At 69.2% G+C, this 112,461-nt stretch carries 100 protein-coding genes, 1 tRNA gene and 1 riboswitch (2 of these 102 only partly in view); of the genes, 58 read left to right on the top strand and 43 right to left on the bottom strand.

The window, feature by feature from the left end; genetic code table 11:
- Positions 1-389: the 5' end (the start) of an exodeoxyribonuclease III gene (gene xth, locus JJL56_RS08700; protein WP_145623206.1), read on the bottom strand. It extends 406 nt beyond the left edge of the window; only the first 389 of its 795 coding nucleotides appear in the window; the start codon lies at positions 387-389; its stop codon lies beyond the left edge, outside the window.
- A 28-nt stretch (positions 390-417) separates the two neighbouring features.
- The gene (locus JJL56_RS08705; RefSeq protein WP_145623207.1) at positions 418-1,101 is read right to left on the bottom strand and encodes a fumarylacetoacetate hydrolase family protein; all 684 of its coding nucleotides are present in this window, start codon (positions 1,099-1,101) and stop codon (positions 418-420) included.
- Positions 1,102-1,499: 398 nt separating this feature from the next.
- On the opposite strand from JJL56_RS08705, the gene JJL56_RS08710 reads away from it, so the two are divergent.
- Positions 1,500-1,994: a MarR family winged helix-turn-helix transcriptional regulator gene (locus JJL56_RS08710; protein ID WP_014238979.1), complete on the top strand. Its 495-nt coding sequence runs from the start codon at positions 1,500-1,502 to the stop codon at positions 1,992-1,994.
- Between the two features lie 88 nt (positions 1,995-2,082).
- Here JJL56_RS08710 and JJL56_RS08715 read toward each other — a convergent pair whose 3' ends face one another.
- Positions 2,083-2,844, bottom strand: a complete 762-nt coding sequence (locus JJL56_RS08715; protein WP_200484917.1) for a gamma-glutamyl-gamma-aminobutyrate hydrolase family protein — start codon at positions 2,842-2,844, stop codon at positions 2,083-2,085.
- Between the two features lie 210 nt (positions 2,845-3,054).
- On the opposite strand from JJL56_RS08715, the gene speD reads away from it, so the two are divergent.
- Positions 3,055-3,564 (top strand): adenosylmethionine decarboxylase, encoded by a 510-nt coding sequence (speD, locus tag JJL56_RS08720; RefSeq protein ID WP_145623209.1) that lies wholly within the window; start codon positions 3,055-3,057, stop codon positions 3,562-3,564.
- Positions 3,561-4,421: a polyamine aminopropyltransferase gene (gene speE, locus JJL56_RS08725; RefSeq protein WP_200484918.1), complete on the top strand. Its 861-nt coding sequence runs from the start codon at positions 3,561-3,563 to the stop codon at positions 4,419-4,421. The genes speD and speE overlap by 4 nt, the downstream gene beginning before the upstream one ends.
- Before the next feature lie 15 nt (positions 4,422-4,436).
- Here the strand turns inward: speE and JJL56_RS08730 are convergent, their stop codons facing one another.
- From JJL56_RS08730 to JJL56_RS08740, 3 genes are all read right to left on the bottom strand, one after another.
- Positions 4,437-5,942 (bottom strand): alpha/beta hydrolase, encoded by a 1,506-nt coding sequence (locus JJL56_RS08730; RefSeq protein ID WP_345772554.1) that lies wholly within the window; start codon positions 5,940-5,942, stop codon positions 4,437-4,439.
- 157 nt (positions 5,943-6,099) lie between these two features.
- Positions 6,100-7,305, bottom strand: coding sequence for an OpgC family protein (locus JJL56_RS08735; protein ID WP_200484919.1), 1,206 nt, complete (start codon positions 7,303-7,305; stop codon positions 6,100-6,102).
- Positions 7,306-7,534: 229 nt separating this feature from the next.
- Positions 7,535-8,287, bottom strand: a complete 753-nt coding sequence (locus JJL56_RS08740) for an SDR family oxidoreductase (protein ID WP_200484920.1) — start codon at positions 8,285-8,287, stop codon at positions 7,535-7,537.
- Positions 8,288-8,447: 160 nt separating this feature from the next.
- Between JJL56_RS08740 and JJL56_RS08745 the strand changes: the two genes are divergently transcribed.
- From JJL56_RS08745 to JJL56_RS08800, 12 genes are all read left to right on the top strand, one after another.
- Positions 8,448-9,122 (top strand): TetR/AcrR family transcriptional regulator, encoded by a 675-nt coding sequence (locus tag JJL56_RS08745; protein WP_200484921.1) that lies wholly within the window; start codon positions 8,448-8,450, stop codon positions 9,120-9,122.
- A gap of 292 nt (positions 9,123-9,414) precedes the next feature.
- Entirely contained in the window at positions 9,415-10,107 is a 693-nt protein-coding gene (locus JJL56_RS08750) for a FadR/GntR family transcriptional regulator (RefSeq protein ID WP_145623213.1), read from the top strand.
- Positions 10,108-10,142: 35 nt separating this feature from the next.
- Positions 10,143-11,159, top strand: a complete 1,017-nt coding sequence (locus JJL56_RS08755; protein ID WP_247889252.1) for a zinc-binding alcohol dehydrogenase family protein — start codon at positions 10,143-10,145, stop codon at positions 11,157-11,159.
- A gap of 151 nt (positions 11,160-11,310) precedes the next feature.
- Entirely contained in the window at positions 11,311-12,285 is a 975-nt protein-coding gene (locus JJL56_RS08760) for a C4-dicarboxylate TRAP transporter substrate-binding protein (RefSeq protein ID WP_200484922.1), read from the top strand.
- Positions 12,286-12,344: 59 nt separating this feature from the next.
- Complete coding sequence (locus tag JJL56_RS08765) at positions 12,345-12,815, top strand: TRAP transporter small permease (protein ID WP_200484923.1); 471 nt, start codon at positions 12,345-12,347, stop codon at positions 12,813-12,815.
- Positions 12,812-14,086, top strand: coding sequence for a TRAP transporter large permease (locus tag JJL56_RS08770; RefSeq protein WP_145623216.1), 1,275 nt, complete (start codon positions 12,812-12,814; stop codon positions 14,084-14,086). The genes JJL56_RS08765 and JJL56_RS08770 overlap by 4 nt, the downstream gene beginning before the upstream one ends.
- Positions 14,087-14,140: 54 nt before the next feature.
- Positions 14,141-15,628, top strand: a complete 1,488-nt coding sequence (locus JJL56_RS08775) for a UxaA family hydrolase (RefSeq protein ID WP_200484924.1) — start codon at positions 14,141-14,143, stop codon at positions 15,626-15,628.
- A gap of 34 nt (positions 15,629-15,662) precedes the next feature.
- The gene (locus tag JJL56_RS08780; protein ID WP_200484925.1) at positions 15,663-17,132 is read left to right on the top strand and encodes a tagaturonate reductase; all 1,470 of its coding nucleotides are present in this window, start codon (positions 15,663-15,665) and stop codon (positions 17,130-17,132) included.
- Between the two features lie 105 nt (positions 17,133-17,237).
- Complete coding sequence (locus tag JJL56_RS08785; RefSeq protein ID WP_145623219.1) at positions 17,238-17,438, top strand: hypothetical protein; 201 nt, start codon at positions 17,238-17,240, stop codon at positions 17,436-17,438.
- A gap of 377 nt (positions 17,439-17,815) precedes the next feature.
- A complete protein-coding gene (locus JJL56_RS08790) occupies positions 17,816-18,202 on the top strand; it encodes a MarR family winged helix-turn-helix transcriptional regulator (protein ID WP_109069903.1) in 387 nt (128 codons plus the stop codon).
- 97 nt (positions 18,203-18,299) lie between these two features.
- Positions 18,300-18,779: a YchJ family protein gene (locus tag JJL56_RS08795; RefSeq protein WP_200484926.1), complete on the top strand. Its 480-nt coding sequence runs from the start codon at positions 18,300-18,302 to the stop codon at positions 18,777-18,779.
- Positions 18,780-18,801: 22 nt separating this feature from the next.
- Entirely contained in the window at positions 18,802-19,563 is a 762-nt protein-coding gene (locus JJL56_RS08800; RefSeq protein ID WP_200484927.1) for a YkgJ family cysteine cluster protein, read from the top strand.
- A gap of 129 nt (positions 19,564-19,692) precedes the next feature.
- On the opposite strand, the gene JJL56_RS08805 is transcribed toward JJL56_RS08800, so the two are convergent.
- The 3 genes from JJL56_RS08805 to murJ all read right to left on the bottom strand — a co-directional run bounded on the left by JJL56_RS08805 (position 19,693) and on the right by murJ (position 22,983).
- Entirely contained in the window at positions 19,693-20,310 is a 618-nt protein-coding gene (locus JJL56_RS08805) for a pyroglutamyl-peptidase I (protein WP_145623222.1), read from the bottom strand.
- A gap of 38 nt (positions 20,311-20,348) precedes the next feature.
- On the bottom strand, positions 20,349-21,347 hold the full coding sequence (gene trpS, locus JJL56_RS08810; protein ID WP_200484928.1) for a tryptophan--tRNA ligase: 999 nt from the start codon (positions 21,345-21,347) through the stop codon (positions 20,349-20,351).
- A 61-nt stretch (positions 21,348-21,408) separates the two neighbouring features.
- Complete coding sequence (gene murJ / locus JJL56_RS08815; RefSeq protein WP_200484929.1) at positions 21,409-22,983, bottom strand: murein biosynthesis integral membrane protein MurJ; 1,575 nt, start codon at positions 22,981-22,983, stop codon at positions 21,409-21,411.
- 194 nt (positions 22,984-23,177) lie between these two features.
- On the opposite strand from murJ, the gene JJL56_RS08820 reads away from it, so the two are divergent.
- The 3 genes from JJL56_RS08820 to JJL56_RS08830 all read left to right on the top strand — a co-directional run bounded on the left by JJL56_RS08820 (position 23,178) and on the right by JJL56_RS08830 (position 27,572).
- A complete protein-coding gene (locus JJL56_RS08820) occupies positions 23,178-25,688 on the top strand; it encodes an ATP-binding protein (protein WP_145623225.1) in 2,511 nt (836 codons plus the stop codon).
- A 182-nt stretch (positions 25,689-25,870) separates the two neighbouring features.
- Positions 25,871-26,983, top strand: coding sequence for an ABC transporter substrate-binding protein (locus JJL56_RS08825; protein ID WP_145623226.1), 1,113 nt, complete (start codon positions 25,871-25,873; stop codon positions 26,981-26,983).
- Between the two features lie 187 nt (positions 26,984-27,170).
- The gene (locus tag JJL56_RS08830; RefSeq protein ID WP_200484930.1) at positions 27,171-27,572 is read left to right on the top strand and encodes a hypothetical protein; all 402 of its coding nucleotides are present in this window, start codon (positions 27,171-27,173) and stop codon (positions 27,570-27,572) included.
- Between the two features lie 112 nt (positions 27,573-27,684).
- Here the strand turns inward: JJL56_RS08830 and JJL56_RS08835 are convergent, their stop codons facing one another.
- Positions 27,685-28,617, bottom strand: coding sequence for a replication protein RepA (locus tag JJL56_RS08835; protein WP_014238998.1), 933 nt, complete (start codon positions 28,615-28,617; stop codon positions 27,685-27,687).
- A gap of 550 nt (positions 28,618-29,167) precedes the next feature.
- Here JJL56_RS08835 and JJL56_RS08840 point away from each other — a divergent pair.
- Complete coding sequence (locus tag JJL56_RS08840) at positions 29,168-29,746, top strand: phosphatase PAP2 family protein (protein WP_186452786.1); 579 nt, start codon at positions 29,168-29,170, stop codon at positions 29,744-29,746.
- Positions 29,747-29,768: 22 nt separating this feature from the next.
- Here JJL56_RS08840 and JJL56_RS08845 read toward each other — a convergent pair whose 3' ends face one another.
- Positions 29,769-32,570 carry a [protein-PII] uridylyltransferase gene (locus JJL56_RS08845; RefSeq protein WP_200484987.1) on the bottom strand — a complete coding sequence of 934 codons (2,802 nt, stop codon included), beginning with the start codon at positions 32,568-32,570 and terminating at the stop codon, positions 29,769-29,771.
- Between the two features lie 224 nt (positions 32,571-32,794).
- Between JJL56_RS08845 and JJL56_RS08850 the strand changes: the two genes are divergently transcribed.
- The gene (locus JJL56_RS08850; RefSeq protein WP_145623231.1) at positions 32,795-33,115 is read left to right on the top strand and encodes a hypothetical protein; all 321 of its coding nucleotides are present in this window, start codon (positions 32,795-32,797) and stop codon (positions 33,113-33,115) included.
- Positions 33,116-33,136: 21 nt separating this feature from the next.
- Here the strand turns inward: JJL56_RS08850 and JJL56_RS08855 are convergent, their stop codons facing one another.
- Positions 33,137-33,673 (bottom strand): vWA domain-containing protein, encoded by a 537-nt coding sequence (locus tag JJL56_RS08855; protein WP_145623232.1) that lies wholly within the window; start codon positions 33,671-33,673, stop codon positions 33,137-33,139.
- 197 nt (positions 33,674-33,870) lie between these two features.
- On the opposite strand from JJL56_RS08855, the gene mutS reads away from it, so the two are divergent.
- On the top strand, positions 33,871-36,513 hold the full coding sequence (gene mutS / locus JJL56_RS08860; RefSeq protein ID WP_200484988.1) for a DNA mismatch repair protein MutS: 2,643 nt from the start codon (positions 33,871-33,873) through the stop codon (positions 36,511-36,513).
- A 198-nt stretch (positions 36,514-36,711) separates the two neighbouring features.
- Here the strand turns inward: mutS and JJL56_RS08865 are convergent, their stop codons facing one another.
- Together JJL56_RS08865 and JJL56_RS08870 are read right to left on the bottom strand one after the other, a co-directional pair.
- Complete coding sequence (locus JJL56_RS08865) at positions 36,712-36,909, bottom strand: hypothetical protein (RefSeq protein WP_145623233.1); 198 nt, start codon at positions 36,907-36,909, stop codon at positions 36,712-36,714.
- 75 nt (positions 36,910-36,984) lie between these two features.
- Positions 36,985-37,497, bottom strand: coding sequence for an STAS domain-containing protein (locus tag JJL56_RS08870; protein WP_186452787.1), 513 nt, complete (start codon positions 37,495-37,497; stop codon positions 36,985-36,987).
- A 128-nt stretch (positions 37,498-37,625) separates the two neighbouring features.
- A riboswitch (SAM riboswitch) is annotated at positions 37,626-37,705 on the top strand.
- A gap of 76 nt (positions 37,706-37,781) precedes the next feature.
- Here JJL56_RS08870 and metZ point away from each other — a divergent pair.
- Positions 37,782-38,990 carry an O-succinylhomoserine sulfhydrylase gene (metZ, locus tag JJL56_RS08875; RefSeq protein ID WP_145623235.1) on the top strand — a complete coding sequence of 403 codons (1,209 nt, stop codon included), beginning with the start codon at positions 37,782-37,784 and terminating at the stop codon, positions 38,988-38,990.
- Positions 38,991-39,101: 111 nt separating this feature from the next.
- Entirely contained in the window at positions 39,102-39,617 is a 516-nt protein-coding gene (locus JJL56_RS08880; RefSeq protein WP_200484931.1) for a phasin family protein, read from the top strand.
- Positions 39,618-39,740: 123 nt separating this feature from the next.
- Here JJL56_RS08880 and JJL56_RS08885 read toward each other — a convergent pair whose 3' ends face one another.
- Positions 39,741-40,931, bottom strand: coding sequence for a penicillin-binding protein activator (locus JJL56_RS08885; protein WP_145623237.1), 1,191 nt, complete (start codon positions 40,929-40,931; stop codon positions 39,741-39,743).
- Here JJL56_RS08885 and rsmI point away from each other — a divergent pair.
- Genes rsmI through gshB form a run of 4 tightly spaced genes read left to right on the top strand, consistent with a single transcriptional unit; the run spans position 40,925 to position 44,089 of the window.
- Positions 40,925-41,866 carry a 16S rRNA (cytidine(1402)-2'-O)-methyltransferase gene (gene rsmI, locus JJL56_RS08890; RefSeq protein WP_425599124.1) on the top strand — a complete coding sequence of 314 codons (942 nt, stop codon included), beginning with the start codon at positions 40,925-40,927 and terminating at the stop codon, positions 41,864-41,866. The genes JJL56_RS08885 and rsmI overlap by 7 nt on opposite strands.
- Positions 41,863-42,231, top strand: a complete 369-nt coding sequence (locus JJL56_RS08895) for a YraN family protein (protein ID WP_145623239.1) — start codon at positions 41,863-41,865, stop codon at positions 42,229-42,231. Before rsmI ends, JJL56_RS08895 begins: the two co-directional genes overlap by 4 nt.
- Before the next feature lie 33 nt (positions 42,232-42,264).
- Positions 42,265-43,098: a SirB1 family protein gene (locus tag JJL56_RS08900; protein ID WP_145623240.1), complete on the top strand. Its 834-nt coding sequence runs from the start codon at positions 42,265-42,267 to the stop codon at positions 43,096-43,098.
- A gap of 34 nt (positions 43,099-43,132) precedes the next feature.
- A complete protein-coding gene (gshB, locus tag JJL56_RS08905) occupies positions 43,133-44,089 on the top strand; it encodes a glutathione synthase (protein ID WP_200484932.1) in 957 nt (318 codons plus the stop codon).
- Positions 44,090-44,123: 34 nt separating this feature from the next.
- Here the strand turns inward: gshB and JJL56_RS08910 are convergent, their stop codons facing one another.
- Complete coding sequence (locus JJL56_RS08910) at positions 44,124-45,017, bottom strand: SDR family oxidoreductase (protein WP_145623241.1); 894 nt, start codon at positions 45,015-45,017, stop codon at positions 44,124-44,126.
- 82 nt (positions 45,018-45,099) lie between these two features.
- Between JJL56_RS08910 and JJL56_RS08915 the strand changes: the two genes are divergently transcribed.
- Positions 45,100-45,966 (top strand): helix-turn-helix transcriptional regulator, encoded by an 867-nt coding sequence (locus JJL56_RS08915; protein ID WP_425599125.1) that lies wholly within the window; start codon positions 45,100-45,102, stop codon positions 45,964-45,966.
- 4 nt (positions 45,967-45,970) lie between these two features.
- Here JJL56_RS08915 and JJL56_RS08920 read toward each other — a convergent pair whose 3' ends face one another.
- The 5 genes from JJL56_RS08920 to rph form a co-directional block, all read right to left on the bottom strand.
- On the bottom strand, positions 45,971-46,477 hold the full coding sequence (locus tag JJL56_RS08920; protein ID WP_145623242.1) for a dihydrofolate reductase: 507 nt from the start codon (positions 46,475-46,477) through the stop codon (positions 45,971-45,973).
- A 34-nt stretch (positions 46,478-46,511) separates the two neighbouring features.
- Positions 46,512-48,203 carry a methyl-accepting chemotaxis protein gene (locus JJL56_RS08925; RefSeq protein WP_145623243.1) on the bottom strand — a complete coding sequence of 564 codons (1,692 nt, stop codon included), beginning with the start codon at positions 48,201-48,203 and terminating at the stop codon, positions 46,512-46,514.
- A gap of 188 nt (positions 48,204-48,391) precedes the next feature.
- A complete protein-coding gene (hemW, locus tag JJL56_RS08930; RefSeq protein WP_200484933.1) occupies positions 48,392-49,558 on the bottom strand; it encodes a radical SAM family heme chaperone HemW in 1,167 nt (388 codons plus the stop codon).
- A complete protein-coding gene (gene rdgB, locus JJL56_RS08935; RefSeq protein WP_145623245.1) occupies positions 49,546-50,148 on the bottom strand; it encodes an RdgB/HAM1 family non-canonical purine NTP pyrophosphatase in 603 nt (200 codons plus the stop codon). The genes hemW and rdgB overlap by 13 nt, the downstream gene beginning before the upstream one ends.
- A gap of 142 nt (positions 50,149-50,290) precedes the next feature.
- Entirely contained in the window at positions 50,291-51,010 is a 720-nt protein-coding gene (gene rph / locus JJL56_RS08940; protein WP_035670630.1) for a ribonuclease PH, read from the bottom strand.
- Positions 51,011-51,173: 163 nt separating this feature from the next.
- Between rph and hrcA the strand changes: the two genes are divergently transcribed.
- The 3 genes from hrcA to JJL56_RS08955 all read left to right on the top strand — a co-directional run bounded on the left by hrcA (position 51,174) and on the right by JJL56_RS08955 (position 53,506).
- Entirely contained in the window at positions 51,174-52,214 is a 1,041-nt protein-coding gene (gene hrcA / locus JJL56_RS08945) for a heat-inducible transcriptional repressor HrcA (RefSeq protein WP_145623246.1), read from the top strand.
- A gap of 80 nt (positions 52,215-52,294) precedes the next feature.
- Positions 52,295-52,903, top strand: a complete 609-nt coding sequence (gene grpE / locus JJL56_RS08950; protein WP_145623247.1) for a nucleotide exchange factor GrpE — start codon at positions 52,295-52,297, stop codon at positions 52,901-52,903.
- A gap of 237 nt (positions 52,904-53,140) precedes the next feature.
- Complete coding sequence (locus JJL56_RS08955) at positions 53,141-53,506, top strand: response regulator (protein ID WP_145623248.1); 366 nt, start codon at positions 53,141-53,143, stop codon at positions 53,504-53,506.
- A gap of 33 nt (positions 53,507-53,539) precedes the next feature.
- On the opposite strand, the gene JJL56_RS08960 is transcribed toward JJL56_RS08955, so the two are convergent.
- Complete coding sequence (locus JJL56_RS08960; RefSeq protein ID WP_200484934.1) at positions 53,540-54,451, bottom strand: DUF1848 domain-containing protein; 912 nt, start codon at positions 54,449-54,451, stop codon at positions 53,540-53,542.
- A gap of 93 nt (positions 54,452-54,544) precedes the next feature.
- Between JJL56_RS08960 and JJL56_RS08965 the strand changes: the two genes are divergently transcribed.
- Complete coding sequence (locus JJL56_RS08965; protein WP_145623250.1) at positions 54,545-55,048, top strand: hypothetical protein; 504 nt, start codon at positions 54,545-54,547, stop codon at positions 55,046-55,048.
- Between the two features lie 130 nt (positions 55,049-55,178).
- Here JJL56_RS08965 and JJL56_RS08970 read toward each other — a convergent pair whose 3' ends face one another.
- Positions 55,179-55,382 carry a hypothetical protein gene (locus tag JJL56_RS08970; protein ID WP_035670647.1) on the bottom strand — a complete coding sequence of 68 codons (204 nt, stop codon included), beginning with the start codon at positions 55,380-55,382 and terminating at the stop codon, positions 55,179-55,181.
- Between the two features lie 400 nt (positions 55,383-55,782).
- Between JJL56_RS08970 and dnaK the strand changes: the two genes are divergently transcribed.
- The 3 genes from dnaK (at position 55,783) to JJL56_RS08985 (ending at position 60,590) form a co-directional block, all read left to right on the top strand.
- Complete coding sequence (gene dnaK, locus JJL56_RS08975) at positions 55,783-57,852, top strand: molecular chaperone DnaK (protein ID WP_282186534.1); 2,070 nt, start codon at positions 55,783-55,785, stop codon at positions 57,850-57,852.
- 162 nt (positions 57,853-58,014) lie between these two features.
- A complete protein-coding gene (gene dnaJ / locus JJL56_RS08980; RefSeq protein ID WP_145623252.1) occupies positions 58,015-59,160 on the top strand; it encodes a molecular chaperone DnaJ in 1,146 nt (381 codons plus the stop codon).
- A 302-nt stretch (positions 59,161-59,462) separates the two neighbouring features.
- Positions 59,463-60,590, top strand: a complete 1,128-nt coding sequence (locus tag JJL56_RS08985; protein ID WP_145623253.1) for a GGDEF domain-containing protein — start codon at positions 59,463-59,465, stop codon at positions 60,588-60,590.
- 12 nt (positions 60,591-60,602) lie between these two features.
- On the opposite strand, the gene JJL56_RS08990 is transcribed toward JJL56_RS08985, so the two are convergent.
- Both JJL56_RS08990 and JJL56_RS08995 read right to left on the bottom strand, forming a co-directional pair.
- Positions 60,603-63,128: an ABC transporter permease gene (locus JJL56_RS08990; RefSeq protein ID WP_200484935.1), complete on the bottom strand. Its 2,526-nt coding sequence runs from the start codon at positions 63,126-63,128 to the stop codon at positions 60,603-60,605.
- 112 nt (positions 63,129-63,240) lie between these two features.
- On the bottom strand, positions 63,241-63,975 hold the full coding sequence (locus tag JJL56_RS08995) for an ABC transporter ATP-binding protein (RefSeq protein ID WP_145623255.1): 735 nt from the start codon (positions 63,973-63,975) through the stop codon (positions 63,241-63,243).
- 145 nt (positions 63,976-64,120) lie between these two features.
- Between JJL56_RS08995 and JJL56_RS09000 the strand changes: the two genes are divergently transcribed.
- Genes JJL56_RS09000 through thpR form a run of 4 tightly spaced genes read left to right on the top strand, consistent with a single transcriptional unit; the run spans position 64,121 to position 67,519 of the window.
- Positions 64,121-64,729: an arylesterase gene (locus tag JJL56_RS09000; RefSeq protein WP_345772555.1), complete on the top strand. Its 609-nt coding sequence runs from the start codon at positions 64,121-64,123 to the stop codon at positions 64,727-64,729.
- 5 nt (positions 64,730-64,734) lie between these two features.
- Entirely contained in the window at positions 64,735-65,910 is a 1,176-nt protein-coding gene (locus JJL56_RS09005; RefSeq protein ID WP_200484936.1) for an FIST signal transduction protein, read from the top strand.
- A 12-nt stretch (positions 65,911-65,922) separates the two neighbouring features.
- Positions 65,923-66,966, top strand: coding sequence for an NADP(H)-dependent aldo-keto reductase (locus JJL56_RS09010; RefSeq protein WP_200484937.1), 1,044 nt, complete (start codon positions 65,923-65,925; stop codon positions 66,964-66,966).
- 16 nt (positions 66,967-66,982) lie between these two features.
- Positions 66,983-67,519 carry an RNA 2',3'-cyclic phosphodiesterase gene (gene thpR, locus JJL56_RS09015; RefSeq protein ID WP_200484938.1) on the top strand — a complete coding sequence of 179 codons (537 nt, stop codon included), beginning with the start codon at positions 66,983-66,985 and terminating at the stop codon, positions 67,517-67,519.
- A 207-nt stretch (positions 67,520-67,726) separates the two neighbouring features.
- On the opposite strand, the gene JJL56_RS09020 is transcribed toward thpR, so the two are convergent.
- Complete coding sequence (locus JJL56_RS09020) at positions 67,727-68,977, bottom strand: UbiH/UbiF/VisC/COQ6 family ubiquinone biosynthesis hydroxylase (protein WP_145623259.1); 1,251 nt, start codon at positions 68,975-68,977, stop codon at positions 67,727-67,729.
- A gap of 319 nt (positions 68,978-69,296) precedes the next feature.
- Between JJL56_RS09020 and glnK the strand changes: the two genes are divergently transcribed.
- The 5 genes from glnK (at position 69,297) to JJL56_RS09045 (ending at position 75,466) form a co-directional block, all read left to right on the top strand.
- Positions 69,297-69,635, top strand: coding sequence for a P-II family nitrogen regulator (gene glnK / locus JJL56_RS09025; protein ID WP_035670687.1), 339 nt, complete (start codon positions 69,297-69,299; stop codon positions 69,633-69,635).
- Between the two features lie 351 nt (positions 69,636-69,986).
- Positions 69,987-71,219: an aminotransferase class I/II-fold pyridoxal phosphate-dependent enzyme gene (locus tag JJL56_RS09030; protein ID WP_200484939.1), complete on the top strand. Its 1,233-nt coding sequence runs from the start codon at positions 69,987-69,989 to the stop codon at positions 71,217-71,219.
- Positions 71,220-71,305: 86 nt separating this feature from the next.
- A complete protein-coding gene (locus tag JJL56_RS09035; protein WP_200484940.1) occupies positions 71,306-73,834 on the top strand; it encodes a DNA translocase FtsK in 2,529 nt (842 codons plus the stop codon).
- 194 nt (positions 73,835-74,028) lie between these two features.
- Positions 74,029-74,691 carry a LolA family protein gene (locus tag JJL56_RS09040; protein WP_145623263.1) on the top strand — a complete coding sequence of 221 codons (663 nt, stop codon included), beginning with the start codon at positions 74,029-74,031 and terminating at the stop codon, positions 74,689-74,691.
- A gap of 154 nt (positions 74,692-74,845) precedes the next feature.
- A complete protein-coding gene (locus JJL56_RS09045; protein WP_145623264.1) occupies positions 74,846-75,466 on the top strand; it encodes an HdeD family acid-resistance protein in 621 nt (206 codons plus the stop codon).
- Positions 75,467-75,470: 4 nt separating this feature from the next.
- Here the strand turns inward: JJL56_RS09045 and JJL56_RS09050 are convergent, their stop codons facing one another.
- The gene (locus JJL56_RS09050; RefSeq protein ID WP_200484941.1) at positions 75,471-77,003 is read right to left on the bottom strand and encodes a YifB family Mg chelatase-like AAA ATPase; all 1,533 of its coding nucleotides are present in this window, start codon (positions 77,001-77,003) and stop codon (positions 75,471-75,473) included.
- Positions 77,004-77,565: 562 nt separating this feature from the next.
- Positions 77,566-78,120 carry a hypothetical protein gene (locus JJL56_RS09055; RefSeq protein ID WP_200484942.1) on the bottom strand — a complete coding sequence of 185 codons (555 nt, stop codon included), beginning with the start codon at positions 78,118-78,120 and terminating at the stop codon, positions 77,566-77,568.
- A gap of 256 nt (positions 78,121-78,376) precedes the next feature.
- Between JJL56_RS09055 and JJL56_RS09060 the strand changes: the two genes are divergently transcribed.
- The 4 genes from JJL56_RS09060 (at position 78,377) to JJL56_RS09075 (ending at position 82,568) form a co-directional block, all read left to right on the top strand.
- Positions 78,377-79,123 carry a creatininase family protein gene (locus tag JJL56_RS09060; RefSeq protein ID WP_145623267.1) on the top strand — a complete coding sequence of 249 codons (747 nt, stop codon included), beginning with the start codon at positions 78,377-78,379 and terminating at the stop codon, positions 79,121-79,123.
- An 88-nt stretch (positions 79,124-79,211) separates the two neighbouring features.
- Positions 79,212-80,723, top strand: coding sequence for an ABC transporter substrate-binding protein (locus JJL56_RS09065; protein WP_200484943.1), 1,512 nt, complete (start codon positions 79,212-79,214; stop codon positions 80,721-80,723).
- A gap of 40 nt (positions 80,724-80,763) precedes the next feature.
- Positions 80,764-81,711, top strand: coding sequence for an ABC transporter permease subunit (locus tag JJL56_RS09070; RefSeq protein WP_200484944.1), 948 nt, complete (start codon positions 80,764-80,766; stop codon positions 81,709-81,711).
- A 23-nt stretch (positions 81,712-81,734) separates the two neighbouring features.
- Positions 81,735-82,568, top strand: coding sequence for an ABC transporter permease (locus JJL56_RS09075; protein WP_247889255.1), 834 nt, complete (start codon positions 81,735-81,737; stop codon positions 82,566-82,568).
- A 79-nt stretch (positions 82,569-82,647) separates the two neighbouring features.
- Here JJL56_RS09075 and gpt read toward each other — a convergent pair whose 3' ends face one another.
- Complete coding sequence (gpt, locus tag JJL56_RS09080; protein WP_145623271.1) at positions 82,648-83,148, bottom strand: xanthine phosphoribosyltransferase; 501 nt, start codon at positions 83,146-83,148, stop codon at positions 82,648-82,650.
- Between the two features lie 170 nt (positions 83,149-83,318).
- On the opposite strand from gpt, the gene JJL56_RS09085 reads away from it, so the two are divergent.
- Positions 83,319-83,395 (top strand) — tRNA-Arg (locus JJL56_RS09085).
- 77 nt (positions 83,396-83,472) lie between these two features.
- On the opposite strand, the gene JJL56_RS09090 is transcribed toward JJL56_RS09085, so the two are convergent.
- The gene (locus JJL56_RS09090) at positions 83,473-83,652 is read right to left on the bottom strand and encodes a hypothetical protein (RefSeq protein ID WP_145623272.1); all 180 of its coding nucleotides are present in this window, start codon (positions 83,650-83,652) and stop codon (positions 83,473-83,475) included.
- Positions 83,653-84,313: 661 nt separating this feature from the next.
- Here JJL56_RS09090 and JJL56_RS09095 point away from each other — a divergent pair.
- Positions 84,314-84,865: a YgjV family protein gene (locus tag JJL56_RS09095; RefSeq protein WP_145623273.1), complete on the top strand. Its 552-nt coding sequence runs from the start codon at positions 84,314-84,316 to the stop codon at positions 84,863-84,865.
- A 57-nt stretch (positions 84,866-84,922) separates the two neighbouring features.
- Here JJL56_RS09095 and JJL56_RS09100 read toward each other — a convergent pair whose 3' ends face one another.
- Positions 84,923-85,438, bottom strand: a complete 516-nt coding sequence (locus JJL56_RS09100; protein ID WP_014239055.1) for a YciE/YciF ferroxidase family protein — start codon at positions 85,436-85,438, stop codon at positions 84,923-84,925.
- Positions 85,439-85,629: 191 nt separating this feature from the next.
- Here JJL56_RS09100 and JJL56_RS09105 point away from each other — a divergent pair, with 191 nt between their 5' ends.
- A complete protein-coding gene (locus JJL56_RS09105) occupies positions 85,630-86,097 on the top strand; it encodes a PA2169 family four-helix-bundle protein (RefSeq protein WP_145623275.1) in 468 nt (155 codons plus the stop codon).
- A 24-nt stretch (positions 86,098-86,121) separates the two neighbouring features.
- On the opposite strand, the gene JJL56_RS09110 is transcribed toward JJL56_RS09105, so the two are convergent.
- Complete coding sequence (locus JJL56_RS09110; protein ID WP_145623276.1) at positions 86,122-86,316, bottom strand: DUF1289 domain-containing protein; 195 nt, start codon at positions 86,314-86,316, stop codon at positions 86,122-86,124.
- Positions 86,317-86,620: 304 nt separating this feature from the next.
- Between JJL56_RS09110 and JJL56_RS09115 the strand changes: the two genes are divergently transcribed.
- Complete coding sequence (locus JJL56_RS09115; RefSeq protein ID WP_200484945.1) at positions 86,621-88,261, top strand: YfbK domain-containing protein; 1,641 nt, start codon at positions 86,621-86,623, stop codon at positions 88,259-88,261.
- Positions 88,262-88,349: 88 nt separating this feature from the next.
- Here the strand turns inward: JJL56_RS09115 and JJL56_RS09120 are convergent, their stop codons facing one another.
- The 4 genes from JJL56_RS09120 to JJL56_RS09135 form a co-directional block, all read right to left on the bottom strand.
- Positions 88,350-88,883 carry a ferritin-like domain-containing protein gene (locus JJL56_RS09120; protein WP_200484946.1) on the bottom strand — a complete coding sequence of 178 codons (534 nt, stop codon included), beginning with the start codon at positions 88,881-88,883 and terminating at the stop codon, positions 88,350-88,352.
- Positions 88,880-89,722, bottom strand: coding sequence for a 2-oxoacid:ferredoxin oxidoreductase subunit beta (locus JJL56_RS09125; protein WP_145623279.1), 843 nt, complete (start codon positions 89,720-89,722; stop codon positions 88,880-88,882). The genes JJL56_RS09120 and JJL56_RS09125 overlap by 4 nt, the downstream gene beginning before the upstream one ends.
- Positions 89,723-89,742: 20 nt before the next feature.
- Positions 89,743-91,464, bottom strand: coding sequence for a 2-oxoacid:acceptor oxidoreductase subunit alpha (locus tag JJL56_RS09130; RefSeq protein WP_145623280.1), 1,722 nt, complete (start codon positions 91,462-91,464; stop codon positions 89,743-89,745).
- Positions 91,465-91,690: 226 nt separating this feature from the next.
- Positions 91,691-92,383, bottom strand: coding sequence for a sulfite oxidase-like oxidoreductase (locus tag JJL56_RS09135; protein WP_200484947.1), 693 nt, complete (start codon positions 92,381-92,383; stop codon positions 91,691-91,693).
- 339 nt (positions 92,384-92,722) lie between these two features.
- Between JJL56_RS09135 and JJL56_RS33020 the strand changes: the two genes are divergently transcribed.
- Positions 92,723-94,630, top strand: coding sequence for a PAS domain-containing sensor histidine kinase (locus JJL56_RS33020; protein WP_247890978.1), 1,908 nt, complete (start codon positions 92,723-92,725; stop codon positions 94,628-94,630).
- Between the two features lie 139 nt (positions 94,631-94,769).
- Here JJL56_RS33020 and JJL56_RS09145 read toward each other — a convergent pair whose 3' ends face one another.
- Together JJL56_RS09145 and aceA are read right to left on the bottom strand one after the other, a co-directional pair.
- Positions 94,770-95,333, bottom strand: a complete 564-nt coding sequence (locus JJL56_RS09145; RefSeq protein WP_145623283.1) for a DJ-1/PfpI family protein — start codon at positions 95,331-95,333, stop codon at positions 94,770-94,772.
- Positions 95,334-96,000: 667 nt separating this feature from the next.
- Positions 96,001-97,278, bottom strand: a complete 1,278-nt coding sequence (aceA, locus tag JJL56_RS09150; protein WP_145623284.1) for an isocitrate lyase — start codon at positions 97,276-97,278, stop codon at positions 96,001-96,003.
- Between the two features lie 189 nt (positions 97,279-97,467).
- Here aceA and JJL56_RS09155 point away from each other — a divergent pair, with 189 nt between their 5' ends.
- From JJL56_RS09155 to JJL56_RS09165, 3 genes are all read left to right on the top strand, one after another.
- On the top strand, positions 97,468-98,910 hold the full coding sequence (locus tag JJL56_RS09155; RefSeq protein WP_200484948.1) for a helix-turn-helix domain-containing protein: 1,443 nt from the start codon (positions 97,468-97,470) through the stop codon (positions 98,908-98,910).
- 182 nt (positions 98,911-99,092) lie between these two features.
- A complete protein-coding gene (locus JJL56_RS09160) occupies positions 99,093-99,866 on the top strand; it encodes a ferredoxin--NADP reductase (RefSeq protein ID WP_145623286.1) in 774 nt (257 codons plus the stop codon).
- A gap of 189 nt (positions 99,867-100,055) precedes the next feature.
- Complete coding sequence (locus JJL56_RS09165) at positions 100,056-101,867, top strand: glycoside hydrolase family 17 protein (protein WP_200484949.1); 1,812 nt, start codon at positions 100,056-100,058, stop codon at positions 101,865-101,867.
- A gap of 48 nt (positions 101,868-101,915) precedes the next feature.
- On the opposite strand, the gene JJL56_RS09170 is transcribed toward JJL56_RS09165, so the two are convergent.
- Entirely contained in the window at positions 101,916-102,626 is a 711-nt protein-coding gene (locus JJL56_RS09170; protein ID WP_200484950.1) for an orotate phosphoribosyltransferase, read from the bottom strand.
- Between the two features lie 265 nt (positions 102,627-102,891).
- Between JJL56_RS09170 and JJL56_RS09175 the strand changes: the two genes are divergently transcribed.
- Positions 102,892-104,559: a response regulator gene (locus JJL56_RS09175; protein WP_247890979.1), complete on the top strand. Its 1,668-nt coding sequence runs from the start codon at positions 102,892-102,894 to the stop codon at positions 104,557-104,559.
- A 64-nt stretch (positions 104,560-104,623) separates the two neighbouring features.
- On the opposite strand, the gene JJL56_RS09180 is transcribed toward JJL56_RS09175, so the two are convergent.
- The 4 genes from JJL56_RS09180 to JJL56_RS09195 all read right to left on the bottom strand — a co-directional run bounded on the left by JJL56_RS09180 (position 104,624) and on the right by JJL56_RS09195 (position 110,378).
- On the bottom strand, positions 104,624-106,960 hold the full coding sequence (locus JJL56_RS09180; RefSeq protein WP_145623289.1) for a mechanosensitive ion channel domain-containing protein: 2,337 nt from the start codon (positions 106,958-106,960) through the stop codon (positions 104,624-104,626).
- Between the two features lie 150 nt (positions 106,961-107,110).
- Positions 107,111-108,856 carry an oligopeptide/dipeptide ABC transporter ATP-binding protein gene (locus JJL56_RS09185; RefSeq protein ID WP_345772556.1) on the bottom strand — a complete coding sequence of 582 codons (1,746 nt, stop codon included), beginning with the start codon at positions 108,854-108,856 and terminating at the stop codon, positions 107,111-107,113.
- Positions 108,853-109,674, bottom strand: a complete 822-nt coding sequence (locus JJL56_RS09190; protein WP_200484951.1) for an ABC transporter permease subunit — start codon at positions 109,672-109,674, stop codon at positions 108,853-108,855. Before JJL56_RS09190 ends, JJL56_RS09185 begins: the two co-directional genes overlap by 4 nt.
- Complete coding sequence (locus tag JJL56_RS09195; RefSeq protein WP_200484952.1) at positions 109,674-110,378, bottom strand: ABC transporter permease subunit; 705 nt, start codon at positions 110,376-110,378, stop codon at positions 109,674-109,676. The genes JJL56_RS09190 and JJL56_RS09195 overlap by 1 nt, the downstream gene beginning before the upstream one ends.
- 258 nt (positions 110,379-110,636) lie before the next feature.
- On the opposite strand from JJL56_RS09195, the gene JJL56_RS09200 reads away from it, so the two are divergent.
- Positions 110,637-112,461 carry the 5' portion of a VTT domain-containing protein gene (locus JJL56_RS09200; protein ID WP_200484953.1) on the top strand. 572 nt of this gene lie beyond the right edge of the window, so the window shows 1,825 of its 2,397 coding nt (coding positions 1-1,825); its start codon is at positions 110,637-110,639; its stop codon lies beyond the right edge, outside the window.

Genomic DNA, 112,461 nt, shown 5'->3' on the forward strand with positions numbered 1-112,461 from the left:
TCGTCCACGAACTGAAGTTTGTGGGCGAACTTGTCGTTCTGTTCCGGGTCCGGAATGTCCCCGCCCGCCGGGATGTAGACGCTGTGCAGCTCGATCCCGCCGGGCAGTTCGGCGAAGACGTGGCGGCAGTCCTGCTTGCCGCACCAGTGCTGCACGTCGCGCGACGCGAAGGGCAGCTTCGACAGGATGGCGACGCCGTTGTAGCTCTTCATCCCGTGGATGTGGGCGTGGACGTATCCCTTCTCGGCCAGCGGGGCCATGGGGAAGTCCACGTCGACGACCTTGGTCTCCTGAAGGCAGATGACGTCCGGCTGCGTCTCGTCGATGAGGCGCAGCAGCAGGTCCATCCGCATGCGGACGGAGTTGATGTTCCAGGTGGCGATGCGCATCGTCCGGCGGTCCGTTCCTCTCGTGGCGTCAGGCGATGGTGACGGCGATGGAGCCGACGCCCTCGACCGCACCCTCCAGCCGGTCGCCGGCGACCACCGGGCCGACGCCCTCCGGCGTGCCGGTGTAGATCAGGTCGCCCGGCTGAAGCTCGACCAGACCCGACAGGTAGGAAATCGTTTCGGACACGGTCCAGATCAGGTCCGACAGGTCGCCCTTCTGGCGCGGCTCGCCATTGACCGACAGCGTCACCGCCCCCTTGTCGGGATGGCCGATGTCGGCGGCGCGGCGCAGCGTTCCGCAGGGGGCGGACTGGTCGAAGCCCTTGCCCATGTCCCAGGGCTTGCCTTCCTTCTTCGCCGCGTTCTGCAGGTCGCGGCGGGTCATGTCCAGCCCCACGCCATAGCCGTAGACATGGTCCAGCGCGCGCTCCACCGGGATGTCGCGCCCGCCGGTGCCGATGGCCACGACCAGCTCGATCTCATGGTGCAGGTTGGCGGTCCGGGGCGGGTAGGGGATGGCGGTGCCGTCGGCGACGATGGCGTCGGCGGGCTTCATGAAGAAGAACGGCGGCTCGCGGTCCGGATCGGCGCCCATCTCACGGGCATGGGCGGCGTAGTTGCGGCCGACGCAGTAGATGCGGCGGACCGGGAACGGATCGCCGCCGGCGACCGGAACGGTGGGCTGGGGCCACAGGGGAATGGCGTAGGCCATGGCGCGCCTTTCTTTCGGAGGGGGTGCGGTTCGGGCAACCACCCTACCGGAAAGAGCATCAGAAAAAAGCCCCAGCCGTCGGGCCGGGGCTTTGGCGCGAAGACGCCCGGCCTGGGGGGGACCGGGCGTCGGAAGCTCCGTTGTTGGAGCCCGTCCGCGGCAGGGGAATGAACCGTCGACGGGCAACCGCGCCGGCATGCCTGTTTCCGGGGGGGCCGGTGTCAGGAGCGCGATCACTTCATAGGGCTAGAGGTGGAGCCGCTTCCGGGCGGAACCAATGCGTAACGGGAATAGGTGCTATGCATATGAGGCGGATTGTGTGGTTCTTGCTGACAAAATCGGCACCTGCCTGCATTTTACACGACCAATAGACTAGTCAATAAACGACGGCTTTCACGTTGACCGACATCGATCGCCCCACCCCCTCGGACCGGCGCACCCGCCAGCGTCCGAGCAAGACCGGAAAGATGGCCCTCGGCCCTCTGCCGGAGCTCGTCGGCTACAATCTGCGCAAGGCGCAGGTGGCCGTGTTCCAGAGCTTCCAGAACGCCGTGGCGCCCCACGACATGACGCCGGGGCAATTCGGCGTCCTGATCATGATCAAGGAGAACGAGGGCTTGTCGCAGTCCGACCTGGGCTCGGCGGTGGGCATCGACCGTTCGACCATGGTCGCGGTCATCGACCGGCTCGAGTCGCGCGGTCTGGTCATCCGGGCGCCCTCGCCCAACGACCGCCGCTCCTACGCGCTCCGCCTGTCCCCGGAAGGGGAGAAGTTGCTGGACGAGCTGATTCCGCGCATCCAGGCCCATGACAAGGCCATGGTGAAGGATCTCTCGGCCGAGGAGCAGGCGCAGCTCATCGACTTCCTCCGCCGCATCTCGCGGGCCGGCTGAAGCCGTTGGGGTAAGGGCGGCGTGCCCAATTCCTGGGCACGCGGCACTCGCCAATTGTTGACGTAATCTATTGTCCTGAAACCATCTTTCAGGAAAGGCGCCGCCGCGCCCGGTCGGCGGCGGCGCTTCCGAAGGCGCGCAGGATCGCCGCCGACAGCGGGTTCTCCCAGAACCGCCATTCCGGGTGCCACTGCACGGCCAAGGCGAAGGCCGGCGCCCCCGCCACCCGCACCGCCTCGACCAGCCCGTCCTCGGCCATCGCCTCCACGATCAGTCCATCGGCCAGCCGGTCGATCCCCTGCCCGTGCAGGGAGTTCACCGTGACCGCCGCGGCACCGCCGGCCAGCCCTTCCAGCACGCCGCCGGGGGTCAGCCTCACGCTGTGCGACGGCCCGTACTGCACGGCCAGCGGCGCCTCCTTGTCCTCGCGGTGGTTGGCGTAGCCCGGCACCTCGTGCACCCGCTGGTGCAGCGTGCCGCCCAGCGCCACGTTCAACTCCTGAAAGCCGCGGCAGATGCCCAGCAACGGAACGCCCATCTCCAGCGCGGCACGGATCAGCGGCAGGGTGGTGTCGTCGCGCTCGGGGTCGTGCAGAGTGCCCGGCTCGCTGGGCGACCCGCCGTAGCGGTGCGGTTCGACGTTCGACGGGCTTCCGGTGACCAGCAGCCCGTCGAGTTGCCCGGCCATGTCGTCCATGTCCAGCGCGGTCCCCAGCGCCGGGATCAGCAGCGGCATGCCGCCGGCCCCGTCCGACACCGCGCGGACATACTTGTCGCCGACGACGTGGAAGGGATGCTCGCCCATCATGCGGGTGCAGGCGGGAACGCCGATCAGCGGTTTGCGGTTCATGGCAATGAACTCCAGAAGGACCCTCCGAACCGCTCCGGACGGCGGCGGACACGCGATTATGCGCCCGCACCGCGCCAGAGCGCCAGAGCGCCGCGACAAAGCACAAAGGGCAGGGCTGGACAGAATTCTGTTGATTCGCATGCGAATTTGTCCCATATGCCCCCCTTCTCCGCGACAGCTGCGCGGAACATCTGCTGATGGGGGAGAACGATGGCGAAGACCGCTTCTCTCTTCCAATTGGGGATGGACTTGGGAAGCGATCCAAGGAAAGCCCAAACGGAAGGTCAAATCTCCAGCCGGACCAACGTCACTTCTGGTCCCTGGAAGGAATACCAAGACGATCGCAAGGACCATTTCATCGTCCGCGATGGCAAGGTCTGCGCCGGCACGCACCTGATCGTCGATCTGTGGGGCGCCGAACGTCTGGACGAGCTGGACCATGTCCGCTCCACGCTGATCGAATCCGTCGAGGTGGCGGGGGCGACGCTCCTGCACATCCACCTGCACCATTTCACGCCGAACGGCGGCATCTCCGGCGTGGCGGTGCTCGCCGAGTCGCACATCAGCATCCACACCTGGCCGGAGCGCGGCTACGCCGCTCTGGACATCTTCATGTGCGGCGACGCCCAGCCGATGAAGGCCATCCCCGTGTTGGAACGCGCCTTCAAGCCCACGGGCGTGAAGTGCGACGAACTGCTGCGCGGCGAAACCGGGTCATGAGCGACTCCGGCTCCGGCTGGTACGACGAGACGCTGCATACGGACGTGGCCCAGCGCCTGCGCATGGGCCGCGTCCTGCACCGCGACCGCACCGGCCTCCAGGATCTGGTGATCTTCGAGAACCCGGTCCTGGGCCGCGTGATGGCGCTCGACGGTGTCGTCCAGACCACCGAAGGCGACGAGTTCGTCTATCACGAGATGCTGACCCATGTGCCGATCCTGGCGCATGGGCGCGTCCGCCGCGTCCTGATCGTCGGCGGCGGCGACGGCGGTATGCTGCGCCGCTGCCTGGAGCACAGGGCGGTGGAGCGGGTGACGATGGTGGAGATCGACCGTTCCGTGGTCGATCTGTCCATCGCCCATCTGCCGTCGATCAGCGCCGGCGCCTTCGACGATCCGCGCACGGATCTGGTGATCGCCGACGGCTGCGCCTTCGTCAAGGAGACCACGGAGCGGTTCGACGTCATCATCGTCGATTCCACCGACCCCCACGGGCCGGGCGCCGTCCTCTTCACCGAGGAGTTCTACGCCGACTGCAAGGCGCGGCTGACCCCCGGCGGCGTGCTGGTCACCCAGAACGGCGTGCCGTTCCTCCAGCCGGGCGAGCTGAAGGACAGCCACCGGCGGCTGGGCCGGCTGTTCGGGGATGCCGGCTTCTTCGTGGCGCCGGTGCCCAGCTATTACGGGGGCTTCATGGCCTTCGGCTGGGCCACCGACGACGCTGCGCTGCGCCGCCAGACGGCGGAGGCGATCCGTCCGCGCTTCGCGGCGGCGGGGCTGGTCACCCGCTACTACACGCCCGACATCCACGTCGCCAGCTTCGCCCTGCCGGCCTTCATGCTGGACGCGCTGAAGTAAGCCTGTCCCTGGGGCTCACGGCGGCTGGAACCCCGGCGGCTTGGCCGCCGCCGGGCAGGCGTTGGCGGGCAGGGTTTCCGAATCCACGAACTGGGTGGCGGCGGCGACGGCGCAGTCGTCCGACGCGGTGACCAGATGGCCGACGCTGCGGAAGACCAGATGCCGGCTTTTCGGCAGGGTCGTCGCGGCGCGCTCTGCCCATTCCGGCGGGGTCAGCGGGTCATAGGCGCCGGACAGCAGAAGCACCGGCACCGGGCTGGCCACCGGCAGCCGCTCCGACGCCTCCTGCGCGGCGGCGGGCCATTGGGCGCAGACCCGCCGGCCGGGATCGTCGGCGGTGACGGCGCCATAGGGGGCGAAGCGGCGGGCGGCGTCGGCCAGCCGCAGCGGGTCGGCGGGGTTCACCGTCTCCCGGCATTCGATGGAGAAGGCCATGCCTTCCGCCGAGTCGGGGTCGCCCAGCCAGGGGGCGGGCACCCAGTCGGTCAGGCGGTCGTACCGCCCACGCCACGCCCGTTCGATCAGGGCGGGCAGGCGGGGCACGCTCTCGCCCTCGGCCATCGCTTCCAGCAGGGCCGACAGGGCGGCGCCGCTGTCCAGCCGCGCCCAGCGCGGAATCTCCGGATCGCCCACCGGCACGTCCACCGGGGCCTTGCCCAGCCGCTCGACCAGCTCCAGGAGATGGCGCTCCAGGTCCGGATAGGCGGCGCGGCACACGCGGTTGGCCGCGCAATCGTCGAACAGCCGCTTGAACGCCCGGTGCGCCAGCCAGGGCGCCTCCTCCGTCGCGTTGACGTCGGGCGGGTAGATGGAATCGAGCACCGCCGCGCGCACCCGCCCGCCGTGGCGCCGCAGGATCTCCAGCGCCACCCGCGTGCCGTAGGACACGGCGAACAGATTGACCCGCTGCGCGCCCAGCGCCGCGGCGACGTCCATGGCGTCGTCGGCGGCGATGGGGGTGGTGAACATGGCGCCATCCAGCCCGGCGGCGGTGAAGCGGTCGCGGCAGGCGGCGATGGCCGTGCGCTCCAGCGCGGCGCGGCGGTCCCGCGACACCGGGCGGAGGCGGGGCGAGGCGCCCAGCACGTCCAGCTCCGGGCAATCGGTGTCCGGCTCGGCCCGCCCGACGCCGCGCGGGTCGAACAGCACGACGTGGCGCGACCGGCGGAAACCGGCGGTCAGCGACCACCACACCTCCATCCGCTCCTCCACCGCCTCGCCGCTGCCGAAGGGGGAGGCGCCGGGGCCGCCCTCCAGGAACAGGACCGGGTCGGGGGACGGCTGCTTGGCGGTGGACAGCAGGACGACGACCGGCAGGCGGAAGGCCCGCGTCGCCGGCCGGTCGCGCCGGTCGGGCACGCCGACGGTCCCGCACAGCGCCGCCTCGCCCTCCGGCACGGAGAACCAGCAGGGGCCGGGCACGAAGCGGGGGTCGGCCTGCGCCGGCAGGGGAGCCAGCGCCACCGCCAACAGGGCGGCGGCCAGGGTCCCCAACCACCGATGATGGGCGCGTCTCGTCACGCGGATCGATCGTCCTCAGCAGCGAAAGGGCGGGCGGGGATCGGCCGGGCGATGGCCCTTCCAGCGGTCCCACCACTTTTGATGCTTTCTCTTTGACCCAGCGGGGCGGGCTTGTCCAGGACAAGACAGGTCCCGTCCGTCCAAGCCCCCGGCGCGCTCAGCCCCGGGACGAGCCCATCCGGACGGCGCCCCGCTCCGCCGGCTTGGCGCGGCTCCGCTCGCGCCATAGGGCGGGGATGGCGAGGCTGGCCACGCTGGCGAGCAGCAGGACCGCCTTGGTCGGCTGGTTGAAGGGGCCGCCGAACAGGTCGATCAGCAGGATCGCGTAGGCGACCAGGACGTGGAACAGATAGACCTGCAGCGAGTGCCGCCCCAGCAGCCGGAGGAAGGGCAGGTTGAACAGCGCGGTGAGCAGCCGGGCGGTGCCGGCGGCGACCGGGTGGGACGACCGCGGCCCGGCGATGAGCAGCCAGGACACGACGTAGGCCAGCGCCGCGAAGTTCGCGAGGTAGACGAGGCTGAACTCGGTGCGGTCGACGTAGCGCAGGAAACGCTCGCCGACGATCGGGCTGACCAGCTCATGGACGAAGGACAGATGCCAGGCCGCGCAGACCACCACGGTCACCAGCGCCGGAACCAGCCAGGGCGGCCGCTCGACCGGAAACCAGCGGTCGGCGTCGAAGCGGCCCCGCTGCACGGCACTGCCGATCAGCAGACCGGCGACGTAGAGCACCTGCCAGGCGAGCGGGTTGAACGGCCCGCGCACCGCCAGCCCGTCGCCGAGCCGCCCCAGCACGCCGTCGAGCGCGGTCAGCACCGGCACATGCAGGCCCATCTGCACGGCGGCCCACAGCGCGGCGCTGCCCAGCGCGACCTTGCGGGCGTGGCCGTCGAGGATCAGGCGGAGCAGCAGCGGGGTCGCCGCGAGGTAGAGGATGTACTGGATCAGCAGATCCGTGAAGGTCGGCGAATGCAGGAGGAGCGCGCTGGCCAGCAGGGTGCCGGGCTCCAGCCAGGCCAGATGCCCGAGGAAGCCGCCCAGCGGCTCCCGCGCGCCGGGGACCAGCACCACCATGGCGGTGACCAGCGCGATCACCAGCATGGTCGAGACGTACAGCTCGCGGGCACGGGCGAACAGGCGCCGCCGGGCGGCCTCGGGCGAACGCTGGGTCCAGACGCGGGTGTAGTACATTCCGGCGACGATGCCCGACAGCAGGACGAAGCCCTGGGCGTCCTGCACATAGCCGAGTTCGGCGTGGTTGACCTTGGCGAGCAGCACGCCGCCGGCCAGCACCACATGGTTGACCATCATGAAGACGAGGAAATAGCCCCGCAGCCCGTCGAGCGTCGCGGAACGGCTCATCGGGCCACGCTCCGCGGCGGCGGCCGGGTTGCGGGGGAATCGGCCGTTATCATCGGTGCGTGCCGCATCTGTGGCGTCTCCGTTGCTGACGTCGGTGCTGGTGTTGGCGCTCCTCGGGTCGCCCCATATTCGTCGTCAACGGATCGTTAATCCTTGGCCGGTGCCGTCCGGAGAGCCTTTTCGAACAAAGGCTTCCCCGAACCGGTTCCGCTTTCGGGCGTTCAGGCTCTCAGGCGTTCAGGCCGCCGTCCACCGTCAGGGTGGCCCCGGAGATCTGCCGGGCCGCCGGACTGGCCAGGAAGGCCACCGCCGCCGCCACGTCCTCCGGCTTGCCGTAGCGGCCGAGCGGCGTCTGCGAGCGCAGGATTTCGGCATGATCGCCGTTCGCCGGATTCATGTCGGTGTCGGTCGCGCCCGGCTGGACGAGATTCACCGTGATGTCGCGCGGGCCGAGTTCGCGGGCGAGGCCGTGCGTCAGGGCGATCTGCGCCGACTTGGTCATCGAATAGACGGTGACGCCCGGAGCGGTGATGCGGTCGGCGAGGCACGACCCGATGAAGACGATGCGCCCCCCCTCCTTCAGATGCGGGATGGCCGCCTGCGCGACGAGCACCGCGGCGCGCACGTTGACGTTCAGAAGCGCGTCGATGTCGGCGAGGCTCATCTCCGCGACCATGCCCTGGCGGGCGATGCCGGCGTTGTTGACCAGGACGTCGAGGCCGCCGAGCGCCTCCACCGTCCGGCCGACCAGGGCCGCCATGGCCGCCGGGTCGGCGCTGTCGGCCTGAACGGCGACCGCGCGCCGGCCCTTCGCCTCGATCGCCCGGACGACGTCGGCGGCGCGCCCGGCCGACCGCTCGTAGGAGATCGCCACATCCGCGCCCTTGTCGGCGAGCGCCAGCGCGATGGCGGCGCCGATGCCGCGCGAGCCGCCCGTCACCAGGGCGCGTTTTCCAACCAGCTCACCAATTGCCTCACCCATGACCGTTCCTTTTTGTGTCGTTCGATACAAAAATAGCTAGAGGCTCCCAGCGCACCGGTCAATGATTTTTGTATCGATCAACTCAAAAATAAGACGCCAGCCGTCATCCGCCCGCCGAGGCCCATTGCCCCCACGCGGCGGCGGGATTAAATAGTGATTGATGCAGAAATCACCACCGACGCCGCCCGCCGACCACAGGACCGACGCGCCGCCCCCCGCCCGTGGGCGCGGACGGCCCCGCGCGTTCGACCGCGAGGCCGCTCTGACCCAGGCGACCCGCCTGTTCTGGAGCAAGGGTTACGAGGCGACGTCCATCGCCGACCTGACGGAGGCCATGGGGATCGGCTCCCCAAGCCTCTACGCCGCCTTCGGCTCGAAGGAGGCGCTCTACCTCGAAGCGGTGGACCATTACCGCAAAAGCTACGAGGGGCTCGTCTGGGGGCGGTTCCTCACCGCCGGCACGGCCCGCGAGGCGGTCATGGCGCTGCTGATGGACTCGGCCTCGGCGCTCACCGGCTGTCGCGGCGACATCCCGCGCGGCTGCATGGTGACGCTCGCCGCAGTCGGCAGCGAGGGGCACGCCGAACTGGGCGCCGCGTTGCGGTCGGCGCGGACGTCGGCGGTCGGCCTGTTGACGGAGCGCCTGAAGCGGGCCGTGGCCGAGGGCGAAATTCCGGCCTCGGTCGATCTCCACGCGCTCGCCCGTTTCGTGCAGACGGTGCAGGCCGGCATGTCGATCCTCGCCCGCGACGGTGCGGAGCGCGCCGAACTGGAAGCCGTGGCCGAGGTCGCGATCCTGGGCTGGGACGCCCGCGTCGGCCGCCCGTCCCTCTGACTCTCTCCGGAAGCGATTTGCCGCTCCGCTTGGGGGAATTGGTCGGCGCGCTTGAGCGCACAAACTTGTCGCGCGGAAAGCCGCCGCCGTGGCGATGAGTCCTGTTTGCGAGAACTGAACAGATGATTCTCGCTATTCCTCCTCATAATGCAGCGCGGCAATTTCGCATCATGCGTTAGCAGCGCTGTTTTCAACATTTTCTGACTCTCTTTGCCGTTTCGTGTGCCGTCGCACGGTGCTATCGTTTGCCATCAATTGTCCAATTGTTGGACCAAACTCACGCAGTGCGATCATGAACGGCGTCTCAACGGTCAAGGCCATCTTCGAGGAACTCCGCAAGGAGATCCCGGAGCGCTATCAGCCCGGCGATCTGCTGCCGAACGAGCGGCTGCTGGCGGAGCGGTTCGGCGTCAGCCGCAACACGATCCGGGAAGTCATCATTTTCCTCGAAGCCTACGGGCTGGTGGACAAGACCCAGCGCGGACCGCGTGTCTGCAAGCCTGACATCGAGGCGATGTTCCGCATCCTCGATCAATGCTTCGACCGCAGCGTCAAGACTTGCCGGGAAGTGTTGCAGTTCCGCCGGATCATCGAAATCGGCGTCCTGCCGGAAGTCGTCCAGCAGATCAGCGACGCGGAGATCGACGCGCTGGACCGTCTGGCCGAGGACATGGAGCACCAGTTGACGGTGCGCGAAGCGGCGGAGGTGGATTTCCGCTTCCATGCCGCCATCGTCGCCGCGTCCCGCAACTCCATGTTGCAGAAGATGTATCAGGCGATGTCCCAGCCGATGATCTATTACATGGAGATCGGCAAGAGCAACGCGGTGATCGGGCCGACCACGGTCGATTATCATCGCCAGATCATCGCAGCGCTGCGTGAGCGCTCCGTCGAGAAGGCCGTCGAGGCCAGCAACGCACACTTCCATTTCAGCGAGAGCGTGTTCAACCAGGAAGCGCAGCCCTCGGCTGCGCCCGCGTCCTGAACACGTCCGTTTCCTGAAGAAAAAGGACCACACCGGTGAAAGCACTGATGATCGAAGGCGTGGACGTCTGCGCGATCCACGAGGTGGCGGAGCCGACTCCCGGCCCCGGCGAGGTGCTGCTGGCGATCCGCCATGTCGCCCTGTGCGGCAGCGATCTCAGCACCTTCAAGGGACTGAATCCGCTGGTCTCGCTGCCGCGCATCCCCGGCCACGAGATCGGCGGCGAGATCGCCGCGGTGGGTGAGGGCGTTCCGGCCGACTACACCGTGGGGCGGCGCGCCATCGTCATTCCCTACACCGCCTGCGGCACCTGCCCGTCCTGCCGCAAGGGCCGGGTCAACGCCTGCCGCAGCAACCGCACGCTGGGCGTGCAGCAGAACGGCGGCTTGGCGGAGCGCATCGTCCTGCCCTACGGCAAGCTGATCCTGAACGATACGCTGGCGCCGCGCCATCTGGCGCTGGTCGAGCCGCTGTCGGTCGGCTTCCACGCCGCGGCGCGCGGCCGCGTCGAGGCGGCCGACACCGTGCTGGTGCTGGGCTGCGGCATGATCGGCATGGGCGCCATCGCCGGCTCCGTCCATCGCGGCGCCACGGTGATCGCCGTGGACATCGGCGAGGCGAAGACCGGTCTGGCCCGCCGCTACGGCGCCGCCCACGTCATCGACGCCGGCAAGGAGGACGTGGCCGCCCGCGTCATGGAGCTGACCAACGGCGACGGCGCCGACGTGGTGATCGAGGCGGTCGGCCTGCCGGCTACCTTCACCCAGGCCATCGACCTCGTGTCCTTCGCCGGCCGCGTCGTCTATATCGGCTACGCCAAGGAGCCGGTGTCCTACAAGACACAGTTCTTCAACCTGAAGGAGCTGGACATCATGGGGTCGCGCAACGCGACCTCCGAGGATTTCCAGGCCGTCATCCGCTATCTCGAAACGCTCGGCCACGCCCCCGACGACCTGATCTCCAAGGTCTTCCCGTTCGAGGAGGCCGACAAGGCCCTGCCTTACTGGGCCAAGGAGCGCGACACCACGGTCAAGGTGATGATCGAGCGCTGACCCTTCCGGCGGCGCCCGCAAGGCGCCGTCACCCTCAGAACTGCCGCGGCGGGGCGTGCCGGTCCCGCCGCCGGGCCCCGCCCCGTCGGCGGGACCCGTCCATGAGCCACGTCCACAGACGGGCTCCCCGGCATCCACTATGGAGGAAATAATGAAGCGCTTTCTGGCGTCCGCCCTTGCCGCGTGCGTGCTGTCCATCGGTGCCGCGTCCGGCGCCATGGCCAAGACCGAGATCATGGTCGCCTACGAGAACAATCCGGGCGAGCCGCTCGACCGGGTGATGCATCACTGGGCCGACCTTCTGAAGGAGAAGAGCAAGGGCGACGTCACCCTGAAGCTGTTCCCCAGCTCCCAGCTGGGCGCCAAGAAGGACGTGATGGAACAGGCGATGATGGGCATGAACGTCATCACCCTGTCCGACGTCGGCTTTCTGCAGGATTACGACCCGGACCTCGGCGTTCTGTTCGGCCCGTACCTGACCGACGACCCCCAGAAGCTCTTCAAGATCTATGAGAGCGACTGGTTCAAGAAGAAGGACGAGGGGCTGCGCAAGAAGGGCGTGCACATCGTCATGTCCAACTACCTGTACGGCGTGCGCCACATCCTCGCCAAGAAGCCGATCAACACGCCCGCCGACCTCAAGGGCATGAAGATCCGCGTCCCGAACAACGTGATGCAGATCAAGACGATCGAGGCGATGGGCGCCACCGCGACGCCGATGCCGCTGGGCGAGGTCTACCCGGCCCTGACCACCGGCCTGATCGACGGCGTGGAGAACCCGATCTCCGTGCTGTACGGCGCCAAGCTGCATGAGCAGGCCAAGTATCTCAGCCTCGTCGGCTATCTGACCAACACGTCGGTCTGGGTCGGCGGCGAAGCCTTCTTCAGCAAGCTGCCGGCGGACGTCGTGAAGATGGTCCACGAGACCGGCTACGAGGCCGGCCTCTACAGCCAGAAGCTGGCCGCCGAGCAGGACGCCGAGTTCATCGAGAAGATGAAGGCGTCCGGCGTCACCGTGATCCAGCCCGACCCGGCGCCGTTCCGCGACGCCACGAAGGTCGTCTACACCCAGTTCCCGAAGTGGTCGGCCGGCCTGTACGAACAGATCCAGAAGGATCTCAAGTAAAAATAAGATCAATCCGGGCGGGGCTGCCGTCCCGCCCGGATCGTTAGGAGGAGTATGCCATGGAGTTGATCCGGCGTCTGCCATCGGTCGTCGCGGGAGGCGCGCTGGCCGCTCTGGTGGTGATGACCATCGCGGCGGTGTTCGCGCGCTACATCTTCGACGCCCCGCTGCACTGGGGCGAGGAAATGTCCGGGCTTCTGATGATCTGGATCATCATGATCGGCGCCATCGTCGCCGAGCGTGACGGCCAACATCTCGATATCCCGCTGTTCGTGGACCTTCTGCCCACCCGCATCCGGGCGGCGGTCGATCTGGCCGTTTCGGCCCTGTCGATCGTGGTTCTGACCTACGCCGGCTGGCTCGGCTATCTGCTCGCCCAGAGCGCCCAGTACAAGCTGACGGAAATTCTTCAGATTTCGTGGTTCTGGATCGACATCGCCGTTCCGGTGGGTGCCGCCGGCATCGTCGTCTATCTCCTGCGCCGCTGCTTTATCGACATCATGGTGATCGCGAAGGGGAAGGCGCCATGAGCTGGCCCGTCATCATTCTCATCATGCTTTGCCTGTTCGCGTTGAACATGCGGCTTTACATTGCTATTTTTGCATCCGTTCTTGTCTATTTCGTGTTTTTCAGCCCGGTTCCGGACCAGATCGCGGTGCAGCGGCTGATCGGCGCCTCGCAGAATCTGTCCCTCCTGGCGATTCCCTTCTTCATCCTGCTCGGCACGCTGATGGACCACACCGGCGTGGCGAAGCGCCTGCTGCGCGTGGCCGACCTGCTGGTCGGCAAGTTCACCGGCGGCATGGCGCTGACCAACATCATGCTGAGCACGCTGCTGGGCGGCGTCAGCGCCTCCAACCTCGCCGACAGCGCCATGCTGACCCGCATGCTGGTGCCGGAGATGGAGCGCAAGGGCTACAACCGCGCCTTCGCCGCCGCCGTCACCGCGTCGGGCGCGCTGGTGACGCCGATCATCCCGCCGGGCATCGCGCTGATCATTTACGGCCTCGTCGCCGACGTCTCCATCGGCGCCATGTTCATGGCCGGCATCCTGCCCGGCATCGTGATGGCGGCCATGCTGATGGTCGCCGCCTACATCGTGTCCAAGCGCAACGGCTATCCGCCGTCCCGCGACAGCTGGCCGACCACGTCGGAAACCACCAGCGCGCTGGTCGGGGCCTGGCCGGTGCTGGTCCTGCTGGTCGCCATCATCGGCGGCATCCGCGCCAACATCTTCACCCCGACCGAGGCGGGCGCGGTGGCCGTGCTGATCGTCCTGGTGATCGGCTTCGTGATCTACCGCGAGATGCGCGTCGCCCATGTGGTGGACGCCCTGGTCGGCACCTTCAAGGCCACCTCCTCGGTGATGCTGGTCATCATGGCCTGCTCGGCGCTGGCCTGGATTCTGTCGCTGGAGCAGGCGGCGCAGCAGCTGGCGACCTACATCACGGCGCTGACCGACAACAAGTACGTCTTCCTGCTCATCCTCAACCTGCTCCTGCTGTTCCTGGGCATGCTGATCGAGGGCAACGCGATCCTGATCGTCATGGTCCCGCTGCTGATGCCGACGGTGCACCAGCTCGGCATCGACCCAATCCATTTCGGCATCGTGGTGATCGTGAACCTCGCGGTCGGCTGTCTGACGCCGCCGGTGGGCACGGTGATGCTGCTGGTCTGCAACCTCGCCAAGGTCAAGATCTCGGACTTCATGAGGCAGTCCACCCTGCTCTTCGTGGCGCTGTTCGTGGCGCTCATGATCGTCACCTTCGTGCCGGAACTCTCGCTGGTCCTGGCCCGCTGATCCTCCTCGCCGCCACACTCCCGCTTTTCTCGCTTCTCCCCGAAGGGGCCTGACATGTCGAAGTACCTGAAGATCCATTCCAGCGACACCGTCGCCGTCGCCCTGGAGCCGCTGGCCCTGGGCACCGCGATCGACGGTCTGGGCGTCGTCCTGCTCGACGAGGTGCCGCAGGGCCACAAGTTCGCCGTGACGCCGCACCAGCCGGGCGACCGGGTCATCAAGTACGGCAGCGTGATCGGCCTCGCCAAGGAGGCGATCCCGGTGGGGCGGCACATCCACACCCACAACATCGGAACGGCGCTGGGCGGCCTGCAGGACTACGCCTACGCCGGTCCGGCGGCCGACACCGCGCCGGCCCGGCAGCCGGCGCCGACCATCCAGGCCTTCGTCCGCGCCAACGGCGAGATCGGCGTGCGCAACGACCTGTGGATCATCCCGCTGGTCGGCTGCGTCAATGGCCTCGCCAAGAACGCGGCCAAGCGCTTCGAAAAGATGGGACTGCTTCCCGAAGGCTCCCGCGTCATGGTGCTGGAGCATCCCTACGGCTGCTCGCAGCTCGGCGGCGACCTCGACAACACCCGCAACATCCTGCGCGACTTCGCCATCCACCCCAACGCCGGCGGCGTGCTGGTCATGGGGCTGGGCTGCGAAAACAACACCCGCGCCCTGTTCACCCAAGGCTTCGAGCATCCCGACCCGCGCCGCCTGCGCTATCTGACCACCCAGGATGTGTCGGACGAACTCGAGGCGTCGCTGGAGGCGATGACCGAGCTGGCCGCGGTGATGCGCGAGGACAAGCGCGAGCCGGTCGGCGCCGACCGCCTGCGCATCGGCCTGAAGTGCGGCGGTTCGGACGGCTTCTCCGGAATCACCGCCAACCCGCTGCTGGGCGCCCTCTCCGACTGGCTGTGCGGGATCGGCGGCGCCACCGTGCTGACCGAGGTGCCGGAAATGTTCGGCGCCGAGCATCTGCTGATGGAGCGCGCCGAAAGCCGCGAGGTGTTCGAGGGCGTCGTCACCCTGATCAACGACTTCAAGCAATACTTCATCGACCACAACCAGCCGATCTACGAGAACCCCTCGCCCGGCAACAAGGCGGGCGGCATCAGCACGCTGGAGGAGAAGTCGCTGGGCTGCACCCAGAAGGCCGGCCTCTCCCCGGTGCGCGACGTCATCCGCTACGCCGAGCGCATCCGCAAGCCGGGCCTGACCCTGCTGGAGGCGCCGGGCAACGACGGCGTGGCGGTGACCGCCCTGGCCGCCGCCGGCTGCCACATCGTGCTGTTCACCACCGGCCGCGGCACGCCGCTGGGCGGCGTCGTGCCGACCATGAAGATCGCCACCAACACCGCGATGGCCGAGAAGAAGAGGCACTGGATCGACTTCAACGCCGGCCCCATCGCCGAGGCCACCGCCACGGTGGACAGCCTGCTGCCATCCTTCATTGACAGCATCCTCGCCGTTGCCAACGGCAAAGAGGCGCGCAACGAGGAGAACGACGTCCACGACCTCGTGATCTTCAAGTCCGGCGTCACGCTCTGACCCGTCACCACCCCCTCAGACAAGGACGCCGAGCATGCAGCGCCTGAACGCATCCTTTCTCAACGGCCGGCCGCGCCCGACGACGACGCGGATCGTGCAATTCGGCGAAGGCAACTTCCTGCGCGCCTTCTTCGACTGGAAGGTCGACCGCCTGAACGAGGCCACGGGGAGCGACTGGGGCGTGACCGTTGTCCGCCCGATCGCCGGCGGCGTCCCGCAGACGCTGAACGAGCAGGAGGGCGTCTACACCGTCCTGTCGCGCGGCGTCGACGAGTCCGGCGCGAAGGTCTCGCAGGCTCGGCTGATCGGCTGCGTGCGCAACGAGATCGCCGCGCACGGCGCATGGGCGTCGGTGCTGGAGCTGGCGCGCGATCCGAACGTCACGGTCGTCGTCTCCAACACCACCGACGCCGGGATCGCCTATGTCCCGTCGGTGGCCTACGCCGACGAGCCGCCGGTGTCCTTCCCCGGCAAGATGACCCGCTTCCTGCACGAGCGTTGGAAGGCGTTCGACGGCGCGCCGGACGCCGGCCTGCAAATGCTCGCCTGCGAGCTGATCGACCACAACGGCGAGGAGCTGAAGCGCATCGTCCTGCTGCACGCCCGCGACTGGGCGCTGGAGCCGGCCTTCATCGACTGGATCGAGACGGCAAACGCCTTCTACAACACGCTGGTCGACCGCATCGTCCCCGGCTTCCCGCGCGCCGAGGCCGACGACCTGCGCCGCGAGCTGGGCTACGACGACCGCTTCATGGCGGCGGCGGAGCTGTTCCACCTGTTCGTGATCGAGCGCAAGGAGGGGATGCCCGCGCTGCGCCTGCCGCTCGGCGAGCATGACGAGGGCACCGTCGTCACCGCCGACGTCACCCCCTACAAGGCGCGCAAGGTTGCCATCCTCAACGGCGCCCACACCGGCCTGTGCGCGCTGGCCTTGCTGGCGGGGCTGGAGACGGTGGGCGAGGCCGTGACCGATCCCGCTGGGGCGCGCTTCCTCGACCGGCTGCTCAACGAGGAGGTGATTCCTTTCCTCACCCTGCCGAAGCCGGAGCTGGAGGATTTCGCGGCCGCCGTGCTGCGCCGCTTCCGCAACCCCTACATCCGTCACCTGTGGCACGACATCAGCCTCAACGGACTCGTCAAGTACCAGACCCGCAACCTGGACCGTCTGCTGGCCTACCGGGAGCGGTTCGGCACGCCGGCGCCGCTGATGAGCCTGTCGCTGGCCGCCTGGCTGGCCTTCTATCTCGGCCGCTTCCCCGGCGCGGACACGCTGCCGCCGCGCGACTCCGCCGAGATCGTCGAGCGCGTCCGTGCGATCGGTGCCCTGGACGACGGCACCCCGGCGGGGCTCGAGGCGATGGTCGCCGCCTATCTGGGCGAAACCGCCTTCTGGGGCCGCAGCATCGACGACCGCTCGCTGCGCGCCCAGGTGATCGAGGACATCCGCTTCCTGACGGATGAGCCCTTCACCTTCGCCCGCCTCGCGGCGCGCCTGGAGGGCTAACGACGCAAGGCCCCGACCGGCGGTTGCGGAAGGGGCCCCAAATCGGACTTGACGGAAAACATCCGATAACGGATTAATTGCTTCTCTGCAACAAGGAGAGGAGCCATGCAGACCTTATGGAACGCCCTGCTGCGGCAGTGGCTGGACGCCGAAGGCGACGACGCCGGGGTGGAGACGCTGAGCGCCCATCTGCGGCGCGATATCGGGCTGGACGGAACCGAAGCGGGCTACAGTCCGTCCCAACACATCCGGGAGCGGAACCTTTCGGATGCCCGGTCATTTTTGACGTTGCAAGCGTATCGCTGACAGGCGATACCCGATCCTGCGGTTTCCCTTCGGGGCCGCGCCTTCCTTCAACCCACGGAGACCACGATGAAAGCCATCGTACCCACCACCCCGAATCGCCGACAGGGCGATTGGTCCGCCCATACCACCCAGCGAGCTATCGGCTCCCGTCTTCAACCCAGCGCATTGGAACGCGAATTCCGGATATCGAGAGGAAGCCATGTGTGTCTTTTTGGGGTTTTGCGGTCGTTCGGTCTTCGTTGAGCACGCCCACTGGGCCTCTCCGGATCGTTTTTTCGACGCCCGGCGGGATAACGGGGAATTCGTGGTATGGCTTGGACGCCTGAACATCATCTACACACCGGCCCGATGGGGTCCTCGCTCGGGGAGGGTCGCTGATGCCGGCCCACGTTCGCGCTGACGAGGTGACCACCGTCGTCCATGTGCTCGAGGCGTTTCGCAAGCTCGATCCCGACCTGCCGATCCAATACGCGCTGTCCTTCATGACGATCGCGGGGAACGAAGGGATTTCCATCGGCGAGCTTGCGGAACGCCTGGGCATCGCCCAATCCTCCGCGTCGCGCAACGTCGCCGCGCTCAGCCGCTGGCACAGCTTCGGGAAGGCCGGACTCGACCTCGTCCAGGCCCAGGAAGACCCGCGCGAACGCCGCCGCAAGATCGTCACGCTCACCGACACCGGCCGCGCCTTCCTTGAGGAACTGCGCGCCATCGTGAAGCCGACGGTCCACACCCCGTCCGAACCGCGCCGCGCCCGTTCGGCCTGACCTTACCTGTCCGTCCGTTGTGTTCGGTCCGCAGCGCTTGACCGGGGTGGCCCATCCTGCCACACCAGCCCCGGACCCACCGACGGACCCGCGCGCCATGACCTCCTCCGCCTGCCCCTGCTGTTCGGGCCTTTCCTTCGAGACCTGCTGCGGCCCGATCCTGGCCGGCGCGCCCGCCGCGACGGCCGAGGCGCTGATGCGGTCGCGCTACACCGCCTTCGTGCGCCACGACCTTGACCATGTGGAGCGCACCCACGCGCCGGAGATCCGCGAGGACTTCAACCGCGCCGAGGCGGAGCGGGTGGCCGACGAGTGCGACTGGCAGCGGCTCGACGTGCTGCGCGCGACGGAGGAGGGCGACGAGGGCACCGTCGAGTTCCTCATCCACTTCCGCCGCGACGGCCAGGACATGCGCCATCACGAGCGGGCGTCCTTCCGCCGCGTCGATGGCCAGTGGCTCTACAGCGCGGGCGAGGTGAACCCGAAGGGCGAGCCGCGCCGGGTCGTCAAGGTCGGCCGCAACGAGCCCTGCCCCTGCGGATCGGGGAAGAAGTTCAAGGCCTGCTGCGGCCGGTAGAGGCCGGACGGGGACCCGGACCATGGAACCGCGCTTCGCCTGCACCGCCTGCGGAAAATGCTGTCACGGGCTGTTGCCGCTGACGCTCACGGACGCGGTGGCCCACGCCGTCCGCTTCCCGCTGGCGCTGGTCTGGACGGTGGTGCGGTCGAACGCGAAATCCTACGACCTCGCCACCCGGCTGGGCACGACCGTGCGCCTGCCCAACCGCAAGACGGTGGCGGTGCTGATCCAGCCCACCGCCTACCTGCCGAACCATTTTCCCTGTCCGGCGCTCCAGCCGGACAACCTCTGCGGCATCCACGCCGACAAGCCGTCGCGCTGCCGGACCATGCCTTTCTACCCCTACCGCGAGGAAAAGGATCAGGCCGACCTGCTCGTCCCGCGCAAGGGCTGGGAGTGCGACGTCTCGGCGGAGGCGCCGGTCGTCTACCGCAACCACGCCATCCTCGACCGCAAGGACTTCGACCGCGAGCGCGCCGAACTGCTGGAGCAGGCGCCGGTCATGCGCACCTACGCCGACTATGTGCTGAAATACATGCCCTGGATCGTCAACGATCTGGCGAAGATGGCGGCGGCCCCGGCGGGGGGGAAGCTGGTCACCAGCCTGTCCTCCTTCCTGACGGCGACCCGGCGGACCGACGCGCGGGAGCTGGCGGCGGCCCAGGCGCCGCTGATGCAAGCGATGGCCGAGCGCACCCGGACCGATCCGGCGCTGGCGGATTTCCACAGGAACTACGCGGGCTGGGCGAAGGAGATGGAGCGGCTGGCGCAGCGGGGATGACCGCTCCGTCGGCAGACAACAGGGTCTTCACGGATTTCACAGACTTGGACACGGATTTCGCGGAATTTTTCCATCCGGTTCATCCGTGCCCAAATCCGCGAAATCCGTGAAGAATCCGCACTTCTTCAATCAGGCGGCGATCCCCAGCCCCTGGCGCAGCAGCCCGACCAGCGCCCGCACCGCCCGTTCCTGCTGGTCCAGCGTCAGGCCGGAGCGGCCCGGCTGGTCGGCGACCTGCTCCGGCAGCGGCGGCAGGTGGACGAAGCCCATGGGTACGTCGAGGTCCGCCGTCTCGATCACGTGGCGGGCACGGTAGAACAGGTGGTTGCAGACGAAGCCGCCGGCATGGTCGCTGAAGGTCACCGGCAGGCCGGCGATGGCCAGCTCGCGGACCAGCGTGGGGACGGGCAGGGTGGAGCCGTAGGCGGTCGGCCCGTCCGGCTCGATGGCGTCGTCGGTGCGCACCACGCCCGCGTTGTCGGCCTGCTCGCTCTCGTCGCGGTTCCAGGCCAGCCGCTCGATCTTGATGTACTCGGAACCGGCGGCCAGCCCGAAGCACAGGGCGGCGGCGGGCCGGTGCTCCTCCAGCAGGGCGGCGAAGGCCGCGCCGCAGGCGTCGTATTCGACGGGCAGGACCGCGGTGACGACCCCCGGCTCGCCGGCCAGCCGCTCCATGAGGAGCGCCGTCGGGTTGACGGCGTGATCCCCGAAGGGCTGGAACCCGGTGAGCAGGATGGGAGCCGTCACGGCGGACGCCTTTCGGTCAGCGGTTTAGCCTTGGGGGCTCAGGGACGCAGAAGGCCGATGATGTCCTTCACGCCGTTCAGGTTCGTCTCGGCGATGGCCGCCGCGCGCTCGCCGCCCCGGCGCAGCAGGCGGTCGATCTCGGCCTTGTCGTCGAGAAGCTCCTTCATGCGGGTGGTCATCGGGGCCAGCTTGGCGACCGACAGATCGACCAGCGCCGCCTTGAAGCCGGAGAACTGGGCGCCCGCGAACTGCTGCACCGTCTGCTCGCGCGTCTGGCCGGACAGGGCGGCGTAGATGGTCACGAGGTTGTCGGCCTCCGGACGCTTCTCCAGGTCGGCGACATTGTCCGGCAGCGGCTCCGGATCGGTCTTGGCCTTGCGGATCTTCGTCGCGATGGTGTCGGCGTCGTCGGTCATGTTGATGCGCGAATATTCGGATTCGTCCGACTTGCTCATCTTCTTGGTGCCGTCGCGCAAGCTCATCACGCGCGTCGCCTCGCCGAGGATCTGCGGCTCGGGCAGCGGGAAATACTCGGTGTCGTAGCGGCGGTTGAAGGCGCCGGCGATGTCGCGGGCCAGCTCCAGATGCTGCTTCTGGTCCTCGCCCACCGGGACGTGGGTGGCCTTGTAGAGCAGGATGTCCGCAGCCATCAGCACCGGGTAGGAGTAGAGGCCGAGGTTCGCCATGTCCTTCTGCTTGCCGGCCTTCTCCTTGAACTGCGTCATGCGGTTCAGCCAGCCGAGCGGCGTGTGGCAGGAGAGAATCCAGGCCAGCTCCGAATGGGCCGGGACGAAGGACTGGTTGAAAAGGATGTTCTTCTCCGGGTCGATGCCGGCGGCGATGTAGGCCGCGGTGACCTCGCGGATGTTGTTGCGCAGGACCTCCGCGTCCTGGTCGATGGTCAGCGCGTGCAGGTCGACGACGCAGAAGATGCACTCGTAGCTGTTCTGCAGCTCGACCCAGTTGCGCAGCGCCCCCAGATAGTTGCCGAGGTGAAGCTGCCGGGTCGGCTGCATGCCGGAGAAGATGCGGTTCACGGGAGGACTCTCGCTCGAAACTTCTGGAAGGCGGCTGTTATCGCCCCGGAACCGGGCGGGGTCAAGACGCGGGCGGCTCCAATTCCGGGGTGTCCTTGCGCAGGAAGCCCTTCAGGTCGGCGAGATCGGTGGCGCCGGTCAGTTGCGCCAGCGTCCCGAACACCGCCACGCCGCCGCCGACCAGCAGGGCCAGCGCCCCGAAGCGGACCAGGGTGGACGCCGCCTCCAGCCACGGTGCCAGGGCCGCCGCGCCGGCCAGCAGCGCCGCCCCCATGCCCAGCGCCGCCGCGGCGATGCGCGGCGCGCGGCCCAGGAAGCGCCCGTCCAGCTGCAGGAATCCCCGGCGGTGCAGCGCATGGGCCAGCAAGGCGAGGTTCAACCAGGCGGTCAGCCCGGTGGCCAGCGCGATCCCGACATGCCCCAGCACCGGCATCAGCGCGATCCCCAGCGCCAGATTGGCGAGGGTCACCACCACGGCGACGCGCACCGGGGTCGCCGTGTCCTGGCGGGCGAAGAAGGCGGCGTTCAGCGCCTTGACGATGACATGGGCGGGGATGCCGATGGCGTAGGCGGCCAGCGCCCAAGCCGTCGCCTGCGCCTCCGCCGGGCCGAAGGCGCCGCGTTCGAACAGCACCGACACGATGGGCGCCCCGGCGACACCCAGGGCCACCGCCGCCGGCAGGCCGAGCAGCAGGCTGAACTCCAAAGCGCGGCTGAGGTAATGGCGGACCATCCGCTCGTCCCCCGCCGCGGCGTGGCGGGCGAGCACGGGCAGCAGGGCGGTGCCGATGGCGATGCCGATGACGCCCAGCGGCATCTGGTTCAGCCGATCGGCGTAATAGAGGAAGGACACCGCGCCCGATGGCAGCAGCGAGGCCAGCACGACGTTCAGGAACAGGTTGATCTGCATGACCCCGGCGCCGATGGCCCCCGGCCCGACCAGCCGGAACAGGCGGCGCATCCCCTCGGTCATCCGCGGCCGGCTCAGGCGCAGCGTCACCCCCGCCGCCCGGCAGGCCCAGCCCATCCAGACCAGCTGCACGACGCCCGACAGCGTCACCGCCGCGGCCATCGCCCGCCCCGGCTCCAGCCCCAGCCGCGGCGCGGTCAGCAGCGCGGCGATCAGCGTCAGGTTGAAGGCGATGGGGGCGGCGGCGAAGGGGCCGAAGCGGTCCAGCGCGTTCAGCACGCCGCCCAGCAGCGCCACCAGCGAAATCAGCGTCAGATAGGGGAAGGTCAGCCGCGCCATGTCGACGGCCAGCGCGAACTTCGCCGGCTCGTCCACGAAACCCGGCGCCAGGGCGTGCATCAGCGCGGGCATCGCCAGGATGGCCAGGGCGGTGAAGGGCAGCAGCACGCACAGCAGGATGGCCAGCGCCTGCTCGGCGAAGGCCACCGCGGCGGCGCGGCCGTTGCGCTGAAGCTCCGCCGCGAACAGCGGGACGAAGGCGACGCTGAAGGCCCCCTCCGCGAACAGGCGGCGGAAGAAGTTCGGCAGCTTCAGCGCGACGAAGAAGGCGTCGGCCACCGGTCCGGCGCCGAGCACCGCCGCGGTCAGAATGTCGCGGGCGAAGCCGGCCAGCCGGCTCAGCAGGGTCAGGCCGCCGACGGTGGCGATGGCGCGGGCGAAACTCATCCGCCAAAGGCCCGGTTGGCCGCCCAACTCCGCGCCGACCGGTGCAGAAAACCCGCAAAAGTTTGATTATCCTCTACTTTTTGTATCATTGGTCGCTGGCTTGTCCATTGAAGGAGGAGTACGGCTGGCGCATAATGCCCGTTAGGCAGTGTTTGAGGTCGGCAGTGCGACGATGGATCGCTTTTCCGCGGGGGATGGAGGCCCGTCTCGTTCTTCCCGCCGTCGCGGTCGCCGTCGCCATCGCGGCGCTGTGGTGGACGCTGCTGAGCCGCATCGACCGCGAGGAACGCTTCCTCGACCAGACGACCCGCCAGCACACGGCGGCGATGGCGCAGCTGGTCGAGGAACAGGCCATCGCCACCTTCCGCCGGCTGGACGATCTTCTGATCGACGTCGCCTCCCATGTCGAAAAGGACATTCCGCTCCTGATTCCCACCCGGCGGTCGTTCGAGGAAGGCTTGGCCGCCTCCATCCGGATTTACGACGCGAACAGCTGGCTGTCCATGGGCTTGGGACGGACCACCACCCGCAATCCGGTGCTGGAGTGGGAGGAGTTCGCCCGGCACAAGTCCGGCGCCCATCGGAAGGGGAACCAGAAGGGCTTCGTCATCGGCCTGCCCTTCGTCAGTCCGGGCACGTCGGACGTGTTCATCCCGGTGTCGCGCCGGCTGGAGGGTGCGGACGGGACGTTCCGCGGCGTCGCCGTGATCGACGTCCCGGCGGAGATCTTCTCCCGCTTCTACGGCCGGTTGGACCTGCCGCGCGACAGCTCGGTCGCCATCGCCCGCGCGGACGGCCCGCTGCTGGCCCGCCAAGCCCTTCAGGATCAGGTGTTCGGGCGCAGCTTCCGCGGCTCCGGCCTCTGGCCGGAGGCCGGCAGCGGAACCGTCCGGCACCATCGCGTCGTCAGCCCGGTGGACGGGGTGGAGCGCATCTACGCCTTCCGCGCCTCCGCCGACTACCCGCTCATGACGGTGGTCGGCGAGTCGGTGGAGACGGTGTTCGGCGCGTGGCGGCAGAACCGTTTCTATTCCATCATCTGGGCCGCCGCCACCACCGCGGTGATCCTGCTGTTCACCACCGCCTTCCTGGTGGAGCTTCAGCGCCGCCGCCACGGCGACCGGGCGCTGCGCATCCGCAACCGCGCCATGGAATGGAGCGGCGACGGCATCCTGATCGCCGACGCCACCCGGCCCGGCTCGCCGGTGGTCTACACCAACCCGGCCTTCGCCCGGCTGATGGGGATCGGTCCGGGCGCCGCCGACGGGCGCGCCGTGCGGGAGGTGCTGGCCGGACTGATGGGGGATGAGACGGGCCTGTTCCCGCTGTGCGACGGCGCCGAGGACGCCGGGGACATGCGGGCGGAATTCCTGCGTCCAGGCGCGGGTCTGGAAGGCGATGCGCCGGAGGTCTGGCTGGAGCTGCGCGCTTCGCCGGTGCGCGGCGCCGGCGGAAGGCTGGTCAGCGTGATCGCCACCGTCCGCGACATCACCGAGCACAAGACCGCCCAGGCCGCGCTGGCCGAGGCGCGTCGGGAGGCCGACCGCGCCAACATCGGCAAGTCGAAGTTCCTGGCGGCGGCCAGCCACGACCTGCGCCAGCCCGTGCAGTCGCTGATGCTGCTGATGGAGGCGCTGTCCACCCGCGCCACCGACCCCGCCATGCGCAAGATCCTGACCACCATGGACCGCGCGCTGGGTGCCCTGAAGATGCTGCTCGACGGGCTGCTGGACGTGTCGCGGCTGGAGGCCGGGGCGGTGGAGCCGAAGCGCACGGCCTTCCCGGTGACGGAGCTTCTGGACCGCATCGCCGCCAACAGCCGTCCGGTGGCGGTGCGCAAGGGGCTGCTGCTGCACATCATGCCCTGCGGCGCCCATGTGGACAGCGACCCGATGCTGCTCGGCCGCATCCTTCAGAACCTCGTGGAGAACGCGCTGCGCTACACCAACCGCGGGCGCATCCTGGTCGGCTGCCGGCGGCGCGGCGCGGTGCTGCGGATCGAGGTGTGGGACACCGGCATCGGCATCCCGACCGACCGGCAGGAGGACATTTTCCAGGAGTTCGTGCAGGTCGGGAACGCCAGCCGCGACCGCGACCAGGGGTTGGGCCTCGGGCTCGCCGTGGTGCGCCGGCTCGCCGGCATGCTGAACCACCCGGTCAGCCTGCGCTCCGAACCGGGGCGCGGATCGGTCTTCCGGGTGGAGGTGCCGCTCGCCGATCCTCCCGCTCCGGCCGAGACGCTGCCGGAAGACTTCCCCGTGACCGCCCGCATGCGGGCCGGTGCCCGCGTGCTGGTGGTCGAGGACGACCCCATCGTCCGCGAGGGGCTGTGCGCGATGATCCAGCAATGGGGACATGAGGTGCATCCCGCCGGCAGCTTCGGCGAGGCGGTGGAGGTGCTGCGCCGCCACCCCGATCCGGACGTGATCGTCGCCGATTACCGGCTGGGCGAGGGGCACACCGGCACCGAGACCATCCGCGAGGTGCGGCGCCGGTCGAAACGCCCGATCCCCGGCATCCTGGTGACCGGCGACACCACCCCCGAGCGTCTGGCCGAGGCCGAGGCCGGCAAGTTCAGCATCCTGCACAAGCCCGTCCTGGCCGACGATCTGCGCCGGGCCATCGCCCTGGCTCTGGCTCCGACGGCCCTGGCTCCGGACACCCAGGCGCCCCCTGACGTCGCGCAACGCGAACTGGTCGACTGAGCCGGTCCACCGCCATCCCGATGGCCGTGTCATGCGCCGGGCGTGCGGCAGCCTGTGCCTGTTTGCCCATTGCGCCGAACCCGTCCCTTTGCTTGTTTGCCTGTTTCGGAGGCGGCGTCCGCGGTCTCCGACCCGAAAGCGTTCGATAAAAAGAACCCGTTCCCGGAGAGAGGAATCCACCCATGATCCGTGCGAAGCTGGCTGTGACCGCCGCCGCCGTCGCCTTGGGGGCCGGCCTGTGGGCCGGGGCCGCCCAGGCCGACATCACCATCGCGCTGGCCGGTCCGATGACCGGCGCCGCCGCCGCCTATGGCGAGCAGACCCGCGCCGGCGTCGAGGCCGCCGTGGCCGACATCAACGCCAAGGGCGGGCTGCTGGGCCAGAAGCTGGTCCTGACCATCGCCGACGACGCCTGCGACGCCAAGCAGGCGGTGGCCGCCGCCAACAAGCTGGTCGGCCAGAACGTCGCCGCGGTGATCGGCCATGTCTGCTCCGGCGCCTCGATCGCCGCCTCCAACGTTTATGGCGAGGAGGGGATCGTGATGATCTCCCCCACCGCGACCAGCCCGCAGCTCACCGACCGCGGCCTGAAGAACGTCTTCCGCGTCTGCGGCCGCGACGACCAGCAGGGCGAAGTGGCGGCCAAGCTGATCGCCGACCGCTACAAGGGCAAGAAGGTCGCCATCGTCCACGACAAGCAGGCCTACGGCCAGGGCCTCGCCGACGACGTGAAGCGCCGCCTGAACGCCGCCGGCATCACCGAGGCCGCTTTCACCAGCATCACCGCCGGCGAGAAGGACTATTCCGCCCTCGTCACCCGGCTGAAGTCGGACGGGGTGGACGTGCTCTACTACGGCGGCTACGACCAGGAGCTGGGCCTGATCGCCCGCCAGGCGGCGGACCAGCAGTTCCGCCCGCAGATCATCGGCGCCGACGGCATCCAGCCGCAGTCCTACTGGAACATCGCGGGTGACACGGCGGAAGGCACGCTGTTCACCTTCTCCCCCGACCCGCAGCGCAACCCCGCCGCCAAGCCGGTGGTGGAGGCCCTGCAGGCCAAGAACATCCGCACCGACGGCTTCACCCTGTTCGCCTACGCCGCGGTGCAGACCTACGCCGAGGCCGTGCAGAAGGCCAACAGCGCCAAGTCCGACGCCGTGGCGAAGGCGCTGCGCGCCGGCCCGTCCTTCGACACGGTGGTCGGGTCGCTGTCCTTCGACGACAAGGGCGACCTGAAGCAGCCGGGCTACGTGTTCTGGGCCTGGAAAAACGGCGAGAAGGTCCAGGTGGACTGAGTCCATCCGGCCGATTCGGAAAGGACGGAAGGCGGGGCCGCGGTGCCCCGCCTTTTTTCTGTCCGGCGGATTCCCGGATGGTCGGCGATTGCCAAAGGCCGGATGAGAACCTTTTCCCCGTCCCGGTGTTTGCGCTGAGGTAACCACACACCGCCAACCAACACCGCCAATGGGCAGGGAGGCCGCGATGCATCGTCACGCCGGACGCCGTTCGCGCAATCGCAGGACCGCCGGAATCATCCTGTGCGCCGGCTTTCTCGGCCTCGGCGCCTGCGCCTCGCTGGCGCCGCCGCGCAGCGCGGAGCCCGCGCCCGGAGCGGTGGAGGCGCTGAACGACATGGTGAAGGGAGCCTGCAACCGTCCCGTCGCCTCCGTCCTGGCCGGGGAGGGGATTCCGGTCGGGCAGTTCCGGACCGCGATCTACAGCGAGCAGCGCACCGGGCCGAGCGCGCGGGTATCGCAGTACGAGATGTGGCTCTATCCGCGCGACAAGGCCGGCGTCCTCATCATCAAGATGGACGAGACCTGCCGCCCAATGCAGGTCTACACGCGGGAGGGCGGCAATGTGCAGGCCTTCAAGGCGGGATAGGCGAAGCTCCGTTTGCCCGTTTTTGGAACGCTGAAGCTTCGGCCTCTGGCAATCGCCGACTCCGATTCCGGAGCCGGGCGGGTTGGCAATCGCCGACTTGCCCGCCGCCGACTTACCCGCGCGCGGCGGGGAGGATCTTGCGCTCCGGAATCGGCGGGGGCGACGGGTAGAGCAGCACCCCGGTGTCGGAGAACTCCACCCGAGCGGCCTCGTAGACGGCCAGCGCCAGATCCAGCGCCACCCGGAACTCCGGCTTGAAGTGCTTCAGCTCCTTGTAGCCACCGCCGAACTGCGTGAAGAGCGCCTTCCAGGTCACCGGAATCGGGTCGCGCAGCACGTGCAGCCGGTAGGCCAGCCAGACATAGACATCGATCGCCATCGAACAGCCGCCGATGTGGCGGATCGCCGGCTCCCAGATCGGGACGGGGGAGCGCTTCAGCGCGGCGAAGAAGGTTTCCGAAAGCTGCACCGTCTCGCGCCACAGCGTGCCCTGGCCGTCGTCGTCGCGCAGGCGGATGCCGCCGTTGACGATGTTCTCCTTGGCGAAGCCCTCCGCCCCGTCCTTGTCCCAGAAGAAGGTCAGGCGGCACAGGTTGATGCGGGTCGCCTGCTCCTGCACCGCCTTGTAGGTGCTGCCGCCCGCCGACACGCCCATGCGGTCGAGCCAATCGTTCATCGAGCGGCCAAGCTCGATCTCGCGGCTGTTGTCCTGGATGGCGCGGGTCTGGAGATAGAGCAGGATCAGCCGCGCCTTGGCGCCGTAGGGGACGCCGACCGGCATCAGGCTGCCGTCGCGCTTGCGCTCCTTGCCCGGCTCGACCAGCAGGGTGACACGGCCCTGGTCGCGGCGCCATTCGGCGTCCGGCGCCAGCTTCCGGTGGGGCAGGCTGGTCAGGCAGAATCCGGAATAGGTGATGCCCAGCGCGTTGGACTCATCTTCCAGCACCGCCGCCGCGACATCGACGACGCTGGCGCGCTTCGGGTCCACGAGGTTCCGCGCCTCGCGCCGGCCATGCGTCATGATGAGTTGGTGCACGTCGCCCATAGGTCCCCCCGTCCATTCTGCCTGCAGTCGACCATGCACCGCCGGGAGAGTCCATTTGGCGATCGCCGACGAGGCTAATTGAGACCTAATTGCTGGAGTCTATTTGCTAGGTCGGCGATTGCCTGGGGACGACTCGGGGGTGCGTCGGCGATTGCCAGAAGACTCGTCGGCGTTCGCCAAGGGATCTTGTGGGAATCATCGGTGACTCGTGACGACTCGGGCATTGGTCGGCGATTGCCAAGGCGGGGCGGGGCAGGCGAGTCGCGACTCGGGATTTCATAAGGTGGTCTTGTCGATGTCTGGCCGGATGGTCGGCGATTGCCAAAGCGTCGCCGCGGACCGGCTTGGCAATCGCCGACTCCAGGGTCTTTCTAAAGCCCTTTCTCCTCCGGGGAGAGGGGGCATTGCCGCATGGTCGGCGATTGCCAAGGCGGCACCTCTCATGACGGGCACCCCTGCCTTGCGGGACCATGCGGGCACGAAACGGCAGCGCGGCTGTTTTACGCTTGGCCTCCGCGGTGATGGGGGCGTGCTTTGGGAGATCCGCGAGATGAGCGACGAGGGTTTCACGGACCGCGTGATCGACGGCGTGAACGGGCTGGACGGAACCGCCCACCGCAAGGCCGTCGCTCTGGGCGTGGGGGCGCCGGCCCTGCGCGACGGGCTCCAGATGCCCAGCTCCCGTATGGTGCTGATGCCGGCGCTGGCGGCGCTGTGGGCCGCCGGGCTGGGTATGGAGAAGCCGGGCTGGTCGCGCCTCGCCCGGCAGGGGCTGATGGCCATCGCGTTGGGGACGGTGGCCGGCAAGGGGATCAAGCGCGTCGTCTGCCGCGCCCGCCCGAACCAGGGCCGCGACCCCAGCCGCTGGGGCAAGGCCGACGGCAAGCACGCCTCCTTCCCCTCCGGCCACGCCATCAACGTGTCGGCGCTGACCATGGCGGTCGGGCTGAACCGCGGCCTCTCCCCGGCGACCATGGTCAGCCTGGGCTTCGCCGCGGCGGTGGGCTGGTCGAGCCTCGCCACCGAGCGGCACTGGGCGTCCGACTACGCCGCCGGCATGGCGACCGGCGTTCTGGCCGGTCTGGCCGCCAAGGCGCTCGACGGCTGGGCGGAGGACCGGCTGTCCTGAGGTCCGGCTTTCACCACCGTCCTCAGCCCGCCGGATCGGCGAGCGCGTGCAGCAGCCGTTCGCGGATCTGGGCCAGCTTGCTCTCGTGGGTGACCTTCAGGCCGAAGACGTCCTTCACATAGAAGACGTCGATGGCCTTCTCGCCGTAGGTTGAGATCTTCGCCGACGAGATTTGCAGGGTCAGGTTGGTCAGCGCGCGGGTCAGGTCGTAGAGCAGGCCGGGGCGGTCGCGCCCGTTGACCTCGATCACCGTGTGGGTGGTGGAGGCGTTGTTGTCGATCAGCACGCGCGGCGGCACGTGGAAGACGCGGGTGCGGCTGGCGTGCGGGGCCTTGCGCTTGGTCAGGTCGTGCAGCGGCTTCAACTGGCCGGACAGCACCTTCTCGATCATCACCGACAGCTTGGCGAGCTTGTCGCCGCTCTCGAAGGCGCCGCCGCCCGCCGCGTCCTGCACGGTGAAGACGTCCAGCGCCATGCCGTTGGTCATGGTGAAGATGCGGGCGTCCACGATGTCCGCCCCCGCCGCCGCCAGTGCCCCGGCGAGGCGGGAGAACAGGCCGTGGTGGTCGGTGGCGAAGATCGTCACCTCGGTGATCGCCCGGCCGCGGTCGATGCGCGTGTTGACGGTCAGCGGGCGTTCGTCGCGCAGCGCCTCGCGGACCAGCCGCGCCTGCCGGCCCAGCGTCTCCGCGTCGAAGGCCAGCCAGTAGGCGGGGTAGCCGAGCGCGATGTGCCGCTCGAAATCGGCGTCGTCGAAGTCGGACAGCTCGGCCCGCAGCGCCGCCTGGGCGGCCTGGATGCGGCGCCCGCGCCCTTCGACCGACAGGCCGCCGGACATCACCTCCTCCGAGCGGTTGTAGAGTTCGCGCAGCAGCGTGGCCTTCCAGTTGTTCCAACGCTGCGGCCCGACCGCCCGGATGTCCGCCACGGTGAGAACCAGCAGCAGGCGCAGCCGCTCCGGCGACTGGACGAGCGAGACGAAGTCGCGCACCGTCTTGTCGTCCTCCAGGTCACGCTTGAAGGCGGTGTAGGACATGGCGAGGTGCCAGCGCACCAGCCAGGCGACCGTCTCCGTTTCCTCCGCCGTCAGGCCGAGCCGCGGGCACAGCTTCTCCGCCACCCGCGCGCCGAGGATGGAATGGTCGCCGCCGCGGCCCTTGGCGATGTCGTGCAGCAGCACGGCGACGTAGAGCGCGCGCCGCGACACCACCTTGTGGATCACCTCCGACGACAGCGGCAGCTCGTCGGTCAGCTCGCCCATCTCGATCTTGTGCAGGATGCCCAGCGCGAACAGCGTGTGCTCGTCCACCGTGTAGACGTGGTACATGTCGTACTGCATCTGCGCGACCACCCGGCCGAAGTCGGGGATGAAGCGGGCCAGCACCCCGGCCTCGTTCATGCGGCGCAGCGTGATCTCCGGGTCCTTGCGGCCGGTCAGGATCTCCAGGAACAGCCGGTTGGCCTCCAGGTCGGCGCGCAGCTTCGGCCCCACCACCGACAGCGAGCGCGTGATGGCGCGCAGCGCGTTGGGGTGGATGTCGATATCGTTCTGCTGGGCGGTGTGGAACAGCCGGATCATGTCCAGCGGCTCGTCCTTGAACTGGCGGTCGCTGCGGACGTTCAGCCGCTCGCCGTCCACCACGAAGCCGTCCACGTCCTTGCGGCGGGCCAGCGCGGCCAGCCGCAGGATGTTGAACTTGGGCGGGCGCTTCGATTCCGCCTCCAGCGCCGCGCAGAAGATGCGGGTCAGGTCGCCGACATCCTTGGCGACCAGGAAGTAATGCTTCATGAAGCGCTCCACGCCCTTGGTCCCGGCGTGGTCGGTGTAGCCCATGCGGTTGCCGATCGACGTCTGGACGTCGAAGGTCATCCGGTCCTCCATGCGACCGGTCAGGTAGTGCAGGTGGCAGCGCGCGGTCCACAGGAAGTTCTGCGCCTTGGCGAAGCGCTGCGCCTCCTCCGGCAGCAGCACCTTCTTGCCGACCAGATCGTCCACGTCCTCGACCCGGTACAGGTACTTGGCGATCCAGAACAGCGTCTGCAGGTCGCGCAGGCCCCCCTTGCCGTCCTTCAGGTTGGGTTCCAGCACATAGCGGCTGTCGCCCAGCTTCAGGTGGCGGTTGTCGCGCTCGGCCAGCTTGGCCTCTACGAACTCCGGCCCGGTGCCGGCCACCACCTCGCGGTCGAAGCGGCGGCGCAGCTCGGTGAACAGCTTGCGCGGACCCCAGAGGTAGCGCGACTCCAGGATGGCGGTGCGGATGGTCACGTCGGCCTTGGATTGGCGGATGCAGTCGTCGACGCTGCGCACCGCGTGGCCGACCTTCAGCCCGAGATCCCACAGGATGTAGAGCATGTACTCCACCACCTGCTCCACCCGCGGGGTGCGCTTGTAGGGCAGCAGGAACAGCAGGTCGATGTCGGAGAAGGGCGCCAGCTCGCCCCGGCCGTAGCCGCCGGTGGCGACGATGTCGAACACCTCGCCGGCGGTCGGGTTGGGGGTCGGGAAGATGTGGGTGACCGTGAGGTCGGCCAGCGAGCGCACCACCCCGTCGGCGAGGTAGCAGTTCTGCCGCACGCAGTCCTCGCCCGATCCCTTGGCCTCGAAGCGGGCGCGCACCTCCGCCCGTCCGTCGTTCAGCGCGCCGCGCAGCCGGGCGATCAGGGCGGGGCGCAGCTTGTCGCCGCTCCCATGCTCCGCCACCAGCTTTTCCAGGTCCTCCGCCAGCTTGCGCCGGGACAGGATGGCGCGCTTGTTGGGGATGTTGGCGGCGCCGGCGTCCTTGGTGTCGGACGAGTCGGCCGAGGCGGCGCGGGTGGAGAGCATCGACAAAACGTGAGCCTTCCCAGGAATGCGGGGGGTGCGACAAACCGTGCGGCGTCCCGACTATAACGGGAAAGAGGATAATTCGCACGCGGCACACCAAAAGAGGCTGCCGTCTGTTTCCTGCATGATCCCGTTGGGAGCGCTGCTGTGATGGCCGTCACTGACGCGCTCCATTCCAAAGAGATAAGGAGTCACCAGTGAGACACGCGCGAGGGAGGCCATTGATGATCCCGAACCCCGGAACGGCACGGCGGGAGCTGGCGAACCTCGGGAACGCCCTGACCCTGGCGGAGCGCGGCCTGCCGCGTCACACCCCGGCCGAGCTGATGGCGTGGCTGGTGCATGCGTTGGCGCTGTGCCCCGGCTCCATCGGCGATGCGCTTCTGTTCGAGATTTGCGGAACCGCCACCGACGCCAGGGCCTCCGACGCCGTCAAGATCGCCCAGATCCGCAAGGGCTGGGCCTCGGTGGTGCGGGCGCAGTTCCGCCGGCGCGGCCTGACCGTGGTCGGCGGCGGAGGCGAGAGGCGCGCCCGCGCCGCCTGACGAACGGCGTTTCTTTCCCGCCTACTCTTCGCGCACCGACAGGTGGATGTTGGCGCCGCCGTTGCCTTCCAGAATCTCCGCCGCCTCCACCTCGTCCTCGACGTCGGCGGTGCGCACCCACAGGATGACGCCGCCGGCCTCCAGCGCGCGGCCGAACTCGTCCGTGTCGGGGTGGCTGGTCAGTTCGTCCAGGTAATCCTTGATGGCGACGCCGCCCAGGCCGGCGGCGACGATGGCCGCCAGCGGCGCGGCGATCGGGCCACCGACGATGGCGAGAAGCCCGGCGGTGGTCAGGGGGAAAGCGTATTTCAGCTCACCCACCAGACCGGTCAGGGCCTCGTCCGTCGGGGCCTGCGGGCGCTGGTCGGCGGCCTCCAGCGAGGTGTGGCTGGCCAGAACCGACAGGTCGTCGCGGTCGAAGCCGGCGTCCAGAAGGGCGGCCACGGCCTTGTCGAACGACTCGCGGGTCTTGAACAGGGCGACGACCTCGCGCACCTCCCGGACGGTGTCCTGGCCGTTCGTGGTCGGGCCATCTGTGTTCTCGGGCGCTTGCGTCACGGCGGTCTCCTTCGGCTTCGGCTTGCTCGTTCTACGGGCATCGAACAGTCTAGCGAAGCGGTCATCGCGGCACCAGCGCGGGCGTGCTAGGGTGCCGGCCAGACCTTGCCCGCCACAACGCAACCGGTTGAAGACCTGTGTCCGACGCGTCCGCCGCCACTTCGCCCACCGCCGTCATTCCTCCCGACGCCACTCCGATGATGGCGCAGTATCTGGAGATCAAGCAGGCCCATCCCGACTGCCTGCTGTTCTACCGGATGGGCGATTTCTACGAGATGTTCTTCGAGGACGCGGTGAACGCCGCCCGGACGCTGGACATCGCACTGACCAAGCGCGGCCAGCATCTGGGCGAGGACATCCCGATGTGCGGCGTTCCGGTCCACAGCCATGAATCCTACCTGCAGCGCCTGATCCGCCAGGGCTTCCGCGTCGCCATCTGCGAACAGATGGAGGACCCGGCGGAGGCCAAGAAGCGCGGTTCCAAGTCGGTGGTGAAGCGCGGCGTCATCCGCATCGTCACCCCCGGCACGCTGACCGAGGACAGCCTGCTCGACTCCCGCGCCTCCAACTGGCTGGCCGCGGTGGCCGAAGCGGCGGGCGGGCTGGGGCTGGCCTGGCTGGAGCTGTCCACCGGTGAGCTGGTCGTGCAGCCGGTGGAGCGCGCTGGGCTGGGCGCCGCGCTCGGCCGCCTCGACCCGCAGGAGGTTCTGGTTTCCGAGAAGCTGTGCCAGAGCCCCGACCTCTACGAGCTGTGGGGCGAATGGAAGTCCCGCCTGACCGTGCAGCCGACCCCGCGCTTCGACAGCGAGAACGGGCGGCAGCGGCTGCTCGCCCTCTACGGCGTCGGCACGCTGGACGCCTACGGCCAGTTCTCGCGCGCCGAGGTGGCGGCGGCCGGCGCGCTGGTCGCCTATGTGGAGCTGACGCAGAAGGGCCGCGTGCCGCGCCTGTCGCCGCCGCGCCGGCTCGGCCCCGGCGCCGTCATGGAAATCGACGCGGCGACCCGCCGCAACCTGGAGCTGACCCGCACCCTGACGGGGGACCGGCGCGGCAGCCTGCTCGCCACCATCGACCGCACGGTGACCGGGGCGGGGGCGCGTCTGCTCGCCGCCCAGCTCTCGGCGCCGCTGACCAACCCCGCCGCCATCGCCAAGCGGCTGGACATGGTTGCGTTCGCGCTGAACGAGGAGCGGCTGCGTGCCGACCTGCGCGAGGCGCTGCGCCGCTGCCCGGACCTGGAGCGCGCCCTGTCCCGCCTGACGCTGGGGCGCGGCGGCCCGCGCGACCTCGCGGCCGTGCGCGACGGACTGGCCCAGGCCTCGGCCATCCGTCTGCTGCTCAACGGCCATCCCGGCGGACCGCTGCCCGACGGGCTGGGCGCCGTGGCCAAGGGGCTGGGCGAGCACAGCGAGCTGGTCAACCAGCTGACGCAGGCGTTGGCGCCGGAGCTGCCGCTGCTCGCCCGCGACGGCGGCTTCATCGCGCGCGACTATTCCTACGCGCTGGACGAGCTGGTGACGCTGCGCGACGAGAGCCGGCGGCTGATCGCCGGGCTTCAGGTCAAATACGCCGGCATCGCCGGGGTGCCGGCGCTGAAGATCAAGCACAACAACGTGCTTGGCTATCACATCGAGGTGACGGCGACCCACGCGGACAAGCTGATGTCCGAGAAGGGGCGCGAGGTCTTCATGCACCGCCAGACCATGGCGAACGCCGTGCGCTTCGGCACGGTGGAGCTGTCGGACCTGGAGCGCCGCATCTCCGAGGCCGCCGACAAGGCGCTGGCCGTGGAGCTGGAGCTGTTCAACGACCTCGTGGAGGAGGTGACCAGCCGCGCCGAGGCCATCGCCCAGGCCGCCCACGCGCTGGCCGCGCTGGATGTCGCCGCCGCGCTGGCCGAGCTGGCAGCGGAGCGGCGCTACAACCGGCCGGTGGTGGACGGCAGCCTCGCCTTCTCCATCAAGGGCGGGCGCCACCCTGTGGTGGAGGCGGTGCTGGATGCCGGCAACGCCGGCCCCTTCGTCGCCAACGACTGCGACCTCGCTTCGGACAACCGGCTGTGGCTGCTGACCGGCCCGAACATGGCCGGCAAATCGACCTTCCTGCGCCAGAACGCGCTGATCGCCGTGCTCGCCCAGATGGGCAGCTTCGTCCCGGCGGAGAGCGCGCACATCGGGGTGGTGGACCGGCTCTACAGCCGCGTGGGTGCCGCCGACGATCTGGCGCGGGGCCGCTCCACCTTCATGGTGGAGATGGTGGAGACGGCGGCCATCCTGAACCAGTCCGGCGACCGCGCGCTGGTCATCCTGGACGAGATCGGGCGCGGCACCGCGACCTTCGACGGCCTGTCGATCGCCTGGGCCTGCGTGGAGCATCTGCACGACGTCAACCGCTGCCGCGCGCTGTTCGCCACCCACTATCACGAGCTGACCATGCTGGCCGGCAAGCTGCCGGGCCTGTCCTGCCACACCATGCGCATCAAGGAATGGCAGGGCGACGTGGTCTTCCTGCACGAGGTGACGGCGGGGGCGGCCGACCGCAGCTACGGCATCCATGTGGCGAAGCTGGCCGGGCTGCCCGGCGCCGTGGTGGGCCGCGCCGAGGAGGTGCTGACCATCCTGGAGTCTGGCGACCAGAACGCGGCCATCCACCGTCTTGCCGAAGATCTGCCGCTGTTCAGCGCCGCCCTGAAGCGCCCGCCGCCGGCCCCTGCTGCGTCCCCTGCCGCCCCGCCGGAGCCGTCGCGGGTGGAGGAGGCGCTGAAATCCATCGACCCGGACAGCCTGACGCCGCGGCAGGCGCTGGATGAGTTGTACCGTCTGAGGGGGTTGCTTCTATGAACGGAAATGATTCGCCCTCTCCCGCCCCGGGAGAGGGAAGGGGCCCGCGCGAAGCGTGGGAAGGGTGAGAGGGTGCTGCCAAGGATTGGTGCGCTGATCCTCGTGCGACCCTTCCCCGCCCGTTGCGCGGGCACCCTCTCCCGGGGCGGGAGAGGGTTGGGACGCCAAATGCGATGGCGTTGATCCCACCGGTCAGGATCACGCCCGCTCCACCACGTCCTCGTCCATCGGGGCGCCGCGGTCGCGGATGGGGGTGACATGACGTTGGGCGACGGGGCGTTGCGCGTGGCGCAGCTTCTCCTCCACCGCCTCGTTCACGAACTGGTCGAGCGAGCGGCCCTCCCGCTCGGCGGCCTTCGACGCTTCGGATTCCAGCGACTTGTGCAGATGAACCATTCGGTGCCTCCCCAACGCGGAACGGACTCTGTCCGGTGCTTCAGATGGGAAGCCCGCGCCCGCGCTGCGAGCGGCCTACCCGGAAGCGCCGCCCCGACCGAGTGAATCCGGCGGTACGATCGCGGGCGGCAGGACCGGTTTGGCGTGAAGCGCGCGGACGGCGACGGCCATCGGGTCCTCGCCCGGCGCGCAGGGATGGGTGGCGGCCAGCAGGGCCTCCGGCACGCTGGCGGCGAGATAGTCGGCCACCGTCTCGTGCACCGGGATGATCATGGCGATGCGGGTCAGGTCCACCACCTTGCGCACCTGCCCGGAAGCGCAGAGCAGGGACAGGGCCTTGCCCGCCGACAGGGCCTCCCCATTCATCACCAGCAGCAGGCCGACGCCCGTGCTGTCGATGAACTCCAGCCCGGTCAGGTCGAGAAGATGACGACGCTCCGTCCCGTTCTTCACGTCGGCGATGGCTTGCCGCACCGGGGCGGCGTCCTGGCTGGTAAAGCGCCCGGTGAGCACCAGACGGACGAAGTGCCGCTCCTGCTCCTTGCGATACTGCACGGCCCGCACCCCTTGCTGACGTCCGGTGGCCATGATCCGGTGCCGGGCCTTCGCTGGGCAAGCGGGCGGCGGCATCGGGTCCTGCGCGATGTTGACGCAGGGCGGCCTCTTTTTGTCACGGCTCCCTTGTCCCTTGACGGCGCGCCGCGGCGGTCCTAAAAGCGTGGGCACGTGGTGATTTGGTCGACCGGCTTGCGGGCCACGTAAAACAATCCGCTAAAAAGGTCCGAGCCGCGTCCGCGCCTCGACCCGATCGGTCGGGGCGTTTTTTGTTGTGCCGGTCTGCCCCGCCGGCGGACAGAGGAGACAAAGCGGCCATGGCGCGCACCGATCATCGCAATCCGAACGTCGCGGGGCTTCGCCCGCGCTCCCGTCTGGTCCATGGCGGCGTCCGCCGTTCGTCCTTCGACGAGACCTGCGAGGCGCTCTACCAGACCTCCGGCTTCGTCTACGGCTCGGCGGAGGAGGCGGAGAGCGCCTTCGTCAACGACGGCTCCCGCCACGTCTATTCGCGCTTCCGCAACCCGACCACGGCGATGTTCGAGGACCGGCTGTGCGAGTATGAGGGGGCGGCCTGGGCCTACGCCACCACCAGCGGCATGGCCGCGGTGCACGGCGCCCTGTGGTCGAACCTGCGCACCGGCGACCGCATCGTGGCGCCGCGCTCGCTGTTCATCTCCTGCTACTGGGTGATCAAAGAGCTGTCGGCCCGCTTCGGGGTCGAGGCGGTCTTCGTCGACGGCACCGACCTGTCCCAGTGGGAAGAGGCGTTGGCCAAGCCGACCAAGGTCGTCTTCCTGGAGACGCCCAGCAATCCGGGTCTGGAGGTCGTCGACCTGCGCGCGGTCAGCGATCTCGCCCACAAGGCCGGGGCCAAGGTGGTGGTCGACAACGCCTTCGCCACGCCGGTGCTGCAGCGCCCGTTCGAGATGGGGGCCGACGTCGTCGTCTATTCGGCGACCAAGCACATCGACGGCCAGGGCCGCTGTCTGGGCGGCATCATCCTGACCAGCGACAAGCAGTACGGGTCGGACGTGATCCACCCCTATCTGCGCCACACCGGCCCGACCATTTCGCCCTTCAACGCCTGGCTGCTGCTGAAGGGGCTGGAGACGCTGGAACTGCGTGTGTCGGCGCAGAGCGCGTCGGCCCTGACGGTGGCGGAGTTCCTGGAAGGCCACGCGAAGGTGGAGCGGGTGCTCTATCCGGGCCTGCCCAGCCACCCGCAGCACGACCTCTGCCGCAGCCAGATGACCGGTGGCGGCACCATGCTGTCGATCTTCCTGAAGGGCGGCAAGGACGAGGCCTTCCGCGCCCTGAACGATCTGCGGATGGTGATGATCTCCAACAATCTGGGCGATTCGAAAAGCCTGATCACCCACCCCGACACCACCACCCATTCCAAGCTGACGGTGGAGGAGAAGGCGGCGGCGAACATCCGTCCGAACCTGCTCCGTCTGTCCGTCGGGTTGGAGGATGCCCAGGACATCGTCGAAGATCTCGACCGCGCGCTCGCTTCCCTGTAAAGACTGGACGCGGAACCAAATGCTGCAGTGCAGCGTTGGCGTCCGGGTTACGGTTTTTTCGGCCCGGCCGGGGCTTTTGCTCCGGTCGGGTCCTTTGGTGAGGTGGAGCGAATGTCGAGACGCAAGGCCGGCAACGGCGAACCGACGCAACGCTTTCTGACGGTGGCGGGCGATCTGACCCGGACCGGCGTCAAGACCAGCGAGATGGGGGTGGCGGCGGCCCAGACGATCGGCTACCGAACCGCCATGATGGCGGCGGCCATGAACAACCCCATCGACCTCGCCAACCCGGAGTTCGTCCGCATGGGCTCCGAGAAGGTGGAGGCGATGGTGGAGGCCACCCACGCCGTCGCCAAGGGCATCGGCGAGATGCAGCAGGCCTGGATGACCCTCATGCAGGGCCAGCTTCAGGTCGCCATGGTGATGGTGAGCGGCCTCGGCCAGTGCCGCAGCCCCGCCGATCTGGTGGAGTTGCAGCACCGCACCGTCACCGAGTCGGTGGAGGCCGGCATCCACGCCGCGCTTTACATGGTCGAGTCGGTCACGGCCCTGACCCAGGCCGGCATGACCCCCGCCTACCGCACCGTCCGCGCCAACGCCCGCCGTCTGGCGAAGCAGCACGGATAAGTTCGCGGTTCACCACAAAGACACGAAAGATTTCACAAAGGCCGTCACAACGTTCTTTGTGAAATCCTTCGTGTCTTTGTGCCTTCGTGGTTAAAAAATCCTCTTCACATCAGCGCTTTACGATCACTGCCCCAGCACTTCGAAGCTGGACGGGGCAGGGTCGAGCACGCGTGGACCGCCGGGGGTGACCTCCAGAACGGCCAGTCCGCGCTCCACGACGCCGTCCGCGCGCAGGCGGAAGATGCCGTCCATGCCTTCGAAGCCGTTGGGGTTGTTCAGCGCCGCGCGGTCGAAGCGGCCCGACGGGTCGGGCATCTTGGCCAGCACCGCGGCGATGGCCGTGGCGTCGTAGGACAGGGTGGCGATGCGCGGCGGCTTGCGGCCGTAGGTCCTCTCGAAGCGCGACTCGAAGTCGGCGCGGCTCTGCGGCGCCGGGGCGGCGAACCAGGCGCCGGCCAGGGCGGGTTCCTGGCCCAGGCCGGGCTCGTCCCACAGTCCGGTGCCGAGCAGCTTGACCTGCTGGGTGTTCAGCCCGTTGGCGGACAGCGCCGACGCCAGCCCCTGGGCGCGCGGCCCGCCTTCGGCCAGCATGACCGCCTGCGGCTGCACGCCGGCCTGGGTCACCTGCCGCGCCGGCTGGGCGAGGTCGGTCACCGCCGGGTCGTAGCGCTCGACCTGCGCCACCTGCCCGCCGAACTGGCGCGAGGCGGCCTGCACCGCGTTGACCACGGCGTCGCCATAGGCGGTGCGCGGAGCCAGCGCGACGTAGCGCGTGGCGCCCCGCGAGCGGGCGAAGCCGACCACGCGGGTCACCTGATCGGCGGGCACGAAGCCCAGCACATAGGTGCCGTTGCCGGCCTGGGTCCAGTCGTTGGTGAAGGCCAGAACGTCCACGCCCGCGGCCTGGGCGACCGGCTTCACCGCCGCCACATCGGCGGCGAACAGCGGGCCGAGGATCAGGCTCGCCCCCTCGGCTATGGCCTGCCGCGCCGCGTCGGCGGCGCCGGACGGCGTGCCCTTGGTGTCGCGGGGCAGCAGTTCGAACCGGTCGCCGGCCAGATCGAACAGCGCCATCTGCGCCGATTCCAGCATGGCTTGCCCGATGGCGGCGCTCGACCCGGACAGCGGCAGCAGAATCGCCACCTTCAAAGTCTGCGGGGCGGCCGGAACGGCGGCGACCGGCGCTTGCGGCGCTTGAGTCGTCGGCGCCGGGGCCTTTACAGTCGAGCAGGCCGAAAGCGTGCCAACGACCAACAGGGCGGCGGCAGCCTGCTGCCCCCAAGCGCGCGAGAAAGGTGTCGTCAAGCGTGCCACCAACGATCTCCACATCCGGTCCGGCGCCCGAACCCGTTTCCGGGCCCGGCGTCTCTGGTGACGCTGAAGGTAGCGAGCCGAGGGCCGCAAGTAAACTCGGCGCCGGCCTTTATGTGGTCGCCACCCCCATCGGCAACGCCGCCGACATCACGCTGCGCGCGCTCGACACGCTGCGCCGCGCCGACGCCATCGCCTGCGAGGACACGCGGGTGACGGCGAAGCTGATGGGCATCCATGGCATCCACACGCCCTTCGTCTCCTATCATGAACACAACGCGGCGAAGATGCGTCCGGTCCTGATCGGCCGCATGAAAGCGGGGGAATCCATCGCGCTCGTCACCGACGCCGGCACGCCGCTGGTCTCCGACCCCGGCTACAAGCTGGTGCGGGAGTGCGTGGCGGAGGGGGTGGCGGTCACCACGCTGCCCGGCGCCTCCGCCCCGCTGGCGGCGCTGGTGCTGTCCGGCCTGCCGACCGACCGCTTCCTGTTCGCCGGCTTCCTGCCGAACAAGAGCAGCGCCCGGCGCGCCGCCGCCGGGGAGCTGAAGAACGTTCCTGCCACGCTGGTCTTCTTCGAGTCGCCGCAGCGCCTGCCCGAGTCGCTGGCCGACCTCGCCGACATCCTCGGCGCGCGGGAGGCCGCGGTGGCGCGGGAGCTGACCAAGCTCTTCGAGGAGGTGCGGCGCGGCACCCTGCCGGAATTGGCCGCCCATTACGCCGAGGCCGGCCCGCCGAAGGGCGAGGTCGTCCTGGTCATCGGCCCGCCCGGCGAGGAGCCCACCCCGACCGAGGCCGACGTGGACGCCCTGCTGCGCGAGGCGCTGACCCGCCTGTCGGTCCGCGACGCCGCCGCCGACGTGGCCGCCCGCACCGGCCAGAACAAGCGCGCCGTCTACGCCCGCGCGCTGGAGCTGTCGCGGGAAGGGAAACCATGAGCGCGCCGGACGCCCTGCGCCGCCGGGCGGAGACGTACGGCCGCTACGCCGAGCAGCTCTGCCGGCTGGCGTTGCGGCTGAAGGGTTACCGCATCCTGGAAAGCCGCCTGCGCACCCCGATGGGAGAGATCGACATCGTGGCCCGGCGGGGCGACACTCTGGCCATCGTCGAGGTCAAGGCCCGCGGCGACTGGGACACCGCGAACGAGGCGGTCAACGCCCGCCAGCGGGGCCGCCTCGCCCGCGCCGCCCATGCCTATCTGGGGGCCAACCCGCAGTATGCGGGCTATGTCTTGCGCTTCGACGTCATGCTCGTTACCCCTTGGTCCTGGCCGCGCCATGTGCCGGATGCGTGGCGGGCCTGACGCGAAGGCTGCTGTAGAGGAAGGACGCCGCCCGTGACCAGCCGCGCCGAGGCCCGTGAGATCCTGCGCCGCGTGGGGCAGCAGCCGGACGAGCAGATCGATCTGGCCGAAGCCGCCCTGGCGCTGGGCGCGCTGGAGGTGCCGGGCGCCGCGCTGGCCGACTACCGCCGTCACCTCGCCGACATCGCCCATGATCTGGCGGAGCGCGTCTCGCCCACCCTCGACGGGTTGGAGGCCCGCATCTCCTGGCTGCACGAGGTCATCGTGGAGCGGCACGGCTACGCCGGCGACCACGAGACCTACGACGACCTGCAGAACGCCAACCTGCTGCGCGTCATCGACCGCCGCCGCGGCCTGCCGGTGGCGCTGGGCATCCTGTTCCTGCACGCCGCCCGCTCGCAGGGCTGGACGATGCTGGGGCTGAACTTCCCCGGCCATTTCCTGGTGCGGCTGGAGGCCGACGGCGCCCGCGCCATCCTCGACCCCTTCAACGAGGGGCAGGTGCGCACCGCCGTGGACCTGCGCGACCTGCTGAAGGCCACCGCCGGCAGCGCGGCGGAGCTGGAACCCGGCCATTACCAGACGGTGTCCAACCGCGAGATCCTGTTGCGGCTCCAGAACAACATCAAGCTGCGCCACCTTTCCGCCCGCGACGTACCGCGCGCGCTGGAGGTGCTGGAGGCGATGCGGCTTTTCGCGCCGGGCGAGGCGTCGCTGTGGCGGGAGACCGGCCTGCTGGAGGCCCACAACGGCAACCTCGCCGCCGCCATCGCCGCGCTGGAAAAATTCCTGGAGCTGACCGCCAGCGAACGGCACCGCCATCAGGTCGCCGCGCTGATCCAGCAGCTCAAGAACCAACTGAACTGACCCTTACTCAAAGCCCGTTTCGGAGACCCGCAGGATGAGCCTCGCCGTCGCCTTCCAGATGGACCCCATCGAGTCCATCAACATCGACACCGACTCGAGCTTCATGATGGCGCTTGAGGCGCAGAAGCGCGGGCACACGCTCTACCATTACCACCCGCGCGACCTCAGCCTGACCGGCAACGTCCTGACCGCCCGCGTGCGCGAGATGACCGTGGTCCGCCAGAAGGGCGCCCACTACACGCTGGGCGAGCCGCGGATCGTCAACCTGTCGACCATGGACGTGGTGCTGATGCGCCAGGACCCGCCCTTCGACATGGCCTACATCACCGCCACCCACATGCTGGAGCACATCCAGCCCAAGGTGCTGGTGCTGAACGACCCGGCGGAGGTGCGCAACGCGCCGGAGAAGCTGTTCGTCACCCATTTCCCCGACCTGATGCCGCCGACGCTGATCACCAGCGACAAGCAGGCCGTGCTGGACTTCCGGGCGCAGCACAAGGACATCATCGTCAAGCCGCTGTTCGGGAACGGCGGGGCCGGCGTCTTCCACCTGAAGCCGGACGACGAGAATCTCGGCTCGCTGCTGGAGCTGTTCACCCAGCTCTACCGCGAGCCGGTGATCGTGCAGAAGTACCTGCCGGAGATCCGCCAGGGCGACAAGCGCATCATCCTGATCGACGGCGAGCCCGCCGGCGCCGTCAGCCGTATGCCCCAGGAGGGCGAGGCCCGCGCCAACTTCCACGCCGGCGGCAGCGCCAAGAAGACGGAGCTGACCCCGCGCGAGCAGGAGATCTGCAAGGCCATCGGCCCGGTGCTGCGCGAGAAGGGGCTGGTCTTCGTCGGGATCGACGTGATCGGCGACTACATGACCGAGATCAACGTGACCTCGCCCACCGGCATCCAGGAGATCAACCGGCTCGACGGGTCGGCGCTGGAGGCCACCCTGTGGGACGCCATCGAGCGCCGCCACCGGGAGAACAAGGGGGCCTGAGGGCCGGAACCCCCAGAAACCCCCCGCCGGCCGGTCAGTCCGTGAAATAGCCGGGCTGGTCGAGGTCGGCGACGAGGCCGGTCTCACGCGGCTCCCATCCCAGCAGGGCGCGGGTGTGGGCGCTGGAGGTCGGGCAATCGATGCCGGCGAAGAAGGCGAACCACCCGAAATGGGCGGCCGCCTCGTCCGGCCTTTTCGACACCGTGGGCAGGCCCAGCCGCGCGCCGATGGCTTCGGCGACACGGCGCAGCGGCACGCCCTCCTCGGCGATGGCGTGGAACGGGCCGCCCTGGGCGCCGGCCTCCAGGGCCAGCCGGTACAGCCGCGCCGCATCCCGGCGGTGCACCGCCGCCCAACGGTTCCCACCGTCGCCGACATAGGCCGAGACTCCGGTCCGGCGGGCGATGTCGTGCAGGATGCGCGCGAAGCCATGGTCGCCCACGCCGTGGGTCGAGGGCGGCAGGCGCACCACGCCGACCCGGACGCCGCGGGCGGCCAGTTCCCCGGCGGCGAGTTCGGTGCGGCGGGGCAGGGCGTCGGACGGCGGCCGGTGCGGATCGCTCTCGACCGCCACCGGCCCGCGCGCGGCCACGACCGCGCCCGCCGTCACCAGCAGGGGGCGGTCGCTGCCCTCCAGCGCGTCGCCCATGGCGAGGATCGCCCGATGGTCCTCCCGGCAGTTGTCGGCGAAGCGCGAAAAGTCATGGTTGAAGGCGGTGTGGATCACGCCGTCGGCCGCGGACACACCGGCACGCAGGCTCTCCAGGTCGTCGAGGGAGCCGCGTTGGACCTCCGCGCCGACCGCGGCAAGGGACGCCGCCGCTGCATCGGAGCGGGCGAGGCCGACAACCCGGTGTCCGTTGGTGAGCAGGTCCTGGACGATGGCCGAACCGACGAAGCCGGTGGCGCCGGTGACGAAGACACGCATGGGAAAACCTCTCCGGTTGTGGTCGCAGGCCACTGTCCGCCGGGGGCTTATCCTGGTAAAGTTGTGACATTATCGGGGTATAATGACCAACAGGACGGGCCGGCGCGCCATGGCGGAGAACGGAACTGGGCACTATGGTCACGGCGAGAGCCGGCTGGGCGCCTATCTGAAGGACCGCCGGGCAAAGCTCGATCCGGCGGCCTTCGGCTTTTCCGCGGAGCGTCGGCGCACCCGCGGCCTGCGCCGCGAGGAGGTCGCCCAGCGCGCGAACATCAGCACCACCTGGTACACGTGGCTGGAGCAGGGGCGCGGCGGAGCGCCGTCCGCCGATGTGCTGGAGCGCATCGCCCGCGCCCTGATGCTCACCGACGCCGAGCGCGAGCATCTCTTCCTCCTCGGCCTCAACCGCTTGCCGACGCTGCGCTATTCGGTAGGGGAAGCGGTCACGCCGCGCCTGCAGCGGGTGCTGGACGCGCTGAACCCCAGCCCCGCCCTGATCAAGACGGCGACCTGGGACGTCGTCGCCTGGAACCGCGCTGCCGCCGCGGTGCTGACCGACTATGGCACCCTGCCGGCGGCCCAGCGCAACATCCTGCGGCTCATCTTCTGCGACCCGCGCGTGCGGGCCGCCCAGTTCGATTGGGAGGGCGTGGCGCGGTTCGTCGTCTGCGCCTTCCGCGCCGATGCGGCCCGCGCCGGTGCCGACGCACCAGTGCGGGCGCTGGTCGAGGATCTGTCGCGCCAGAGTCCGGAATTCGCCGCCCTATGGACCGCGAACGACGTGAGCCATTTCGGAGAGGGCGTCAAACGCCTCCGCCATCCCACGCTGGGCACCCTGGAGCTGGAATATTCGGCCTTCGCCGTGGACGGGCGGCCGGACCTGACGATGCTCGTCTACAACCCGGCAACCCCGGAAGACGCCGAGCGGGTGCGGGCGCTGCTGGCCTGACCCGTCACGCCCCAGCGCTGACGGGGCGCCGTACGAGGTCCAGGTACCGGTAATCCAGCCCGTTCTCGGTCAGCAGCGGGCCGCGCTCCGTCTCCACCCACTCCGGCCCCAGCGGCGGCATGACGGTGTCGCCCTCCACCTCCCGCTCGACGCGGGTCAGGTGGACGATGTCGGCGAGCGGCAGGGTTTCGCGGAACAGCTCGGCGCCGCCGATCACGCCGACCTCCGGGACGCCGCGATAGCGGCACCAGTCCAGCGCCGCGTCGAGGCCGCCGAACCAGCGCGCGCCGTCGCGCTCGCCCGGCGGAACGCTGCGGCTGACGACGAGGTTGTCGCGGCCGGGCAGGGGCTTGCGGGGGAGCGACTCCCAGGTGCGCCGGCCCATCAGGACCGGCTTGCCCATCGTCAGCTCCCGGAAGCGCTTGAGGTCGCCGGGCAGGGACCAGGGCAGGGTGCCGTTGCGGCCGATCACGCCGTTGCGCGCCGCTGCCACCACCAGACTGATGCGCATCCCAACCCCTTTTCCCCGTCCCGTTCACCCCACCTTACGCCGCGCGAAGCTGCTGAAGGAAGCCTCCGACCTCGCGGTGCAGCGTGTCGAGCTGGTGGCCGAGCTGGCGCGACATCTCCAGCACGTCGCGGGCGGTGGCGCCGCTCCGGGTCGCCGCGCCGGTGACGCCGGTGATGTTGGCCGACACCTCCTGCGTGCCGCCCGCCGCCTCCTGGACGTTGCGGCTGATCTCGCGGGTCGCCGCCCCCTGCTCCTCGACCGCCGAGGCGATGGAGGTGGCGATCTCGTTCACCCGCAGGATCACCTGGGTCACGCCCTGGATCTCGCCAACCGCGTCGCCGGTCACCGTCTGGATGTTGGCGACCTGGGCGGCGATCTCCTCGGTCGCCTTGGCGGTCTGGTTGGCCAGCGCCTTGACCTCGCTCGCCACCACGGCGAAGCCCTTGCCGGCCTCGCCGGCGCGGGCCGCCTCGATGGTGGCGTTCAGCGCCAGCAGGTTGGTCTGGCTGGCGATGTCGTTGATGAGCTGCACCACCGCGCCGATCTTCTGCACGGCATCGGCCAGTCCGCCGACCTTGCCGTTGGCCCGCCCGCTGAGGGTCACCGCCTCGCCGGCGATGCGCGACGACTCGGCGACCTGCCGGCTGATCTCCTGGATCGAGCCGGCCAGCTCCTCCGACGCGGCGGCCACGGTCTGCACGTTGGCGGAGGTCTGCTCCGTCGCCGCGGCGACGGAGGTCGCCAGCTCGTCGGTCTGGGCGGCGGCGCGGTTCATCTCGGCCGCGCGCTCCTCCATCGTCGCCGCCGCGTCGGACACGGTGCGGACGACGGCGCCGATGCTCTGCTCGAAGCTGGCGGCCAGCGCCAGCATGGCGCGGCGCTTCTCTTCCCCGGCGCGCTGGGCCGACGCGGCCTGCTCTGCCTCCAGCCGCTGCTTGTCGCGGGCGTTGTTCTGGAAGACCAGCACGGCCTTGGCCATGGCGCCGATCTCGTCGCCGCGCTCCGCCTCCGGAAAGCGGGTGGACAGGTCGCCGTCGGCCAGCGAGCGCATCTTGGCGCCCAGCCCGCGCAGCACCCGGCTGATGTCGGTGCCGACCCAGGCGATCAGGCCGATGGCCGGCACCGCCAGCGCCAGGATGACGAAGGCCAGCGTCCGGAGCTGGTCCAGGAAGGCGGCCCGGATGTCGTCGATGAAGATGCCGCTGCCGATGAAGATGTTCCACGGCTCGAAGCCGCGGACATAGCCCAGCTTCACCGCCAGATCGCTGCCGCCGACCGTGCGCGGCCAGTCGTATTCCAGCAGGCCGTCGCCGGTGGCGCGGACCATGCGGATGAACTCCACGATCATGTGGACGCCGTTGGCCGACTTCAGCGGCTTGACGTCGGCGCCGATCAGCTTCGCGTTGACGTGGGCGAAGCCGTGGCCGTCCATGGTGTGGGCGAAGAGATACTCCTTGCCGCCGGCGTAGCGGATGCCGGCCACCGCGGCCTTGAAGCGGGCCTGAGCCTCCTCGCGGGTGATCTTGCCGGCGGCGGCGTCCGCCTCCAGTGTGGCGGCCAGGGTGACCCCGGTCTCCACGATGCTGTGCAGCGTTTCCAGCCGGTCGGCGTGCATACGGCTGTAATTGAGATAAAGGCCGGCACCGGCGATGGCGAAGGATGCGACCGAAGCCGCGACGACGAGCGCCCACAGCTTGGCCCGAATGGAAAGCCTCGTGAGGATCATGGGATGTCCGCCTGAAACTGTCTGCCCTGTCCCGCGCCTCGGCAAGCGGCGGTTGTTTGCCCTTGTCTTTGCCGGGACTCCAAGAATGATCGACAGTCACAGGAAAATCATAAACGGACATATAAAAATGCGGCGCTCGCCGGGGACTGGGCGCCTTTGTCACACCACGTTTGCGGGTATTGGCCCGGTCAGGCCAGAAGAGCCCCCAGCACGGCGTTCAACCGCTGCCGCCCCTCGTGGGTGGCCCGCAACGTGTCCTTGCCGACCTCCAGGAAGCCGCCGGCCACCAGACGTTCCAGCGCCGCGGGATCGACCAGCCCGTCGAGGTCGCGGCCGGTCTCCTCGACCAGCCGGGCGCGGGCCACCCCCTCGCGCAGGCGCAGCCCCATCATCAGCAGCTCCGACCCACGGGACTCGCGGGCGACCGGCTCGGGCGCGGCGGCGCCATGGCCGTCGCGCTCCACCCGCTCCAGCCAGATTTCCGGGGCGCGGTGGGCGCGGGTGGCGAATTTGTCGCCGTCCAGGGTCAGCCGGCCGTGGGCGCCGGGACCGACGCCGACGTAATCGCCGTAGCGCCAGTAGGTCAGGTTGTGGCGGCTCTCCTCGCCGGGGCGGGCGTGGTTGGAGATCTCATAGGCGGGCAGTCCGGCGCGGTCGAGCAGGCTCTGCGTCGCCTCGTAGAGGTCGCCGGCCAGATCCTCGTCGGGCAGCACCAGATCGCCCCGCGCGTGCAGGGGGAAGAAGGCCGTGCCCTCCTCGATGGTCAGCTGGTAGACCGACAGATGGCCGACCGCATGGTCCAGCGCTTGGGTCAGCTCCGCCTCCCACGCCGCGACGGACTGGCCGGGGCGGGCGTAGATCAGGTCGAAGCTGAAGCGGGGGAAGGTCCGGGCGGCCAGCGCGATGGCCCCGGTCGCCTCCGCCGCGCTGTGCTGGCGGCCGAGGAACTTCAGCGCGGTGTCGTCCAGCGCCTGGATGCCCATCGACAGGCGGTTGACCCCGGCGGTGCGGAAGGCGCGGAACTTGTCGGCCTCGACGGACGTCGGGTTGGCCTCCAGCGACACCTCCAGGTCGTCGCCCACCGTCCAGCGGGCGGCGATGCGCTCCAGCACGGCGCCGACCGTCGCCGGCTCCATCAGCGACGGCGTGCCGCCCCCGAAGAAGACCGAGGTGACCCGGCGGCCGGGCGTTGCGTCCGCGTAATGATCCAGCTCCCGCACCAGCGCGGCGCGCCAGCGGTCATGCTCGACCCGGTCGCGGACGTGGCTGTTGAAGTCGCAGTACGGGCACTTCGCCTTGCAGAAGGGCCAGTGGATGTAGATCCCGAAGCCAGGATCAGGAGTCACTTGAAGCATCGCTCCACAAGCTGGCGGAAGGCGTCGGCCCGGTGGCTCATCTCATGCTTCCTGGCCGGGTCCATCTCGCCGAAGGTGATGTCGTGGCCGTCCGGCCTGAACATCGGATCGTAACCGAAACCATGCGCGCCGCGCGGCGGCCAGACCAACGTGCCGGGGCAGCGGCCCTCAACCGTCTCGACATGGCCGTCCGGCCAGGCGAGCGACAGGGCGCAGACGAACCAGGCGCGGCGGTCGGTCTGGCCCTTCAGCCCGTCCTCGACCTTGCCCATGGCCATCTGGAAATCCTTTTCCGGCCCGGCCCAGCGGGCGGAGTAGATGCCGGGGTCGCCGTTCAGCGCCGGCACCACCATCCCGCTGTCGTCGGCCAGCGCGACGTGGCCGGCCTTGGCGGCGGCCAGGGCCTTCAGCTCGGCGTTCGCGACGAAGGTGGTCCCCGTCTCCTCCGGCTCCGGCAGGCCAAGCTCGCCCGCGGACACGAAGGAGGCGGCGTAGGGGCCGAGCAGCGCCGCGATCTCGCGGACCTTGCCCTTGTTGTGGCTGGCGATTACCAGCGTGCCGCCCGTGAAGCGGCGGGGAGGCGTGGTCATGGGGGTTCCTTCGATGTGGACTGTTGCCCCCACCCTCCCGCTTCGCGGGTCCCTCCCTCCCCCGCTGTCGCAGGGGAGGGCCGATTTCCCCTCCCCTGCGACAGCGGGGGAGGGGCAGGGTGGGGGCAAGCGCAACCGCGCTTTACTTCACCGCGATCGCCGCCTTCTGCAAGGCCACCAGCTCGTCGATGCCCTTGCGGGCCAGCGCCAGCAGCTCCATGAACTGCGGCTCGCTGAAGGGGCGCTCCTCGGCGGTGCCCTGGACCTCGACGATGCCGCCCTGGCCGGTCAGAACGAAGTTGGCGTCGGCCTGGGCCGTCGAATCCTCGGCGTAGTCGAGGTCGAGGACGCTGGTGTTCTTGTAGATGCCGCAGGAGACGGCGGCCACATGGTCGGTCAGCGGCATGGTCTTCAGGGCGCCGATCTGCATCAGGTGCTGGAAGGCGAGATGCAGGGCGACGAAGCTGCCGGTGATGGCGGCGGTGCGGGTGCCGCCGTCGGCCTGGATGACGTCGCAGTCGATCTTGATCTGCTTCTCGCCCATGGCGGCGCGGTCGGTGACGGCGCGCAGCGCGCGGCCGATCAGGCGCTGGATCTCCTGGGTGCGCCCCGACTGCTTGCCCTTGGCGGCCTCGCGGTCGGTGCGGCTGTGGGTGGAGCGCGGCAGCATGCCGTATTCGGCGGTGACCCAGCCGAGACCGGTGTTCTTCAGGAAGCGCGGAACGCCCTCGTCCACGCTGGCGGTGCACAGGACGTGCGTGTCGCCGAATCGCACCAGGCAGGACCCCTCGGCGTGCTTGCTGAAATGGGGCTCAAGGGAAATGGTGCGCAACTGGTCGTGGGCGCGGCCGGAGGGACGCATCGGGCATGATCCGCAAATCTGTTGAAATCGGCGGCAAGCTAGCGCCCGCCGCCCCCGTCGTCCAGCGCGCAACCGGGGCGCACGTTGATTCGGCGGGGACACCTGCCTAAATTCGGGACGCCGCCTCCGCGCCTCAACAGCATCGTCCGGTTCCCGCCCCGCCATGATCACCGAGCTGAACCAACGGTCCCGCGAGATCTTCCGGCTGATCGTCGACGCCTATGTGGCGACCGGCGAGCCGGTGGGCTCGCGCACGATCTCGCGGAGGCTCGGCATGGCCCTGTCGCCCGCGACCATCCGCAACGTCATGGCCGATCTGGAGGAACAGGGGTTGCTCTACGCCCCCCACACCTCCGCCGGCCGCATTCCGACCGAGGCGGGGCTGCGCCTGTTCGTCAACGGCCTGCTGGAGATCGGCAGCCTGAGCGAGGACGAGCGCGGCTCCATCGAGGCCAAATGCGCCTCCTCCGGGCGGTCGCTGCAGGACGTGCTGGGCGAGGCCTCCACCCTGCTGTCCGGCCTGTCGCACTGCGCCGGGCTGGTGGTGGCGCCGAAGACCGACCGGCCGCTGAAGCACATCGAGTTCGTCTCGCTGGCCCCCGGCCGGGCGCTGGTCGTGCTGGTCAACGAGGACGGGCTGGTCGAGAACCGCGTCATCGAGGTGCCGGTGGGCGTGCCCGCCGCGACGCTCCAGATGGTCTCCAACTTCCTCAGCGCGAAGCTGGTCGGCCGCACGCTGGACGAGGCGCGACAGGCCGTGCTGCGCGAGATCGAGGACCAGAAGACCGAGCTGGACGAATTGTCGCAGCGCGTGGTTTCCGCCGGGCTCGCCACCTGGGCGGGCAGCAGCGGCCAGAACAGCGGCCAGCTGATCGTGCGCGGCCAGGCGAAGCTGCTGGAGGACGTCACCGCCCTGTCGGACCTGGAGCGCGTGCGCGCCCTGTTCGAGGCGCTGGAGACCAAGGAGACCATGTTGCGCCTGCTCGACGCCACCGGGAAGGGCGACGGGGTGCAGATCTTCATCGGGGCGGAAAATGTGCTGTTCGGCCATTCCGGCTGTTCGCTGATCATCTCGCCGTTTCAGAACAGCCGCGAGCAGGTGATCGGCGCCATCGGCGTGATCGGCCCGACCCGCATCAATTATGCCCGGATCATCCCGCTTGTGGATTATACAGCCAAGGTCATCAGCCGCCTTGTCGGGTGACGACGGATTGGCAATGCTTCGACCATCCCCCACCAGACCCCTTCCATCAGACGACGACCCAAGACGATAACGAGAGAGCCATGAGCGAAGAGCAGAACAAGCCCGCCGAAGCCGAGATGGAGCAGACCGAAGCCGTCCAGGACAAGGCCGCCCAAGACAAGGCCGCGGACGCCGGTGCCGGGGATCGCGTTGCCCAGCTTGAGGCCGAGGTCGCCAGCCTGAAGGACCAGCTCCTGCGCCAGATGGCCGAGGTGGAGAACACCCGCCGCCGCGCCCAGCGCGACCGCGAGGACGCCAGCAAGTTCGCCGTATCCAGCTTCGCCAAGGAGCTGGTGACCGTGGCCGACAACCTGCGCCGCGCGCTGGAGGCCGTTCCCGCCGAGGGCCGAGAGAACGACGAGGTGCTGAAGAGCCTCTCCGTCGGCGTGGAGGCGACGGAGCGCCAGCTCATCTCCGCCTTCGAGCGTGCGGGCATCAAGAAGATCGACCCGACCGGCGAGCTGTTCGACCCGAACTTCCATCAGGTGATGTTCGAGATCGAGAACACCGGCAAGCCCGCCGGGACCGTCGTGCAGGTGCTCCAGCCCGGCTACACCATCCACGGCCGCCTGCTGCGCGAGGCCATGGTCGGCGTCGCCAAGGCCGGTCCTCACGAGATGGGCGGCCAGCACGTCGATACGAAAGCCTGACCGTCCTCCGGACGGATGGCCTGACCGTCCGTTCCGCAGGTCAGGCGGCACGTCTTGCGGCGCGGGGGCATCGGCCTGCCGCGCCGCTCCTTTTCGTACGGTTGCCGTCCTTCGGTTGATCCTAAGATACCGAAGAACTTGCGCCGGACGGATCATTCCCCTATTCGCATCGGGGATTATCGCGGCGCACAATGAACCGCCTGTTGCAGGCCGCCGCTCATTCAGGGAACCGGACCCGTGGCCAAGACCATCCTGACCGTCGACGACTCCAAGACCATCCGCGACATGGTCGCCTTCACGCTGCGCAACGCCGGTTATGGCGTCACCGAGGCGGCGGACGGCAGCGCCGGTCTGGAGCAGGTCAGCCGGCAGAAGTTCGACTGCATCATCACCGACCTGAACATGCCGGGCATGGACGGTCTGGCCCTGACCCGCGCCATCCGGAGCAGCGCGCTCAACCGCGCGACCCCGGTCCTGCTGCTGACCACCGAGGCCGATCCCGCCAAGAAGACCGCCGGCCGCGAGGCCGGGGCCACCGGCTGGCTGGTCAAGCCCTTCAACCCGGACAAGCTGGTCGAGACCGTGAAGAAGGTCTGCCCGTAACCGGGAAGGCGCCGAGACGGCGGGCCGGGGGCCTTATCCCGCCCGCTCCCGCGTGAACAGGAACTCCCCCTCCGGATCGTGGGCGGCGAAGCGCCGTTGCGCCGTGGCGCGGTTGGCGACGGCGTAGCAATAGACGCAGCCGTGCGGGCAGGTGTCGTAATCGCCGATGTCGCGGCTTTCCGCGCACAGGCAGCCGGGGCGGTTTCCCTTTTCCTTGGCCGCGATGGGCCGCCCGGCGACGTCTGACAGCCGTTGCGCGTCCACGCAGCGGGCCGGCGTCGTGCCGGGGACGCCGGTCAGCTCCGGCTGGGTGCACAGCGTCAGCGCCATGCCGTGCTCCGCGGCGATTCCGGCCAGATCGGCCAGCAGGGCGCGCTTCTCCTCGGGGTCCGGGTCGCACCAGGGCACGCCGGCGGCATCCAGGTTGCGCGCCGTCTTGCGGTAGGGCTGGAGAAAGGACACCACCGCCTCGTCGGTCAGGCCGCGCATCCGGCCGGCCAGCCGGGCGAAGGTCTCGCGGTGCCAGGACGGCGGCGTGGCGTCCGCCGTCACCATGGGCGCCTCCACGATGGGCGCCGTCACGATGGGGTCGTAGCGCCAGACGGCGGCGCGCGGCCCCCAGCGGTCGCGCAGCCGGGCCATGTGCTCCACCGCGCGCTCCGCGTCGGGGACGGAGCGTTCCAGCGCGGCGGGCAGGCCGGTGACGCTGTACTGGACGACGAAGGGAAAGCCGCGCCCCGACACCTCCTCCAGCGCCGGAAGGAAGGGGCCGAGATTCTTGGTCCAGAAGACGAAGCCGTCGACCTCCGCGCGGGTCAGGCCGATGCGGTAGGTCTGGCCGCCGTAGGGGTTGACCATGCGGCAGTGCCCGGCCTCCAGCCGGTTCAGGAACCAGCGCCCGTAGAAGGCGGGGATGTCCGTCTTGTAGCTGGCGGAAACGATCATCGCCGGACCATGGTGGCTCGACGGGCCGCGATCAAGGCTGGATTCGCCGACGCTTCGGCCTAAAGTGCCGGCACAGGATCAGGGGAGGATGCCGTGACGGGCGGACAGGACGGCCATAGCGTGGGCCACAGCGTGGAATGGGAAGGGCTGGTGCGGTTCCGGCTGCCGGACGGCTGGCGCGCGGAAGTGGAGGAGCATGAGGGCCACGCTGTGGCCGCCTTCCACCCCCCGGCTCCGGCGGGGGGCGTGCTGCGGCTGGTCACCGACCGGGTGGCGCCGAAGGACGGGCCGGATGGCGCCGTGGCGGTGCTGCGCGAGATGGCGTTGCGCTTCGTGCGCCCCGACGACCCGCGGGCCAGCGACCGGATCGTCGAGCCCTGGGGCGACGACGGCGTGCTGGCCCAGGCGGTGATGATGACGGAGGAGGACGGCGGCACCGACGCCCATTACCTGTGGCTGGTCGGGGCGGAGCGGGACGGCAAGGCGGCGGCGGCCATGTTCAGCTACCGCCTGCCCATGGTCATGGATGGGGATGAGTCCTGCGCCGACACGCTGGCCCTGCTCGACGGGGCGATCCGCGCGGCGGACATCCTGTAGGCCGCTTCCGGAAACCCCGGACGCAAGAAAGCCGCCCTGTCGGGGGCGGCTTTTTCTTTTCCGGCCGGATTGTTCGAGCCCGATGTCCCCGACGTTCCCGCGCCGGTTCGGGCGATCAGCGTTCAGGCGATCAGCAGTGGCCGGCGCCGCCGGACATCAGGGCCTTCAACTGCGCCGCTTTCGGATCGAAGGCCATGGCCGCTTCCTCCGCCGCCATGGCGGCCAGGCTGATGAAGCGCGCCAGATCGTCCAGATCGCACTTCGTCGCGTCGTCCATAAGGCTGTCGAGGCAGGACTTGATGGCCAGAGCCATGTCGCGCCGTTCGTCCATCATCTTGATCCCCCATGGAATACTGCACACGGTCCCGCGTCGGAAAGCCATGGCTGCGAACAACAGCGGCCCCCTTTGCCTTGGACGGATATATCATATTTCCTTCGGATCTCCACTATTAGAATCTTGGGACAACAAAGAAACGGAGCAACCGGCAATTGATTGCGTGCGGTAGTGCACACCATTACTTGTTAATGAAAAGTTAACATGGCTGGGATGCAGGGTTTTGCTTGTGTTAAAGCCCTGTAACAGACCGCTTTCCGGCGTCTTGGCGGGATGATGGGGCGCCGTTGCACGCCTTATGCTTCTGAATACCCCGGTATTCACTTGCGACGCGAAGCCGCAGGCGTGCCGATATGCCCCGGCGTGCGCGTCACCTTTTGGCCTTTTGACGGTTGGCGGAATGACCAGGACGTTGCAGCCCGAAACGCACCTGCCTATATCTCCGGCGACAGACGTGAATCCACCCAACCGTTCCACTGACCCCAAGGGGATCGCGGCGGTGCCGGACCAAACGGGCCGCCACGCATCTGCCGAACAACAGAGGCTGAACATGAGCAAAGTCATTGGCATCGACCTCGGCACCACGAACTCCTGCGTGGCCGTCATGGAAGGCTCCAGCGCCAAGGTGATCGAGAACGCCGAAGGCACGCGCACCACGCCCTCCATGGTCGCCTTCGCGCAGAACGCGGAGCGTCTGGTCGGCCAGCCGGCCAAGCGTCAGGCGGTGACGAACCCCGAGAACACCCTCTTCGCGATCAAGCGTCTGATCGGCCGCCGCTACGACGATCCGCTGACCAAGAAGGACCAGGGCCTCGTCCCCTACAAGATCATTCCCGGCGACAACGGCGACGCCTGGGTGGAAGCCGTCGGCAAGAAGTACAGCCCGTCGCAGATCAGCGCCTTCATCCTGCAGAAGATGAAGGAGACGGCGGAGAACTATCTGGGCGAGAAGGTGACCCAGGCGGTCATCACCGTCCCGGCCTACTTCAACGACAGCCAGCGCCAGGCGACCAAGGACGCCGGCAAGATCGCCGGCCTGGAAGTGCTGCGCATCATCAACGAGCCGACGGCGGCCGCTCTGGCCTACGGCATGGAGAAGAAGGGCGCCGGCACCATCGCGGTCTACGACCTGGGCGGCGGCACCTTCGACGTGTCCGTGCTGGAGATCGGCGACGGCGTGTTCGAGGTGAAGTCGACCAACGGCGACACCTTCCTCGGCGGTGAGGACTTCGACGCCCGCATCATCGACTACCTCGCCGACGAGTTCCAGAAGGAGCAGGGCATCGACCTGCGCAAGGACCGTCTGGCTCTGCAGCGCCTGAAGGAAGCCGCGGAGAAGGCGAAGATCGAGCTGTCCTCGGCCATGCAGACCGAGGTCAACCTGCCCTTCATCACCGCCGACCAGTCCGGTCCGAAGCACCTGAACGTCAAGCTGACCCGCGCCAAGCTGGAAGCCCTGGTGGACGAGCTGGTCGCCCGCACGATCGAGCCCTGCAAGGCCGCGCTCAAGGATGCTGGCCTGAAGGCCAACGAGATCGACGAGGTGATCCTGGTCGGCGGCATGACCCGCATGCCCAAGGTCATCGAGGCGGTGAAGCAGTTCTTCGGCCGTGAGCCGCACCGCGGCGTGAACCCGGACGAGGTCGTCGCCATCGGCGCCGCCATCCAGGGCGGCGTGCTGAAGGGCGAGGTCAAGGACGTCCTGCTGCTCGACGTCACCCCGCTGTCGCTCGGCATCGAGACGCTGGGCGGCGTGTTCACCCGCCTGATCGACCGCAACACGACGATCCCGACCAAGAAGTCCCAGACCTTCTCGACCGCCGAGGACAACCAGAACGCGGTGACCATCCGCGTCTTCCAGGGCGAGCGCGAGATGGCCGCGGACAACAAGATGCTCGGCCAGTTCGACCTCGTCGGCATCCCGCCGGCCCCGCGCGGCGTGCCGCAGGTCGAGGTGACCTTCGACATCGACGCCAACGGCATCGTCAGCGTCACGGCGAAGGACAAGGCCACCGGCAAGGAGCAGCAGATCCGCATCCAGGCGTCGGGCGGCCTGTCGGACGCCGACATCAACAAGATGGTGAAGGACGCCGAGGCCCACGCCGCCGACGACAAGAAGCGGCGTGAGCTGGTGGATGCCCGCAACCATGCGGACGCGCTGATCCACACGACCGAGCGGACGATCAAGGAGAACGCCGACAAGATCCCCGCCGCCGACAAGACCGCCGCGGAGGCCGCCGTGGCCGAGTTGAAGTCGGTGATGGACGGCGAGGACCTGGAGGCCGTGAAGGCGAAGACCGAGGCGCTGGCCCAGGTGTCGATGAAGCTGGGCGAGGCCATGTACAAGGCCGGCCAGGGCGAGGCTCCCGGTGCCGGTGCCGCCGGTGCGGCGGGCGCCGCCCCGAACGAGCCGGGTGTGGTCGACGCCGACTTCGAGGAAGTGGACGACGACAAGAAGAAGTCGGCGTAAGCGTTCGGAACCGGAGGCAACCGTCGGGCAGCCGCCCGTTGCCTCCGGTGTCACAGCCGGGAGAACCCGGCGCCATGCAGTATCGTCCGGCCCGTCATCCGTCCTGCGGTGGCGGGCCGGAGATATGATTGGTCTATTAGTATGTGAAGGCGGTCGGGGCCCATGGCGAAACAGGACTATTACGAGCTGCTCGGGGTGGCGAAGGGCGCCAGCGCGGACGAGATCAAAAAAGCGTACCGCAAGATGGCGATGCAGTATCACCCGGACCGCAACCAGGGTGACAAGGACGCCGAGCACAAGTTCAAGGAAATCAGCGAAGCCTACGACGTCCTGAAGGACGAGCAGAAGCGCGCGGCCTACGACCGCTTCGGCCACGGCGCCTTCGAGAACGGGCGCGGCGGGGCCGGCGGCGGCTTCGGTGGCTTCGATTTCGGCGGCGGCGGCGGCGGCTTCGCCGACATCTTCGACGAGATGTTCGGGGAGTTCATGGGCGGGCGCCGCGGCGGCGGCGGCGCGTCGGGCCGCGGCCAGGACCTGCGCTACAATCTGGAGATCGGGCTGGAGGAGGCCTTCAAGGGCACCACGGCCAACGTCCGCGTTCCCTCCACCGTCGCCTGCGATTCCTGCAGCGGCTCCGGTGCGGCGGCGGGGACCCAGCCGGTCACCTGTCCGACCTGCCAGGGCCACGGCAAGGTGCGCGCCCAGCAGGGCTTCTTTACCATCGAGCGCACCTGCCCGGCCTGCCACGGCCAGGGCCGCGTCATCAAGGACCCCTGCAAGAGCTGCGGCGGCGCCGGGCGCCTGCGCAAGGAGAAGACCCTCCAGGTCAACATCCCCGCGGGCGTCGAGGACGGCACGCGCATCCGTCTGGCCGGCGAGGGCGAGGCGGGGTTGCGCGGCGCGCCGCCGGGCGACCTCTACATCTTCCTGGCCATCGCGCCGCACCCGATCTTCCAGCGCGACGGCGCCAACATCCATTGCCGGGTGCCGATCCCCATGACCACCGCGGCGCTGGGCGGCACGGTGGAGGTGCCGACGATCGAGGGCAGCCGCACCAAGGTGACGGTGCCGCCCGGCACCCAGTCCGGCCACCAGTTCCGCATCAAGGGCAAGGGCATGTCGGTGCTGCGCAGCCAGCAGCGCGGCGACATGTACATCCAGGCCGTTGTCGAGACTCCGGTCAACCTGACCAAGAAGCAGCAGGAGCTTCTGCGCGAGTTCGACAACGCCGGCAAGGAAGGCTCCCACCCGCAGTCCGAAGGCTTCTTCGCCAAGGTGAAGGAGCTTTGGGAAGACCTGAAGGACTGACCGCCTCCGTTCCGACCGCAGGAAAAGGCCCGGCCCATCGCCGGGCCTTTTTCGTGCCGGGCCTTTTTCATGCGCGCCGCGTGCTTTTGCCCCAGTGGTATGACCAATCCGGCGTTGACAGTGGCGGGTGGCGGGAAGACTGTCGCCGAAAATCGCGTACACATGCGTTGATGCCACAGGCCGCGCCGCATACGCACGTATCCCTGGAAATCACAGCAATTGCCGTTGCCGATGGGGGGCATCGCGTGTATCAACAAGCGCTTAATCTCCTCAGACGGTTCGCGGAGAGGGCATTCCAGGCGGTGAGCGGCGATCTCTCCTTCGAGCAGTTGCGCGACCTGATGCATCCGGGCGGACACACCCCGATCATCCAGCGTCGCCGGGCCGTGCTGATCCATTCCCGCGTCCGCATGGTCGCGGCCGTGTTCGCGGTGCTGACGCCGCTGTGGATCGTCATCGACGTCTTCATCTTCCCCTGGCCGTTGTGGGGCTATCTGGCCGGCCTGCGGCTGGTCTCCAGCTTCGCCTTCGGCGCGCTGGCGCTCGGCTACCGGGTCTGCGACGACATGGGCAGCGCGTGGCGGGGGCTGGCCCTGCTGCTGGCGGTGCCGACGATCTTCTTCCTCGCCTCGCACCCCATGCTGAACGAGGACATGATCGCGGGAAGCGCGCTGGCGGTGGCCGCCGGCTACGCCTTCCTGCCCTTCGTGATGGTGGCGGGGCTTAGCGTCTTCCCGCTGACCGCGCTGGAGGGGCTGGCCTTCGCCACGCCGATGCTGGCGGCGCATATGCTGGCCGGCGTCTACGGCTCGCTGGTCTTCCCCTTCCCCTCCTATCTGGGCGCCCTGTGGCTGCTGGTGCTCATCATGGTGGTGGCGACGCTGGCGGCGATGAGCCAGCTGCACTTCATGATGGCCCTGGTCGATCAGGCGTCGCACGACGGGCTGACCGGCGCCTTCTCCCGCCGCATCGGGGAGGAGCTTCTGCGGCTGCAATTCGCGCACGCCCAGCGCTCGGACCATCCGCTGTCGGTGATCTTCTTCGACCTGGACAATTTCAAGTCGATCAACGACCGGTTCGGCCACGACCAGGGCGACAAGCAGCTCGGGCGGTCGGCGGAGGCCATCCGCGCCATGCTGCGCCAGTCCGACGTGCTGGTCCGCTGGGGCGGCGAGGAGTTCGTGGTCATCATGCCCAACACCGGCCGTCAGGGCGCCCTGACAGCGGTGGAGCGGCTGCACGAGCGGGGCTTGGGCAAGCGCCCGGACGGAACCCCGCAGACCGCCAGCATCGGCGTCGCCGAATACCTCCACGACCGCCCGATGGACTGGGAACGGCTGGTCGATCTGGCCGACCAGCGGATGTATGCGGCCAAGCAGTCCGGGAAGAACCGGATCGTCGCCGACGACCGGGTCCCCGAACCGGCCTGACCGCTTCCGCCCTCAGTCGTTGCGCAGCAGCGGGGCGGAGGGCTGGCCGAGCGCCCGCCACGTCCCGAGGAAGCCGAAGGCCAGCGTGATCGCGGTGCTGAGCAGCGCCGTGGTCAGTACGGCCGACGGCAGGAAGGTCCAGTCCCAGCGCATCAGGAAGGTCATCACCGCCCAGGCCGTGATGGTGCCAATGATCCCGGCGATGGCCGCGGTCAGGATGCCGAGCAGCCCGTATTCCAGCAGGAACGCCTTCAGCACGTCGGCCCGCGTGGCGCCCAGCACCTTCAGCACCACGGCGTCGTAGACCCGGCGGCGGTGCCCGGCGGCGACCGCGCCGGCCAGCACCAGCGTGCCGGCGGCCAGCGTGATGCCCGCGGTGACCCGCACCGCCGTGCCGATGTGGCCCAGCATGGTGCCCACCGTGTCCAGCGCGTCCTTCACCCGCACCAGCGTGACGTTGGGGAAGCGCTGCAGGACGGAGCGCTGCACCTCCGGCTCCGCCGCCGGGGTGCTGCGGACGGTGGCTATCCAGGTCTGCGGCGCCCGCTCCAGCGTGCCCGGCGCGAAGACCAGGGCGAAGTTGATGGCCAGCGTCGAGAAGTCGGCGGCGCGCACGTTGCCCACCGTCGCCTCGATGGTGCGGCCCAGGACGTTGATCCCCATGGTCGCGCCGGGACCGATGCCGAAGGCGCTCGCCACGTTCTGGTGGATGGAGATCAGCGGCGCCCCCTTGTAGTCCTCCGGCCACCAGGAGCCGGCGACGATCTCCGAATGCTCGGGCAGCTTGGCGGAATAGGTGATGCCGCGGTCGCCGGACAGCACCCAGGACTGCTCGGGGTTGACCAGCGCCTTCTCCGCCGGCTGGCCGTTCACCGTCTCGATCCGCCCGCGCAAGCTGGGCACCGCTTCGAACCCGCTGGTGCCGGGCAGGGCGCCGACCATCTGCTTCAGCGGCTCGAACTGGTCGGGCTGGATGTCCACGAAGAAGAAGCTGGGCGCGTCCTTGGGGATCGTCTCGTTGACCCGGCGGGAGAAGTTGCCCTCGATCAGCGCGATGGTGACCAGCACCGTCAGGCCGAGGCCGAGCGACAGCACCACCGCCCCGGTCGGGTTGCCGGGCCGGTGCAGGTTGGCGAGCGCCAGCCGCATCCCCGGACGGCGTGGGCGCCCCGCCGCCGCGGCCCCACGCACCACCAGCCAGGCGGCCACGCGGAAGGCGATGAAGGTGGCGATGGAGCCGCCGACGAACCAGGCGGCGAACATCTTGTTGTGGGCAGTGGCGACGGCCAGCCCGGCCAGAGCCGCGACGGTCAGCGCCATCGCCGCCAGATAGACCGCGCGCGGGCGGCCCCCGGCGGGGGCGACCACGTCGCGGAACTGCGCCGCCGCCGGCACCTCCCGCGCGCGGCCCAGCGGCCACAGCGAGAAGGTCAGCGCGGTCAGCAGCCCGTAGAGCGCGGCCAGGGCCAGGGCGCTCGGGTAGACGCCGATCCGGGTGGGAACCGGCAACACCTGGTCGAGCAGCGACCCCAGCCCCAGCGGCGCCACCGCGCCGAGAAGGAGCCCCAGCAGGATGCCCAGCCCCGACAGTGCCAGGATCTGCAGCAGATAGACCTGGAAGACCAGATCGCCCGGCGCGCCCAGGCATTTCAGCGTGGCGATGGTGCGGGCGCGCGAGTCGAGATGGCTGCGCACCGCGTTGCCCACCCCGACCCCGCCGACCAGCAGGGCGGTCAGCCCGACCAGCGTCAGGAACAGCGTCATGCGGTCGATGAAGCGCTCGATCTGCGGGGAGGCGTTGGTGAAGTCGCGGACCCGCCAGCCGGCGTCGGGGAAGCGCGCGGTCAGCGCCGTCTGCCACGCCGCCACGTCGGTGCCCGGCGGCAGGGCCAGCTTGGCGGTCCAATAGACGATGCTGCCGGGCTGGAGCAGGCCGGTGCCCTCCAGCGACGGCAGGCCGATCATCACACGCGGCCCCAGCGAGAAGGCGCCGTTGGAGGCGCGGTCCGGCTCCCGCGTCAGGACACCGCGCACGGCGAACTCGCCCTCGCCCAGCCGCAGCGTATCGCCGGTCTTCAGCCCCAGCCGGTCGAGCAGCCCGTCCTCGACCAGCGCGCCCCAGCGCCCGTCGCGGTTGGCCAGCGCCGTGTGCAGGTCGCCCTCCGGCGCCAGGGCGACGGAGCCGTAGAGCGGGTAGACGCCGTCCACCGCCTTCAGCTCGACCAGCGTGGACCGCGCGTCGTCGGCGGAGCGGGCCATGGCGCGCATGTCCACCGACTGCGACAGGCGCCCGGCCTGTTCCAGCCAGGCGCGCTGCTCGTCGGTCGGCGGTGCGTAGATCTGCCGCAGCGCGACGTCGCCGCCCAGGATGGCCCGCCCGTCCGCCTGCAGGCCCGACAGAACGCCGCCGGACACGGAATTGACCGCAGCGATGGCCGCGACGCCGAGCGTCAGACAGGCCAGGAAGATGCGGAACCCCTTCAGCCCCCCGCGCAGCTCGCGGCGGGCCAGACGGAAGGCGAGGGCGAGGTTGGTCATGGGTGCGTCCGGCGGGGTGTGATGATGTGTGGGCGGCGGTGGGGAAAAGCCCTCCCCTGCGAAGCGGGGGAGGGTTGGGTGGGGGCTCGGCTCAGCCACGCCCCCGGAAATCTCAATCCCCCACCACGCGCTCGCGTTCGGCGCGGGTGGTCATGCCGTCGTCGACGATGCGCCCGTCCATCAGGCGCACGGTGCGGTCGCAGCGGTCGGCCAGGGACGGGTCGTGGGTGATCAGCACCAGCGTCGTGCCGCGCCGCTCAGCGAGGTCGAACAGCAACTCCACGATGGTGGCGCCGGTGCCGATGTCGAGGTTGCCGGTCGGCTCGTCGGCCAGCAGCAGCGACGGTTCGGCGACGAAGGCGCGGGCCAGTGCGACGCGCTGCTGCTCGCCGCCGGACAGCTGGCCCGGATAATGGGTCAGCCGATGGCCCAGCCCGACCGCCTCCAGCCCTTGCCGCGCGCGGTCGAAGGCGTCGGCGGCCCCGGCGAACTCCAGGGGGATGGCGACGTTCTCCAGCGCGGTCATCGTCGGCACGAGGTGGAAAGCCTGGAAGACGATCCCCACATGGTCGCGGCGGAAGCGCGCAAGCCCGTCCTCGTCCAGCCGGCCCAGATCCTGCCCGGCGACGCGCACGGTCCCGCCCGTAGGGCGTTCCAGCCCGGCCATGACCATCATCATGGTCGATTTGCCGGAGCCCGACGGGCCGACCACGCCGACCCGTTCACCGGGCTGGATGCGGAGATTCAGGCCTCTCAGGATGTTGACGGGTCCGGCCGCGCTGTCCAATCTCAGATGCACCTCGTCGAGATCGACGATGGTGGACTCAACGGAATCGGGTCGGGACATTGGCATGCGTCTCTGGAACGGGCGGGGGAATGGGCGGGAAAACCTCACGCCATATGGCATGGTGCGCCGCCATTTCAACACGGCCCTCCTTCGGTCGGGGCTGGCCGCTCTCGCCGTCGTTGCGGGAATTGGCGCGGGAATCGGCATGACCGCTCCCGCGTTCGCCCAGGGTGGTTCGGGGAAAGGGCCTTACACCCTGCTGGCGCTCGGCGACAGCCTGACCGCCGGCTACGGCCTTCCCGAAGCGCAGTCCTTCACTCCGCAGTTGCAGGCGGCGCTGCGGGCGAAGGGCTACGAGGTGACCGTCGTCAACGCCGGCGTGTCGGGCGACACCACGGCGGGTGGGCTGTCGCGGTTGGACTGGGCGCTGGCCGACAAGCCGGACGCCGTGCTGGTGGAGCTGGGGGCGAACGACATGCTGCGCGGGCTCGACCCCGGCGCGGCGCGCGCCAACCTCGACGCCATCCTGAAGCGGCTGACCAGCGAGAAGTTGCCCGTGCTGCTGGCCGGGATGTACGCCTCGCCCAGCCTGGGCCGCGCGTACGGGGACGGCTTCAACGCCATCTACCCGGATCTGGCGAAGACATACGACGTACAACTCTATCCCTTCTTCCTGGACGGCGTGGCGGCGGACGCCGCGCTGAATCAGCCCGACGGCATCCATCCCAACGCGGCCGGCGTGAAGGTGATCGTGGAGCGCATCGCGCCCCACGTCGCCCGCCTTCTGGACGGCATCGCCAAGAGCGGAGACTGACACCCATGGCGACCCTGGCCGGCGACACCGCCACCACCGAGACTTTCTTCAAGGCCGCATCGGCCTCCGGCACCGAATGGGGCGCCGTCGTCAAGTCCTGCCTGGACGAGCTGGGGGCGGTGGAGGGCTGCAACCTCGGCTTCCTCTACATCACCGACGCGCTGGCGGAGCACGCGACGAGCATGGTCACGCTGCTGCGCGGCGTCACCGGCATCCGCGACTGGGTGGGTACGGTCGGCATCGGCGTCTGCGCCAACGACGAGGAAATCTTCGACAAGCCGGGCATCGCCGTGATGGTGGCCCGCCTGCCGCCGGAGGGCTTCCGCCTGTTCCCGGTGGTATCGGGCGACATGGAGCCGCTGCGCCGCATGGCCGGCGGCTGGCTGGACAAGCACGGCGCCATGCTGGCGCTCGCCCACGCCGACCCGCGTCACCAGGATCTGGCCGGGCTGGTCGTTTCGCTGGCGGAAACAACGGGAGCCTTCCTGGTCGGCGGCCTGTCGGCCTCGCGGTCGGAGTTCCCGCAGTTCACCATCCCCGGCAACACCGCCACGATGGTCGGCGGGCCGGTGGCCGAAGGCGGCGTGTCGGGCGTGCTGTTCGCGCCGCAGGTGCCGGTCGCCACCGGCCTCAGCCAGGGCTGCACGCCCATCGGGCCGGTCCGCACCATCACCGCGGCGGAGGACAACGTCGTCCTGGAGATCGACGGGCGCCCGGCGCTGGAGGTCTTCAAGGAGGACATCGGCGAACTGCTGGCCCGCGACCTCAAACGGGTGTCCGGCTACATCTTCGCCGGCCTGCCGATCGCCGGCAGCGACACGGCGGATTATCTGGTCCGCGACCTGATCGCCATCGACCCGCGCGCCGGCTGGATCGCCGTCGCCCATCATGTGCAGAGCGGCCAGCCCATCCTGTTCACCCGCCGGGATCAGCAGAGCGCCGAGGCCGACATGCGCCGCATGCTGGCCAATCTGAAGAAGCGCGTGAAGACCACCCCGAAGGGCGCCCTCTACGTCAGCTGCATCGCCCGCGGCCCCAGCCTGTTCGGCGAGGGCAGCCAGGAACTGGCGCTGATCCGGGAAACCTTCGGCGACATCCCACTGGCCGGTTTCTTCGCCAGCGGCGAAATCTCCAACGCCCGCCTGTATGGATACACAGGCGTGCTCACCCTGTTCCTTTAAGGACCACACCCAATGCAATACCGTCCGCTCGGCCGCACCGGCCTGTCGGTCAGCGCCATCGGCCTGGGCACCATGACCTGGGGCCGCCAGAACAGCGAGGCCGAAGGCCACGCCCAGATGGATTACGCGCTCGGCGAGGGCGTGAATTTCTGGGACACCGCGGAGATGTACGCCATCCCCCCGACCGCCGACACGTACGGACGTACGGAGGAGGTGATCGGCACCTGGTTCAAGGCGAACGGCAAGCGCGATCAGGTGATCCTGGCGAGCAAGGTCGTCGGTGCCACCGACGGCGGCTTCGCCTGGGTGCGCAACGGCGAGGCGAAGCTCGACCGCGCCAACATCTTCGCGGCGGTGGAGGCCAGCCTGCGCCGGCTCCAGACCGACTACATCGACCTGTACCAGCTCCACTGGCCCGACCGTTCGACCAACCGCTTCGGCGCGCGCAACTACGTCCACCGGCCGGAGAAGGACGGCACCCCCATCGAGGAGACTCTGGAGGCGCTCGACGAGCTGGTAAAATCCGGCAAGGTGCGGCACATCGGCGTGTCGAACGAGTCGCCCTGGGGGGTGATGCAGTTCCTGAAGCTGGCGGAGGACAAGGGCCTGCCGCGCATCGCCTCGATCCAGAACGCCTACAGCCTGCTGAACCGGACCTTCGAGCAGGGTCTGGCCGAGGTGTCCCTGCGCGAGGATGTCGGGCTTCTCGCCTATTCGCCGCTGGCCGCCGGCACGCTGACCGGCAAGTATCTGGACGGCGCCGTTCCCGCCGGCACCCGCCGCGCGCTGGATCACCGCAAGTCGCGCTACGCCACCGTCAACGCCGACGCGGCCACCCGCGAGTATCTGGACGTCGCCCGGCGCCACGGCCTGTCGCCGACGCAGATGGCCATCGCCTTCACCCTGCGGCAGCCCTTCGTGGCGTCCTCGCTGATCGGCGCGACGACCATGGAGGACCTGAAGTCCAACATCGCGGCGGTGGACGTCACGCTGTCGGACGAGGTGATGAAGGACATCGAGGCGGTCAACGCCCGCTATCCCGACCCCTGCCCGTAACCGTTCCGGAAAGCCAATGATCCGTCTCTTCGTCGCCCTCGATTTTCCGGAGGATGTGCGCCGGCGTCTGGCGGGGCTGGGCGGCGGCGTGCCCGGCGCCCGCTGGACCGACGCGGACAACCTGCACCTGACGCTCCGCTTCATCGGGGAAGTGCCGGGGGATCAGGCGGCGGAGATCGACGAGTCGCTGGCGCAGATCGTGGCGCCGGCCTTCGATCTGCTTCTGGACGGCGTGGGCGTGTACGGCAGCGGCCGCAACGCCCGCGTCCTCTGGGCCGGGGTGGAGCGCAGCGACGCCTTGTCGCACCTCCAGTCCAAGGTCGAGTCGGCGCTGGTCCGCTGCGGCCTGCCGGCGGAGGAGCGCAAATTCTCGCCCCACGTCACGCTTGCCCGGCTGAAGGACGCGCAGAAGGACCGGATCGGACGCTTCGTCGAGGAGCGCGGGATGTTCCGCGCCGGTCCGATCCGGGTGGAGCACTTCACGCTCTACCGCAGCCACTTGGGCAAGGGGGCTGCGGTGTACGAGGCGCTGTCGGAATACAGGTTGGGGTGAGTTCGGGAGTCTTGTCGGGCAGCAGGGTCTTCACGGATTTCCCGGATTTAAACACGGATTACACGGATTTTTTATTTGGTCTTGCCCAGTGCGTGCTGATCGGTAAGGCCTTGCGCTGAAGCACGAACAAAAGAAATCCGTGTAATCCGTGGCAAAATCCGTGCAATCCGTGAAGCCCCTGTTGTCCCCCGAGAATCCAACCGCGCCTTACAGCGGCACGCCCTTGATCATCCGCGGCAGCTCGCCGACCACGCCCATCGCGTGCCGCATGAAGAAGCGCTTCAGCGGTGGCAGGCGGTTGACGACGGCCATGCCGACGTCGCGGGCCAGCTTGATCGGCGGGATGTTGTTCGAGAACAGGTGCACCAGACCGTCGCAGACCACGGCCAGCAGCACCGTGTCGAAGCGGCGCCAGCGCTGGAAGCGGGCCAGCACCTCCGGCGAGCCGACGTCCAGCCCCAGCCGGTGGGCGTCCACGATCACCTCGGCGAGCGCCGCCACGTCGCGCAGGCCCAGGTTCAGCCCCTGCCCGGCGATGGGGTGGATGGCGTGGGCCGCCTCGCCGATCAGGGCGACGCGCTCCGCGATGAAGCGCTCGGCCAGCAGGACCGACAGCGGCCAGGCGTCGCGCCGGGTCACCAGCTCGATGTCGCCCAGATAGCCGCCCGACCGCCGGGTCAACTCGTCAATGAACTGGTCCTCGGGCAGCTTCAGATACATGTCGACCAGCGACCGCTTCTCGCTCCACACGATGGAGGAGCGGTTCTCGGTCATCGGCAGCACGGCGAAGGGGCCGTTGGGCAGGAAATGCTCCACCGCCACGCCGTTGTGCGGCTCAGAATGGCGGATCGTGCAGATGATCGCGGACTGGTCGTAGGCCCAGGTGCGCAGCTTGATGCCGGCGCTCTCCCGCGCCAGCGAACGGCGCCCGTCGGCCCCGACGACCAGCCGCGCCTTGACCACCCGCCCGTCGGCCAGTTTCACGGTGGCGCCGGCGCGGGTGCGCTCGATCGACACCGCCTGGGCCGGGGCCAGATGGTGCAGGCCGGGCAATTCCTTCGCGCGGGCGAACAGGGCGCGGCGCATGTCCTTGTTGTCGAGAATCCAGCCGAAGGGCTGATTCTTGCCGTCCCAGGTCAGCTCCGTGTGGTCGTAATGGACGAACAGGGGCGAGAACTGGTCGGCCACGCGGATGTCCAGGATGGGGCCGGCGTAGGGCTCCATGTGCTTCCACACGCCCGCCCCCTCCAGCACCTTCATCGAGGCGTAGGCGACCGCCGTGGTGCGGATGTCGAAGTCGTCCCCCGCCTGCCGGTCCGGGCTGTCGCGGTCGATGCAGACCACCGGAACGCCCGCGGTGGCCAGCGCCGCCGCCATGCTGAGCCCGGCCAGTCCGCCGCCCAACACGACGACGTCGGTCGTGATCTCCTGCGCTGCGGTGGTGCCCGATTCGGTCATGATGGCGCTGCCCTTCGATCAGTGTAGACGGGTACGAACAATCGTTCCGCTCGGTCCGGATGTCCAGCGGCGCTGCGTCGCGGCCCCCGAATTGCGTAATTATTAGGCATGACCTGCCCAATCGATCGGCGAAACAGCCAAAAACCGCTGAAAATGGCCGATTCTGCAACCGGCACGATTTTTGAAGACATTGCTTTTTATGGTCGAGGCGAACACGCTCGAGTCACGTTCGGAAAACCCGCCGTCACGGTGGGATCGGCCGAGGGGGGACCGGGCGACCGCAAGGGCCCGCAAACACGCATACCCAAGGGGAAGCCACATGAAACTGGTTATGGCCATCATCAAGCCGTTCAAGCTCGACGAAGTGCGCGAGGCGCTGACGTCGCTCGGGATTCAGGGCCTGACGGTGAGCGAGGTCAAGGGCTTCGGACGCCAGAAGGGTCAGACCGAGATCTACCGCGGCGCCGAGTATTCCGTGAGCTTCCTGCCCAAGGTAAAGGTCGAGGTCGCGGTGTCGGACGACCAGTACGAGCAGGTGGTCGAGGCGATCCAGAAGGCCGCCAACACCGGCCGCATCGGCGACGGCAAGATCTTCGTGCTGGACATCGCCCAGGCCGTGCGCATCCGCACCGGCGAGACCAACACCGAAGCTCTCTGAGGCGTCCTGGAGGAAGCGGACAGGGCGGGGCGTCATCGCCCGCCCCTCCCGCAAGGGGGGAAGGCGCGTCCGCTTTTTCTTGCTGCGGGGCATCGATGATCTGCCCGGTGACTTGAGGTCGGGCGCGCCAGTCTTTCCACCGTGGCGCCGAGGCCGCCGGAACGGGCGGCGTATGCTTTCCCTTGACCGGGCCTTGTCCGGTTTTGTGCCCTTGTGCCGGGACTCCACCGCCGGTAGGATCGTTTCCGTTTCGTATCGGGCAGAGGCCCCCAGAGGCCCCTGACGGGCCGTGCCCCTCGGGGCCGGCCCGGCCTTTTCGGGCCGTCCTCATGGAAAGGATTCATCGGCGGCATGTCGCTCCCGGACCTCGGCACCTTCGCTCTCGTCAACGACCGGCTCGACCGGCTGTCGGACTACCCCTTCACCCGGCTGGCGGCGCTGCTGTCCGGGGTGACGCCGCGCGCCAACGCCGAGCCGATCATGATGTCGGTGGGCGAGCCGCAGCACCAGCCGCCGGCCATCATCGACGAGACGCTGCGCGCCAACGCCCATCTGTGGGGCAAATACCCGCCGGTCGGCGGCACGCCGGAGTTCCGCGAGGCGGTGGGCGCTTGGCTGACCCGCCGCTACGCCCTGCCGGACGGGCTGTTCGACGCCGAAAAATCCGTCCTGCCGGTGTCCGGCACGCGCGAGGCGCTGTTCCTGCTGGCCCTGCTGGCCGTGCCGCCGAGCAAGGCGGGCCGTCAGCCGGCGGTGCTGATGCCCAATCCCTTCTACGCGCCCTACGAGGGGGCGGCGCTGCTGGCGGGGGCGGAGCCGGTGTTCCTGCCCTCCACCCGTGAGACCGGCTTCCTGCCCGACCTCGACGCGCTGACGCCGGAGTTGCTGGAGCGCACGGCTCTGTTCTACCTCTGCACCCCGGCCAACCCGCAGGGGGCGGCGGCCGACGCCGCCTATCTGGAGCGGGCCATCGGGCTGGCGCGCCGCTACGGCTTCATCCTGGCGGTGGACGAGTGCTACGCCGAGATCTACCTGGACAGGCCGCCGGTGGGCGCGCTCCAGGTCGCGTCGGGGTTGGCTCATGGCGGGAAGCCCTGGGCGAACATCCTGGTCTTCCATTCCCTGTCCAAGCGGTCGAGCGCCGCCGGGCTGCGGTCGGGCTTCGTGGCCGGCGATCCGGAACTGATGTCCCGCTTCACCCGCCTGCGCAGCTACTCCAACGCCGGGATGCCGCTGCCGGTGCTGGCGGCCAGCGCCGCCCTGTGGCGGGACGAGGCGCATGTCGAGGAGAACCGCGCGCTCTACCGCGCCAAGTTCGACGCGGCGGAGGCCGCGCTGAAGGGGCGCTACGGCTATTACCGGCCGGACGGCGGCTTCTTCCTGTGGCTGGAGGTCGGCGACGGCGAGGAGGCGACGCGCCGCCTGTGGGCGGAGGGCGGCATCCGCGTTCTGCCCGGCGCCTATCTGACCCGCTGCAACCCCGGCGAGGCCAATCCCGGCGCCCCCTTCATCCGCATCGCGCTGGTGAACGACGCCGAGACGGTCGGCCACGCCTGCAGCACCATCGCCCGCATCCTGGGATAAGGGCCGCCCGGTTCGGCTCACGTCACCCCGGTCTTTCGCCCCGAAGGACGGGTCCGGTTCAGCACGTTCTTGAGGACCTTCTGCCCATGGCACGACCCGCAAGCCCCCGCAGCGGAAGCGGCAAAAGCGCCGGAGCACGGCCCGCCGGAGCACGGCCGGAGAAGCCGCCCTTCTTCTCGCCCGCCACGCGCGCCTTCGTGGTCGCGCGGGCGCGCGAGCTGGCGGGCTTCGCGCTGGGCGTGGTCGGTCTGGTGCTGATGGTCATACTGGGCAGCTACAACCCGGCCGACCCCTCGTGGAACGCGGTTCCGGCGGCGAATGCCCACATCCACAACCTGTTCGGCCGGTTCGGCGCCCATCTCGCCGACGTCCTGATCCAGTCGCTGGGCTGGGCGGCCTATCTGCTGGCGCTGGTTCCGATGATGTGGGGCTGGCGACTCAGCCTGCAGAAGAGCATCCGCCACCCGCTGTTCCGCAGCGTGCTGGCGGTGTGGGGCGTGCTTCTGGTCGCCATGTTCCTGGCCGGGATGGGCGGCGGGGGCGGGGACCCGCTGAACGGCCATCCCGGCGGCAGCTTCGGCATCGTCCTGCTGGACGGGGTCAGCAAGCTGCTGTTCGGCGGCCCCGGCAATCCGCTGGTCGGCACCGTGGCCGGCGTGGCCGGCGGGCTGATCCTGTTCGTAGCCATGGGCCTGTCGATCCGCGAATGGGCGTCCAGCCTGCGCGAGACCGCCGCCGGCCTCGCCCGCCTCGGGCGGGGCGCGCGGGCCGGCGTGTCGTTCCTGCGCGACAAGGGCGCGGAGGCCGCGCGCAACGCCGCCCGCCAGACCGGCGGCCTGCTGCGCCGGGAACCCAGCCTCGCCACGGCAGGCAAGGAGGCCGCCGCCCCGACTCTCGACGACACGCCCGACGAGGAAAACGCCGCCATCACCCTGCGCGCCGCGCCGCGCGGCCGCCTGTCCGAGTCGATCAGCGTCGAACCGCGCGTGGAGGCCAAGACCCGCGCCGTTCCGGTGGTCACCCCGCCCGCCGGGGGCAAGACGAAGGCCGCCGACCAGGGGCGCCCGTCCAAGCAGGCCGCCCTCAATCTGGAGGAGGCGGACGGCTACGAGCTGCCGCCGCTCGACCTGCTCCAGATCGTCCCGACCAGCGTGCGCGGCGAGAAGGTGGACGAGGCGGCGCTGCGCGAGAACGCGGTGAAGCTGGAAGGCGTGCTGTCCGACTTCGGCGTGCGCGGCGAGGTGCAGAAGGTCCATCCCGGCCCGGTCGTCACGCTCTACGAGCTGGAGCCGGCCCCCGGCACCAAGTCGTCCCGCGTCATCGGTCTGGCCGACGACATCGCCCGCTCGATGAGCGCGGTGTCGGTCCGCGTCGCCGTAGTGCCGGGCCGCAACGTCATCGGCATCGAGCTGCCCAACGCCAAGCGCGAGACGGTGCTGCTGCGCGAACTGCTGGCCGGCGACGTCTTCGACAAGACGGCGGGCAAGCTGCTGCTGGCGCTCGGCAAGGACATCGGCGGCCAGTCGGTGGTGGCCGACCTCGCCCGCTTCCCGCACCTGCTGGTCGCCGGCACCACGGGCTCGGGCAAGTCGGTGGCGATCAACACGATGATCCTGTCGCTGCTCTACCGCCTGCCGCCCGACCGCTGCCGCTTCATCATGATCGACCCCAAGATGCTGGAGCTGTCGGTCTATGAGGGCATCCCCCATCTGCTGACGCCGGTCGTCACCGATCCGAAGAAGGCGGTGGTCGCCCTGAAATGGACGGTGCGGGAGATGGAGGACCGCTACCGCAACATGTCCAAGCTGGGCGTGCGCAACATCGAAGGCTACAACGCCCGCCTGCGCGAGGCCCGCGCCGACGGCGAGCTGCTGACCCGCCGCGTCCAGACCGGCTTCGACCCCGACACCGGCAAGCCGATCTTCGAGGAGCAGCCGCTCGACCTGAAAGAGCTTCCCTACATCGTGGTCATCGTCGACGAGATGGCCGACCTGATGCTGGTGGCGGGCAAGGACATCGAGGCGGCGATCCAGCGCCTCGCCCAGATGGCGCGGGCCGCCGGCATCCACCTGATCATGGCGACGCAGCGCCCGTCGGTCGACGTCATCACCGGCACCATCAAGGCCAACTTCCCGACCCGCATCAGCTTCCAGGTGACCAGCAAGATCGACAGCCGCACCATCCTGGGCGAGCAGGGGGCGGAACAGCTTCTCGGCCAGGGCGACATGCTCTACATGGCCGGCGGCGGCCGCATCACCCGCGTCCACGGCCCCTTCGTCGCCGACGGCGAGGTGGAGCAGGTGGTGAAGTTCCTCAAGACGCAGGGCGAGCCGAGCTACGTCGACTCCATCACCGAGGAGGACGACGAGGACGGCGGCTCCTTCGACGACGGGTCGGGTGGGGCCGGCGGCGGGTCGGGCGACGACCTCTACGACAAGGCGGTCGCCGTGGTCTGCCGCGAGCGCAAGGCGTCGACCAGCTTCATCCAGCGCCAGCTCCGCATCGGCTACAACTCCGCCGCCCGTCTGATCGAGCGGATGGAGACCGAGGGCGTGGTCAGCAAGCCCAACCACGCCGGCAAGCGCGAGGTCCTGGCCCGCAACATCGAGGAGTGAGCGGGTGCTTGCCCCCACCCCGACCCTCCCCCGCTGGGCGGGGGAGGGGACTGCCGCCGCTTCGCGCTAAACTCCCTCCCCTGCGTTAGCGGGGGAGGGTCGGGGTGGGGGCACCGTGAGTTCGCTTTAATCCTTGGAACCACCACCGCCGCGCCCCATTTCCGCCCGGAACGTCCGGTTACCTAGCAGGCATCATGAAGATCCCGTTCCGCCGCATTCTGGCTGCCGCTGCCGTCGCTCTGTCCGTCACCACGGCGGGAGCGGTCCTCGACTCCGCGCTCGCCGCGCCACGCGCCGCCGCCCTGTCCGCCCAGGACCAGGCGCTGGTGGCCCAGGCGGAAAGCTATCTGAACGGCATCGGCACGCTGCAATCGAAGTTCGTGCAGGTCGCCCCGAACGGCCACCAGACCGCCGGCACCTTCTACCTCGCGCGTCCGGGCCGGATGCGGCTGGAGTACGACCCGCCGGTGAAGGACTTCGTCGTCGCCGACGGCGCCTTCATCTTCTATTGGGACGGGGAGATGCGGCAGCAGTCCAGCGCCCCCATCGGCAGCACGCTGGCCGACTTCATCCTGCGCAAGAACATCCGGCTGTCCGGCGACGTGACGGTGACCGGCGTCTTTCAGGCGCCGGGGCTGGTGGAAATCAGCCTGACCGAGACCAAGGACCCCGGCAAGGGCACGCTGACGCTGGTCTTCGAGGACCGTCCCTTCCAACTCCGCAAATGGCGGGTGCTGGACGCCCAGGGGCTGACGACCGAGGTGGCGCTGATGAACCCGCGCGAGGGGATGCAGCTCGAGTCCCGGCTGTTCTACTTCATCGAGCCGAAGAAGGGCGATTACGGTCGGGAAAACTGAGGCCGCAATAAAGCAGATCCGCTCGCTTTTCGCGCAAATCCCGCCACTGCGACAACCCGCCGCCGCAACGAAGATGCCTGCCCCCTGTTGCGCTGATGTGCCACGCGGCTTTTCCGCGCCCGGCACGCCGGAACGGACAATGGGAGACACGGCCATGGCAACAGTGCAGGAGTACGACGCCCGGCGGGTCCAGGGCATGAACGATGTGCTGGCGCGCAACTGGTGGACACTGGCGTTGCGCGGGGGTGCGGCGGTTCTGCTTGGCCTGCTCGCCTTCCTCATGCCGGGGGTGACGGTCGCCACGCTTGCGGTCATTCTTGCGTCTTACCTGCTGGTCGACGGCGTGTTCGCCATTGTCGGCGGCATTCGCGCCGCCCAGGCGCAGGAACGGTGGCTGCCCTTTATCCTGGAAGGCGTGGTCAGCCTGATCGGCGGCGCGCTGGCGCTTTTCTGGCCGATGGCCAGCCTGTTCGCTCTGGTCTGGCTGGTCGCCGCCTGGTCGGTCATCACCGGATTCGCCGAAATCATGAGCGCGTGGCGCATGCACCGCAGCCACGGCAAATGGGCCTGGGGTGTGGCGGGCGCCCTGTCAGTGCTGTTCGGCATGGGCATGTGGGTGCTGCCGTCGTTGGGTCTGCTGGCTCTGGCCTGGGGCGTGGCCGGTTATCTGATCGTCTTCGGCGCGCTGACCCTCATCACCGCCTTCCGCCTGCGCCGCTGCCTCAACGACCGGAATCACCATTCCAACCACGGCAACGCCGTGGCGGCGGAATAAAGCATCAACGTCCGGGGGCGATGCGGCGGTAGCCGAGTGCCTCCGCGATGTGCGGGCGGCGCACGCCGCCCCCGCCGTCCAGGTCGGCCAGCGTGCGGGCGACGCGCATGACGCGGTGATAGCCGCGGGCCGACAGCTTCAGCCGCTCCGCCGCCTCGGTCAGCAGGGCGCGGCCCGGCTGGTCGGGGGCGGCGGCCTTTTCCAGCAGTTCGCCGTCCGCCTCGGCGTTGGTGCGCACCGCACGGCCCTCGGGAAAGGGGCCGAAGCCGGCGTAGCGCTCCGCCTGGACGGTTCGGGCCACCGCCACGCGGGCGGCCACGTCGGCGCTGCCCTCGGCGGGCGGCGGCAGGCTGAGGTCGGCGGGGCTGACGGCGGGCACATCAATGTGCAGATCGATGCGGTCGAACAGCGGCCCGCTGATCTTCGACTGGTAGTCGGCGGCGCATTTCGGCGCGCGGGCGCAGGCCAGCGACGCGTCGTCGAGATGGCCGCAGCGGCAGGGATTCATCGCCGCGATCAACTGCACCCGCGCCGGGTAGGTCACATGGTGGTTCACCCGGCTGACCACGGCCTTGCCGATCTCCAGCGGCTGGCGCAGCGCCTCCAGCGTGCCGCGGGGGAATTCGGGAAGCTCGTCCAGGAACAGCACGCCCTTGTGGGCCAGCGAAATTTCCCCCGGCTTGGCGCGCGACCCGCCGCCGACCAGGGCGGGCAGGCTGGCCGACTGGTGCGGCGACCGGTAGGGGCGCTGGCGCAGCAGTTTCCCTCCCTCCAGCAACCCGGCGACGCTGTGGATCATCGAGACCTCCAGCGCCTCCGCCGGATCGAGCGGCGGCAACAGGCCGGGCAGCCTTGCCGCCAGCATCGACTTGCCGGAGCCGGGCGGCCCGATCATCAACAGATTGTGCGAGCCTGCGGCGGCGACCTCCAGCGCGCGCTTGGCCGTCTCGTTGCCCTTCACGTCGCGCAGGTCGAGCGGCGCCTCGGCGCTCTCCTGGATGCGCGGGCGGGGGCGGGTCAGCACCTGCTGGCCGCGGAAATGGTTGATGAGGGCGAGCAAGGTCGCGGGCGCCAGCACGTCCAGCCCCTCGCCCGCCCAGGCGGCCTCCCCGCCGCAGGCCTCTGGGCAGATCAGCCCGCGGTCGTGGGCCAGCGCGTTGATCGCCGCCGGCAGCACCCCGGCCACCGGGGTCAGCGCCCCGTCCAGCGCCAGTTCGCCCAGCGCGCAATAGCGGCTCATTTCCAGGTCGGGCAGCACGCCCATGACGGTCAGCAGGGCCAGCGCGATGGGCAGGTCGAAATGGCTGCCTTCCTTCAGCACGTCCGCCGGGGCGAGGTTGACGGTGATCCGCTTGGCCGGCAGGGCGAGGCCCAGCGCGTGCAGAGCCGCCCGCACCCGCTCGCGGCTCTCGGCCACCGCCTTGTCGGGCAGACCGACCACGGTGAAGGCGACGATGCCGCCGGACATCTGCACCTGAACGTCGATGTCCAGAACCTCGATGCCCTGGAACGCAACCGTGTTGATCCGCGCAACCATGCCTGACGCCATGCCTTGGGAAATGCACGCGAGTGTATGGAAGCTTCCGGAAACTTGCTAGCGGGACGGGGGCGTTCAGGGTGTTGTGAGACCCAAAGTCAGTGTGTTTGGACCGGACGTCTGGAGAACGGGCCGCTGCCTTGCGGTCAGACAGGAATCCGGTCCAGAGGCACCGGCGTAGCTTATCCGCGTCCGATGGAATGTCTTCACTGCTGCGACGTCTTCGCCGTGAAACCACACCAGTCCCCATGTGCTCTCGTCGAACGGCTTGCAGAAACCGTCGCTGCCCCAACCGTCGCAGTAAGGGCCGACCACGCACACCCGATCCCATCGGACCGCCGTCAACAGGGTTGCGTCAACCGGCCCGTTGATTGACGCACGCTTGTGAAGTTTTTCCACCTCGGACGGGAGAAGATGAAGGGCGGCCAGCCCGACCAAGCCGGCAACCGCTACCAGCAAACCAAGTCCAACGCGAGCCCACGGCACGGAAAGCGAATTCGCGTTGCGCCATCCATTCATGTTCTGATTCCCGGAACATCCTGCAGGTGCGATCGCATGACGTTCATTCGGCTTTCCCGTCCGCCGTGTCCGATGCGATGTGCCAAAGCAAGTTCGCGACATGGATCTTCAGAACGCGCCGGACGTCTTTTCCCGATGCGGTGGAGCCAACGCTGCTGAGCCTCAGATGACGCCGTGTATAGGCGCTGGCAAGACTTGGCCGAAGACGATTCCTGCCGGCCTTCGCGACCTTCAATATGTATGTGGTCGGAACATCAGGCGTGCTCAACGCCATCCCGTGGTCGGCGGATGAAATGTTCTCCCAGGGCACCGGCTGCATGGTCTGTCCATAAATGAACAACCCGTTTTTGTCTGCTTTGATCGTCGGCCCCTTGTGGAACAGAAGGGATATAATTTCCGTCGACCCAATGATGGAAACGATGATTATGACAACACCCAACCATGCACCGGGCGCCGAAATCTTGGACAACTTGAACAGATAAAGCCCCCAAGCGGCTGCAAGAACGTTCAATGACAGAACAAATATTTTCCATCGCCATAAAGCGTAGGCCACGAATACGTCATCGTCGCTTGCGGCGGTTTTCGACTCGGCGTCCATGTCGTTGACCTTTGGGTTCCGGTTGGGCCGGGTGGCGTGGGGATGGTTGATGTGATTTGCCGATAGGGTGAAGTGCGCAACCCGGGATGCTGCGTGATTGTATGGCGAAGGGGAATACACCTAAACGCTGTATAGTGCCGGAGGAAATTCCACACTATCCGGCTCCGCCGCGGAGAGCGCAGGCAACGGACTTTTGGGAAGACGGGCGATTTGCCCTATCTTTGGCGGAGAACACACCGAACAAGGGTCAGAGACCGTGCAGCTTCTTCTCAGCACCTGGGCCGAGGCCGAGGCTTACCTGAAGACCTCCAAGGGCATCATCATGCCCATCGGCTCCACCGAGCAGCATGGGCCGAACGGCCTGATCGGCACCGACGCCATCTGCGCCGAGGTGGTGGCCCGCGGCGTCGGCGACGCCACCGGCGCCATGGTCGGGCCGACCATCCCGGTGGGCATGGCCGTGCATCACATGGACTTCGCCGGCTCCATGACGCTGAAGCCCTCCACCCTGATCGCCCTGCTGCGCGACTATGTGATGTCGCTGGCCGAGCATGGGTTCGAGCGATTCTTCTTCGTCAACGGCCATGGCGGCAACGTCGCGTCGGTCCGCGCCGCCTTCTACGAGATCTACGCGGAGAACCGCGCCCTGCGCGGCCGGCAGGCGCCGGAACTGCGCTGCACCCTGGTCAACTGGTGGGAGAACCAGGAGATCGGGCGCCTGTCGCGGGAGCTGTTCGGCGCCAAGGAGGGCTCCCACGCCACGCCCAGCGAGGTGTCGCTGACCCAGTACGCCTATCCCGAGTCGATCAAGACGGCGGCGATGGACCCGGAAACCGCGTCCCCCGGCGGCTTCTACGACGCCCGCGACTTCCGCCGCCGCCACCCGGACGGGCGCATCGGCTCCGCCCCCGGCCTCGCCTCGCCAGAGCACGGCAAGCGCCTGTTCGACACGGCGGTGGAGGCGATTTCCCGCCAGTACGGCGCCTTCATGGCGGAGGCGTGATCGGAAAAGCCCGCCTGCGGCCTTGAACTCGGGCGGGGCTTCACCGCATCATCCCGCGCCGAGACAACGATTGGGGGAAACAGCCGTCATGCCGAACCGCCAGAGGCGCGCCGCGCTCGCCATCACCATGGGAGCGGTTCTCGGGCTGGCCGGCGCGCTGGCCGCCGGTCCGGTCCTCGCGCAGGCAGCCCCCCGCACCGACTTGGTGGTCGGGATGCGACTGGAGCCGCCGCACCTCGACCCCACGGCGGGGGCGGCGGCGGCCATCGACGAGGTGACCTACGCCAACCTGTACGAGCCGCTGACCCGCATCGACGCCGAAGGCAAGGTGGTGCCGGGCCTCGCCGAAAAGTGGGAGGTGTCGGCGGACGGGCTGACCTACACCTTCCACCTGCGCAAGGGGGCGAAGTTCCACGACGGCACCGACGCCGATTCGGCGGACGTGAAGTTCTCGCTCGACCGCGCGCGCGGCGCCGAGTCGGTCAACGCGCAGAAGGGCTATTTCGCCGCCATCGCCGGGGTGGAGGCGCCCGACGCGCGGACCGTGGTGGTCACCCTGTCGCGGCCCGACGGGCTGTTCCTCTTCCACATGGCGTCGGGCGACGCCGCCATCGTCGCCCCGGAATCGGCGGGCGCCAACAAGCAGACTCCGGTCGGCACCGGCCCCTTCAAGTTCGAGCGCTGGGTGGCCGGCGACCGGGTGGTGCTGGTGCGCAACCCCGACTATGACGGGCCGAAGCCGGCGCTGGAGCGCGTGACCTTCCGCTTCATCAGCGACCCGGCGGCCCAGGTCGCCGCGCTGAAGGCCGGCGACATCGACAGCTTCCCGCAGTTCGACACCTACGAGGCGCTGCCCCAGTTCCGCGACGACGGGGCCTTCACCGTCATGGTCGGCACGACGGAGGGGGAGACGATCCTCGGCACCAACAACGCCCGCAAGCCCTTCGACGACGTGCGGGTGCGCCGGGCGATGGCCCACGCCATCGACCGCAAGACGCTGATCGACGGCGTGCTGTTCGGCAACGGGGCGCCCATCGGCAGCCACTTCCCGCCGCACCGTGCCGGCTACGTAGACCTGACCGGCCTCTACCCCTACGACCCGGACAAGGCCAAGGAGCTGCTTGCCGAGGCCGGCCATCCGGACGGGTTCGCGACGACGCTGCGCCTGCCGCCGCCGATCTACGCCCGCCGCTCCGGCGAACTGATCGCCGCCATGCTGGCCGAGGTCGGCGTCCGCGTGACGATCGAGCCGATGGAATGGGCGCCCTGGCTGGAGAAGGTGTTCAAGGGCAAGGATTACGACCTGACCCTGATCGCCCACACGGAGCCGCTGGACATCGACATCTACGGCCGCCCCGACTACTACTTCAACTACCGGAGCGAGCGCTTCAACGCCGTGGGGGCGGAACTGGACCGCACCCAGGACAGCGCCAAGCGCAACGCCCTCTACGGCGAGCAGCAGCGCATCCTGGCCGAGGACGCGGTGAACGGCTTCCTCTTCATGCTGCCCTCGGCCACCGTGCAGAAGTCGGCGGTGCAGGGCATGTGGGTCAACCGTCCGATCCAGGCCAACGACGTGACGGGCGTCCGGTGGAAGTGATCCGGCGCGGCCGGACCGGACCCGACGGGGGCTGACCCGCGTGCTCGCCTTCCTGGTGCGCCGTCTGCTCACCCTGGCGCTGACGGCGTGGCTGGCCACGCTGGTGGTCTTCGCCGTGCTGGAGGCGATCCCCGGCGACCCCGCCCTGGTGATGCTCGGCACCAGCGCGCAGCCGGAGGCGGTGGCCGCCCTGCGCGCCCAGATGGGGCTCGACCGGCCCTGGCCCGTCCGCTATGCCGGCTGGGTGGGTGGCATGCTGGGTGGGGATTTCGGGACCAGCCTGACCTACGCGCGCCCGGTCGCCGGGCTGGTCGCCGACCGGCTGGCCATCACCCTGCCGCTGGCGGGGCTGGCGCTGGTCCTCTCGGCGGGCATCGCCATCCCACTCGGCCTGTTCGCCGCCGGGCAGCAGGGGCGGGCGGGGGACTGGGCGGTCATGGCCTTTGGGCAGATGGGCATCGCCGTGCCCGGCTTCTGGTTCGCCATCCTGTTGATCCTGCTGTTTTCCGTGCGGCTGGGCTGGTTTTCCGCCGGCGGCTTTCCGGGGTGGGAGGCCGGGGCGGGGCCGGCGCTGAAGGCGTTGCTGCTGCCCGCCGTGGCGCTGGCCCTGCCGGAGGCGGCGATCCTGGCGCGCATCACCCGCACCGCGGCGCTCGACACGCTGCGCGAGGAGTATGTGCGCACGGCGGTCGCCAAGGGCCTGCCGCGCCGCGTCGTCCTGCGGCGCCACGTGCTGCCCAACGCGCTGATTCCGGTGGCGACCATCCTCGGCCTGCAATTCTCCTTCCTCGTCGCCGGGGCGGTGGTGGTGGAGAATGTCTTCACCCTGCCGGGGCTGGGCCGCCTGCTCTATCAGGCCATCGGCCAGCACGACCTGATCGTGGTGCAGAGCGTCGTCGTGCTGCTGGCGGTAACGGTGGTGGCGGTCAACGCGCTGGTCGACATCGCCTGCGCGGCCATCGACCCGCGCCCGCGGGTGACGGCATGACGGGGCCCATGAAAATCGGGGGGATGAGACGGCTGAAGCGCCTGCCGGTCAGCCTGCTGCTGGGCGGGCTGCTCACCGCGCTGGTGGTGGGGGCGGCGCTGCTGTCGCTGGTCTGGACGCCCTTCCCGGCGGAGCAGGTGCGGGTGGTCGCCCGGCTGCGCCCGCCGGGGCCGGTTCACTGGCTGGGCACCGACCATTTCGGGCGCGACGTGCTGTCGATGATCCTGGTCGGCGCCCGCAACTCGCTGGCCGTTGGGGCGGCGGCGGTGGCGCTGGGCGCTGTGTTGGGCGTGCCGCTGGGTTTGGCCGCCTCCGCCTGGGGGCGCTGGGGGGACGAGGCGGTGGCCCGGCTGGGTGACCTGCTGTTCGCCTTTCCCGCGGTGCTGACGGCGATCCTGCTGACGGCGGCGCTGGGGGCGGGGGCGGTGAACGTCGTGCTGGCGCTCGGCCTGTTCAACGCCGCGGTCTTCGCGCGGGTGGCGCGCGGGGCGGCGCTGGCCGTGTGGCGGCGGGACTTCGTGCGGGCGGCGCTGGCGCTGGGGCGCGGGCCGCTGTCGGTGACGCTGGTGCATGTGCTGCCCAACATCGCCGGGGTGGTGATCGTCCAGGGGACGGTGCTGTTCGCGGTGGCGGTGCTGAACGAGGCGGCGCTGAGCTATCTGGGGCTGGGCATCCAGCCGCCCTCGCCCTCCTGGGGCAAGATGCTGGGCGACGCGCAGACCTTCCTGTTCACCTCTCCCCTCCAGGCGATCTTTCCCGGCGCGGCCATCGCGGTGACGGTGCTGGGGCTGAACCTGCTGGGCGACGGGCTGCGCGACGCGCTCGACCCGCGCCACCGTTCGGCGGGGCTGCTGTAGACTTGACACAAGACGGTCGGGCTTGTGTCAAGTGGCATAGTCCCCTCTCCCCAGGGGGGAGAGGGTTGAATGAGGCAGGTCAAGCGCCGCGGTGCAGCTTGGCGATCGGCTGGGAGAATTGCAGCTCGATGTCCCAGGGGAAGTGAATCCAGGTATCCTGGCTCACCTCGGTGATGAAGGTGTCGACCAGCGGACGCCCCAGCGGCTTGGCGTAGACGGTGGCGAAATGCGCCTTGGGCAGCATCTTGCGCACGACCACCGCGGTTTTGCCGGTGTCGACCAGATCGTCGATGATCAGCCAGCCTTCGCCATCCCCGGCGTTGGCGCCCTCCACGCCCTTCAGCACCATCGCCTCGCGCTGGTTCTGATGGTCGTAGCTGGAGACGCAGACGGTGTCGATCATGCGCAGCTCAAGCTCGCGCGCGATGATGGCCGCCGGGACGAGGCCGCCGCGGGTGATGGCGATGATGCCCTTCCACGGACCCTTGTCGATCAGGCGCCAGGCCAACGCCTTGGCGTTGCGGTGAAGCTCCTCCCACGACACCGGGAAGTGCTTGTTGAACGGAACGGCTTCTGGCACGGCTATGGACTCCGAAAGAAACGTGCGCCGCTTATACCGCAAGCCCCAGCGTCGGGCAATCGACCGCGTGAAAAGGCGAAAAAAGGTCTTGCAGCCCGGAATCCTTTTGAGTAAGTTGCGCGCCTCGACGACGGACGGTCACCGCCGCCGCCGGGAAGACAGACAGGAATGCGCCCGTAGCTCAGCTGGATAGAGCACCAGACTACGAATCTGGGGGTCAGGAGTTCGAATCTCTTCGGGCGCGCCATTCCTTCCAATCTGCACAAGAAAGCCGCCCTTGGGCGGCTTTTGTGCTTTCTGGTGTTTGCCTCACCGGGGTTTGCCTCAGCGGCTTTTCTTTTTCGGTGCCGCGCGCTTCGCCTTGGGCGGTTTGGTCATGGCGTTGAACAGGGTGGTCTGGTTGCGCCGGGCGGCGGCGTTGAACACGCCGCTCCAGAAGCCGATCGCCTGGCTGGCCGACCGGTTGGCCATGGACAGCCAGATGCTTTGCGGTGTCCCCTTCATGCTTTCCCCTTTTGGAAGTCCTGCCGATGGATCTCGGCCAGGGAGGTAACAGCGCGGCGCGGTCATACTCCCGCGACGATCGCGCGGCGATGGCGGACCCGCGTCCAGGACATGGTCAGGCCGACCCGCTCGGCGCAGCCATAGTGCCAGGGGCGGTTCTCGCTATCGCCGGCCCAATGCGGTTCCCCGGCCCGCAAAGGCTTCCCACAATGGCAACAGGTGGGTGGTGCGGGAAGACGTGTGGCGTCCCGTTTCGTCAGCTGGGTCATAGGGCATCTCTTCCAGAGCGTCTTATTCCAGAGGCGTCTCAGGCACGGCGTTTCGGGAAGGCACGGCGTCGAGAGCGTGTGTTTTGTTGGGCGTGTCATCTTGCGGTGCGAAGAATGACGGCCCGGCCGTTTCGGGGAAACGTCGCAAAGGTGAAATGCCCATGGGGTGCCCCCGACCACAGGGGTATGCCCATGGTCAGGCCATAGGTCCCGAGATCGTTGGCATTAAACGTTTTTTTCCCTTAACCCAAGTCAGTGTGACGGGACGGTGCGCCCACTCTTGATCACACCCCGATTCACAGCCGGTTAACCATCGGCGCCTAGCGTCCGGCCCCTTCGCCGCGGCATTTTTGCTGCGGCGCAGCATTTTTTGAAGGGTGAAGGCGCTATCCATGGTTTTCCTGTTGCACTACCTGCCGTCCCTGTCGCTGGTCGCGGTGAGCGGGCTTGCCGGTCTGGCGTTGGGCGTCCTGTCCACGCTGCTGCAGGACCGGCGGACGATCCTGACCGCGCAGGCCGGGGCGGGCGCGCTGTTCGTCCTCCATTTCTTCGCTTTGGGAGCCCATACGGGTATGTTGATGTGCGCGCTCGGCCTCGCGCAGATGGCCGCCGCCTATCCGGAACGGCGGCCGCGCTGGCTGCGCGTCCTGTTTGCCCTGACCGTACCGGCGGCGCTGGCCGTCGCGGCGGCGACGTGGCAGGGACCGATGTCCGCCCTGTCGGCTGCCGGCTTCATCCTGGGGACCATCGGGCGCTGGCAGAGCGCGGTCGGGCGGATGCGGCTGTTCTTCCTGTCCTCGACGGTGGTGGGGGCCGGCCACAACGCGCTCGCCGGCTCGGCCTTCGGGCTGGCGTCGGACGCGATGACCCTGTCCGGCCATCTGCTCAGCCTGTGGCGCGCCCGTCCGGCGGTTCGCCAGCGGTCGGCGCTGGCTCTGCATTGACGAATGGGAACCGCGCCGGGGGCGGTGCCCCGGCGCGGCCTTGGCGATGGGGTGGGATCAGCGCTTCGCTTCGGCGGTGCCGGCGGTTTCCCGGCGCTCCAGATAAGTCTTGGTGAGCTGCGGCAGGCGCTGTTCCAGCCACGCCGCCATCTCCAGCTCCTCGTCCAGGCTCGGTTGGAGCATGCGGGCAATCTCCGGCTCCCCGGCCTGCTCCGCGGCGGAGATCAGGGCGCGGTAGTTGGCGATCTCGAAATGCTCGAAGGAATAGTCGAAGATCGACGCCTTCACGATCTCGTCGGACGCCACGACCCCGGACAGCGACTGGGCGTTGCCAATCAGCATGGCGACACCGGTCTTGATGGCCGAGGTGTCGGTGCCCAGACGCTGCAGGCATTGCTTCAGCCGGTCGGCCTGCCGGTTCGACACCTCGATGTGCTCCTGCACCTTGGCGAGGACGTCCGGGTAGTTCTTGATGCGCTCCGCCTGCCGCTCCAGCATCTCGACGGCTTGGCTTTCCATGGCGTGGGCGTCGCGGAGCCAGTCGATCAGGGTTTCCTTGGTGGTGTTGGCCACAGGTCTTCTCCCTCGTTGCGTTATCGGACAGTCCATTGGGGATGGAGCGACAACAGGCGGGGCGACGGTTCGTCACCATCGGGCGATGCGGCCTGACCAACCGGAGCACCCTTCGGATGCATCGAGGAACCTTCACCGGGGCGGGAGGTTTTTCAAAGCGGATGGGCAGACTGCCAGGGGAGGGAGCGGCCATGTCGGCAAATGAACCGGCCATGATGGGAAAAGACCAGATCGTCGACACCCTCAACGATCTGATCCGCATCGTCGAGGACAGCCACGAAGCCTATCGTCAGGCCGCGGAAGCCTTGGAGGACGAGGATCTGAAGGCCCTGTTCAACGATCTGGCGGCCCAGCGCGGCGCCATCGTGCGCGAGGTCCAGCGCCTCGTCGCCGAACAGGGCGGGGCGCCGGACATGGGCGGAACCGTGATGGGCGGCGCGCACCGCTTCTTCCTGGAACTGAAGACCAACGTTCTGGGTCAGGATCGCGAGGCGATCCTGGCCGAGGTGCAGCGCGGCGAGGGCGAATGCGTCCGCGCCTATGAGGAGGCCTTGGCCAAGGAACTGCCTTTGCCGATCACCGCGGTGGCGATCCAGCATCTCGACCGCATCCGCGCCGACCGCGACCGCATGACCCTGCTGCGTGGAGCCGCGGCCTGACGCTCAAAAACGCTTGAGGGACGGTTACTCCGCGGCGGCGGCCTGCCGGTTCTCCAGATCCGCCAGTAGGGCGCGTTTCTGGTCGGCGTCCATGTGCTTCCAGCCGCGGATCTCCTCCAACGTGCGCAGGCAGCCGATGCAATAGGCGCGGTCGGCGGTCAGCTTGCACACGCTGACACAGGGGGACGGGACGAAGTCACTCTCGGCGGGCGGGGTCATTCCAAAATCCAGATGAATGCGGGACGGTGCGCGCCGGCCTGCGGTGCGGCGCCGTAGCCGCTCCCCAGGCCGATCCGTGAAGGCCCGCTCTTGCGGCATTTCCGCGTTTTTGACAAGTCCTACCGTCACCCTTGGTCATCCTGTCCACATCCCATGGACTAACGGCGGATGGGACTTCAACCTCTGCGTCACGATTTTGACAAAAGAATGCCTTAAAGTCGAACCCACCGGACAAGAAGTCTCCAAAATGGTCCCTTAGAACGTGGTTCGCCGCGATGCGCGGCATCCAACGAGGGAGATTTCTGTGAAGCGAACGTCGGTGGGGGGCTTGCTCGGCGCCATGGCGCTGGGCACGGTGTTGACGGCTTGCGGAGTGACGCCACAGGTGCCGACGTCGTCGATACGGCCCGGCTCCAGTGAGAATCTGGTTGGATATCCCGCCGCGCCCTTCGTCGCGTCGGCCCCCGCGGCCCGGTCCGCCGGAACTCCCTTTCCCGCTTCGGAGATTGCCAGATCGCCGGGGCGGTTCGACACGGCGTCACCGAACGGTTTCGTGCCGGTGGCCGAGGCGCCCGTCTCCACCTTCTCCGCCGACGTGGACACGGCGTCCTACGCGGTGGTCCGCCGCCTGCTGAACGAAGGGCACCCCATCCCATACCCCGTCTTGCGGGTGGAGGAGATGGTCAACTATTTCCACTACGATTACCCCCGCCCGGAGTCGCCCGCCGCTCCCTTCCGCCCGACGGTGGCGGTCTATCCATCCCCCTGGACGGAGGGCGCGCGCATCCTGCACATCGGCATCCGCGCCTACGACGTCGCCCGCAAGCAACGACCCGCGCTGAACCTCGTCTTCCTGGTGGACGTGTCCGGCTCCATGGCGCCGCAAGACCGGCTGCCGCTGCTCAAGCAGGCGCTGTTGATGCTGGTGGACGATCTGCGGCCGGATGATCACGTGGCCATCGTCAGCTACGCCGCCAACAGCGGCGTGGTGCTGGAGCCCACCGCCGGAACGGACAAGGAAACCATCCGCGCGGCCATCCAGGGGCTGACGGCGGGCGGCCTCACCGCGGGCGACGGCGGAATCCAGGCGGCCTACGCGCTGGCGGAAAAGAATTTCGACAAGGCGGCGGTCAACCGGGTGGTGATCGGCACCGATGGCGATTTCAACGTGGGGATCGTCGATCCCAAGGCGTTGGAGACGCTGATCGCGGGGAAGCGTGAGACCGGAGTCTACCTGTCGGTCCTCGGCGTCGGGCTGGGCAATCTCAACGATGTGGTGATGCAGCGGCTCGCCCAGGCGGGCAATGGCAACGCCGCTTACATCGACGGCATGCAGGAGGCCAAGAAGGTCCTGCGCGACGAGCTGTCCTCCACCATGGTGCCGGTCGCCGACAATGTGAAGTTCCAGGTCGAGTTCAATCCGGCCCTGGTTGGGCATTACCGGTTGATCGGCTATGAGACGCGGGCGCTGCGCCGCGAGGATTTCAACGACGACCGGGTGGATGCGGGCGACGTTGGCGCCGGTCATGCGGTGACCGCGCTCTATGAGTTCCTGCCGCCGGGGGCCAAGGGCAAGGGCGTCGATCCGCTGCGCTACGAGGCCAACCATAAGGCCAGGACGACCAAGGATGCGGCAAACGCGGACGAGTTCGGTTTCCTGCGCCTGCGCTACACGCTGCCCGGCCAGTCCCAAAGCCGGCTGATCGAGCGCCCCATCCGCAAGCGCGAAGCTCTGGCCTCCGTCGAGGCCGCTCCCGCCGAGGCCCGCTTCGCCCTGGCGGTGGCGTCCTTCGCCGGGAAGCTGCGCAGCGCGGGGGGCGGCGAGACGATGTCCTACGCGCAGATCGCCGATCTGGCGCGCGGCGCGCGCGGCGCCGATCCCGATGGCACGCGGGCCGAGTTCATCCGCCTCGTCGAACTGGCGGGCAGCCGGGCCGCGCGGTGACGGCGGTCATTGCCGCAAAAGGAAACGGGGCGGCGCTGGGCCACCCCGTTCCTGGACCGCAAGGCGTTCCGCCCCACGCTCAGACGTCTCAGTCGGAGATGTTGGGCGGGTCGGGATCGTCCGACCAGTCGTCCTTCGGGGCCGGATAGCGCTCCAGCCACTTGCGGACCAGGGCGACGTGGCCGGCCTCCTCCTCCGCGAACTCGCGGGCGAGGCGGGCGACCTCCGGGTCCTTCGTCTCGGCGGCGACCGAGGCGTAATAGTTGTTGCCCTGATGCTCGCTCAGCAGCGCCATCTTCAGCGCGTGGTGCGGCTTCATCAGATAGTGGGCGTTCTCGAAGGCCGCGGCTTCCGGCGACTCGGTGGTGGCGTCCCACTGGAACTCCCAGGGGGCGACCTTGGGCAGCGCGCCATGCTCCCTGGCGATCTGCTTCACCTCCTCGGCGTGTTTGGCCGAGTAGGTGGACAGATCGCGGAACAGCTTGGCGACCTCCACATTGTTGTGGGACTCCATGCTGTCGGCCAACTCGGTGTAGCGCTCCGCCGCCTCGATCTCCAGCGCCAGCGCATGGGCCAGGAACAGACCGACGTTGGCGGCCCCGTTCAGCACTTTCGTCTTCATACCGCGAACCCCTCTTCGATCTGGGCGATGCTGTGGGTGGCCGTCGATTCCGGCTGGAACGGACGGCGGTTGCCGGCGAGGAAGATGCCGAGGCCGAACCCGTCGTCCTCGAGGACGGCGCGCATCGCCTCGTTCGGGTCGTCCGTCGGCTCGCGGCCGTAGGGGTGGACCGTGCTCTTCCAGCCGCGCTGCTCGGGGCGGAAGGTGACGCAGGGAGACAGGATGTGGATGACCGAGAAGCCGGGGTGCTTCACGCCTTCCACGATCAGGCGGGCGACCTCGTTCGGGTTGTTGGAGAAGCCGCGGGCGACGAAGTTCGCGCCGCAGGCCAGCGCCAGGGCGACCGGTTGGATCGGGTTGACGCCCGGCCCTTCCGGGGTCAGCTTCGACTCGCACCAGTCGGCCTCGGTGGTCGGCGAGGCCTGACCCTTGGTCATGCCGTAGACCTGGTTGTCCATGACGATGTAGGTCATGTCGACGTTGCGGCGGCAGGCGTGCAGGAAGTGGTTGCCGCCGATCGAGAAGCCGTCGCCGTCGCCGCCGAAGATCAGCACGTTCAGCTCCGGCCGGGCCAGCTTCACGCCGGACGCCACGGCCAGCGAGCGGCCGTGCACCGTGTGGTAGCCGTAGACGCTGGTGTAGGCGGGGATGCGCGACGAGCAGCCGATGCCCGACACAACGACGGTGTCGTGGCGCTCCAGCCCCATGTTCGCCATGGCGCGGGTGATGCCGGCCAGCACGGAATAGTCGCCGCAGCCGGGGCACCAGATGGGCTTCACGTCGGACTTGTAGTCGCCGGGCAGCGGGCCCACGACATCGTCGGTCAGATGGGTATCCATGGATTTCGTGCTCCGGCCGGTCAGATCAGGGAAAGAAGCGTCTCGTGAACCTCACGGGCGCGGATCGGCAGCGGGCCGGGGCGGCTGAACACCGACACCGCGCCCGGCAGGTCGTAATGCCCGCGGAGGAACTTGTGGAACTGGGCGCCGTGCGTCTGCTCGACGACCAGCACCTTAGAGACGCCGTCCAGCGCCGCGGCCAGCTTGGCCGGCTGGACCGGGGAGATCAGGCGGATGGCGACCAGCCGGGCCTTGGTGCCGGCGGCCTCCAGCCGGCGCACCGCCTCGCGCGACGGGCCGGTGGCGGAGCCCCAGGTGACGACGGCGATCTCGCCCTCGCCCTCGATGTCGGCCCAGGCGTCGCCGTAGTCGTAGGAGGTCAGCTTGCGCAGGCGCTTGTCGAGCTGCTTCTGGTGGTCGGACGCCTGCGAGGAGGGCAGGGCGTTCTCCGCATGCTCCAGCCCGTCGGCGGTGTGCTCGCCGCCCGGCATGCCGGGGATGGCGGCGGGGGAGACGCCGGACTCGGTGTTGGCGTAGCGCAGGTACTTGCCTTCGCCGCCGAGATCGGTCGCCAGCAGGCGGTTCGCCTTGTGGGGGGCGTCGGCCGGCTTGTCGACGATGGCGCGGGACTGGCCCATCGCCTGATCGGACAGCACGATGGCCGGGGTCTGCAGCGCCTCGGCCAGATGCACCGCCCACTGGGTGGTGAACAGGCAGTCGCCGATGGAGGTCGGGCCGACCACCAGATGCGGGGCGTCGCCGTGCAGGCCGTAGACGGCGATGTTCAGGTCGGACTGTTCGGACTTGGTCGGGATGCCGGTGGACGGGCCGCCGCGCTGCACGTCGACGATCACCACCGGGGTTTCGGAGGCGACGCCGAGGCCGATGCACTCGGTCATCAGCGACAGGCCGGGGCCGGCGGTCGCGGTGATCGAGGGCACGCCGCTGAAGGAGGCGCCCAGGCACATGGCGATGGAGGCCAGCTCATCCTCCGCCTGGACCAGCTTGCCGCCGGTCTTGGCGAGGTTGGGGGCCAGCCATTCCAGGATCTCGGTCGCCGGCGTGATCGGGTAGGCGGCGCAGAACTTCACCCCGCCCTTCAGCGCGCCCAGCCCGGCGGCCTCGTTGCCGGAGATGTTCCAGCGGGTGGCGCCCTCCTTGTTGGGGGCGGCCAGCTCCAGGCCGAGGCTCCAGCCGGCGGCCTCCCTGGACCCGGCGTCGATGCCGGCGTTGGACGCCTGGATGGCGGCGTCGCCCTTCTTGCCCAGCGCCTTCTGGATCACCGCGTCGATGCCGGCGCGCGGCAGGCCGACGATCGCCGCGACGGCGCCCAGCCCGACCATGTTGACGCGCCCGCCGGGGATGCGCCCGGCCAGCTCCTTGATCGGCAGCTCGACCTGTTTGGCGCCGCTGGCGGCCAGGACCGCGGGCACCTCGCCCTGGCTGGGGTCGGTGATGATGACGCTCTTCTCCGACAGCGGAAGCTCGGCCGCGAAGCGCTCCACATTCTGCCAGTCGAAGGCGATGATGATGTCGAAACGGTCTCCCGGACCGTGAACGGGTGTCGGCGACAGGCGAACGAGGGCGGCGGCTTCACCGCCACGGATCTGCGGGCCGGTGGACCGCGACATCAATCCGTACCATCCCACGTTGGCGGCGGCATCCAGCAGCATCTGTCCGGCGGTCATCGCGCCGGCGCCACCGCTGCCCACCAGGGCAATCGTGACCGAGTCCACTGTCATTGGTTAATCCCTTGCGTCCGAATGTGAGTCGCCCGACGCCCGTACGGCTACGTCAGCATTGCGGAACAGGGGAATGATCTGGCGCAAATCGAACGGAAGACGTCACGATTTTTCCAAGTCGCGCCATGGATTGGTCCGACCAATTCTTGCTCGGCGACCGGGAATCCCTTGGCGCCGACTGTTGCCGGGATTGTTTCTGGACCGGAATGGCGGGTGCCTTTGCGGGCTACTCGCTGTAGCGTTCTTCCCGCCAGGGGTCGGCGTCATTGTGATAGCCGCGGACCTCCCAATAGCCGCGGCGGTCCTCCGCCAGGAACTCGATTCGCTTCACCCACTTGGCGCTTTTCCAGAAATAGAGCTTCGGCACGACGACTCGGACCGGGCCGCCATGGTCGCGGCTGATCGGCTGGCCTTCCCAGCCGGTGGCGAGCAGCGCATCCTCCGCCGCGAAGGCGTCCAGCGGCAGGTTGGTGGTGTAGCCGTCCGAGGAGTGGCAGAGGACGAAGCGCGCCTCCGGCCGCGGCCGGACGACCGACAGCAGGTGCCGCGTCGACACGCCCTCCCACTGGTTGTCGTAGCGCGACCATGTGGTGACGCAGTGGATGTCGGAGACGACGCGCTCCCGCGGCTGGGCCTGCAGGTCCGCCCAGCTCCAGATGACGGGAGTGTCGACCAGCCCGTCCACCGCCAGGGTCCAGTTCGCCTCGCTCACCCGCGGAACGATGCCGAGATCGAGCACCGGCCAGGTCTCCACCAAGCGCTGGCCCGGCGGCAGGCGGTCGCGCGCCGGGTCGGCGGTCTCCCCGGTCAGGCCCCGGCCCTCCCGCGCCCATTGCTCCTTGGTGGCGATCAGCTTGTCGCGGATCTGGCCGTCCTGCGGCACGTCCTGCGGGCCATCTTGAGGAGTCTCGTCGGCCATGGCGGTCTTCCGAAGGGGTGGATCGGCAGCGATGTCTCTGGTGAGCGGTACGGATTTATGCATGGATGGGCGCCGGTGTCAGCGCCGATCCCGCAGCTTCTTGCGGTGCGAAAGGCTGGTCCGCTACCCTTCCGTCCCGTTTTCCACGCTTGGACCGGAAATAGACGGTTCGGACGGTCGCCCTGCCCCTGTTCACGCCCTGTCTTGCTCTGATAGCATGTCCGCTATGCATCACATGCCATGTTGCCGCCCATGACCACCGCCCTGCCCATCGCCCCGCAAACCGATGCGGCGCCCTCTGGGCTGGGAAGGGCTCGGCTGGAGAGGGACGAGCTGGATATGGCTCCGGAGTATATGGCCGGATTGCAATGGTTGGACGCGCTTGCCACGCCGCTGTGGCTGCTCCATCCCGATGGCCTGACCCTGTGGCTGAACGGCGCCGCCCGCGCGCTGATCGGCCTGGAGCCCGCCGCGCCCGCCGCCGCCGTCCGGGTCAGCCTGTCCAGCCGGTTCCCCGCCGCGCTGCAGCAGGCCGCCGCAGGGCGGACGGTGGAAGCGCGGGCGACCATCCACGCCCCCCTGACCCTGCCGCTGGAGGTGGATCTCCGGCTGGCTCCGGCGCCGCGTCCGAGCGGGCTGATCCTGGCGGAAGCCCCCGCCGACAGCGGCGCCCGGCAGGAGATGATGCGGCTGAACGAGCAGCTCATCGCGCTGTCCTACGCCTATCCCGACATCCGTTTCGAACTGCTGCGCGACGGCACCATCCTCGACTTCGCCGCCGCCAGCCCCGGCGACCTGAACGTCCCCGCCGAACGCTTCCTGGCGCACCGGGTGCAGGAGGTGCTGCCCGAGCCCGCCGCCGGCCTGCTGGCCGCGGCGCTCGGGCGGCTGAACGAGGGGCAGACGGTCATCGGCCTGGACTTCTCGCTGCCACCGCCTCCTGGCCAGACGGGGGCCGGGCAGATTGGGACCGGACCGACGGGGGGCATCAAGTCCTTCGAGGCGCGGCTGGTCGCGCTGCCCGACAGCGACCGCGTGATGTGCAGCATCCGCAACGTCACGGAGCGGGTGCAGGCGGAAAGCGCGGCCCGGCGCGCCCACCATCTGCTGTCCGACGCCATCGAATGCATCACCGAGGGCTTCGTGCTGTACGACGCCCAGGACCGGCTGGTGCTGTGCAACGGACGCTATCGGGAGTTGTTTTCCGCCAACACCGACCTCATCACGCCGGGGGCCCGGTTCGAGGAGGTGTTGCGCAGCGGGGTGGAGCGGGGCGTCTATCAGGTGCCGGACGGCGACCTGGACGGCTGGATCGCGCGACGCATCGAGCAGCACCGCAGCGCCGGCGGTCCCATGGAGGTGCAGCTCCACGACGGGCGCTGGATTCGCATCGAGGAGTGGCGGACCCACGAAGGCGGGACCGTCGGCATCCGTGCCGACATCACCGACCTGAAGGCCCGCGAGGCGGAACTGAGCGTCGCCCGCGACGAGGCCGAACAGGCCAACCAGCGCAAGTCCGACTATGTCCACCATCTGAGTCACGAACTGCGCACGCCGTTGAACGCCGTGCTCGGCTTTGCCCAGATCATCCATGACGAGATGATGGGGCCGAACAACCCGCGCTACCGCGAATACGCCGGGCAGATCGCGGCGGCCGGCGTCTATATGCTGGATCTCATCAACAACCTGCTCGACCTCGCGCGGATCGAGGCGGGGCGGATGGACCTGCACGAGGAGGCCTGCAACCTGTCGCTGCTGGTCGATCTGACCTTCGGCATGATGCAGCCGCGGGCGTGCGAGGCGGCGGTCGCGCTGTGCATGGAGATTCCGGACGATTTGCCCAGCCTGCACGGCGATGCCTCGCAGATCCGCCAGATGCTGACCAACCTGATCGGCAACGCCATCAAGTTCGCCCCTGCCAAGGACGGGCGTGTGCGGGTGCGCGGGGAGCTGACGGAGGACGGGGGCATCGCGCTGACGATCGCCGACAACGGCATCGGCATGCGGCCCGAGCAAATCCCGGTGGCGCTGGACGCCTTCGGGCAGGTGCATGGCCACAATCCGGGCCATAACCAAGGCCGCGACCGGGTGGCGGAGCGCGGCTCCGGCCTGGGCCTGCCGCTGACGCGCGCGCTGATCGCGCTGCACGGCGGAACGTTCCACATCGACAGCCGGCTCGGGGCCGGGACGACCGTCCGCCTGACCTTCCCGCCCTGCCGGGTCGGCGGGAGGACGCAGCGGCTCTGAAGTCTGGAAACGATACGCCCTGAAACGCGCCCCCTGAAACGCGCAACGGCCGCGCGCGCTGAAGGCGCGGCGGCCGTGAACTCACAAGACGAAACCCGCAGGAAGAACGGGCAGCCTGTCGAGGCGCTCTGGCTTGGCCTCAGGCGGCCTTGCGGACAGCGGCGGCCTCGGAGAAGACCTTGACGATCTGCTCGACGAAGGCGGCCAGCTCATCATGGCCCAGCGCCGTGATGGTCACGTTGTCCACCACCAGGGCCTCGTCGCTGATCTTGCCGCCGGCGGCTTCCAGCTCGGCGCGGACGGCCTCGGGGGCGGCCAGCGTGCGGCCCTTCAGCTTGCCCGGGATGGCCAGCAGCTGGATGCCCTGGTCGATCGCGGCGATCGGCTTGCCGGCGTCCAGGAAGTGGCCGACGATGCGGCGGGTGTGCGCGCTCTGCTGGAGCTTGGTGACGCTGCGCTCGCCACCCGGCAGCAGCAGCATGTCGTAATCGGCCCCCAGAACCTCACCGACCTGCTTGTCCACCGGGAAGTAATGGCCCCAGGACTTGCCGTGCCAGCCGTTCACCAGACCCTGTTCGGGGGAAATCGTACGAAGAGTAGCGCCGGTCTTGAGGAGAGCCCGTTGCGGCTCCGTCATCTCCAGTTCCTCAAAGCCGTTGGCGACGAGAATGGCAATGCTCTTTCCTGCGAGGGGTTGATCCATACTGTCTTGTCCTTTCATCGTTCAACCAGTGTGCGCGGGCCATCATCGGGGAATGCGCCGTCGGGGAAAAGAAACGACGCACGCCGCGCAAGACCTTGCGCGGCGATGGAACCCGCAGCCGGTCCTCGTCATGTGAGGTCCGGCGGGGGGGCAGTTACGCCCCTGATCGGTTTGTGGTGAGCATGGAACACAAGTGGCGGCAACGAGGTCCCAAGTCAATGGCTTATTCCGCAGTGCAACGCAGCTTCCCCACCATCGGACAGGGCAACCGACACGGCAATTTCGCGGTCGCGCTCAAGACTTAATCACGATTTCCCGATTGTGGCGGTTGGCATGGCGCAGGTCAGCCATGCCGTCATGGCGCGGCTGTGACAAAGGAGGGGCGCAAAAAAAACGGCCGGAGGTCGCCCCCAGCCGTTCGAAGTCAATAGCGTCAGCCGTTCGAAGAGATCCGGCTCGCACACCGGATCGGGAACCACCGGTCACCGGGGCGGTGGGCCGAAGCCAACCGTCCGAGGATCGGCGCAAACCGGTCATACGGCCCGAGCCGGGGAGGCTGCCGCGATGGGCGGCCGTATGACCCTTTCACACTTTGCGGGGGCAAAGTGCTGTCTCGTTCGAGGCGGGCGCGTCCGGCGGATGGAACCGGACGCGCCCTGCTGTTGGATCAATGGAACTGATCGGCCTCGGTGGAGTCCTTGTAGGCGGTGGTGGAGGACTGGCCGCCCGAGATCGCCGTGGCGACCGCGTCGAAGTAGCCGGTGCCGACCTCGCGCTGGTGCTTGGTCGCGGTGTAGCCTTCGGCCTCCGCCGCGAATTCCGCCTCCTGCAGCTCCGAGTAGGCGGCCATGCCGCGCGCCGCGTAGCCCTTGGCCAGCTTGAAGGCCGAGTAGTTCAGGCTGTGGAAGCCGGCCAGCGTCACGAACTGGAACTTGTAGCCCATGGCGCCGATCTCGCGCTGGAACTTGGCGATGTCCGCCTCGTCCAGGTTGGCCTTCCAGTTGAAGCTCGGCGAGCAGTTGTAGGCCAGCAGCTTGTTCGGGAACTCCTTGCGGATCGCCTCGGCGAAGCGCTTGGCCTCCTCCAGGTTCGGGCGGGAGGTTTCCCACCACAGCAGGTCGGAGTAGGGGGCGTAGGACAGGCCGCGGGCGATGCAATGCTCGACGCCCGTGCCCTTCTTCAGGCGGAAGAAGCCTTCCGAGGTGCGGCCGGCGTCGAAGTCGATGAAGGGATGGTCGCGCTCGTCAACGTCGGAGGTGATGAGCTGCGCGGACTCCGCGTCGGTGCGGCAGAGCACGATGGTCGAGGTGCCCATGGTATCGGCGGCCAGACGGGCGGCGTTCAGCGTGCGGATGTGCTGCTGCGTGGGGATCAGCACCTTGCCGCCGAGATGGCCGCACTTCTTTTCCGAAGCGAGCTGGTCCTCGAAGTGGACGCCCGAGGCGCCGGCCTTGATCATTGCCTTCATCAGCTCGAAGACGTTCAGCGGGCCGCCGAAGCCGGCCTCGGCATCCGCGATGATCGGCGCGAACCAGTAGGTGTCGCCCTTGCCCTCGGCGGTCTGGATCTCGTCGGCGCGCTTGAAGGTGTTGTTGATGCGCTCGACCACCGCCGGCACCGAGTTGGCCGGGTACAGGCTCTGGTCCGGGTACATCTGGCCGGCCAGGTTGGCGTCGCCAGCGACCTGCCAGCCCGACAGGTAGATGGCCTTCAGGCCGGCCTTCACCGCCTGCATCGCCTGGTTGCCGGTCAGGGCGCCCAGCGTGTTGATGTACGGCTCGGTGTTCAGCAGCTCCCACAGGCGCTGGGCGCCCATCTCGGCCAGCGTGTACTCGATCTTGACCGAGCCGCTGAGGCGCTTCACGTCGTCCTGGGTGTAATCGCGCTTGATGCCTTCGAAGCGCGCGGCGCGGAGAGCGGCCTTGGTCTTTTCATCGAGCGACATGGTCGTTTTCCTTCTTTTCGTCACCGTTGCGCTGCTTTTGAGCGCTGCCCTGACAAAACAACTAAAACGCTCTTCGCTGCCTTGCAACATGGCCTTGTTTGTAAAAGGGTCTGTTTGTAAACTGCCGTCCGAAAAGCTCTGTAAATCAGTAAATATTGTAAATCTGCTCAGCTGGAGTTTGGGGCGGTCATGGACAAGAAGGCGATGCTGGGTCCGAAGGTGCGTCGGCTGCGCCGCGACCATGGGCTGACCCAGGCCCAGATGGCCGAACAGCTGGGCATCTCCCCCAGCTACCTGAACCTGATCGAGCACAACCAGCGCCCGGTCACCGTGCCGCTGCTGCTGAAGTTGGGCCAGCAGTTCGGGGTGGACCTGCAGAGCTTCGCCGAGGACGAGGAAAGCCGCCTCGTCGCCGGCCTGCGCGAGGTCTTCGCCGACCCGCTGTTCGACGGCTCCGACATCAAGAACCAGGATTTCCGCGAGCTGGCGGCGGTCGCCCCGACGCTGGGGCAGGCGGTGGTGGCGCTCTACCGCGCCTTCCGCACCAGCCGCGACGACCTGCAGACCCTGTCGGAACGGGTGGCCGACCGCGAGAAGCTGCATCTGGTCCAGACCTCCTCCTTCCCGCAGGACGAGGTGCGCGACCTGTTCCAGGCCCATTCCAACCACTTCGCCGAGCTTGAGGCGGCGGCGGAGGAGCTGTGGCAGGAGGGCCGGCTGGAGAAGGGCGACCTCTACCGTGGCCTGACCGACTATCTGCTGAACAACCACAGCGTCCGCGTCCGGCTGTTGCCGTCCGACATCATGGGCTATGCGGTGCGCCGGTTCGACCGGCATGGGCGGCGTATCCTGCTGTCGGAGATGCTGGCACCGTCCGGGCGGAACTTCCAGCTCGCCTGCCAGATCGCCCTGCTGCGCCACCGCGACCTGCTGAACCGGATCGTCGAGTCGTCCGGCCTGACCGGCGACGAGGCGCGGCGCTTGGCCCGCATCGGTCTCGCCAACTATTTCGCGGCGGCGGTGGTGATGCCCTACGCCCGCTTCTGGGAAGCGGCCAATCAGGTTCGATACGATATCGAAATATTGCGGCGCCGGTTCGATGCCTCGTTCGAGCAGGTCTGCCAGCGGCTGACCACGCTGCAGCGGCCGGGGGCGAAGGGGGTTCCCTTCTTCCTGATGCGGGTGGACAGCGCCGGCAACGTCTCCAAGCGCTTTTCCGGCGCCGGCTTCCATCTGGCGCGCTTCGGCGGCGGCTGCGCCCGCTGGATCGTCTACGAGGCCTTCCGCACGCCGGGAAAGATCCACAGCCAGCTGGCCCAGATGCCCGACGGCACCACCTACTTCTCCATCGCCCGGACGGTGGTGAAGGCCGGCGGCGGCTTCCGCAGCCCACCGCAGCAATTCGCCATCGCGCTGGGCTGCGATCTCCAGCACGCGGCGCAGATCACCTATGCGGACGGTGTGGATCTCGAAAACACCGAGGCGGCGACGCCCATCGGTGTGAATTGCCGGCTCTGTCCACGGCTGGACTGCTCGCAGCGCGCCTTCCCGCCGCTGAACCATCGCCTGATCGTGGACGAGAATCTGCGCGGTTTGTCACCTTATCTCTTCGCCCCGCCGGCAGGAGAGTAGGGCCGCTTATTCTGCAATACCGTCTTGTGGTAAGCGAAAAGCCACAACAAAATTGTTGGTATAAATTAGTGGTCTGTTGACGAATTTGTTGTTAAAGAAGTGTGCTGCAATGCGGCACGGCTTGGCTTCTGAAACGACACCGGCCACGGCATGCCGGTCACCGAAACGGACCTGCGGATTCCATGAGCAATCTGATTCATGAGCGCGTCCTGCGCGTTCACCACTGGACGGACACGCTGTTCAGCTTCACCACCACGCGCGATCCCTCGTTCCGTTTCGATCCCGGACAGTTCACCATGATCGGCCTGGAGGTGAACGGCCGGCCGCTGCTGCGCGCGTACAGCCTGGTCAGCGCCAGCTACGAGGAGACGCTGGAGTTCTTCTCGATCAAGGTGCAGGACGGCCCGCTGACTTCGCGCCTCCAGCACCTCAAGGAAGGCGACACGCTGCTGGTCAACCGCAAGGCGACGGGCACGCTGGTCACCGACAACCTGCTGCCCGGCCGCAACCTGTACCTGCTCAGCACCGGCACGGGCCTCGCCCCGTTCCTCAGCATCATCAAGGACCCGGAGATGTACGCCCGGTTCGACAAGGTGATCCTGACCCACACGACGCGTACGGTGGGCGAGCTGGCGTACGCCGACATCATCAACACCGTCCTGCCGGAGAACGAGTTCTTCGGGGAGGACGTGGCGCAGAAGCTGATCTATTACCCGACGGTGACGCGCGAGCCCTTCCGCAACGAGGGCCGCATCACCGACCTGATCCGCAACGGCAAGCTGTTCTCCGACATCGGGCTGGCCCCCTTCGACCGCGAGGTCGACCGCGTGATGATCTGCGGCAGTCCGGCCATGCTGGACGAGACCAGCGGCATCATGAACGAGCTGGGCTTCTCCATGGGCCACAACGGCGAACCCGGTCATTACGTGATCGAAAAGGCTTTTGTGGAACGCTGAGCGGAATCGCTGGAATAAAGCGGGCCGTGGTTCGTTGATGGGTCGTGACGATGGCACGTCATCAACACCAGTCGGCCCGGTCGGGTCCGACCGGTCCTTGACGGGCGCGCCTCCCTTCCGGGGGCGCGCCCGTTTTCCTTTTCGCCAGATCGTTTTGCCGATCCCGTATTTGGTGTAGACATCCCCTCCATGCGCCTCATCACGATCCTCGCCGTGCTGCTCGTGGCCGGCCTCGCGAATTTTGCCGTCTGGTCGCTGCCGAACCAGCCGGTGCCGCTCGACCCGCCGCCCGGCGGCAAGCTGAAAAGCGTGTCCTTCGCGCCCTTCCGCGACGGGCAGAGTCCGCTGACGCAGACCTTCCCCAGTGTGGAGCAGATCGACGAGGATCTGGCGGCGCTTGCCCCGCAGGTGGCTGGGGTGCGCACCTACACCTCGCTGGAAGGGCTGGAGGTGGTGCCGGAGCTGGCGCGCCGCCACGGCATGCAGGTCACCATGGGGGCGTGGCTGTCGTCGCGGCTGGACAAGAACGAGAAGGAGGTCGCCTCGCTCATCGACCTCGCCAACCGCTACCCGGACGTCATCACCCGCGTGATCGTCGGCAACGAGGTGCTGCTGCGCCGCGAACTGACGCCGGAGCAGGTGGCCGGCTACATCGACCGCGTGAAGGCGGCGGTGAAGCAGCCGGTGTCCTACGCCGACGTCTGGGAATGGTGGCTGAAGTATCCGCAGATCGCGGATCACGTCGATTACCTGACCATCCACCTGCTGCCCTATTGGGAGGACGTGCCGACCGACGTGGCCGGCGCCATGGAGCGCATCCGCGGCAGCTACCGCACGATCGCCCAGCGCTTCCCCGGCAAGCCGATCCTGGTCGGCGAAACCGGCTGGCCGACGGAGGGCCGGTCGCGCGGCGCCGCGGTCACCGGGCTGGTCAACAAGGCCAAGTTCGTCAACGGCTTCGTCCGCCTCGCCGAGCAGGAGGGCTTCGATTACAACGTGATCGAGGCCTTCGACCAGGGCTGGAAGGCCAAGCTGGAGGGCACGGTGGGCGGTCACTGGGGTCTCTACACCGCCGACCGTCAGGCGAAGTTCGCCCTGGCCGGGCCGGTGGTGGAGAATCGCCAATGGCCGATGCTGTTCGGCGTCTCCTCCGGCCTCGCGCTGCTTCTGGTCGCCGGGCTGACCCTGCGGGGCCGTCCGCTGACCGCCGGGGCCTTCGCCGCCCTGGCCTTCCTGACGCAGGCGCTGTCCACCCTGTTCGTCCACGCCGTCTGGGGCGCCCTGCACGGCAAGCACTACCCGCAGGACGTGGCGCTGTCCGTCGTCATGCTGACCGCCACCGCCGTCCTGTCGATGACCGTTCTGCTGGCCGCCCGGCGCGCGCTGGGCAGCGGCGGGCTGGCGCTGGAGCCGCTGGCGCCGCTGCGCGGCCGTCCGGCGCTGTCGCGGCTGGAGACGGTGGGCAAGGCCGCCGCCGTGGTCCTCGCCCTGCTGGGGATCGTCTGGAGCTTCCTGATCGTGTTCGACGGGCGCTACCGCGACTTCCCCAACTGGTACTTCGCCCTGCCGGCGCTCGGCCTGCTGGCGCTCGGCGCCATGCGCGCGACGCGGCGTCCGGAGGGCACGGGGGCGCTGGCCGCCTGGGGCATCGGCGGGCTGTTCCGCCCCGCCGTGCCGGTGGCCGATACTCCGGCGGGCGGCCTGTGCGGCGCCGTCCGCCTCCTGCCGCTTGAGACGGCGCTGGCCGTCCTGCTGCTGCTCGGCGCGCTGCTGACCGTGCTGGCGGAAGGCGTGGTGCCGATGGAGTCGCTGATCTACGGGCAGCTTCCCTTCATGGAGGCCCTGCACGAGGTGGTGTGGACCAGCCCGAACTGGGAAGCGCTGTCCTGGGCCGGGCTCCAGCTTCTGCTGGCGGTGCCCTACGCCGCCGCCGTCCTGGCCGCCCGCTGTGGCGAGACCGCCCGCGCCGGCCATCAGTGGGTCCGCATCGCCGGGCAGTGACGGTCTTCCCCCTCTCCCGCTTGGCGTGGGAGAGGGGCACGCCCCGCCTCAGGCCGCCTTCTCGCTTTTCCGGCTGCCCTGATGCTCCGCGGTCCAGCGCTTGGGGTCGTGCAGAAAGGCGTGGATTTCGCCCTGGGCCTTCCTGTCCAGGTAATGGCCGCGGTTCGCCACCTCCAGCACGTCCCACCAAGTCGCCAGCGCGTGCATCGTGATGCCCAGCGGGGCCAGATGCTCCTGGATCTCGTCGAAGATCCCGTACTGGAACAGCACGAACAGGTCGCGCACGTCGCAGCCCGCCTCTTTCAGAGGCTGGGCGAAGCGGGCCTTGCGGTGGCCGTCGGCGGCGATCTGCTCGACCAGGAGCATGCGCCAGCCCGGCTCCACCCGCCCTTCGATCCGGTGCTTGTAATCCTGCTGGCCCTCCGGCGCCTCCTTGCGCACGAAGACGAGGGGAAGCTCCATCCGGTCGGCGATCAGCGCGGCCCAGGGCACGCCGGCCCCCTCGGCGGCGGCGATGGCGTCCAGTTCGCCGTCGCCGATCTCCTGTTCGATCATCCGCAGCGCGAAGTCGAGCACCTCGTCGCGCACCGCGGGGTAGGAGAACAGCCGCCGCCCTTCCAGATGGACCGGGCTGACCAGCCCCGATCCGTGGCGGCAAAGATGGTCCGGATCGTATCGGACGCAGCCGGTTTCGATCAGATGGCGGGCCACGCCGATGGCCCCTTCGCGTAACTCGATGTCCCAAGCGTCCGGTATCATGCCCTGCCCCCGTCGTTCTCGCGTTGTTTTTCAGCCTCGGTTATTCAGCCTCGGTTTTTCGCCTCACGCCTTTCTCCCGATGATCACCCGTTCGGGGCGGGCCGCAACCCCTCCACACGCGCCGGGGTGGGCGCTTTGGCGGTAGCCGGAACGGGGGACGACAAGACGTCGCAGCCTCCCTCCGCCTGCAGTCGCGTGTGCGGAATCGCCGGGGCGGTTGACATGAACCGCATCAAACGTTGAAAAAGAGAATCGAATTGTAGCCATGCAGCTTGGCAGAGCGGGGCGGGGAGCGGCGATGTCGGACATCCAGGGCTGGGGCCAGGACGAGGACGACGACCTGCTGTTCGCCGACGAGGACGCTCCGGACCCGTCGTCCGCGACGTCCGGCCCCGCCGCCGCTCCCTGGAAGCTGCTGATCGTCGACGACGACCCGGAGGTGCACGCGATCACCCGCGTGGTGCTGAACGACGTGACCTTCGACGGGAGGCGCCTGCAGTTCCTGTCCGCCCATTCGGGGGGCGATGCGCGGGCGATCCTGAACGATCATCCCGACATCGCCGCCGTCCTGCTGGACGTGGTGATGGAGACGGAGGACGCCGGCCTGCGGCTGGTCCACCACATCCGGGAGGTTCTGGGCAACCGGCGGGTCCGCATCATCCTGCGCACCGGACAGCCCGGACAGGCGCCGGAACGGCAGGTGATCGTCAGCTACGACATCAACGACTACAAGGCCAAGAGCGAGCTGACCGCCCAGAAGCTGTTCACCACCACGGTGGCCGCCCTGCGCTCCTACCAGCACATCGACGCGATCGAACGGAACCGGCAGGGGCTGGAGACGATCGTCGACGCCGCCGGAACCCTGTTCGAGCAGCGCTCCATGGACCGCTTCGCCGTCGGCGTGGTGGAGCGGGTCGCCGCCTTGCTGCCGCGGGCGGCCGGCGCCTTCCTGTGCGCGGTGCCGGCCGGCCTGAATCCGGAAAGCCCAAATCCGGAAAGCCCGGAGCCGGAAGGCCGGCCGCGGGAGGCGGAGGTTCTGTGCGGAACCGGCGTCTTCGCCGCCGCCGCGGGCCGGCCGGTCAGCGCCGTGTTGCCGGACGCGGCCTGCGCCGACATCGCCGCCGCCCTGGCGTGGGGCCGCAGCCTGCACCGCGACGACCACAGCGTCGCGCCGTTCCAGACCCGGAGCCCTGGCCCCGGCGCGCTGTTCATCGGCGGGCATGGCGGCCTGCCCGACGTCGAGCGTCGGCTGCTGGAGATTTTCTGCTCCCGGATGTCGGTCGGGTTCGACAACGTGGCCCTCTACGAACAGCTCCGCCTCGCCCAGATCGCCACGGTGCACGCCCTGGGCAAGCTGGCCGAATACAAGGACGAGGTCACCGGTGAGCATGTCCGGCGCATCGGCCGCTGGGCCACCGCCATCGCGCGGGAACTCCAGGCGCGGGGCGCTTGCGGCGGCGCGGCGGACGACCTTTTCTGCGAGCTGATCGGGCTGGCCAGCATGCTGCACGACGTCGGCAAGGTCGCCATCCCCGACCGAATCCTGCGCAAGCCCGGCAAGCTGGACCCCGAGGAGATGGTCCAGATGCGCGAGCACGCCGCCATCGGCGGACGCATCCTGCGCGACGCCTCCGGCCCGGTCGGCGGTCGCAGCTATCTGACGATGGGAGCGGAGATCGCCGAGAGCCACCACGAGAAGTTCGACGGCAGCGGCTATCCCCACGGGTTGGCGGGTGATGCCATCCCGCTGTCGGGCCGCATCGTGGCGGTCGCCGACGTCTACGACGCCCTGCTGCACCGCCGCCCCTACAAGGAGGCCTGGGAACCGGCGGCGGTGGTCGATCTGATCCGCGCCGAGTCGGGCCGGCATTTCGACCCGCGCGTCGTCGACGCCTTCGTTGCGGTTCTGGAGCGCGGCGGGCCGGAGGCGTAGACCAGCCCCCGGCCGCACCGTTCTTTTTTACGAGCCTTGGCCTTTTTACGAGCCCCGGCCTTTTTCAAGAGCCTTGGCTGAGCGCCTCGGCCAGCGCCCGGTCGGGATGGTTCCCGCCGACGATGAGCTGCATGGAGCCGGTCGGCACCTCCACACCCAGTTCCTCGAAGCGCTTCCTCATGCGCCGGTTGAACTCGCGCGACACACCCCACTGCCGGGTCGGGCGGGTCTTGAAGCGCGCGGTGATCAGCTGGGTCGAGTCGGGCTGGAACTTGTCCAGGCCCATCACCTCCAGCGGCGCCATGATGTCGGGCGCGAACAGCGCGTCGGTTTGCAGGCTCGTGCCGATCTCCTTCAGCAACTCGATCACGCGGTCGGGGTCCTCGCGGTAGGCCACCCGCACCTCGAACAGGGCGTAGGAGAAGTCCTTCGACATGTTCTTGACGGTGCTGACCGAGTTGAAGGGCACGGTGTGGATGGCGCCCGACCCGTCGCGCAGCCGGATGGAGCGGATGGAGATGGCCTCGACCACGCCGGAATGGCCGCCGCCCACATCCACCACGTCGCCGATGGAGATGCTGTCCTCGAACAGGATGAACAGGCCGGTGATGATGTCCTTGACCAGGGTCTGCGACCCGAAACCGACGGCCAGACCGACCACACCGGCACCGGCCAGCAGCGGCGCGATGTTGACGCCCAGCTCCGACAGGGTGATCAGCGACACCATGGTCACCAGCACCACCAGGAAGGCGTTGCGCAGCAGCGGCAGCAGGGTGCGCACCCGCGCGCTGCGCTCGATCCGCGTGCCGTTGCGGTCGGTGGAGGCGAGGAAGCGCTCGATCATCGCGCTCACCACCTCCCAGGCGACGATGGAGCCGACCAGCAGAAGGCCGATGGTGACCGTGCTGCGCAGGATGCGCTGGCCCAGCCGCGTGTCCGTCCAGGCCAGCGTGTCGAAGCCCCAGCCGTAGAGGATCATCATCGCCGCGCCGACCCAGATCACCGTCTTCACCACCCGGTGCAGGAAAGGCAGGTAGAGCGAGGCGCGGTCCTTCAGCGGCGGCAGGGCGCCCTGGCTGTCCGGAACCATGCGCAGGCCCCGGCGCAGGCCGCGGTTGATGCCGTTGACCAGCAGCCGGGCGATCACCGCGACCAGGATCGTGGTGCCGGTGGCGCGGGCCAGATACTCGAATCCGCCATAGACGTTCAGCACCCAGACGCCGAAGGTCACCACCACGTAGATGATCGCCAGAACGTGCCAGACGTCGGCGAAGCGGCGGCGGGCGGAGCGCAGAACGGCGCCCTGGCCCTCCGCCTCGCGCTCCGCGGTGGCCGCCGGGTCGCCGTCGCCGGACAGCGGGTTGCCGTGCATCCAGTCGGCGACGATGCGGCGGTTCTGCAGGATCAGCGCGATCAGCATCCCGGCGATCGCCAGCCCCAGCAGCTTCAGGAGCGCGCCGTAGGCGCCGAGCGGCAGGCCCAGCACATAGGCGCCCTCCGCCAGGAAATAGCCGTAGACGCCGACCGCGGCCAGCCGGCGGACCCAGCGGTAGAGGCGCAGCGCGTTGGCGTCGCCCATCCGCACCATCCGCAGGGAGGGCGCGAAGGGCGAGATCAGGATGCGGGCGGCGACCAGCAGGATCTGCAGGATGACGGTGGCGTTGATGACCGCCAGCGCGACCAGCCGGACGCGCGGCCCCGGCTCGCTGACCGACAGGATGGCGTAGGCGACGACGATGAAGGCGGCGATGGGCGCCAGCTCCAGCAGCGCGCGGCCGAGCAGCAGCGGCAAGCGCACCAGCAACGTGGTGCCCCGGCGGGCGGCCAGTGCGTTGCGCGGGCGGGCGAGCAGCCAGCCGACGAAGCGCTCGACCGCCAGACCGGCGGTCAGGATCATCGTCAGCTGGATGGCGATCTGCACCCAGCGGTCGCGGGCGGTCGGGTCGACCATCTGCCGGTTCGCCCACTCGATGGCGCCGGGCAGCTCCTTGAACACGTTGCCGACCTGGACGAGCTGGCGGCTCAGCACGTCCATGCGCTCGGCCAGGAAGGACAGGGCGCTGGCCCCGATGGTCTCGGGCAGGGTGCTGGCCGCCGGGGCCTCCTCGGCCTTGGCCTGCTCCAGCCCCCTTTGCGCGGCGACCAGCGCCTTCAACTGCTCGACCAGCCGGGCGCGGGCCGCCGGGTCCTCCAGCGTCGTGATCATCGCCTGCATCTGCTCGGGCGTCGGATCGGGCGAGGCGGCGGATTCCGCGGGTGCCGCCGCGGCCGGGGCCGGCATGGCGGCCCCCGGAACCGGGCCGGCGGCCAGCGACGGCGTGGCGAAGCCGGCGAGAAGCAGCAGAAGGACGGCGAGTGCGCCGATGCAAGGGACCGTCCACCGGGTGCGTGCGCGAAGCATCCCTGTCCTTTTCCGTGATTTCAGCAATGCGGGCGTGAAGGCCGGGGACGTTATCCCGTGCCCGCCTCCTTGCCAACCCGCGCAGTTTCAGACCTTTTTGGGACGGAATTGCGGCCCCGCCCAAGGCGTCGGCGGGCGCCGGACAGGGGGTTAAGGGGCTTTCCCATCCTCCTGGGCGCTGTCCTGAGCGACATGGCAGGCGACTCGGTGGCCCGGCGCCACGGGGTCGAGCGTCGGGGGAACCTGGGCGCAGCCGTCATGGGCGAGCGGGCAGCGCAGCCGCAGGGGGCAGCCGGTCGGCGGGCGCAGGGGCGACGGCGGATCGCCGTGCAGCGCCGGGCGGTCCAGGCCGGCTGCCGCGATCAGTGCGCGGCTGTAGGGGTGGCGCGCCCCGGTGGCCAGAACCACGCTGTCCGCCGACTCGACGATCCGGCCGAGCAGAAGCACCAGCGCCCGCCGCGCGATCCGCAGGCCCTCCGCCGCGTCCTGGGTGGCGTAGAGCAGGGCCAGCCGGCGGCGGCGGCGGATCGCCTGCAGCAGGGCCAGGAAGTCCGCCCGCTCCGACCCGTCGAGCGTTGCCGCCGGCTCGTCGCAGACCAGCAGGCGCGGCTCCGGCAGCAGGGCGCGGGCCAGCCCGGCGCGCGCCGCCTCCGCCGGACGGAGCGAACCGGGATGGAGGTCGAGGACCGCCGCGGGCAGACCGACCTCCTCCAGCGCCTCGGCCAGCCGCGCGGCGCGGTCGGCAGTGGATTGGGCGGCGGATTGGGCGGCGGATTGGGCGGTGGACCGGGGGGGCCGCAGCGACTCCAGCGTCTCGGCGAGCTGCGCGCCGATGGTCATCAGCGGGTCGAAGGCGGCCAGCGGATCGGGGAAGAGGATTTGCAGGTCCCCCCGTGCGCGGCGCATCGCCTCCGGTGGGGCGGCGGCGAGGTCGGTCCCCAGCCAGGACACCTGACCGCCGACCGACGGAACCAGCCGAAGGATGGCGCGGGCCAGCACCGACTTGCCGCTGCCCGTCTCGCCGAGCAGGGCCAGCGTCTCGCCCTCGGCCAGCGCGATGGACAGGCCGTCCACGACGGTCAGCCAGCGCTCCGCGCCGCGCCAGCTCCGCCCCAGCGGAAAGGCGACACGCAGGTCGCGCACCGACAGGATGGGCGGGCCGGAGGGCGCCGGCTCCACCGGGGGCGGGGCGGGGGTGGGTTCTTCCTCCGGCGCTTCCAGGCGACCTTGAGCCAGGATCAGCCGGCGGTCGGCCAGACCGGAAGGAACCGGATCGGCCTGGATTGGATCGGGTTGCGGGCGTCCGGCGAGCAGCAGCGCCGTTCCGGCCTCCCGCGTCCAGGCGGCGAGGTCGCTCAGCAGGCGGACGCGCTGGGTGGGGTCGAGCGCGGCGGCGGGGGCGTCGGCGAGCAGCAGCGCCGGCTCCGCCGCCATGGCCAGCGCCAGCGCGGCCCGCCAGCGCATCGCCTCGCCCAGTTCGTGCGGGTGGAGCGCCAGCCGGCGCGCGGCGGCGGGCACCTGGAAGCGCTCCAGCGCCTCGGCGGCGCAGCGCAGGGCGGTGCGCTCGTCCATCCCGGACTGGTGGGCCAACAGTTCGGTGAACTGGGCGCCGATCGTGCGAAGCGGGTCCAGGGCGCCGTCCTGGGTGACCAGGATGCGCCGTCCTTGGATGTGGATGTCGCCCAGCACCGTGACGCCCTTCGGGGCCAGCCCGGACAGTGCCCGCAGCAGCAGCGTCTTGCCCGCCCCGGCGGCGCCCGACAGGGCCAGCACTTCGCCGGGCTCAACGGCAAAGCTCAGCCGGTCGAGCAGGATGTCGCGGCTGGTCAGGAGGGATAGCCCCTCCACCCGCAGCGGCGACCGGTCGTCCGGCCCGATCACGTCCGCTCCGCTCACCGGCGCCCTCCCGCGGTCGTGGAGAAGGCCGTGGCGAAGGCCAGCCGCATCCCGTCGCCCACCCCGTGCAGCGCCCACAGGGTCAGCGCCAGCAGCAGCGCCGGCCCGGCCAGCGCCACGGCGTCGCCCGCCCGCGCCGCCGCGCCGATGGCGGTTCCCCAGCCGGTCACCCCCGCCGGCAGGCCGAGGCCGAGCAGGCTGGCGAGGCTTTCCGCCATCAGGGCGCGGGGAAGGGCGGTCCAGGCCGCCGCGGCGAGCGGCAGGACGGCGTTGGGCAGGATGTGGCGGCGCAGCCGGCGCCCGTTGGGAATCCCGGCGGCCTGGGCGGCGCTCAGGAACTCCCGCCGCAGCAGGGCGCGCAGCTCGTCCCGTGCGATGACGGCCACCGCCGGAGCGGCGATCAGGGCGGTCACCACGGCCATCGGCGCCAGCCCGCGCGCCGGACCCAGCAGCCCGCCGGCCAGTGGCAGGGCCAGCGCCAGGGGCAGGCCGGTCAGGGCGGCGGCGGGCGCCATCATCGCCCGCTCTGCCCGCTCGCCCAGGGCCACCGCGACGGCGGCCCAGAGCAGGCCGAGGGCGGCCCCGCCAAGCCCGGCGAGCAGCGCGAAGGACAGGCTCTGGTGCCCGGCGGCCAGCGCCGCCCCCACCGGACCGCCCCCGGCGACGAGGCCGGCCGCGACCGCCAGCATCAGCGCGGCCAGAACGGTCAGCCCCGCCGCCGCGGGCCGGTGCGCGGTCAGCCGCTGCCCGGCCTTCTGCCAGGGGCCGTCGCGCCAGTGTGGATCAGTGCGGGACTCGGTGCCGGCGGGTCCGTGCATCAGGCCATCCGGGCGCGTGGATCGATGAAGCCGTGCAGCGCGCCGCCCAGGGCGCCCAGCAGCACGGTGAGGCCGCACATCCCGGCGAGCGCGGCGAAGGCCATGCCGGTGTCCCCGGCGCGCGCCGCCTCGACGAACAGTTGTCCGGCACCGGTGTGGCCGAACAGGCTTTCCACCGCCACCGCCGCGGTCACCGTTCCGGCCACGGCGCTGCGCAGGCCGCCCATCGCCGCCGACAGCCCCAGCGGCAGTACGAGCCGCCACAGCAGGGCGGAGCCGTCCATCCCCCGCCCGCGCGCCGCCAGCAGAACCGTGTCCTCCGCCCCGGCCCGCGCCCGGCCGGCGAGCGTCGCGGCTTGGGCGGCGGCGGGCAGGGTGAGGGCGGCGAGGCCCAGCAGGACGGGCGCCTTCGCCAGCGTGGCGGCGAAGATCGCGGCCAGCAGAAAGCCCGGCATGGCCGGCCCCACCCCGCCCAGGACGGCGCCCAACGCCCCGCCCAGGGCGCCGAACAGGGCACCGAGCCCGGTCCCCAAGACCAACGCCGGCAGGACCAGCGCCAGCGTCGCCGGCAGGGCGGCCAGCACGGCGCCCAACGCCGGCGCCCAGCCGGGTCCCGCCAGCGCGGCCACCATGGCGGCGGCGAGCGCGAGGCCCAGCAGGGCCGGCACCACGGCCAGAACCCGGCGCAGGACGAGGCTCAGCATCGGCCCCGCCGGGAGCGGGCGGCCGTGACGATCGGAGTCGATGGAGGGACGGGCAAGCGGATCACAACAGGCGGGTCATGCGACAATGGCGGACGCGAATGGAGTCCTCCTGACGGTACCCAGGTCCCGGCCGGTCGGGCAATGGAATTTCGCCTCTCGGCGGGGTGCGGGGAGGGTTGGGCGGCTGCGGTGTTGTTCGGGCATTCGCCTTCCTGGCCGGTCGCAGCCCGTCCCGGACGCACCATATGTGAAACCCCGATGCCGATCCCCGCAGGAACCCCGGTCCAGCCGCGTCCCATGCCCGACCAGCCGTCCCTCCTCCCCACGCCGCCGGACCCAACGCTCAGCAGGGCGCTCTCCGGGGCACTCTCCAGTGGGGCCGCGGACCCGCTGCTGGTGCCGGGCCGCACCTGCTGGCGGGTGGAGCGGGCGGAGCGGGTCGGGGTCATCGTCGATGCCGAGGATTACTTCGCGCACGCCAAGGCGGCAATGCGGCAGGCGCGGCGCAGCATCTACCTGACCGCCTGGGACTTCGACGCCCGCATCCGGCTGACCCCGCAGGCGCGCCACCCGCGCCGCCCCGACAAGCTGGGCAACCTGCTGAACTGGCTGGCCGCGACCCGCCCGGACCTGACCATCCATGTGCTGAAGTGGGACTTTGCGGAGCTGTTCGATCTGGCCCGCTGGTCGCAGCCGCTGTTCCTGCGCGGCTGGCTCAGCCATCCGCGCCTCCAGTACCGGCTGGACGGCGACCATCCCGCCGGGGCCTGCCACCATCAGAAGATGCTGGTGATCGACGACCGCCTGGCCTTCTGCGGCGGGCTGGACATCACCGCCAACCGCTGGGACACCCGCGCCCACCGCGCCGACGAGCCGCTGCGCCGCCAGCCGGACGGCACCCCCTACGAGCCCTTCCACGACGTGATGATGGCGGTGGACGGCGACGCCGCCCGCGCGCTGGGCGACCTGTTCCGCGAGCGCTGGCGCCGCGCCACCGGCTGCGTGCTGTCGCCGCCCGTCATGGACGTGCTTGGTGGCGGCGGCGGCGTTTCCGACGGCAAGCGCCCCCGGCGGCTGCGGCTGAAGGCGCGCCGGGCCGGGCCGGACAGCCCCGACCCCTGGCCGCAACAGCTCGTCCCGCTGCTCAGGGGCATGCCGGTCGGCATCGCCCGCACCGAGCCCCACTACAACGGGCGCGCCGAGGTGCGGGAGGTCGAGGCGCTCTACGCCGCCGCCATCGCCGCGGCCGAGCGCTTCATCTACATGGAAAGCCAGTATTTCGCCTCGGTCGCCGTCGCCGAGGCGCTGAAGGCGCGGCTGGCCGAGCCGGACGGGCCGGAGGTGGTCGTCGTCAACTCCGCCCGCACGTCGAGCTGGCTGGAGAACACCGTGATGCTCGGCGCCCGCGCCCGGCTGGTGAAGGAACTGCGCGAGGCCGACCGGAACGGGCGCTTCCGCTTCTACATCGCGAATACGGGCAGCGTTAAGACCGGCAGTGTCGGCATCACCATCCACGCCAAGGTGATGGTGGTGGACGACCGGCTTCTGCGCATCGGGTCGGCCAACCTGAACAACCGGTCGATGGGGCTGGACACCGAATGCGACATGGCGCTGGAGGCGCCGCACGGGCGCGTGGAGGGGCGTGAGGCCCGGCGGGCCATCGCCGGGGTGCGCGACGACCTGATCGCCGAGCATCTGGGGGTGGCACCGGAAAGCGTGACGGCGGAGTTGCGCCGCTCCGGCTCGCTCATCCGCACGGTGGAGACGCTGCGCCGGCCCGGCGGGCGGACGCTGGAACCGCTGGAGGACGCCGATCCCGGCCTGCTGGCCGCCGCCGTCGCCGACTCCATGCTCTTCGACCCCGAACGTCCGGTGGGTGCTGCGGACATCGTGTGGCGCGTCCTGCCGTCGCGCATTCCGCGGCGCCACCACTGGCTGGCGCTGGCGATCATCCTGGCGGTGGTCGGCGGAGTCTGGGGATTGTGGAACCACACGCCGCTGCGCGACTGGGCGACCCTGGACGCCGTGCTGGGGGCGTTCGAGCGGTTGCGCCAATCGGCCTTCGGGCCGCTGTGGCTGATCC

Source organism: Azospirillum aestuarii, assembly GCF_016632405.1.
Taxonomy (GTDB): Bacteria; Pseudomonadota; Alphaproteobacteria; order Azospirillales; family Azospirillaceae; genus Azospirillum; species Azospirillum aestuarii.

Excerpts from the sequence above, each read along its gene's own strand:
- JJL56_RS09105 (WP_145623275.1), top strand. The coding sequence starts at position 85,630 with ATGTCGGCAAATGAACCGGCCATGATGGGAAAAGACCAGATCGTCGAC.
- JJL56_RS08970 (WP_035670647.1), bottom strand. The coding sequence starts at position 55,382 with ATGATGGACGAACGGCGCGACATGGCTCTGGCCATCAAGTCCTGCCTC.
- JJL56_RS09110 (WP_145623276.1), bottom strand. The coding sequence starts at position 86,316 with ATGACCCCGCCCGCCGAGAGTGACTTCGTCCCGTCCCCCTGTGTCAGC.
- JJL56_RS08925 (WP_145623243.1), bottom strand. The coding sequence starts at position 48,203 with ATGATCCTCACGAGGCTTTCCATTCGGGCCAAGCTGTGGGCGCTCGTC.
- JJL56_RS09120 (WP_200484946.1), bottom strand. The coding sequence starts at position 88,883 with ATGAAGACGAAAGTGCTGAACGGGGCCGCCAACGTCGGTCTGTTCCTG.
- rdgB (WP_145623245.1), bottom strand. The coding sequence starts at position 50,148 with ATGACCACGCCTCCCCGCCGCTTCACGGGCGGCACGCTGGTAATCGCC.
- JJL56_RS09020 (WP_145623259.1), bottom strand. The coding sequence starts at position 68,977 with ATGACCGAATCGGGCACCACCGCAGCGCAGGAGATCACGACCGACGTC.
- JJL56_RS08790 (WP_109069903.1), top strand. The coding sequence starts at position 17,816 with ATGCCGGCCCACGTTCGCGCTGACGAGGTGACCACCGTCGTCCATGTG.
- JJL56_RS08995 (WP_145623255.1), bottom strand. The coding sequence starts at position 63,975 with ATGTCCCGACCCGATTCCGTTGAGTCCACCATCGTCGATCTCGACGAG.
- JJL56_RS09055 (WP_200484942.1), bottom strand. The coding sequence starts at position 78,120 with ATGGACGCCGAGTCGAAAACCGCCGCAAGCGACGATGACGTATTCGTG.
- JJL56_RS09190 (WP_200484951.1), bottom strand. The coding sequence starts at position 109,674 with ATGCACGGACCCGCCGGCACCGAGTCCCGCACTGATCCACACTGGCGC.
- metZ (WP_145623235.1), top strand. The coding sequence starts at position 37,782 with ATGGCGCGCACCGATCATCGCAATCCGAACGTCGCGGGGCTTCGCCCG.
- JJL56_RS08840 (WP_186452786.1), top strand. The coding sequence starts at position 29,168 with ATGAGCGACGAGGGTTTCACGGACCGCGTGATCGACGGCGTGAACGGG.
- gshB (WP_200484932.1), top strand. The coding sequence starts at position 43,133 with ATGAGCCTCGCCGTCGCCTTCCAGATGGACCCCATCGAGTCCATCAAC.
- JJL56_RS09075 (WP_247889255.1), top strand. The coding sequence starts at position 81,735 with ATGAGACGGCTGAAGCGCCTGCCGGTCAGCCTGCTGCTGGGCGGGCTG.
- JJL56_RS09050 (WP_200484941.1), bottom strand. The coding sequence starts at position 77,003 with ATGGTTGCGCGGATCAACACGGTTGCGTTCCAGGGCATCGAGGTTCTG.
- JJL56_RS08835 (WP_014238998.1), bottom strand. The coding sequence starts at position 28,617 with ATGGGCGACGTGCACCAACTCATCATGACGCATGGCCGGCGCGAGGCG.
- hemW (WP_200484933.1), bottom strand. The coding sequence starts at position 49,558 with ATGCTTCAAGTGACTCCTGATCCTGGCTTCGGGATCTACATCCACTGG.
- JJL56_RS08780 (WP_200484925.1), top strand. The coding sequence starts at position 15,663 with ATGCAGCGCCTGAACGCATCCTTTCTCAACGGCCGGCCGCGCCCGACG.
- JJL56_RS09125 (WP_145623279.1), bottom strand. The coding sequence starts at position 89,722 with ATGGATACCCATCTGACCGACGATGTCGTGGGCCCGCTGCCCGGCGAC.
- JJL56_RS08745 (WP_200484921.1), top strand. The coding sequence starts at position 8,448 with ATGCAGAAATCACCACCGACGCCGCCCGCCGACCACAGGACCGACGCG.
- JJL56_RS08715 (WP_200484917.1), bottom strand. The coding sequence starts at position 2,844 with ATGAACCGCAAACCGCTGATCGGCGTTCCCGCCTGCACCCGCATGATG.
- murJ (WP_200484929.1), bottom strand. The coding sequence starts at position 22,983 with ATGAGTTTCGCCCGCGCCATCGCCACCGTCGGCGGCCTGACCCTGCTG.
- JJL56_RS09005 (WP_200484936.1), top strand. The coding sequence starts at position 64,735 with ATGGCGACCCTGGCCGGCGACACCGCCACCACCGAGACTTTCTTCAAG.
- JJL56_RS08915 (WP_425599125.1), top strand. The coding sequence starts at position 45,100 with ATGACCAACAGGACGGGCCGGCGCGCCATGGCGGAGAACGGAACTGGG.
- JJL56_RS08910 (WP_145623241.1), bottom strand. The coding sequence starts at position 45,017 with ATGCGTGTCTTCGTCACCGGCGCCACCGGCTTCGTCGGTTCGGCCATC.
- JJL56_RS08825 (WP_145623226.1), top strand. The coding sequence starts at position 25,871 with ATGATCCGTGCGAAGCTGGCTGTGACCGCCGCCGCCGTCGCCTTGGGG.
- JJL56_RS09165 (WP_200484949.1), top strand. The coding sequence starts at position 100,056 with ATGCGCCTCATCACGATCCTCGCCGTGCTGCTCGTGGCCGGCCTCGCG.
- dnaK (WP_282186534.1), top strand. The coding sequence starts at position 55,783 with ATGACCAGGACGTTGCAGCCCGAAACGCACCTGCCTATATCTCCGGCG.
- JJL56_RS08740 (WP_200484920.1), bottom strand. The coding sequence starts at position 8,287 with ATGGGTGAGGCAATTGGTGAGCTGGTTGGAAAACGCGCCCTGGTGACG.
- JJL56_RS09040 (WP_145623263.1), top strand. The coding sequence starts at position 74,029 with ATGAAGATCCCGTTCCGCCGCATTCTGGCTGCCGCTGCCGTCGCTCTG.
- JJL56_RS08920 (WP_145623242.1), bottom strand. The coding sequence starts at position 46,477 with ATGCGCATCAGTCTGGTGGTGGCAGCGGCGCGCAACGGCGTGATCGGC.
- JJL56_RS09195 (WP_200484952.1), bottom strand. The coding sequence starts at position 110,378 with ATGCTGAGCCTCGTCCTGCGCCGGGTTCTGGCCGTGGTGCCGGCCCTG.
- JJL56_RS08785 (WP_145623219.1), top strand. The coding sequence starts at position 17,238 with ATGCAGACCTTATGGAACGCCCTGCTGCGGCAGTGGCTGGACGCCGAA.
- JJL56_RS09030 (WP_200484939.1), top strand. The coding sequence starts at position 69,987 with ATGTCGCTCCCGGACCTCGGCACCTTCGCTCTCGTCAACGACCGGCTC.
- JJL56_RS08705 (WP_145623207.1), bottom strand. The coding sequence starts at position 1,101 with ATGGCCTACGCCATTCCCCTGTGGCCCCAGCCCACCGTTCCGGTCGCC.
- JJL56_RS08820 (WP_145623225.1), top strand. The coding sequence starts at position 23,178 with ATGGAGGCCCGTCTCGTTCTTCCCGCCGTCGCGGTCGCCGTCGCCATC.
- grpE (WP_145623247.1), top strand. The coding sequence starts at position 52,295 with ATGAGCGAAGAGCAGAACAAGCCCGCCGAAGCCGAGATGGAGCAGACC.
- hrcA (WP_145623246.1), top strand. The coding sequence starts at position 51,174 with ATGATCACCGAGCTGAACCAACGGTCCCGCGAGATCTTCCGGCTGATC.
- speE (WP_200484918.1), top strand. The coding sequence starts at position 3,561 with ATGAGCGACTCCGGCTCCGGCTGGTACGACGAGACGCTGCATACGGAC.
- JJL56_RS09155 (WP_200484948.1), top strand. The coding sequence starts at position 97,468 with ATGGACAAGAAGGCGATGCTGGGTCCGAAGGTGCGTCGGCTGCGCCGC.
- JJL56_RS08765 (WP_200484923.1), top strand. The coding sequence starts at position 12,345 with ATGGAGTTGATCCGGCGTCTGCCATCGGTCGTCGCGGGAGGCGCGCTG.
- JJL56_RS08775 (WP_200484924.1), top strand. The coding sequence starts at position 14,141 with ATGTCGAAGTACCTGAAGATCCATTCCAGCGACACCGTCGCCGTCGCC.
- JJL56_RS08770 (WP_145623216.1), top strand. The coding sequence starts at position 12,812 with ATGAGCTGGCCCGTCATCATTCTCATCATGCTTTGCCTGTTCGCGTTG.
- thpR (WP_200484938.1), top strand. The coding sequence starts at position 66,983 with ATGATCCGTCTCTTCGTCGCCCTCGATTTTCCGGAGGATGTGCGCCGG.
- JJL56_RS09000 (WP_345772555.1), top strand. The coding sequence starts at position 64,121 with ATGACCGCTCCCGCGTTCGCCCAGGGTGGTTCGGGGAAAGGGCCTTAC.
- JJL56_RS09045 (WP_145623264.1), top strand. The coding sequence starts at position 74,846 with ATGGCAACAGTGCAGGAGTACGACGCCCGGCGGGTCCAGGGCATGAAC.
- JJL56_RS09090 (WP_145623272.1), bottom strand. The coding sequence starts at position 83,652 with ATGAAGGGGACACCGCAAAGCATCTGGCTGTCCATGGCCAACCGGTCG.
- JJL56_RS08800 (WP_200484927.1), top strand. The coding sequence starts at position 18,802 with ATGGAACCGCGCTTCGCCTGCACCGCCTGCGGAAAATGCTGTCACGGG.
- JJL56_RS33020 (WP_247890978.1), top strand. The coding sequence starts at position 92,723 with ATGGCTCCGGAGTATATGGCCGGATTGCAATGGTTGGACGCGCTTGCC.
- JJL56_RS08830 (WP_200484930.1), top strand. The coding sequence starts at position 27,171 with ATGCATCGTCACGCCGGACGCCGTTCGCGCAATCGCAGGACCGCCGGA.
- JJL56_RS08895 (WP_145623239.1), top strand. The coding sequence starts at position 41,863 with ATGAGCGCGCCGGACGCCCTGCGCCGCCGGGCGGAGACGTACGGCCGC.
- JJL56_RS09035 (WP_200484940.1), top strand. The coding sequence starts at position 71,306 with ATGGCACGACCCGCAAGCCCCCGCAGCGGAAGCGGCAAAAGCGCCGGA.
- JJL56_RS09130 (WP_145623280.1), bottom strand. The coding sequence starts at position 91,464 with ATGACAGTGGACTCGGTCACGATTGCCCTGGTGGGCAGCGGTGGCGCC.
- JJL56_RS08735 (WP_200484919.1), bottom strand. The coding sequence starts at position 7,305 with ATGAGCCGTTCCGCGACGCTCGACGGGCTGCGGGGCTATTTCCTCGTC.
- JJL56_RS09135 (WP_200484947.1), bottom strand. The coding sequence starts at position 92,383 with ATGGCCGACGAGACTCCTCAAGATGGCCCGCAGGACGTGCCGCAGGAC.
- JJL56_RS08880 (WP_200484931.1), top strand. The coding sequence starts at position 39,102 with ATGTCGAGACGCAAGGCCGGCAACGGCGAACCGACGCAACGCTTTCTG.
- JJL56_RS09065 (WP_200484943.1), top strand. The coding sequence starts at position 79,212 with ATGCCGAACCGCCAGAGGCGCGCCGCGCTCGCCATCACCATGGGAGCG.
- dnaJ (WP_145623252.1), top strand. The coding sequence starts at position 58,015 with ATGGCGAAACAGGACTATTACGAGCTGCTCGGGGTGGCGAAGGGCGCC.
- JJL56_RS08960 (WP_200484934.1), bottom strand. The coding sequence starts at position 54,451 with ATGATCGTTTCCGCCAGCTACAAGACGGACATCCCCGCCTTCTACGGG.
- rph (WP_035670630.1), bottom strand. The coding sequence starts at position 51,010 with ATGCGTCCCTCCGGCCGCGCCCACGACCAGTTGCGCACCATTTCCCTT.
- JJL56_RS08750 (WP_145623213.1), top strand. The coding sequence starts at position 9,415 with ATGAACGGCGTCTCAACGGTCAAGGCCATCTTCGAGGAACTCCGCAAG.
- JJL56_RS08845 (WP_200484987.1), bottom strand. The coding sequence starts at position 32,570 with ATGCTCTCCACCCGCGCCGCCTCGGCCGACTCGTCCGACACCAAGGAC.
- JJL56_RS08850 (WP_145623231.1), top strand. The coding sequence starts at position 32,795 with ATGATCCCGAACCCCGGAACGGCACGGCGGGAGCTGGCGAACCTCGGG.
- JJL56_RS09180 (WP_145623289.1), bottom strand. The coding sequence starts at position 106,960 with ATGCTTCGCGCACGCACCCGGTGGACGGTCCCTTGCATCGGCGCACTC.
- JJL56_RS09160 (WP_145623286.1), top strand. The coding sequence starts at position 99,093 with ATGAGCAATCTGATTCATGAGCGCGTCCTGCGCGTTCACCACTGGACG.
- JJL56_RS08870 (WP_186452787.1), bottom strand. The coding sequence starts at position 37,497 with ATGGCCACCGGACGTCAGCAAGGGGTGCGGGCCGTGCAGTATCGCAAG.
- JJL56_RS09095 (WP_145623273.1), top strand. The coding sequence starts at position 84,314 with ATGGTTTTCCTGTTGCACTACCTGCCGTCCCTGTCGCTGGTCGCGGTG.
- aceA (WP_145623284.1), bottom strand. The coding sequence starts at position 97,278 with ATGTCGCTCGATGAAAAGACCAAGGCCGCTCTCCGCGCCGCGCGCTTC.
- mutS (WP_200484988.1), top strand. The coding sequence starts at position 33,871 with ATGATGGCGCAGTATCTGGAGATCAAGCAGGCCCATCCCGACTGCCTG.
- JJL56_RS08795 (WP_200484926.1), top strand. The coding sequence starts at position 18,300 with ATGACCTCCTCCGCCTGCCCCTGCTGTTCGGGCCTTTCCTTCGAGACC.
- JJL56_RS09175 (WP_247890979.1), top strand. The coding sequence starts at position 102,892 with ATGCAGCTTGGCAGAGCGGGGCGGGGAGCGGCGATGTCGGACATCCAG.
- JJL56_RS09010 (WP_200484937.1), top strand. The coding sequence starts at position 65,923 with ATGCAATACCGTCCGCTCGGCCGCACCGGCCTGTCGGTCAGCGCCATC.
- speD (WP_145623209.1), top strand. The coding sequence starts at position 3,055 with ATGGCGAAGACCGCTTCTCTCTTCCAATTGGGGATGGACTTGGGAAGC.
- glnK (WP_035670687.1), top strand. The coding sequence starts at position 69,297 with ATGAAACTGGTTATGGCCATCATCAAGCCGTTCAAGCTCGACGAAGTG.
- JJL56_RS08760 (WP_200484922.1), top strand. The coding sequence starts at position 11,311 with ATGAAGCGCTTTCTGGCGTCCGCCCTTGCCGCGTGCGTGCTGTCCATC.
- JJL56_RS08990 (WP_200484935.1), bottom strand. The coding sequence starts at position 63,128 with ATGACCAACCTCGCCCTCGCCTTCCGTCTGGCCCGCCGCGAGCTGCGC.
- JJL56_RS09145 (WP_145623283.1), bottom strand. The coding sequence starts at position 95,333 with ATGGATCAACCCCTCGCAGGAAAGAGCATTGCCATTCTCGTCGCCAAC.
- JJL56_RS09170 (WP_200484950.1), bottom strand. The coding sequence starts at position 102,626 with ATGATACCGGACGCTTGGGACATCGAGTTACGCGAAGGGGCCATCGGC.
- JJL56_RS08865 (WP_145623233.1), bottom strand. The coding sequence starts at position 36,909 with ATGGTTCATCTGCACAAGTCGCTGGAATCCGAAGCGTCGAAGGCCGCC.